94 protein-coding genes, 4 tRNA genes and 7 pseudogenes (2 of these 105 cut by a window edge) are annotated in these 115,343 nt (G+C 62.2%); 49 read left to right on the top strand and 56 right to left on the bottom strand.

What is annotated here, in order from left to right; translation table 11 throughout:
• Positions 1-3, bottom strand: partial view of a xylose isomerase gene (gene xylA / locus ACLH0J_RS22880; protein ID WP_411389152.1) — the beginning only. 1,314 nt of this gene lie to the left of the window's left edge; only the first 3 of its 1,317 coding nucleotides appear in the window; the start codon lies at positions 1-3; its stop codon lies off the left edge, out of view.
• A gap of 257 nt (positions 4-260) precedes the next feature.
• Here xylA and ACLH0J_RS22875 point away from each other — a divergent pair.
• The 5 genes and pseudogenes from ACLH0J_RS22875 to ACLH0J_RS22855 all read left to right on the top strand — a co-directional run bounded on the left by ACLH0J_RS22875 (position 261) and on the right by ACLH0J_RS22855 (position 4,425).
• Positions 261-1,639 (top strand): annotated as a pseudogene (locus ACLH0J_RS22875) (PAAR domain-containing protein).
• A 513-nt stretch (positions 1,640-2,152) separates the two neighbouring features.
• On the top strand, positions 2,153-3,331 hold the full coding sequence (locus ACLH0J_RS22870; RefSeq protein ID WP_411389151.1) for a XylR family transcriptional regulator: 1,179 nt from the start codon (positions 2,153-2,155) through the stop codon (positions 3,329-3,331).
• A gap of 97 nt (positions 3,332-3,428) precedes the next feature.
• Positions 3,429-3,707 carry a hypothetical protein gene (locus ACLH0J_RS22865; protein WP_276197462.1) on the top strand — a complete coding sequence of 93 codons (279 nt, stop codon included), beginning with the start codon at positions 3,429-3,431 and terminating at the stop codon, positions 3,705-3,707.
• On the top strand, positions 3,685-3,975 hold the full coding sequence (locus ACLH0J_RS22860; protein WP_411389150.1) for a hypothetical protein: 291 nt from the start codon (positions 3,685-3,687) through the stop codon (positions 3,973-3,975). Before ACLH0J_RS22865 ends, ACLH0J_RS22860 begins: the two co-directional genes overlap by 23 nt.
• Before the next feature lie 30 nt (positions 3,976-4,005).
• Complete coding sequence (locus ACLH0J_RS22855; RefSeq protein ID WP_411389149.1) at positions 4,006-4,425, top strand: zeta toxin family protein; 420 nt, start codon at positions 4,006-4,008, stop codon at positions 4,423-4,425.
• 21 nt (positions 4,426-4,446) lie between these two features.
• On the opposite strand, the gene ACLH0J_RS22850 is transcribed toward ACLH0J_RS22855, so the two are convergent.
• The 3 genes from ACLH0J_RS22850 to ACLH0J_RS22840 form a co-directional block, all read right to left on the bottom strand.
• Positions 4,447-5,724: a carbohydrate porin gene (locus ACLH0J_RS22850; protein ID WP_411389148.1), complete on the bottom strand. Its 1,278-nt coding sequence runs from the start codon at positions 5,722-5,724 to the stop codon at positions 4,447-4,449.
• 57 nt (positions 5,725-5,781) lie between these two features.
• Positions 5,782-8,190, bottom strand: a complete 2,409-nt coding sequence (locus ACLH0J_RS22845) for a glucose/quinate/shikimate family membrane-bound PQQ-dependent dehydrogenase (protein ID WP_411389147.1) — start codon at positions 8,188-8,190, stop codon at positions 5,782-5,784.
• A 165-nt stretch (positions 8,191-8,355) separates the two neighbouring features.
• Positions 8,356-9,399, bottom strand: a complete 1,044-nt coding sequence (locus ACLH0J_RS22840; protein WP_411389146.1) for an LLM class flavin-dependent oxidoreductase — start codon at positions 9,397-9,399, stop codon at positions 8,356-8,358.
• 122 nt (positions 9,400-9,521) lie between these two features.
• Between ACLH0J_RS22840 and ACLH0J_RS22835 the strand changes: the two are divergent.
• Positions 9,522-10,676: pseudogene (locus tag ACLH0J_RS22835) on the top strand (cache domain-containing protein); the annotation flags it as partial.
• A 90-nt stretch (positions 10,677-10,766) separates the two neighbouring features.
• On the top strand, positions 10,767-11,534 hold the full coding sequence (locus ACLH0J_RS22830) for a methyl-accepting chemotaxis protein (protein ID WP_374048343.1): 768 nt from the start codon (positions 10,767-10,769) through the stop codon (positions 11,532-11,534).
• Between the two features lie 108 nt (positions 11,535-11,642).
• On the opposite strand, the gene ACLH0J_RS22825 is transcribed toward ACLH0J_RS22830, so the two are convergent.
• Positions 11,643-12,128, bottom strand: a complete 486-nt coding sequence (locus ACLH0J_RS22825) for a flavin reductase family protein (RefSeq protein WP_411389145.1) — start codon at positions 12,126-12,128, stop codon at positions 11,643-11,645.
• Between the two features lie 325 nt (positions 12,129-12,453).
• Between ACLH0J_RS22825 and ACLH0J_RS22820 the strand changes: the two genes are divergently transcribed.
• Positions 12,454-13,860: a purine-cytosine permease family protein gene (locus tag ACLH0J_RS22820; protein WP_411389144.1), complete on the top strand. Its 1,407-nt coding sequence runs from the start codon at positions 12,454-12,456 to the stop codon at positions 13,858-13,860.
• A gap of 103 nt (positions 13,861-13,963) precedes the next feature.
• Here the strand turns inward: ACLH0J_RS22820 and ACLH0J_RS22815 are convergent, their stop codons facing one another.
• From ACLH0J_RS22815 to ACLH0J_RS22785, 7 genes are all read right to left on the bottom strand, one after another.
• Positions 13,964-14,533: a sarcosine oxidase subunit gamma gene (locus ACLH0J_RS22815; RefSeq protein ID WP_411389143.1), complete on the bottom strand. Its 570-nt coding sequence runs from the start codon at positions 14,531-14,533 to the stop codon at positions 13,964-13,966.
• A 3-nt stretch (positions 14,534-14,536) separates the two neighbouring features.
• Positions 14,537-17,434, bottom strand: a complete 2,898-nt coding sequence (locus ACLH0J_RS22810; protein WP_411389142.1) for a 2Fe-2S iron-sulfur cluster-binding protein — start codon at positions 17,432-17,434, stop codon at positions 14,537-14,539.
• Entirely contained in the window at positions 17,431-17,730 is a 300-nt protein-coding gene (locus ACLH0J_RS22805) for a sarcosine oxidase subunit delta (protein WP_411389141.1), read from the bottom strand. The genes ACLH0J_RS22810 and ACLH0J_RS22805 overlap by 4 nt, the downstream gene beginning before the upstream one ends.
• A 13-nt stretch (positions 17,731-17,743) precedes the next feature.
• Complete coding sequence (locus ACLH0J_RS22800) at positions 17,744-18,985, bottom strand: FAD-dependent oxidoreductase (protein ID WP_411389140.1); 1,242 nt, start codon at positions 18,983-18,985, stop codon at positions 17,744-17,746.
• Complete coding sequence (folD, locus tag ACLH0J_RS22795; RefSeq protein ID WP_411389139.1) at positions 18,967-19,872, bottom strand: bifunctional methylenetetrahydrofolate dehydrogenase/methenyltetrahydrofolate cyclohydrolase FolD; 906 nt, start codon at positions 19,870-19,872, stop codon at positions 18,967-18,969. The genes ACLH0J_RS22800 and folD (ACLH0J_RS22795) overlap by 19 nt, the downstream gene beginning before the upstream one ends.
• Complete coding sequence (purU, locus tag ACLH0J_RS22790) at positions 19,869-20,735, bottom strand: formyltetrahydrofolate deformylase (protein WP_411389138.1); 867 nt, start codon at positions 20,733-20,735, stop codon at positions 19,869-19,871. Before purU (ACLH0J_RS22790) ends, folD (ACLH0J_RS22795) begins: the two co-directional genes overlap by 4 nt.
• A 305-nt stretch (positions 20,736-21,040) precedes the next feature.
• Positions 21,041-21,643 (bottom strand): helix-turn-helix domain-containing protein, encoded by a 603-nt coding sequence (locus tag ACLH0J_RS22785; RefSeq protein WP_010566656.1) that lies wholly within the window; start codon positions 21,641-21,643, stop codon positions 21,041-21,043.
• Between the two features lie 282 nt (positions 21,644-21,925).
• On the opposite strand from ACLH0J_RS22785, the gene glnT reads away from it, so the two are divergent.
• The 5 genes from glnT to ACLH0J_RS22760 all read left to right on the top strand — a co-directional run bounded on the left by glnT (position 21,926) and on the right by ACLH0J_RS22760 (position 27,726).
• Positions 21,926-23,260, top strand: coding sequence for a type III glutamate--ammonia ligase (glnT, locus tag ACLH0J_RS22780; RefSeq protein ID WP_411389137.1), 1,335 nt, complete (start codon positions 21,926-21,928; stop codon positions 23,258-23,260).
• A 22-nt stretch (positions 23,261-23,282) separates the two neighbouring features.
• Positions 23,283-24,188 carry a class II glutamine amidotransferase gene (locus ACLH0J_RS22775; RefSeq protein WP_262050986.1) on the top strand — a complete coding sequence of 302 codons (906 nt, stop codon included), beginning with the start codon at positions 23,283-23,285 and terminating at the stop codon, positions 24,186-24,188.
• Between the two features lie 11 nt (positions 24,189-24,199).
• A complete protein-coding gene (locus ACLH0J_RS22770; protein WP_010566659.1) occupies positions 24,200-24,874 on the top strand; it encodes a protein glxC in 675 nt (224 codons plus the stop codon).
• A gap of 15 nt (positions 24,875-24,889) precedes the next feature.
• Complete coding sequence (locus tag ACLH0J_RS22765) at positions 24,890-26,212, top strand: FMN-binding glutamate synthase family protein (RefSeq protein WP_010566660.1); 1,323 nt, start codon at positions 24,890-24,892, stop codon at positions 26,210-26,212.
• A 188-nt stretch (positions 26,213-26,400) separates the two neighbouring features.
• Positions 26,401-27,726, top strand: coding sequence for an ammonium transporter (locus ACLH0J_RS22760; RefSeq protein WP_411389136.1), 1,326 nt, complete (start codon positions 26,401-26,403; stop codon positions 27,724-27,726).
• Positions 27,727-28,017: 291 nt separating this feature from the next.
• Here the strand turns inward: ACLH0J_RS22760 and folD (ACLH0J_RS22755) are convergent, their stop codons facing one another.
• The 9 genes from folD (ACLH0J_RS22755) to ACLH0J_RS22715 all read right to left on the bottom strand — a co-directional run bounded on the left by folD (ACLH0J_RS22755) (position 28,018) and on the right by ACLH0J_RS22715 (position 38,977).
• A complete protein-coding gene (folD, locus tag ACLH0J_RS22755) occupies positions 28,018-28,962 on the bottom strand; it encodes a bifunctional methylenetetrahydrofolate dehydrogenase/methenyltetrahydrofolate cyclohydrolase FolD (protein ID WP_411389135.1) in 945 nt (314 codons plus the stop codon).
• Positions 28,963-29,025: 63 nt separating this feature from the next.
• Positions 29,026-30,705: an APC family permease gene (locus ACLH0J_RS22750; RefSeq protein ID WP_411389134.1), complete on the bottom strand. Its 1,680-nt coding sequence runs from the start codon at positions 30,703-30,705 to the stop codon at positions 29,026-29,028.
• A 104-nt stretch (positions 30,706-30,809) separates the two neighbouring features.
• Positions 30,810-33,119, bottom strand: coding sequence for a DUF1989 domain-containing protein (locus tag ACLH0J_RS22745; protein WP_411389133.1), 2,310 nt, complete (start codon positions 33,117-33,119; stop codon positions 30,810-30,812).
• Between the two features lie 13 nt (positions 33,120-33,132).
• Positions 33,133-34,500, bottom strand: coding sequence for an NAD(P)-binding domain-containing protein (locus ACLH0J_RS22740; protein ID WP_411389132.1), 1,368 nt, complete (start codon positions 34,498-34,500; stop codon positions 33,133-33,135).
• 20 nt (positions 34,501-34,520) lie between these two features.
• Positions 34,521-35,387, bottom strand: coding sequence for a formyltetrahydrofolate deformylase (purU, locus tag ACLH0J_RS22735; protein ID WP_411389131.1), 867 nt, complete (start codon positions 35,385-35,387; stop codon positions 34,521-34,523).
• Between the two features lie 31 nt (positions 35,388-35,418).
• Positions 35,419-36,549: an aminomethyltransferase family protein gene (locus ACLH0J_RS22730; RefSeq protein ID WP_411389130.1), complete on the bottom strand. Its 1,131-nt coding sequence runs from the start codon at positions 36,547-36,549 to the stop codon at positions 35,419-35,421.
• 27 nt (positions 36,550-36,576) lie between these two features.
• A complete protein-coding gene (locus tag ACLH0J_RS22725; RefSeq protein WP_411389129.1) occupies positions 36,577-37,593 on the bottom strand; it encodes a heme-dependent oxidative N-demethylase family protein in 1,017 nt (338 codons plus the stop codon).
• A gap of 11 nt (positions 37,594-37,604) precedes the next feature.
• Positions 37,605-38,534: a PDR/VanB family oxidoreductase gene (locus ACLH0J_RS22720; protein ID WP_411389128.1), complete on the bottom strand. Its 930-nt coding sequence runs from the start codon at positions 38,532-38,534 to the stop codon at positions 37,605-37,607.
• Entirely contained in the window at positions 38,531-38,977 is a 447-nt protein-coding gene (locus ACLH0J_RS22715; protein ID WP_411389127.1) for a dimethylamine monooxygenase subunit DmmA family protein, read from the bottom strand. The genes ACLH0J_RS22720 and ACLH0J_RS22715 overlap by 4 nt, the downstream gene beginning before the upstream one ends.
• A 182-nt stretch (positions 38,978-39,159) precedes the next feature.
• On the opposite strand from ACLH0J_RS22715, the gene ACLH0J_RS22710 reads away from it, so the two are divergent.
• The 3 genes from ACLH0J_RS22710 to ACLH0J_RS22700 are packed head-to-tail and all read left to right on the top strand — an operon-like array spanning position 39,160 to position 41,644.
• The gene (locus ACLH0J_RS22710; protein WP_411389126.1) at positions 39,160-40,272 is read left to right on the top strand and encodes a sensor histidine kinase; all 1,113 of its coding nucleotides are present in this window, start codon (positions 39,160-39,162) and stop codon (positions 40,270-40,272) included.
• On the top strand, positions 40,241-40,900 hold the full coding sequence (locus tag ACLH0J_RS22705) for a response regulator (RefSeq protein ID WP_042947310.1): 660 nt from the start codon (positions 40,241-40,243) through the stop codon (positions 40,898-40,900). The genes ACLH0J_RS22710 and ACLH0J_RS22705 overlap by 32 nt, the downstream gene beginning before the upstream one ends.
• Positions 40,901-41,644 carry a PAS domain-containing protein gene (locus ACLH0J_RS22700; protein ID WP_411389125.1) on the top strand — a complete coding sequence of 248 codons (744 nt, stop codon included), beginning with the start codon at positions 40,901-40,903 and terminating at the stop codon, positions 41,642-41,644.
• An 83-nt stretch (positions 41,645-41,727) separates the two neighbouring features.
• Here ACLH0J_RS22700 and ACLH0J_RS22695 read toward each other — a convergent pair whose 3' ends face one another.
• The 5 genes and pseudogenes from ACLH0J_RS22695 to ribBA all read right to left on the bottom strand — a co-directional run bounded on the left by ACLH0J_RS22695 (position 41,728) and on the right by ribBA (position 46,991).
• Positions 41,728-42,882, bottom strand: coding sequence for an ABC transporter ATP-binding protein (locus ACLH0J_RS22695; protein WP_411389124.1), 1,155 nt, complete (start codon positions 42,880-42,882; stop codon positions 41,728-41,730).
• A 17-nt stretch (positions 42,883-42,899) separates the two neighbouring features.
• Positions 42,900-43,709, bottom strand: a complete 810-nt coding sequence (locus tag ACLH0J_RS22690) for an ABC transporter permease (protein WP_411389123.1) — start codon at positions 43,707-43,709, stop codon at positions 42,900-42,902.
• Positions 43,710-43,715: 6 nt separating this feature from the next.
• Positions 43,716-44,633, bottom strand: coding sequence for an ABC transporter permease (locus ACLH0J_RS22685; RefSeq protein ID WP_411389122.1), 918 nt, complete (start codon positions 44,631-44,633; stop codon positions 43,716-43,718).
• A pseudogene (locus ACLH0J_RS22680) lies at positions 44,630-45,654 on the bottom strand (ABC transporter substrate-binding protein). Before ACLH0J_RS22680 ends, ACLH0J_RS22685 begins: the two are co-directional and overlap by 4 nt.
• A gap of 227 nt (positions 45,655-45,881) precedes the next feature.
• Positions 45,882-46,991, bottom strand: coding sequence for a bifunctional 3,4-dihydroxy-2-butanone-4-phosphate synthase/GTP cyclohydrolase II (gene ribBA, locus ACLH0J_RS22675; RefSeq protein ID WP_411389121.1), 1,110 nt, complete (start codon positions 46,989-46,991; stop codon positions 45,882-45,884).
• A 69-nt stretch (positions 46,992-47,060) separates the two neighbouring features.
• Between ribBA and ACLH0J_RS22670 the strand changes: the two genes are divergently transcribed.
• Complete coding sequence (locus tag ACLH0J_RS22670) at positions 47,061-47,354, top strand: DUF1330 domain-containing protein (protein WP_411389120.1); 294 nt, start codon at positions 47,061-47,063, stop codon at positions 47,352-47,354.
• 66 nt (positions 47,355-47,420) lie between these two features.
• On the opposite strand, the gene ACLH0J_RS22665 is transcribed toward ACLH0J_RS22670, so the two are convergent.
• The 7 genes from ACLH0J_RS22665 to ACLH0J_RS22635 are packed head-to-tail and all read right to left on the bottom strand — an operon-like array spanning position 47,421 to position 52,611.
• Entirely contained in the window at positions 47,421-47,984 is a 564-nt protein-coding gene (locus tag ACLH0J_RS22665) for an NUDIX hydrolase (RefSeq protein WP_010567343.1), read from the bottom strand.
• Positions 47,985-47,986: 2 nt separating this feature from the next.
• Positions 47,987-48,739 carry a GntR family transcriptional regulator gene (locus ACLH0J_RS22660; protein WP_027603600.1) on the bottom strand — a complete coding sequence of 251 codons (753 nt, stop codon included), beginning with the start codon at positions 48,737-48,739 and terminating at the stop codon, positions 47,987-47,989.
• A 23-nt stretch (positions 48,740-48,762) separates the two neighbouring features.
• The gene (locus ACLH0J_RS22655; protein ID WP_262050967.1) at positions 48,763-49,152 is read right to left on the bottom strand and encodes a carboxymuconolactone decarboxylase family protein; all 390 of its coding nucleotides are present in this window, start codon (positions 49,150-49,152) and stop codon (positions 48,763-48,765) included.
• Positions 49,153-49,165: 13 nt separating this feature from the next.
• Positions 49,166-49,651, bottom strand: coding sequence for a flavin reductase family protein (locus tag ACLH0J_RS22650; protein WP_010567340.1), 486 nt, complete (start codon positions 49,649-49,651; stop codon positions 49,166-49,168).
• Positions 49,652-49,663: 12 nt separating this feature from the next.
• Positions 49,664-51,145 (bottom strand): aldehyde dehydrogenase, encoded by a 1,482-nt coding sequence (locus ACLH0J_RS22645; RefSeq protein WP_411389119.1) that lies wholly within the window; start codon positions 51,143-51,145, stop codon positions 49,664-49,666.
• Positions 51,142-51,975 carry an alpha/beta fold hydrolase gene (locus tag ACLH0J_RS22640; protein ID WP_411389118.1) on the bottom strand — a complete coding sequence of 278 codons (834 nt, stop codon included), beginning with the start codon at positions 51,973-51,975 and terminating at the stop codon, positions 51,142-51,144. The genes ACLH0J_RS22645 and ACLH0J_RS22640 overlap by 4 nt, the downstream gene beginning before the upstream one ends.
• 33 nt (positions 51,976-52,008) lie before the next feature.
• Positions 52,009-52,611, bottom strand: a complete 603-nt coding sequence (locus tag ACLH0J_RS22635; protein WP_411389117.1) for an amino acid synthesis family protein — start codon at positions 52,609-52,611, stop codon at positions 52,009-52,011.
• A 219-nt stretch (positions 52,612-52,830) separates the two neighbouring features.
• Here ACLH0J_RS22635 and ltnD point away from each other — a divergent pair, with 219 nt between their 5' ends.
• From ltnD to ACLH0J_RS22605, 6 genes and pseudogenes are all read left to right on the top strand, one after another.
• Complete coding sequence (gene ltnD / locus ACLH0J_RS22630; protein ID WP_411392876.1) at positions 52,831-53,772, top strand: L-threonate dehydrogenase; 942 nt, start codon at positions 52,831-52,833, stop codon at positions 53,770-53,772.
• A gap of 10 nt (positions 53,773-53,782) precedes the next feature.
• A pseudogene (gene otnK / locus ACLH0J_RS22625) lies at positions 53,783-55,074 on the top strand (3-oxo-tetronate kinase).
• The gene (locus tag ACLH0J_RS22620) at positions 55,071-55,715 is read left to right on the top strand and encodes an aldolase (protein ID WP_411389116.1); all 645 of its coding nucleotides are present in this window, start codon (positions 55,071-55,073) and stop codon (positions 55,713-55,715) included. The pseudogene otnK and the gene ACLH0J_RS22620 overlap by 4 nt, the downstream one beginning before the upstream one ends.
• Before the next feature lie 98 nt (positions 55,716-55,813).
• Positions 55,814-57,274, top strand: a complete 1,461-nt coding sequence (locus ACLH0J_RS22615; RefSeq protein ID WP_411389115.1) for an SLC13 family permease — start codon at positions 55,814-55,816, stop codon at positions 57,272-57,274.
• A 15-nt stretch (positions 57,275-57,289) separates the two neighbouring features.
• Entirely contained in the window at positions 57,290-58,075 is a 786-nt protein-coding gene (otnI, locus tag ACLH0J_RS22610) for a 2-oxo-tetronate isomerase (protein WP_411389114.1), read from the top strand.
• A 13-nt stretch (positions 58,076-58,088) separates the two neighbouring features.
• Positions 58,089-58,314, top strand: a pseudogene (locus ACLH0J_RS22605) (PLP-dependent aminotransferase family protein); the annotation flags it as partial.
• 113 nt (positions 58,315-58,427) lie between these two features.
• Here ACLH0J_RS22605 and ACLH0J_RS22600 read toward each other — a convergent pair.
• From ACLH0J_RS22600 to ACLH0J_RS22570, 7 genes and pseudogenes are all read right to left on the bottom strand, one after another.
• The gene (locus ACLH0J_RS22600; RefSeq protein WP_411389113.1) at positions 58,428-61,373 is read right to left on the bottom strand and encodes a glycosyltransferase family 32 protein; all 2,946 of its coding nucleotides are present in this window, start codon (positions 61,371-61,373) and stop codon (positions 58,428-58,430) included.
• Positions 61,370-63,562 carry a hypothetical protein gene (locus ACLH0J_RS22595; protein ID WP_411389112.1) on the bottom strand — a complete coding sequence of 731 codons (2,193 nt, stop codon included), beginning with the start codon at positions 63,560-63,562 and terminating at the stop codon, positions 61,370-61,372. Before ACLH0J_RS22595 ends, ACLH0J_RS22600 begins: the two co-directional genes overlap by 4 nt.
• Before the next feature lie 232 nt (positions 63,563-63,794).
• Positions 63,795-64,616, bottom strand: coding sequence for a DeoR/GlpR family DNA-binding transcription regulator (locus tag ACLH0J_RS22590; RefSeq protein WP_411389111.1), 822 nt, complete (start codon positions 64,614-64,616; stop codon positions 63,795-63,797).
• A 91-nt stretch (positions 64,617-64,707) separates the two neighbouring features.
• Positions 64,708-65,250, bottom strand: a pseudogene (locus ACLH0J_RS22585) (methyl-accepting chemotaxis protein); the annotation flags it as partial.
• Between the two features lie 318 nt (positions 65,251-65,568).
• Positions 65,569-66,651, bottom strand: a pseudogene (locus ACLH0J_RS22580) (cache domain-containing protein); the annotation flags it as partial.
• A 138-nt stretch (positions 66,652-66,789) separates the two neighbouring features.
• A complete protein-coding gene (locus ACLH0J_RS22575; RefSeq protein WP_411389110.1) occupies positions 66,790-67,680 on the bottom strand; it encodes a bestrophin family protein in 891 nt (296 codons plus the stop codon).
• Between the two features lie 100 nt (positions 67,681-67,780).
• Positions 67,781-68,080 carry an ArsR/SmtB family transcription factor gene (locus ACLH0J_RS22570; RefSeq protein ID WP_411389109.1) on the bottom strand — a complete coding sequence of 100 codons (300 nt, stop codon included), beginning with the start codon at positions 68,078-68,080 and terminating at the stop codon, positions 67,781-67,783.
• A gap of 93 nt (positions 68,081-68,173) precedes the next feature.
• Between ACLH0J_RS22570 and ACLH0J_RS22565 the strand changes: the two genes are divergently transcribed.
• Together ACLH0J_RS22565 and ACLH0J_RS22560 are read left to right on the top strand one after the other, a co-directional pair.
• Positions 68,174-69,265 carry an NADH:flavin oxidoreductase/NADH oxidase gene (locus tag ACLH0J_RS22565; RefSeq protein WP_411389108.1) on the top strand — a complete coding sequence of 364 codons (1,092 nt, stop codon included), beginning with the start codon at positions 68,174-68,176 and terminating at the stop codon, positions 69,263-69,265.
• Between the two features lie 194 nt (positions 69,266-69,459).
• Positions 69,460-71,586 carry a TonB-dependent siderophore receptor gene (locus tag ACLH0J_RS22560; RefSeq protein WP_411389107.1) on the top strand — a complete coding sequence of 709 codons (2,127 nt, stop codon included), beginning with the start codon at positions 69,460-69,462 and terminating at the stop codon, positions 71,584-71,586.
• A 42-nt stretch (positions 71,587-71,628) separates the two neighbouring features.
• Here ACLH0J_RS22560 and ACLH0J_RS22555 read toward each other — a convergent pair whose 3' ends face one another.
• The gene (locus ACLH0J_RS22555; RefSeq protein WP_411389106.1) at positions 71,629-72,351 is read right to left on the bottom strand and encodes a FadR/GntR family transcriptional regulator; all 723 of its coding nucleotides are present in this window, start codon (positions 72,349-72,351) and stop codon (positions 71,629-71,631) included.
• A 47-nt stretch (positions 72,352-72,398) separates the two neighbouring features.
• Entirely contained in the window at positions 72,399-74,135 is a 1,737-nt protein-coding gene (locus ACLH0J_RS22550) for an IlvD/Edd family dehydratase (RefSeq protein WP_010567329.1), read from the bottom strand.
• A 193-nt stretch (positions 74,136-74,328) separates the two neighbouring features.
• Here ACLH0J_RS22550 and ACLH0J_RS22545 point away from each other — a divergent pair, with 193 nt between their 5' ends.
• From ACLH0J_RS22545 to araH, 7 genes are all read left to right on the top strand, one after another.
• Positions 74,329-75,651, top strand: coding sequence for an MFS transporter (locus ACLH0J_RS22545; protein ID WP_411389105.1), 1,323 nt, complete (start codon positions 74,329-74,331; stop codon positions 75,649-75,651).
• A 15-nt stretch (positions 75,652-75,666) separates the two neighbouring features.
• The gene (araD1, locus tag ACLH0J_RS22540) at positions 75,667-76,656 is read left to right on the top strand and encodes an AraD1 family protein (protein ID WP_411389104.1); all 990 of its coding nucleotides are present in this window, start codon (positions 75,667-75,669) and stop codon (positions 76,654-76,656) included.
• 11 nt (positions 76,657-76,667) lie between these two features.
• Entirely contained in the window at positions 76,668-78,248 is a 1,581-nt protein-coding gene (locus tag ACLH0J_RS22535) for an aldehyde dehydrogenase (NADP(+)) (RefSeq protein WP_411389103.1), read from the top strand.
• A gap of 36 nt (positions 78,249-78,284) precedes the next feature.
• The gene (locus ACLH0J_RS22530; protein WP_411389102.1) at positions 78,285-79,148 is read left to right on the top strand and encodes an SMP-30/gluconolactonase/LRE family protein; all 864 of its coding nucleotides are present in this window, start codon (positions 78,285-78,287) and stop codon (positions 79,146-79,148) included.
• A gap of 85 nt (positions 79,149-79,233) precedes the next feature.
• Positions 79,234-80,238 carry a substrate-binding domain-containing protein gene (locus tag ACLH0J_RS22525; protein WP_411389101.1) on the top strand — a complete coding sequence of 335 codons (1,005 nt, stop codon included), beginning with the start codon at positions 79,234-79,236 and terminating at the stop codon, positions 80,236-80,238.
• Entirely contained in the window at positions 80,235-81,737 is a 1,503-nt protein-coding gene (araG, locus tag ACLH0J_RS22520) for an L-arabinose ABC transporter ATP-binding protein AraG (protein WP_411389100.1), read from the top strand. The genes ACLH0J_RS22525 and araG overlap by 4 nt, the downstream gene beginning before the upstream one ends.
• A gap of 9 nt (positions 81,738-81,746) precedes the next feature.
• Positions 81,747-82,715, top strand: coding sequence for an L-arabinose ABC transporter permease AraH (gene araH, locus ACLH0J_RS22515; protein WP_078834509.1), 969 nt, complete (start codon positions 81,747-81,749; stop codon positions 82,713-82,715).
• Positions 82,716-82,812: 97 nt separating this feature from the next.
• Here the strand turns inward: araH and ACLH0J_RS22510 are convergent, their stop codons facing one another.
• Entirely contained in the window at positions 82,813-83,961 is a 1,149-nt protein-coding gene (locus ACLH0J_RS22510; protein WP_411389099.1) for an aldose epimerase family protein, read from the bottom strand.
• Positions 83,962-84,098: 137 nt separating this feature from the next.
• On the opposite strand from ACLH0J_RS22510, the gene ACLH0J_RS22505 reads away from it, so the two are divergent.
• Entirely contained in the window at positions 84,099-84,866 is a 768-nt protein-coding gene (locus tag ACLH0J_RS22505; RefSeq protein ID WP_411389098.1) for an SDR family NAD(P)-dependent oxidoreductase, read from the top strand.
• A 6-nt stretch (positions 84,867-84,872) separates the two neighbouring features.
• Here the strand turns inward: ACLH0J_RS22505 and ACLH0J_RS22500 are convergent, their stop codons facing one another.
• Positions 84,873-85,475: a glutathione S-transferase gene (locus ACLH0J_RS22500; RefSeq protein ID WP_411389097.1), complete on the bottom strand. Its 603-nt coding sequence runs from the start codon at positions 85,473-85,475 to the stop codon at positions 84,873-84,875.
• 175 nt (positions 85,476-85,650) lie between these two features.
• On the opposite strand from ACLH0J_RS22500, the gene ACLH0J_RS22495 reads away from it, so the two are divergent.
• Entirely contained in the window at positions 85,651-86,550 is a 900-nt protein-coding gene (locus ACLH0J_RS22495; RefSeq protein WP_411389096.1) for a LysR substrate-binding domain-containing protein, read from the top strand.
• A 76-nt stretch (positions 86,551-86,626) separates the two neighbouring features.
• Positions 86,627-87,460 carry a glutathione-dependent disulfide-bond oxidoreductase gene (gene yghU / locus ACLH0J_RS22490; protein WP_411389095.1) on the top strand — a complete coding sequence of 278 codons (834 nt, stop codon included), beginning with the start codon at positions 86,627-86,629 and terminating at the stop codon, positions 87,458-87,460.
• A 179-nt stretch (positions 87,461-87,639) separates the two neighbouring features.
• On the opposite strand, the gene ACLH0J_RS22485 is transcribed toward yghU, so the two are convergent.
• Genes ACLH0J_RS22485 through ACLH0J_RS22475 form a run of 3 tightly spaced genes read right to left on the bottom strand, consistent with a single transcriptional unit; the run spans position 87,640 to position 93,422 of the window.
• Positions 87,640-89,058, bottom strand: coding sequence for an efflux transporter outer membrane subunit (locus ACLH0J_RS22485; protein ID WP_411389094.1), 1,419 nt, complete (start codon positions 89,056-89,058; stop codon positions 87,640-87,642).
• Positions 89,042-90,211: an efflux RND transporter periplasmic adaptor subunit gene (locus ACLH0J_RS22480; RefSeq protein ID WP_411389093.1), complete on the bottom strand. Its 1,170-nt coding sequence runs from the start codon at positions 90,209-90,211 to the stop codon at positions 89,042-89,044. Before ACLH0J_RS22480 ends, ACLH0J_RS22485 begins: the two co-directional genes overlap by 17 nt.
• Positions 90,201-93,422, bottom strand: coding sequence for an efflux RND transporter permease subunit (locus ACLH0J_RS22475; protein WP_411389092.1), 3,222 nt, complete (start codon positions 93,420-93,422; stop codon positions 90,201-90,203). Before ACLH0J_RS22475 ends, ACLH0J_RS22480 begins: the two co-directional genes overlap by 11 nt.
• A gap of 220 nt (positions 93,423-93,642) precedes the next feature.
• Here ACLH0J_RS22475 and ACLH0J_RS22470 point away from each other — a divergent pair, with 220 nt between their 5' ends.
• Positions 93,643-94,053, top strand: coding sequence for a hypothetical protein (locus ACLH0J_RS22470; protein ID WP_411389091.1), 411 nt, complete (start codon positions 93,643-93,645; stop codon positions 94,051-94,053).
• Here ACLH0J_RS22470 and ACLH0J_RS22465 read toward each other — a convergent pair.
• Positions 94,050-94,211, bottom strand: a complete 162-nt coding sequence (locus ACLH0J_RS22465) for a hypothetical protein (RefSeq protein ID WP_179130355.1) — start codon at positions 94,209-94,211, stop codon at positions 94,050-94,052. The genes ACLH0J_RS22470 and ACLH0J_RS22465 overlap by 4 nt on opposite strands.
• 284 nt (positions 94,212-94,495) lie before the next feature.
• On the opposite strand from ACLH0J_RS22465, the gene ACLH0J_RS22460 reads away from it, so the two are divergent.
• Positions 94,496-95,155, top strand: coding sequence for a C39 family peptidase (locus ACLH0J_RS22460; protein WP_411389090.1), 660 nt, complete (start codon positions 94,496-94,498; stop codon positions 95,153-95,155).
• 17 nt (positions 95,156-95,172) lie between these two features.
• On the opposite strand, the gene ACLH0J_RS22455 is transcribed toward ACLH0J_RS22460, so the two are convergent.
• The 5 genes from ACLH0J_RS22455 to ACLH0J_RS22435 form a co-directional block, all read right to left on the bottom strand.
• Positions 95,173-95,874, bottom strand: coding sequence for a VIT1/CCC1 transporter family protein (locus ACLH0J_RS22455; protein ID WP_411389089.1), 702 nt, complete (start codon positions 95,872-95,874; stop codon positions 95,173-95,175).
• Positions 95,875-95,887: 13 nt separating this feature from the next.
• Positions 95,888-96,883, bottom strand: a complete 996-nt coding sequence (locus ACLH0J_RS22450) for an FAD:protein FMN transferase (protein WP_411389088.1) — start codon at positions 96,881-96,883, stop codon at positions 95,888-95,890.
• The gene (locus ACLH0J_RS22445) at positions 96,867-99,047 is read right to left on the bottom strand and encodes a PepSY domain-containing protein (protein WP_411389087.1); all 2,181 of its coding nucleotides are present in this window, start codon (positions 99,045-99,047) and stop codon (positions 96,867-96,869) included. The genes ACLH0J_RS22450 and ACLH0J_RS22445 overlap by 17 nt, the downstream gene beginning before the upstream one ends.
• A gap of 25 nt (positions 99,048-99,072) precedes the next feature.
• Positions 99,073-99,543 carry a DUF2271 domain-containing protein gene (locus ACLH0J_RS22440; RefSeq protein ID WP_411392875.1) on the bottom strand — a complete coding sequence of 157 codons (471 nt, stop codon included), beginning with the start codon at positions 99,541-99,543 and terminating at the stop codon, positions 99,073-99,075.
• Positions 99,544-99,626: 83 nt separating this feature from the next.
• Positions 99,627-99,950 (bottom strand): PepSY domain-containing protein, encoded by a 324-nt coding sequence (locus ACLH0J_RS22435; RefSeq protein ID WP_411389086.1) that lies wholly within the window; start codon positions 99,948-99,950, stop codon positions 99,627-99,629.
• Between the two features lie 131 nt (positions 99,951-100,081).
• Between ACLH0J_RS22435 and ACLH0J_RS22430 the strand changes: the two genes are divergently transcribed.
• Together ACLH0J_RS22430 and ACLH0J_RS22425 are read left to right on the top strand one after the other, a co-directional pair.
• Positions 100,082-100,741, top strand: a complete 660-nt coding sequence (locus ACLH0J_RS22430; protein WP_411389085.1) for a response regulator transcription factor — start codon at positions 100,082-100,084, stop codon at positions 100,739-100,741.
• A complete protein-coding gene (locus ACLH0J_RS22425; RefSeq protein WP_411389084.1) occupies positions 100,738-102,075 on the top strand; it encodes a sensor histidine kinase in 1,338 nt (445 codons plus the stop codon). Before ACLH0J_RS22430 ends, ACLH0J_RS22425 begins: the two co-directional genes overlap by 4 nt.
• An 85-nt stretch (positions 102,076-102,160) precedes the next feature.
• Here ACLH0J_RS22425 and pbpG read toward each other — a convergent pair whose 3' ends face one another.
• On the bottom strand, positions 102,161-103,084 hold the full coding sequence (gene pbpG, locus ACLH0J_RS22420; RefSeq protein ID WP_411389083.1) for a D-alanyl-D-alanine endopeptidase: 924 nt from the start codon (positions 103,082-103,084) through the stop codon (positions 102,161-102,163).
• A gap of 279 nt (positions 103,085-103,363) precedes the next feature.
• Complete coding sequence (locus ACLH0J_RS22415; RefSeq protein WP_411389082.1) at positions 103,364-103,648, bottom strand: hypothetical protein; 285 nt, start codon at positions 103,646-103,648, stop codon at positions 103,364-103,366.
• 184 nt (positions 103,649-103,832) lie between these two features.
• Here ACLH0J_RS22415 and ACLH0J_RS22410 point away from each other — a divergent pair.
• Positions 103,833-105,055, top strand: a protein-coding gene (locus tag ACLH0J_RS22410; RefSeq protein WP_411389081.1) for an IS3 family transposase whose coding sequence is annotated in 2 segments (ribosomal slippage) — positions 103,833-104,184 and positions 104,184-105,055 — 1,224 coding nt in all. Because the reading frame shifts where the segments join, the coding sequence is not laid out codon by codon here.
• Between the two features lie 47 nt (positions 105,056-105,102).
• Here ACLH0J_RS22410 and folD (ACLH0J_RS22405) read toward each other — a convergent pair.
• Positions 105,103-105,957 (bottom strand): bifunctional methylenetetrahydrofolate dehydrogenase/methenyltetrahydrofolate cyclohydrolase FolD, encoded by an 855-nt coding sequence (gene folD / locus ACLH0J_RS22405; protein WP_411389080.1) that lies wholly within the window; start codon positions 105,955-105,957, stop codon positions 105,103-105,105.
• 275 nt (positions 105,958-106,232) lie between these two features.
• Here folD (ACLH0J_RS22405) and ACLH0J_RS22400 point away from each other — a divergent pair.
• The 9 genes from ACLH0J_RS22400 to lon form a co-directional block, all read left to right on the top strand.
• Positions 106,233-106,309: transfer RNA gene (locus tag ACLH0J_RS22400), tRNA-Arg, on the top strand.
• A 32-nt stretch (positions 106,310-106,341) separates the two neighbouring features.
• A tRNA-His gene (locus ACLH0J_RS22395) sits at positions 106,342-106,417 on the top strand.
• A 56-nt stretch (positions 106,418-106,473) separates the two neighbouring features.
• Positions 106,474-106,558, top strand: a tRNA-Leu gene (locus tag ACLH0J_RS22390).
• A gap of 76 nt (positions 106,559-106,634) precedes the next feature.
• Positions 106,635-106,710 (top strand) — tRNA-His (locus ACLH0J_RS22385).
• A gap of 1,424 nt (positions 106,711-108,134) precedes the next feature.
• On the top strand, positions 108,135-109,838 hold the full coding sequence (gene ltrA, locus ACLH0J_RS22380) for a group II intron reverse transcriptase/maturase (RefSeq protein ID WP_031694129.1): 1,704 nt from the start codon (positions 108,135-108,137) through the stop codon (positions 109,836-109,838).
• Positions 109,839-109,967: 129 nt separating this feature from the next.
• Complete coding sequence (gene tig / locus ACLH0J_RS22375) at positions 109,968-111,278, top strand: trigger factor (protein ID WP_411389079.1); 1,311 nt, start codon at positions 109,968-109,970, stop codon at positions 111,276-111,278.
• 91 nt (positions 111,279-111,369) lie between these two features.
• On the top strand, positions 111,370-112,005 hold the full coding sequence (gene clpP, locus ACLH0J_RS22370) for an ATP-dependent Clp endopeptidase proteolytic subunit ClpP (RefSeq protein ID WP_010564905.1): 636 nt from the start codon (positions 111,370-111,372) through the stop codon (positions 112,003-112,005).
• Between the two features lie 111 nt (positions 112,006-112,116).
• Positions 112,117-113,400 (top strand): ATP-dependent Clp protease ATP-binding subunit ClpX, encoded by a 1,284-nt coding sequence (gene clpX, locus ACLH0J_RS22365; protein ID WP_010564906.1) that lies wholly within the window; start codon positions 112,117-112,119, stop codon positions 113,398-113,400.
• Between the two features lie 161 nt (positions 113,401-113,561).
• Positions 113,562-115,343, top strand: the 5' portion of a protein-coding gene (gene lon, locus ACLH0J_RS22360; RefSeq protein WP_411389078.1) for an endopeptidase La. It continues 615 nt past the right edge of the window; the window shows 1,782 of its 2,397 coding nt (coding positions 1-1,782); its start codon is at positions 113,562-113,564; its stop codon lies off the right edge, out of view.

Below are 115,343 nucleotides of genomic sequence, written 5' to 3'. Positions count from 1 at the left end.
CATGGCGTGTTCCTTATTGTTCTTGGCGGTGTCTGGATACTAGCAACGGCGCTGGGCTTGCCGATTATGAAAATCACCAAGGCGTAGTGCGATTTTGAGTCATGGGTACTGGTCGGCGCGTTGTGGGTATTTCTGTAATCAAACCCTTACCTTATTTGCGGAAGCGTCCGACTTTACGCCCAGTAATTGCCTCTTCAGAGTTCGGCTCGCCAGTCAGTGTGACGGTGTGGCGGAATGTCCCATTGGATAAGGATTCTGAAATGAGCATCGGTTATTTCATTGGTCTGGGTGACAAAACGACGTGCGGGGGGGAGGTGCTGGACGGCGATAGCAGCGTCAACCTGTATGGCCTCCTTCATACCTGCGAGGGGGACCGCGTCACGTGTGGAAGGAACGGAGAAACGTATCGCATCGTTGGCGGTATTTCACATATCAACAGCCGTGGCAGGCGTATGGCCGGCACGCTGGATAGTTTCAGCGGTTGCCCTTGCCAAGCCACATTCATTCCCTCGGTTCACACCGCTACTTACAGCAACAAGGGCTATGAAGCGCCAGCCACGAGTCGCCCGATCGCGTCGCAACCGTCGGCCTATGGCCCTTCGCACGCTTCGGCAGCCTCTGCCGTTAACGGGCTGACGGGCGAGGAGCCCGGTTTCTATATCGTGCCCAACAGCATGAGCCGCGAGGCATTGGAGAGCCTGCTTTTCCCCGTGCCCGATCCTGCTGTAATGAGGAAATTTCAGGCCCTCAACCCTAAGACCAGCAACGTCAAAGCTGGCTCGATGATCGTACTCAGTGATCCAAACAACACCTCCTGTACCTATCAGGAAGCGCAGCTTATGCAGGCTGCTCAACAGGTGAAGCAGCCCTTGATCCTCTTACGCCGGACGAGGCCGACTTCCTGTACCGACACGGTGCAGAAATCGCCAGTTTTATCGGCCATTCCTCAACGTGGCTTGGTGTCAGCGCGGTAGTGATGGACACCCATCTGGCCAATCTGCGCAACACCCTGCAAGCCATCGAGCGCTTGCATCAGGAACAGTATCGGCAGCACGGTCACCTCAAGTCGCCGCAGTTCTTCGCCGAGCGCCAGCGGCTGCTCGTCCAGTTGGACGCGCACCTGCTGAACTCCACCCGCCTGCGTGGCCAGACGACGCTGGGTGATCATCCCAAGTTGAAAACCGCGCTGGGTATCTCCAGTCGCAGCCTTGTGCATCATTGGGACAAGGCGGGTGGGCCGGGGCAGATCCCGGGGTATTGCGCTCATGTGGAGGCGGTTAGTCGTGCTACCCAATACATGAAGATGGGAGGGTATATCGGGATTGGAATTGGTGGAGTGGCTTCGGTGTTGGCTGTTCAGCAGGTGTGTAACGGTGGCTCTGCGCAGGCTTGTGAGAGGGTCAAGTTTACTGAAAGCGGTAAATTTGCTGGAGCCACACTGGGTGGTGCTTGGGGTGGAGTGATAGGTCAACTTGCCAGTGCTCCCATCTGCTTGGCACTTGGTGTGGCAACAGGTGGTATTGGAGGGGTCGCCTGTGTCGCGGCCATAGTCGGGACTGGCGCATGGGTGGGCACGACGATCGGTGGTGCCGGAGGGGAGGAAATTGGAGAAAAACTGTACGAGAAAACGACGCAATGACGACGCAGGAAATTTGGAAATCCTGGCCCGCTATCTGGTTTTTAGTCGGGCCTTTTCTGCTCGAACTCGGGAGTATCGCGTACAGCTTGTATCTGAGTCATCGTCACTTGGACGCGATAAAAGAGGCATTGAAAAACAGTCGCTATATTTATCTTTGGGGGCCGAGTTTGGGAAATCGTGGCTTGATTTGGTCCTTGTTGGAGATGGCAAAAATCACTGGGATGATAACGATGCCAAGGGTATATATCCGCCTTGGTGACTTGAATCCTATCGATCATGAAAACTTTCCCCTTTACCTTAAGCGTTTACTGAAAATCCATTTAATAATGATAATGGGTACTGGTGTTTGGCTAGTGAGTGTATTCGTACTTCTAAAGGTCCAGTAACTTGAGCGGGCCTCACCCGAGGCCCGCTATCAGGACTGACCTAATACGCAACCCATCGCGCAGCCAAATCATTGAGATCTCCAACCCGCGCGCTTAACCTGCACCGACCGGCCCCAGGACAAAAACAATGAAAACCCTACCGCCTGTCCACCGCATTGCCCTGTTGTTCAACGGCAGCAAAATCTACGATCGCGGCATTATTGCCGGCATCGGCAATTACCTGAGTAGCACCCGCGCGTCCTGGGATTTGTTCCTGGAGGAAGATTTCCTGTGTCGCCTCAAAGGCATCGAACGTTGGCAGGGCGACGGCATCATTGCTGACTTCGACGACCCGCTGATCGGCGAAGCGCTGGCCGGTAGTAAGCTGCCGGTGGTGGCGGTGGGCGGCTCTTATGCGGATGCGGGCGCCTATCCCCAGGGCATCCCCTACGTGGCCACCGACAACCATGCCTTGATGAAGCTGGCGTATGAGCATTTGATCGAGGCCGGCCTGACCCGTTTTGCCTGTTTCAGTCTGCCGCCGGCCCAGGCCAATCGCTGGGCCCAAGAGCGCGAAAAGGCCTTCAAGCACCTGTTGCAATGCGACGGTTTGCCCGTGGAGGTGTATCGCGGCCTGGGCACCAGCGCGCCGTTGTGGGACAGCGCGGTGGAACAGCAGATCGCCTGGTTGCAGAGCCTGCCCAAGCCCATCGGCATCATCGCCGTCACCGACGCACGCGCCCGGCAATTGCTGCAGGCCTGCCTCACCGCCGGTATTGCGGTGCCGGAAGAAGTGGCGCTGATTGGCATCGATAATGACCCGCTGACCCGCACCCTCACGCGGGTGCCGCTGAGTTCGGTGATCCAGGGCACTGAAACCATGGGCCGCACCGCCGCCGCGCTGCTGCATCAGATGCTGCACGGCAAACCCTGCGCCGGCACGCAGATTCTGGTGCCGCCGGATGCAATCAATGTGCAGGCTTCCAGCCTGCATCAACCCTTGGGCAATCCCTATGTGATGCAGGCGCTGCTGTTTATCCGCCAGTACGCCTGCCAGGGCATCAAGACAGCCCAGGTGGCGGCTTATGTCGGCGTGTCGCGCTCATCCCTGGAATCTCACTTTCGCAAGGAGCGCGGGTGCAGCGTGCATGACGAGATCCTGCGCTTCAAGCTCGCCGCCGCCGCCAAGGGCCTGGAAAACCACGGCCTGGCGATTGCCGAGGTGGCGCAGCAGTGCGGCTTCACGTCGGCGCAGTACCTGCATACGGTGTTTCGGCGGGAGTTTGGGTGTACGCCGCGGGAGTATCAGCAAGGCGCTTATGCCTAGGCTTGCTGAGGTCGATGCACGGCCCTTTTTAAAGGAGGGCGTCGGAGCTATCATCCAGCCCAGAGGTGCAGCAGTGCAGCTTGCCGGGAGAATCTCTATGAAAAAAGAAGCGAAGAAGGTTTCAGACCGCGAAATAGAGGCATTGGAACTTTTGGTTCCAAGCCAAGCTAGTAAAGCCACTCACTCCGCGTATTTTCGAGCACTGTCGGTTAGTCAGCGAGGTGTTCTATGCATTGAAGCCGGGAATTTGGTCCGCGTCGCGCAGGACGGCAGCAAAATCATCGTGGAGAAAGCCAAACCACGTCGCAAAGTCACGGTGGATGAAGTGATCACCGTGCGTAAGGTCGACAGGCATGCGGCAGGTGGTTGTGCCTAGACTTCGTGTATTTGCTGGTCCTAACGGCTCAGGTAAAAGCACGATCAAAGGTGAATTGGACCCTGCTTTAATCAAGACGTATGTGAACGCTGACGAGCTGGAAAAAGAGGCCAAAGCCAGTGGCTTCGTCGATCTTTCGCCGTTTGATATCGAAGTTGCACTGCCTGAACTGCTCGCGTTCCATACCGAGCACCATCTGCTCGTTAAAAAGGGGTTGATGGGCCAGGCTGAAAAGCTAGGTCTGCAAGGTTCTAAGGTTGACTATTGAAATGTCCAGATCGACTCGTATTTTGCGTCGGTGATCGCTGACTTTATCCGGCAGCGTTTGCTGGAAAAAGGTGTGAGCTTCACATTTGAAACGGTGATGTCTCATCCCAGCAAGGTTGAGTTCATGCAGGACGCGCAGACTCGCGGGTATCGGACCTACCTCTATTTTGTTTCAACGGAAAACTCAGACATCAACATTGACCGTGTGGAAATCCGCGTTCGGGAAGGTGGTCATGGGGTTGAGCCTGAGAGAGTGCGTGAGCGATATATAAAATCGTTGAAGCTGCTGCCGCAGGCGGTTGCCGCGAGTGATCGAGCCTACATCTTCGATAACTCCGGTGACAGTTCCGTACTGCTGGCGGAAATTACCGGCGGAACCCGACTCCAGTACCGTACAGAAGATGTTTCAGATTGGTTCTTCCGATCATACGTCGATGAAGTGGGTTCCTGACACGCGCCGGTCCGGCCTTATTCAAAACACCGCCTTGACCTGTAAACCGAGTACCAGCGCATTGTCGATGTCCTGCCCGGAAAACGCCCCCGGCTCGATGATGTATTGCACATCCGGGCGCAGGTTCAGCCAAGGCGTGGCCTGGTAGCCGTAGCTGAGTTCGATCAACTGTTCGGCATTGCTCAGGTTGGGATAATCCGCCCCGGCGTTGAACGCGGCCAGTTCCTGCACATCGCGGCTGCGCGGGTTCTGCACGGCGCGGCCGTAACCCAGGGCGAGGGTGTCCCTTGGCCTGCCTTCGAACGGTTTGTACAGCACCACGCCCGCTCCATACCACTTGCTGAACGGCGAAGCGGCTTCGCTGGCGGCGGAGTATTGGCCGAAGGCGTGCAGCACACGACCTGCCGAGGCGCTGGACGCCCAGACTGCCTGGTCGATCAGCAGGTAGTGGCCGCCGCGTCCGCTGACCTTTTCATTGCTGCCGATGCGTTTGACGTCGGAGCTGTCGTAGTAATAGCCCAGCTTGTATTCACCCGGCAGCGTGCCGGCCTGTTTGTACACCAGCTCGATCGGTATCACTACGCCGGTGGTGTGCTTGGGGCTCAGCTTCCAGGCGCGACTGGCGTTGCCATTACTCTCCGGGTCCACGTTGAAGGCGGCCACGCGCAGTTGCCAGGACGGCGAAAAGTCGTATTTCACCCGCGCGCCCAGGCGCGCATTCGGGTAGTTGGTCCAGCCGCTGCCGCCGGACATGTTCAGCGGGTGCCCGCAGAAACCGGCGTTCATGAAGGTGCAGAGGATGCCGCTGTCCAGACCGCCGAGGTCGTTGCCCATGGCCATATAACCGAGTTTGAGGTTCAGCGCCGGGGTGAACAGCGTGCGCTCGTAGCTCAACTCGGTCAGGCGGGTGTAGAGGCCGCCGTAGTTTTCCTGGATCGGCAGGCGGTTGCCCACCAGGTCTTCGGAGGCGCTGTTGCCGCGTCGGTCGTTGAGGGTCAACTGGATACGGTCGCCGTTGTTCAAGCCATACAACTTGCCCAGGTCGAACTGCACGCCGAGCTTGAGGTTTTGCGAGTAGCGTGCCGAACGGTGTTGGCCACCGTGGGCGTTGTACGCGGTTTCGCCGCTGTAGTCGCCGGTGAAGCGAACACCCTGCTCGTCGAGCTCACGGCGCAGGCCGCCCCAGTCGCCGGTCAAGGTGTTGTCATCGGCTTGGGCGGGCAGGGCGGTACCAAACGCCAGGCCCAGCAGCAGGCGCCCAACGAGGTTGTTGGGTAAAAAGTGAGAAGCAGGAGGCATGCGTGGTCTTCCAGAAACAGGACGCGCGGTACGGGGGTACCGCGCGAAAGGACAGGGTTATGGCAGGGCGTAGGCGATCACGTAGTCGCCACGGTCGGTGGACTGGCGCGCACCGCCGGCGGTGATGACGATGTACTGCTTGCCGGTTTTCGGTGACACGTAGGTCATCGGGCCACCCTGGCTGCCGACGGGCAGGCGGGCTTTCCAGATTTCTTCGCCGTTGCCGCTGTTGAAGGCGCGCAGGTAGAAGTCCTGGGTGCCGGCGATAAAGATCAGGCCGCCCTGGGTCGACAGGGTGCCGCCGAGGGTCGGCAAGCCGATCTTGATCGGCAGGTGCATGCGGATGCCCAGCGGGCCGGTGTCTTCCACGGTGCCGACCGGTACTTGCCAGGCGATTTGCTGGGTCTTCATGTCGATGGCGGTGAGGGTGCCGAACGGCGGCGCCTGGCACGGAATGCCGGCCACCGACAGGAAGCGGTTTTTGTTCACCGCATACGGCGTGCCCTTGAGCGGCACCGCGCCCATGCCGGTGTTCAGCGCTTCGCCACCGGACGTGGCCTGGGCCTTGTTCTGCGAGGGGATCATCTGGATCCACAGGCCCAGGCGCATGTCGTTGACGAAGATAAAACCGTGTACCGGGTCAGTGGAAAGACTGCCCCAGTTCATGCCGCCCAGGGAACCGGGGAAGCTCAGGGATTTGTCGGTGCCCGGCGCGGTGTACAGGCCGTCGTAGCGCATGCCCTTGAAGTCGATGCGGCACAGCAATTGGTCGTACGGCGTGGCGCCCCACATGTCTGATTCGGTTAGGGTCTGTGCGCCGATCTGCGGCATGCCCACGGATTTTGGCTGGGTTGGCGAGTACGGTTCGTTGGGGATATTCGCGGCCTTGACCGGCACTTCTTGCACGTCGGTCAGCGGCTGGCCGGTGGCGCGGTCGAGCACATAGATCTGCCCGGCCTTGGTGCCGATCACCACCGCCGGTACGGCCTTGTCGCTGCCCGGTGGGGTGAAGTCGATCAGGCTCGGTTGCATCGGCAGGTCGAAGTCCCACAGGTCGTTGTGGACGGTCTGGTAGACCCATTTTTCCGCACCGGTGGAGGCGTCCAGCGCCAGCACGGAGGCGCCGTATTTGTGGTTGAGCGCGGTGCGTTCCACGCCGTAGATGTCGGTGGACGAACTGCCCATGGGCAGGAAGACCGTGTTCATCAGCGGGTCATAGGACATCGGCGCCCAGCTGTTGGGCGTGCTGCGCACATAGGTGCTGCCATCCGCCGGGGCTTTTTTGTCGTCCGGGTTGCCGGGATCGAAGGCCCAGCGCATCTGCCCGCTGATCACGTCGAAGCCACGGATCACGCCGCCGGGCATGTCGGTCTGGACGTTATCGGCGACGCGGCCGCCGACCACAACGGTGGTGCCGGCGATCAACGGCGCGGAGGACAGTTGGTAGTAGCTGTCCGGCACATTGCCCAGGCCAGCCTTCAGGTCCACCTGGCCGTGGGTGCCGAAGTCTTCGCAGAAGTGGCCGGTGTCGGCATCCACGGCGATCAGGCGCGCGTCGATGGTGTTGGTCAGCAAGCGCCGCTGGCACTGCGCACCGGCGGGCACACTGGCGGCGATGATCGGCGAGCTGTTTGGCCGGGTCGGCTGGGCGATCGGTGCGGTGGCGTCGAAATACGCCATGCCCCGGCAACGCTGCCAAACCGCCGACTTGGCGTTGATATCGTTCTTCCACAGCTCTTTGCCGGTGTCGGCGTCGAGGGCGATCAGGTTGTTATGGGGCGTGCAGATAAACACCTTGTTGCCGATCTGCAGGGGCGTGAGTTGGTCTTCGGCGCCGTTGCCGTCGCTGAGGGCCACGTCGCCGGTGTGGTAGGTCCACGCCACGTTGAGTTTGTCGACGTTGGCGCGATTGATCTGGTCCAGCGCGGCGAAGCGGCTGCCGCCTTCGGTGTTGCCGTAGTGGGCCCAGTCTTTCTGCGCATCGGCTGCGGCCACCGGCGTGATGCCGGGGCCTTTGCCGGTCGGCGCGACGCTGGGGTGAGCGACGAACATATTGCCCGCCGCCACCGCCACGCCCACCGCCAATACCGCAGCGACGCCATAGGCGCCGCGCGCGGGCTTGCCGGCCAGCAGCGGATACACCAGCGCCACCACCAGGCCGATCACCGCGAACATGAACAGCCGCGAGAACAGCGGCCAGAACACCAGCCCCACATCCGCCACTGCCCAAATGGCCGTGCCCACCAGAAACGCTGCGAACAGCCACGCGCCCGCCGTGTTGCGCCGGGCAATCAGCAGGCCGGCCAGCGCCATGGCGACGCCGCCGATCAGGAAGTACCAAGAGCCGCCCAGGCTGACCAGCTTGACGCCGCCAACGGCCAGCGCGAGGCCGAGCAGGGCGATGATGACGCCCAGGCCCAGCAGGAGGAATCTTGAGGCGCCGGTGGCGCGCGATGCTCGTTTCATATCGACAGGACTCGAAGGTGAGAGGGCAAAGACGCGATTTTAGCAACATAAGTAACTGGTTAGTACATTTTGATCGGCAATAGACCCTTTCCGATCACGTGACGATAGCGGGCAGCAAAAAGCCGCTTGCTCGGTGAAGAGGCAAGCGGCTTTGAGCGTTACCGATCAACGAAACGCGGGCACGACCTGCTCGATAAACAGCGCCAGGGATTTTTTCTTCTCGGCATGGGGCAGGCTGTTGTCGCACCAGAAGCTGAACTCATCCACGCCCAGTTCCTGGTAGTACTTGATGCGCGGGATGATCTCTGCGGCGGTGCCGATCATTGCGGTCTTGTGCAGGCTGTCCAGCTCGAACTCCGGGCGGCCGGCGAATTTTTCTTCCGGGCTTGGCGCCAGGAAGCCATTGACCGGCACTTCCTTGTTGCCGAACCAGGCATCGAAGGTGCGATAGAACTTGGAGATTGCCTTGGCCCCGACTTTCCAGCCTTCGGGGTCGTCGACGGCGTGCACGTGGGTGTGGCGCAGCACCATCAGTTGTGGGCGCGGCACGTCGGGATTGTTGTCGAGGGCGGTCTGGAATTTGTTTTTCAGGTCCAGGACTTCTTCGTCGCCCTTCATCAGCGGCGTGACCATCACGTTGCAGCCGTTGGCCACCGCGAAGTTGTGGGAGTCCGGGTCGCGGGCGGCGATCCACATCGGCGGGTTGGGTTTCTGTACGGGCTTGGGCACGCTGGTGGAGGTGGGGAATTTCCAGATGTCGCCGTCGTGGGCGTAGTCGCCTTGCCACAACGCGCGGACCACCGGGACCATCTCACGCAGCGCCTGGCCGCCGCTGGCCGCGGGCATGCCGCCGGCCATGCGGTCGAATTCCACCTGGTAGGCGCCACGAGCCAGGCCGACTTCCATGCGGCCGTTGCTGATCACGTCGAGCAAGGCGCATTCGCCCGCCACCCGCAGCGGGTGCCAGAACGGCGCGATGATGGTGCCGGCGCCCAGGTGGATCGTGGTGGTCTTGGCCGAGAGGTAAGCCAGCAACGGCATCGGGCTGGGCGAGATGGTGTACTCCATGGCGTGGTGTTCGCCAATCCATACGGTGCTGAAGCCACCGGCTTCGGCCATCAGGGTCAATTCGGTCAGGTCTTCGAACAACTGGCGGTGGCTGATGCTCTCGTCCCAACGTTCCATGTGTACGAACAGGGAAAACTTCATGACGCTTACCTCGGATCTAGTGTGATCGGCCGGTCGACCGCGGGCCCTTAAGTGCTCACGCCGTTGTGAAGCTGGCCGGTAATGACAGCTATTCGGCGGATTGATTGTTGGTATACCATAATATGGAATATCCGCAAAACTTTTCTCTCCAACGCTTACACCCTCACCTGACAAGGAAGGCGAGTCCGATGAACATAAAACAAAAATTGATCCTGGCCTTTGCCGCGATCGCCAGCCTACCGGTGATTCTGGTAGCGGTGTTGATCATCCTCAACGTGCGTCATGAGGCACGGGACAGTTTTATCGACGGCAGCGGGCGCGAGATCCGCCAGGTCGACAATGCCATGCAACTGTTTTTCGAAGGCATCAGCCAGAACGTCGCCTACCTGGCCGCGCACCCGCAGTTGCAGGCGATCAATGCCGATGTGAAACGCTACCTGGCCAGTGATGCCGCGCAAGTCGCCCCCGGCGCGCGCGACCAGCAACTGTTCGCGCTGTTCGAGGGCCTGGCCAAGAGTCACTCGGCCTACACCTACCTGTCCCTGGGCACCGAAGACGGTGGCTACGTGTTCTGGCCCGGCGACCCCAAGCTGGCCAACTACGATCCGCGCACGCGGCCCTGGTACAAGACGGCCATGGCGCAGCCGGGCAAGACCCTGCGCACCGAAGCCTATTACTGGGCCGCTGACAATGTGGTGCTGGTCAGCACCGTGCAGAGCTTCAACAACACCCAAGGCAAGGCGAGCGGGGTGGTGAACATCGACGTGTCGCTCAAGCAGCTCACCGATCTGGTCAAGCAGATCAAGCTGGGCGAGAGCGGCTACCTGATGCTGATGGAAGCCAACAATACCGTGCTGGTGGACCCGAGCGACCCCTCCCACAACTTTAAAAAGCTCGGCGAGCTGGGCGATGGCTATCGGCAGTTGAGCGAAGCCGGCCAGGGCCTGGTGCAAGTGGAACTGGCCGGCGAGCGCTACATGGCGCTGGTGTGGCCGTCCAAGGCCTTGGGCTGGCGGTTTGTCGGGCTGGTGCGCGAGAGCGAGGTGATGGCCGGCGCGGCACGCCTGACCTGGCTGATTGCGGCCATCGCGTTGGTGTGTGGGGTGTTGTTCGCGGTGGCGGGGGCCGGGTTTGCCGGGCTGATCGTCAAGCCGATCCGCGGCGTGGCCAGCGGCCTGGAAGGCATCGCCCAGGGCGAGGGCGACCTGACCGCGCGCCTGGCCGTGAAGGGCCGTGATGAGACGGCGCAACTGGCCGGCTGGTTCAACCAGTTCCTCGAAGCGATTCGCACGCTGATCCAGCGCATCGGCGAGGCGGCCGGGCAGATCCACAGCAGCTCCACCAGTGCCACCGACGTCTCGGTGGAAATGGCCGACGTCGCCGAGCGCCAGCGCGAAGCGGTGGACATGGTGTCCACGGCGTTTCATGAAATGGTCGCCACCTCCAACGAAGTCGCGCGCTCCTGTAGCCAGGCCGCCGACTCGGCCGATAACGGCCAGCGCCAGGCCCGCACCGGCCAGCAGCAGATCGACGCGGCGGTGAGCAGTGTAGGGCGCTTGAGCGAAGAAATCGGCCACTCCGCCGAGGCCATGGAGCAACTGGAAAAAGACAGCAACGACATCCAGTCGATCCTCGGCACCATCCGCTCGATCGCCGAGCAAACCAACCTGCTGGCGCTCAACGCCGCGATCGAAGCTGCCCGCGCCGGTGAGCAAGGGCGTGGCTTTGCCGTGGTGGCGGACGAGGTGCGCGCCCTGGCCAAGCGCACGTCGGATTCCACCGGCGAAATCGACGGGTTGCTCGGCAACCTGGCGCGGCGCACGCACCAGATGGGCAAGCAGATGCACGCGAGCCTGGAGGTGTCCCAGGAAACGGTGGTGTCGATCAATGACGCCCGCGCAAGCTTCGGTTTGATCCGCGAGTCGGTGGACGTGATCCGCGACATGAACACGCAAATCGCCACCGCCGCCGAGGAGCAGCACCAGGTGGCCGAAGACATCAATCGGCATATCAGCCAGATTCACGGGGATGCGCAGTTGGTGGCGAGCCTGGCCGACGCCACGCGCGGGGATGCGCAGCAATTGACGGCGTTGTCGCAGACGTTGAACCAGTTGGTCAGTCGCTTCCGCACCTGACCTTGTGGGAGGGGGCTTGCTCCCGATAGCGGTGGGTCAGCTACAGATAAGCTGGCTGTTCCTCCGCCATCGGGAGCAAGCCCCCTCCCACATGATTGGCTGTGGGGCCTAGGCCGGCATGGGCAATGCGCCCATCTTGCCGTGGCAATACACCAGTGGCCCGGCGTTCTGCCGGGGCACGATCAGGTTCTTCACCGAGCCGACCATGATCGCGTGGTCGCCGCCTTCGTATTCGCGCCACAACTCGCACTCGATCACCGCCGTGGCATTGGCCAGGATCGGGTTGCCCAGCTCGCTCAACGTCCATTCGATGCCTTGGGCTTTGTCTTTGCCTTTGCGCGCGAAAGCATAGGCTTCGGTTTGCTGCCCACCGGACAGGACGTGGATGGCGAAGCGTTTGTTCTTGATCAGGATCGGGTAGGAATCGGAGCTGTAGTTGGGGCAGAACAGCACCAGCGCCGGGTCCATCGACAATGAACTGAAGGCGCTGGCGGTCAGGCCGACGATTTGCCCGTCGTCATCGAGGGTGGTGATCACCGTGACCCCGGACGGAAACGAACCCATCACTTGTTTGTAGATAGCGGCGTCGATCATGGGGCGGTCCTCTTGGGGCGATAGCGTGGTTTTTATGAGCTTGTAGGTCTGATGGTATACCGTAATACAAACCTTGCAACTGCTTTTTCAGTCGCCCGATGAACGTCAATCCTGGGTCTTTTAACCAATAAATACAGGGATTATGCCGAGAAATGGCAATAGGCCATGTGGCACAATGGCGGATCAGATGAGCGCCAGGATTGCGGATCAGCCTTGTGAAAATGTTGGAATACCATAATATGGTGTTCATCTGAGGGGCCGCCGTAGAGCGCCCCCGGTGTGGCGTCAAACAACTATAAGATCAGACAAACACGAGTTCATTTCCATGCCCCAGATGTCCCGGCAAGACCCGCTGATCGAGCATCACACGGTCGATTACGTTCCCCTCGCAGAGCGCCACGGAAAGGCCCGCGACCTGTTCACCTTATGGTTCAGCACCAACATCGCACCGCTGCCCATCGTCACCGGCGCCATGGTGGCCCAGGTGTTCCATCTCAACCTCGTGTGGGGGTTGTTGGCGATTGTCCTCGGGCACCTGCTCGGCGGCATTGTGATCGCCCTCGCGTCGGCCCAGGGCCCGCGCATGGGCATCCCGCAGATGGTCCAGAGCCGCGGCCAGTTCGGCCGCTATGGCGCGCTGCTGATCGTGTTCTTTGCGGCGCTGATCTACATCGGCTTTTTCATTTCCAATATCGTCCTGGCCGGCCAGTCCATCGTCGGCATCGTGCCGTCGGTCCCGGTGCCGGCGAGCATCCTGATCGGCGCGCTCAGCGCCACGGCCATCGGCGTGATCGGCTACCGGTTCATCCATACCTTGAACCGCATCGGCACCTGGGTGATGGGCAGCGCGTTGCTTGCTGGTTTTGTCTACATCTTCGTCCATGACCTGCCGGCGGACTTCCTCAGCCGTGGCGGTTTCAACGCGGCGGGCTGGTTGGCCACCGTGTCCCTGGGGGTGATCTGGCAGATCAGCTTTTCGCCCTACACCAGTGATTACTCGCGCTACCTGCCGGCGGATATCGGCATCACCCGGCCGTTCATCGCCACCTACCTGGGGGCGACCCTGGGCACCATCCTGTCCTTCGCGTTTGGCCTGGTCGCGGCACTGGCCACGCCCGAAGGCACCGAAGCCATGCTCGCGGTCAAGCAAGCCACCGGCTGGCTGGGGCCGATCCTGATGGTGCTGTTCCTGCTCAATATCATCAGCCACAACGCCCTGAATCTGTACGGCGCGGTGCTGTCGATCATCACCTCGATCCAGACCTTCGCCAGCCAATGGACACCGAGCATCAAGGTACGTGTGGGGTTGTCGGGCGTGGTTCTTTTCGGTTGCTGCGTGGTGGCGCTGGGCGCATCGGCGGACTTCATCTCGCAATTCATCGGCCTGGTGCTTGCGCTGTTGCTGGTGCTGGTGCCGTGGGCGTCGATCAACCTGATCGACTTCTACGTCATCAAGCGCGGGGTGTACGACATTGCCTCGATCTTCCAGGCGGATGGCGGGGTGTATGGGCGTTTCAACGGGCATGCGATCGTCGCGTACTTCATCGGCATCCTCGTGCAGTTGCCGTTTGCCAATACCTCGCTGTATGTGGGGCCATGGGCCAACCTGGTCAACGGCGCGGATTTGTCCTGGCTGGTGGGATTGATGGTGACGTGCCCGCTGTATTACTGCCTGGCGACGCGTCAGCGCACGCAGGCGGTCAGGGCGGGGCGGTTGGGGTATACCGACTGAATACAACTATCTCTCTGACACGCCACGATTCAAATGTGGGAGGGAGCAAGCCCCCTTCCACATAAGAGGCCCGTGGGTTCTCAGGCCATGAGCCTCTCATGTTTCATCCGTTGTGCAGACCGCTCCCGCCAAATTCCTCCAATGCATCCCGCAACGCGCCCTCGAAGTATTCCTTCGAGGCGCGGTCCCAGAGGATGTGGAACGCTGGCGCGTCGACGCTGCCCGAGTGGATGACGATGGCGTTGATGCGTGCCACCGATGTCTGCGCCACCGCCCCCGGTTTGAACGCCGGAAAACTGAGGTCGACGCCGCACAGCTTGGCCATCACCCGCGCAATCACCGCGCCGCTGAGCAGCACGCAGGCGTGGCTGTCCTGGCGCGGCAGCAGGTAGTTGGCGCGGTGGTCGAGTTCCCAGCGTGCTTCTTCATCGGCGATGCGCTGGCCTTGATCCGCCGGGCTGCCCAGCAGCAGGTATTCGTTCTGTGACAGGCGCGCCACCCAGCCGCCGTCCGCTTGCGCGGTCGCTCGGTTGGGCGCGTCGGGCAGGGTGAAGCCGCGGGCGTTGAGGTAGTCAGCGCTTTGTGTGCCGCGAAAGCCAACCCGGGGCAGGTCGGTCTGGTCGATCAGGCGGCAGGCCGGCGTGAGCAAATCGTGGGTTTTCAGACTGGTCATGGCTTAACCCTCCTGGCGTTGGTTGGCGGGATCGAAGAACGGCAACTGCACCACCTCGGCCTGGACGACGATGCCGCCCTCGACGCGAATCGGAATGCATTGCCCCGGTGTGCTCTGGTCGATCCCCGCATAGGCCAGGCCGATGATCCGGCCCAGGCTGGTGGAGTATTCACACGAGGTGACGTTGCCGCTGATGTCCGGGCCGTTGAGCACCAAGTGGCCTTCCAGCGGTTGCACGCTGCCCTTGGGCAAGGTGAAGCCGACCAGTTTGCGTTTGAGCGGTTGGGCTTCGAGGATGTCCACCGAGCGGCGGCCGATGAAGAACGGTTTGTTGCGGCTGACGGCCCAGCCCATGTCGATTTCCGCCGGGTGGGTCATGCCGTCGGTGTCCTGGCTGATGATCACGTGGCCTTTTTCCAGGCGCAGCAGGCGCTGGGTTTCGACACCGAAGGGGCGAATGTCGAAGGCTTTACCGGCGGCCATCAACGCATCCCACAGCGCCAGGCCATGCCGCGCAGCCACGTGGATTTCATACCCCAGTTCGCCGACGAAACCGACCCGCAACAGCCGCGCCTTGATCCCGGCCACCGTGCCCTGGCGCACGCCCAGGTACGGGAAGCCCTCGGCGCTCAGGTCGAGGTCGCTGCACAGTTGTTCCAGTACCTTGCGCGAATCCGGCCCGGCCACGTTCACCGCGCAGATCGCGGCGGTGACGTTGGTCACGTCCACGTCCAGGCGCCATTGCGCGTTCCACTTGATCATCTGCTGGTAGATACGGTCGACGCCGCTGGTGGTGGCGGTGACGTAGAAGTGCTTGTCGGCCAGCCGCGCGCACACGCCGTCGTCGATCACCACCCCGTGTTCATTGGTCATCAGCGCATAACGCGAACGGCCCACCGGCTGCTTGAGAAACGCGAAGGTGTACATCCGGTTGAGCAGCTCGGCGGCATCCGGGCCGCGCACGTCGAGGCCGCCGAGGGTCGACACATCAATCAGCCCGACCTTGTTGCGCACGTGCAGGGCTTCGGCCTGCATGCACGCGTCGCGGTCTTCGGCCTTGCCGTAATAGGCCGGGCGTTGCCAGATGCCCGCGGGCATCATCTTCGCCCCGGCCTGCACATGCCGCGCATGCATCGGCGTTTGCCGGTAAGGGTCGAAGGCCCGGCCGGCGACGTGGGCGAGTTTCTCCGCCACGAACGGCGGCCGAGCGGTGGTGACCCCGGTTTCGCTGATGTTGCGCTGGGTCGCCCAGGCCACCAGGCGTGCGGTCGGCAGCGCGGAGTGGCGGCCCTGGGACGGGCCCATGCCGACGGTGGAGTAGCGTTTCACCAACTGCACATCGCGGTAGCCGATGCGGGTGGCGTTGACGATATCCGCCACTTGCAGGTCTTCGTCGAAGTCGACGAAATCCTTGCCCTTGGGGTGCGGGAAGATCGGCCAGTTGAAGTTGACCTGGGCTTCGGCGCGCAGCGGAGTACGCACTACGGCAGGGCTCAAGCCGAGGGCGAGGGCGATGTCGTGGGCGGCGTTGGTTGCATCCGTCAGCACATTGTCCAGTTGGTGCCGACCGTGGACCGAGCCGGCCACGTTGAGGTGCTGCGGCAGGCCGCTGAGGCTGAATTCCGCCCGAGTGTCCTCATAGGCCAGCTTGCCGCCGGCCTGGCACAGCAGTTGGTACACCGGCATGTAGCCGGCCGACATGCACAGCAGGTCGCAGTCGATCACCTGCCCGCTGTCGCTGACCTGACCCTGGCCGGTGATCTGACGTACATCGACCGCCTTTACATGGCGCATGCCTTTTTCGTGCAGGGCCTCGAACACGGTGCTGTTGGTCAGGCAACGGATCTTGCGCTGCGCCAGCGCGCCCGACAGCGCCGTGTCGGCGGGGGCGTGGCGCAGGTCGATGACGGCGGCGACGTCCACGCCCTGGTCATGCAGGTCGAGGGCGGCGAGGTAGCCGTCGTCGTTGCCGGTGAGCACCACCGCGCGTTTACCGGGCTTGACCGCATACAGTTTCATCAGGCGTTGCGCGGCACTGGTCAGCATCACGCCCGGCAGGTCGTTGTTGCGAAAGATCACCGGTTGGTCGAACGAGCCGCTGCACACCAGGCACTGCTGCGCGCGCACTTTGTACAGGCGCTTGCCCTGGATCACCGGCAGGTAGTTGTCGGTGAACCAGGCGTTGCACGTCGCCTCGGTCAGCACCTGGATATTTGCGTGTTGCTGCACCGCGTCGAGCAATGCATGGCGCAAGGTGTCGGCGCGGGTGCCGGCGATGTCAAAGCGCGCATAGGTCAGCGAACCGCCGAGCACCGGCTGTTGCTCGATCAGCAGCACCTTGGCCCCGGCATTCGCGGCGGTCAGTGCCGCCTGCAAACCGGCCGGGCCGGCGCCGATGACGGCGAGGTCGGTGAACAGGTAGGCCTTGTCGTAGTACTCGGGCTGGAACTTCAGGTCGAGCACGCCCAGGCCGGCCTTTTTACGAATGATCGGCTCCCAGACTTTCCACATGCCCTTGGGCTTGTAGAACGAGCGGTAATAGAAGCCCACCGGCATGAATTTGGAGAACTTGCCCATGTAGGCATCGCGGTCGTGGTCCAGCGTACCGTTGACGTTCTGCGCGGTCACCGCCAGGCCGTCGGTCAGCGCGTGGGCATCGGCCAGCACGTTGGGTTCCTGGGGCAATTGCACCAGGCTGTTGGCGTCCTGGCCGGCCATGCTCAGCGGCCCGCGTGGGCGGTGGTATTTGAACGAGCGCGACATCAGAAAGCGCCCGTTGGCGAGCAGGGCGCTGGCGATGCTGTCGCCCTGCAAGCCCTGGTAGGGCTGGCCATCGAAACTGAAATCGAGTGGCTGATCGCGGTGGATCAGCAGGCCCATGGGGGCGGGGAGGCGGTTCATCCGGCGATCTCCTGAGGGGTGTTGAAGTCGACGCGGTGGGTGAACAGTTCCTTGGGATCGAAGGTGCGCAGGATCTCGTCGGTGACGGTGTGGCGCTCGGCGAGGAACCAGTAGCTGGACGGCGTGTGCATCCACCATTCGCGCACCACACCGGCGAGGTTGTCGGTGTTGAACACGTAGTCGGCCCATTCGGCGTCGCTGCAGTTGACCGGATCGGGCATGGGCTTGAGCTCGCCGCCGTAGGTGAACTCGCTGATATTGCGCGGCCCGTTGAGCGGGCAAATCATGATTTTCATAGTCCGCTCTCCATCAGTGACTGGCCGCCGTGGCGCCCATCTCATTGACTTGCTGGAAGGTCGAGAAACGTTCGAGGCCGAAAGGTTTGATCAGCGCCGGCACCTTGCCGCCGCTGGCGACCAGCTCGGCCATGGTCTTGCCGCAGATCGGCGTGGCCTTGAAACCCCAGGTGCCCCAACCGGCGTCGAGGTAGTAATTCTTCACCGGCGACAGGCCCATGATCGGGCTGTAGTCCGGGGTCATGTCGGTGATCCCGGCCCACTGGCGCATCAACTTGGCGTTGGCCAGGAACGGGAACATCTCGATGGCATGGGCCAGCAGGCTTTCCTTGAGGTCCAGGGTCGAGCGCGTGTTGAACAGCGGGTAGGGGTCGGAACCGCCGCCGAACACCACTTCGCCACGGCTGGTTTGCTGCACGTAGCAGTGCAGGGCCGAGGAGCTCACCAGCGGGTCGAGGAACGGCTTGAACGGCTGGGTGACCATGGCCTGCAACGGGAAGGTCTGGATCGGCGAGCGGATGCCGGCCTTGGCCATCAGCAGCGAACTGTGCCCGGCAATCGCCTGCACCGCGCAGCCGCACCGGATGGTGCCGCGATTGGTTTTCACGGCGGTGATGGCGCCGTTTTCGATGATCAGGTCCTGCACTTCGGTGAGCTGGTGGATTTCCACGCCGCGCTTGGCCGCCTGTTTGGCGTAGCCCCAGGCCACGGCATCGTGGCGCGCGGTGGCGCCGTCGATGTGCCAGAGCCCGGCGAGCACCGGCAGGTGGCCGGGGTCGAGGTTGAGGCTGGGCACCAGTTCGCGGATCTGCTGGCGGTCGATCATCTCGGTGCGCCCGCCGAAGTGCTTGTTGACCTCGGCGCGCTGGCGGAACGAACGCACGGTGGCGTCGGTGTGGGCCAGGGTCAGTTGGCCGCGTTCGGAATACATGATGTTGAAATCGAATTCGTTGGACAGCGCCTGGAACATCTTCACCGACTCGGCGTAGAAGCGCACCCCGTCGCTGGTCAGGTAGTTGGAGCGGATCACCGCCGTGTTACGCGCGGTGTTGCCGCCGCCCAGGTAGGACTTCTCCAGCACGGCAATGTTGGTGATGCCGTGGTATTTGGCCAGGTAGTAGGCGGTCGCCAGGCCGTGACCGCCGGCGCCGATGATCACCACGTCGTAACTCGACTTGAGCTCTTTGGGCGGTGGCAGGTCCACCTCCACCGGGTACTCCGAACTCAGCCCGTATTTCAATAGATTGAATGGCATACGGCCTCCGATTGGCTGCGTAGGGCGTGATGTTGCGCAAGGGCGGCGGTCACGGTGTTTTTCATCAGGAAAGCAATGGTCATCGGGCCAACGCCGCCGGGGACCGGGGTGATGGCGGCGACGATGGGCAGGGCGGCATCGAAGTCGACATCGCCCACCAGGCGGCTGCGGCCGTCGTCGTCGATACGGTTGATGCCGACGTCGATCACCACCGCGCCGGGCTTGAGCCAACTGGCGTCGATCAAGCGTGGACGGCCCACGGCGGCGATCACGATGTCGGCCTGGCGGCACAGCGCTTGGGCGTTGTGGCTGCGCGAATGCAGCACGGTGACCGAACAGTCGGCCTGCAGCAGCAGGGCGGCCATGGGTTTGCCGACGATGTTCGAGCGGCCGATCACCACCGCGTGTTTGCCGCGCAGGTCGCCACAGGTTTGCTCCAGCAGGTACAGGCAACCGCTGGGGGTGCACGGCGTGAGCACTGCGCGCCCCTGGCTGAGACCGCCGACGTTCTGGCTGTGGAAACCGTCCACGTCCTTCTGCGGCGCGATGGCCTCCAGGGCGCGCAGTTCGTCCATCTGCCTGGGCAGCGGCAATTGCAGGAGAATGCCGTTAATCGCCGGGTCAGCATTCAACTGGGCGATCAGGATCAACAGTTGTTCGGTGCTGGTGTCGCTGGGCAGCCGATGCTCCACGGAGCGGATCCCCACTTCTTCGGCGCGCAGGATCTTGTTGCGCACATACACCTGGCTGGCGGCGTCGTTGCCCACCAGGATCACCGCCAGGGCCGGATTAATGGCTTGCTCGTGCAGGCGCGCGACGTCCTCGCGCACTTGCAGCAGCACCCGTGCGGCGGCGGCTTTGCCGTCGATCAGTATGGGCGCGCTCACCGGAACACCACCGTTCTGTCCTGGTTGAGGAAGACCCGGTGCTCCAGGTGGTACTTGACCGCTTTGGACAGGGCCACGGTTTCGGTGTCACGGCCGATGGCGACCAGGTCGTCGGGCTTGTACACGTGGTCCACACGCTGGACTTCCTGTTCGATGATCGGGCCCTCATCCAAGTCGCTGGTCACGTAGTGCGCCGTGGCGCCGATCAACTTCACGCCACGCTGATAGGCCTGGTGATAGGGCTTGGCGCCTTTGAAACCGGGCAGGAACGAATGGTGAATATTGATCGCGCGTCCCGACAATTGCCGGCACAGGTCGTCGGAGAGGATCTGCATATAGCGCGCCAGCACCACCAGTTCGGTGCGGGTGTCATCGACGATCTTCATCAGTTCGGCTTCCTGCGCGGCCTTGGTGTCCTTGGTCACGGGCAGGTAGATGAAGCGGATGCCCTCGCGCTCGGCCATGGGCCGCAGGTCGAGGTGGTTGGAGACGATGGCGGTGATGGTCATGTCCATCTCGCCCTTGTGGTAGCGGTAGAGCAGGTCGGTGAGGCAATGGTCGAACTTGCTCACCATCAGCATCACGCGCATCGGCTCGCGGGTGTCGTAGAGCTCCCACTGCATGTCGAAGGCCTGGGCGACGTCGGCGAAACCGGCGCGGATCTGTTCCAGGTCGCCGGCGTGCCCATCGTTGAAACGGAACACGGCACGCATGAAGAAGCGACCGCTGAAATCATCATCGAACTGCGCCATCTCCCCGATGTAGCACGCGTTGTCCGCCAGGTACGTGGTGACGGCAGCGACAATGCCGGACACCGCGGGACAAGTGACCTTGATGATGAAATGGTTTTTTTCGTGTTGCATGACACGTCCTCGGGATGATGGCGGCAGCTCATCGCATAGCGAAAAAACGTCAGAGGACAGCAGGCTCGTTCCGTGAGCGCATTTTCTTGTGAGGAATAAAATATTCCTGAAGTGGCTTTATAGGGGAATGGGGGCGGGGCGTCTAGGGGTTTTGGGAAAGTTTTTTAACTGAGGGGAAATTTTCACAGGCCCAACACAATCAAAAATGTGGGAGGGGGCTTGCTCCCGATAGCGATCTACCAGTCAAAACCAATGGCGACTGGTACACCGCTATCGGGAGCAAGCCCCCTCCCACAGGTCGATCTTCATGATTCCTTGTCGTTCCCGTAGTTCATGATCGACAGCAGGCGAATCGGCACCCGCACCAGTTGCTCAGGACCATGGGGAATCTCGCCCTCGAACGTCAGGCTGTCGCCGGCTTCCATCCGATACAGCTGATTCCCATGCCGATAAATCAGCTCGCCTTCCAGCAAGTGCAAAAACTCGGTGCCCGGGTGGGCGAAGGTCGGGAACTCTTCGCTGGCGTCGTCCATGCTGACCATGTACGCCTCGAAGCTCTTCTTCGGCCCGCGCGTGTGGTTGAGCAGATGGTAGGTGTGCCCCTTTTCAGTCCCTCGGCGCACCACTTCCATGCCTTGGTCGGCTTTGACCAGCAAGGCACTGCCGTCCTGTTGATCGTATTCGGCGAACAATTTCGATAACGGCAGCCCGAGCACGTCGCACAGGCGGCTGAGGGTGTCGAGGCTGGTGGAGACCTGGGCGTTTTCGATCTTGCTCAACATGCCCTGGCTGATATCGGCGATCTTCGCCACGTCGGACAGCTTCAGGTCCTGGGCCTGGCGCTGGCGTTTGATCTGCAAACCCAGGTATTGCTCGAGTTTGAGGCGGGGGGCGGTTTCGGTGGACATAGTCATCTGATCCTGCACACTTTCCGTTCAGTAATATTAGTTTCGCACTAGGAAAGTGCAAACGGCGACCCTTGGCGGTCGCGTCCTGGTACGTATTCCCACGGGGAAAAGAATTTTCCCATATATACAGCACAAAAGCGCTTTCACCGGCACTTCAATCACTAGCTCGCGAATCTGGCAAGGGTATTGCATTCCTGTAGAGAAACTAACTTTCTTTTTAGGAATAAAAAGAAAGTCTAGGCCCACCCACACGGTTTTGCCTTTCGCGAGGAGTGACACGCAATGTTGCCAGCAGAAACCCAGCGCATCATCGACAAGTACGGCATCAAGTACGTGCTTGCGCAGTTTGTGGATATACACGGTGCGGCCAAGACCAAGTCGGTGCCGATTTGCGGGCTCAAGACGGTGGCCGAAGAGGGCGCCGGGTTTGCCGGCTTTGCCATCAGCGGCATGGGCATGGAGCCCCACGGTCCGGACTTCATGGCGCGGGGCGACCTGTCCACGCTGATGCCGGTGCCCTGGCAGCCGGGCTACGGGCGGGTGGTGTGCGTCGGCCATGTCGATGGCAAGCCCCATCCCTATGACAGCCGCTACGTCTTGCAGCAGCAAGTGCAGCGCCTGCAAGACAAGGGCTGGACGCTGAACACCGGCCTGGAACCGGAATTCAACCTGATGCGCCGCGACGAACAGGGCAAGCTGCAACTGGTCGACCCCAGCGACAACCTCGACAAGCCTTGCTACGACTACAAGGGCCTGTCGCGCTCGCGGGTGTTCCTGGAGAACCTGACCGAAGCCTTGCAGGCGGTGGATTTCGAGGTCTATCAAATCGACCACGAAGACGCCAACGGCCAGTTCGAGATCAACTACACCTACAGCGACGCCCTGACCTCGGCCGACCGTTTCACCTTCTTCCGCATGGCCGCCGGCGAGATCGCCAACGACCTGGGCATGATCTGTTCCTTCATGCCCAAGCCCGACCCGAAACGCGCCGGCAACGGCATGCACTTTCACCTGTCGATCAGCAGCGCCGAGAACAAGAACCTGTTCCACGACGCCAGCGACCCGAGCGGCATGGGCCTGTCGAAAATGGCCTATCACTTCGCCGCCGGCCTGCTCGCCCATGGCCCGGCGTTGTGTGCGTTCGCCGCGCCCACGGTCAACTCCTACAAGCGTCTGGTGGTGGGCAACTCGTTGTCCGGCGCCACCTGGGCCCCGGCCTTTATCGCGTTTGGCGCCAACAACCGTTCGGCCATGGTGCGCGTGCCTTACGGTCGCCTGGAATTCCGTCTGCCGGACGCCGGCTGCAACCCCTATCTGGTCAGCGCCGCGATCATCGCCGCCGGCCTGGACGGGATTGATCGCCAGTTGGAAATCGACCACGTCTGCAACGAAAACCTCTACAGCCTGAGCCTGGAGCAGATCGCCGAGCGCGGCATCAAGACCTTGCCTCAATCCCTCAAGGAAGCCTGCGACGCGCTGGAAGCCGACCCGCTGTTCGCCGAGGTCATGGGCCCGCAGATCGTGGGCGAGTTCATCAAGCTCAAACGCATGGAATGGGTGGAATACAGCCGCCATGTGAGCGACTGGGAAATCCAGCGCTATACCGAATTTTTCTGACACCGTGTGACGGAGACTTGATATGTGTGGAATCGTAGGTCTGTACCTGAAAAACCCGCGACTGGAACCCCAGCTCGGCCAACTGTTCGAGCCGATGTTGCAGGCCATGACCGACCGTGGCCCGGACAGTGCCGGTTTTGCCATCTACGGTGACGAAGTCGCCGACGGCTGGGTCAAGCTGACCCTGCAAGCCACCACCGAGGCCTTCGACTGGAAAGCCCTGATGGGCGAGCTGGAAGGGCGCCTGGGTTGCTCGCTGGACTGGTTCCAGAACGCCAGCGCTGCGGTGCTGAAGATCCATGCCGACGAGGCGCCGGTGCGTGCGGCCCTGGCTGAACTGGCGCCAAGCGTGCGCATCATGAGCGCCGGGCAGAGCATCGAGATCCTCAAGGGCATGGGCTTGCCCCAGGAAATTTCCCAGCGCTTCGGCCTGGCGGGCATGCAGGGCAGCCACATCATCGGCCACACCCGCATGGCCACCGAAAGCGCCGTGACCATGGAAGGCAGCCACCCGTTTTCCACCGGCGCCGACCTGTGCCTGGTGCACAACGGTTCGCTGTCGAACCACTTCCGTCTGCGCCAGGAACTCAAGCGCGAAGGCATCCATTTTGAAACCGACAACGACACTGAAGTCGCCGCCGGCTACCTGACCTGGCGCCTGCAACAGGGCGATTCGCTCAAGGACGCGCTGGACCATGCCCTGGAAGACCTCGACGGCTTCTTCACCTTCGCCATCGGCACGCGCAACGGTTTTGCGGTGATCCGCGACCCGATCGCGTGCAAGCCGGCGATCCTCGCCGAGACCGACGACTACGTCGCCATGGCCTCCGAGTACCAGGCGCTGTCGAGCCTGCCGGGCATCGAGAACGCGCGGATCTGGGAACCGGCACCGGCCACTTTGTACATCTGGGAACGCCAGTCAGCTTAAGGAGCGCACACATGAAAACCATCGACCTTTCCACCGCCACCGTGCGTGACCTCAACCAGGCGCTGCACGCCCAGGCCATCGACGACGAGTGGCGCGTCACCCACTCCAACGGCAAGCACAACCTTGCCGTGGGGGTGAATCAGGCGGTGTCCATCGATATCGAGGGCCACGCCGGCTACTACTGCGCGGGCATGAACCAACAGGCGTCGATCACCGTGCACGGCAACGTCGGCGTGGGCTGCGCCGAGAACATGATGTCCGGTTCGGTGCGCGTCAAAGGCAGCGCATCCCAGGCGGCCGGGGCCACGGCCCATGGCGGTCTGCTGGTGATCGAAGGCGACGCCGGCGCGCGTTGCGGGATTTCCATGAAAGGCATCGACATCGTGGTCGGCGGCAGCATCGGCCACATGAGCTGCTTCATGGGCCAGGCCGGGCGTCTGGTCGTCTGCGGCGATGCCGGCGATGCGCTGGGGGATTCGCTGTACGAAACCCACATCTACGTGAAGGGCAAGGTGGAGTCGCTGGGCTCCGATTGCATCGAAAAAGAGATGCGCAGCGAACACCTGCAAGAGCTGCAAGAACTGCTCGACCGCGCCGGTTTCGCTCACCAGGCGGCGGATTTCAAACGCTACGGCTCGGCCCGCCAGCTGTACAACTTCAAAGTCGATAACGCGTCCGCGTACTGAACCAGGAGCTACACCATGAGTGAAAAAACCCCTCCAGTGTTGCGCGAGTCCGCCACCTTCGACCGCCTGACCATCCAGGAAATCCAACGTGCCGCCGAAACCGGCATCTATGACATTCGCGGCGGTGGCACCAAGCGCAAGCTGCCGCACTTCGATGACTTGCTGCTGCTCGGCGCCAGCGTGTCGCGTTACCCGCTGGAAGGCTACCGCGAAAAGTGCGGCACCGACGTGATCCTCGGCAACCGTTTCGCCAAGAAGCCGATCCACCTGAAGATCCCGGTGACCATCGCCGGCATGAGTTTCGGTGCGTTGTCGGCCAACGCCAAGGAAGCCCTGGGCCGTGGTGCGACCATCGCCGGCACCAGCACCACCACCGGTGACGGCGGCATGACCCCGGAAGAGCGCGGCCAGTCCCAGCACCTGGTGTATCAGTACCTGCCGTCGCGCTACGGCATGAACCCTGATGATCTGCGCAAGGCCGACGCCATCGAGATCGTCCTCGGCCAGGGCGCCAAGCCCGGCGGTGGCGGCATGTTGTTGGGCATGAAGGTCACCGAACGCGTGGCCGGCATGCGCACCTTGCCGATCGGCGTGGACCAGCGCAGCGCCTGCCGCCACCCGGACTGGACCGGCCCGGACGACCTGGCGATCAAGATTGCCGAGTTGCGTGAAATCACCGATTGGGAAAAACCGATCTACGTGAAAATCGGCGCCAGCCGCCCGTATTACGACGTGAAGCTGGCGGTCAAGGCCGGCGCCGATGTGATTGTGCTCGACGGCATGCAAGGCGGCACCGCGGCGACCCAGGAAGTGTTCATCGAACACGTCGGCATCCCGATTTTGTCGGCGATCCCGCAAGCGGTACAGGCTTTGCAAGAGATGGGCATGCACCGCAAGGTCCAGTTGATTGTGTCGGGCGGGATTCGCAACGGCGCCGATGTGGCCAAAGCCATGGCGATGGGCGCGGATGCGGTGGCCATCGGCACGGCGGCGCTGATTGCCCTGGGCGATAACCACCCACGGCTGGACGCGGAACTGAAAAAGATCGGCTCGGCCGCCGGCTTCTACGACGACTGGCAGAACGGCCGCGACCCGGCCGGCATCACCACCCAGGACCCGGAGCTGTCGAAACGTCTGGACCCGGTGGAAGGCGGCCGTCGCTTGGCCAACTACCTGCGGGTGATGGTGCTGGAAGCCCAGACCATGGCGCGTGCGTGCGGCAAGTCGCACCTGCACAACCTCGATCCTGAGGACCTGGTGGCACTGACGGTGGAGTCGGCCGCCATGGCCCGGGTGCCGTTGGCGGGGACCAGCTGGATACCGGGTTCCGGTTACTGAGTTACGAGCCGGCTTGCCGGCTGCTACGGCGTTCCACCCCTGTAGGAGCGAGCTTGCTCGCGAAGGTCGTTAACGATAACGCGGGCATCCTGGATGCCCGCGTTGCCTGGACGTTTTTCGCGAGCAAGAACTAGGCGTCCCCCTCGCTCCTACATGCATCTCCCCTATCTTTTGCAGGAGCTTTGAACATGATCAATCGTCTTCTCGGCAAATCCCTCTTGGGCTTATTGGCCGCCAGTGCCTTCGCACCCTTGGCCCAGGCTGCCGATGCACCCACCTTGAACACCGGCAGCACCGCCTGGATGGTCACCGCCGCCGTGCTGGTGTTATTCATGTGCCTGCCGGGGCTTGCGCTGTTCTATGGCGGGTTGGTCCGGGCGAAAAACATGCTCTCGCTGTTCACCCAGTGTTTTGGCGTCGCCGGGCTGGTGGGCGTGCTGTGGGTGATCTACGGCTACAGCATGGTGGTGGACACCACGGGCATGGTCGAAGGGCAGGTGACCTTCAACAGTTTTGTCGGTGGCTTGAGCCGCGCGTTCCTGGCGGGCATGACCCCCGAGAGTCTGGTGGGGGATATTCCGGAAGGCGTGTTCGTGACCTTCCAGATGACCTTCGCGATCATCACCCCGGCGCTGATCGCCGGCGCCTTCGCCGAACGCATGAAGTTCTCGGCGGCGCTGCTGTTCATGGCCATCTGGTTCACCCTGGTGTATGCCCCGGTGGCGCATATGGTCTGGGGCGGTTCGGGGGCCTTGATGCATAACTGGGGCGTGCTCGATTTTGCCGGCGGCACCGCCGTGCACATCAACGCCGGTGTGGCCGCGCTTGCCGCGTGCCTGATCCTCGGCAAGCGCAAGGGCTACCAGAACACGCCGATGCCTGCGCATAACCTGAGCCTGACCATGGCCGGCGCAGCGATGCTCTGGGTCGGCTGGTTCGGCTTCAATATCGGCTCCGGCGGCGGCCTCAACGGCACCTCGGGGATTGTCATGCTCAACACCCAACTGGGCGCTTGTGCGGGGATTCTCGGCTGGATGTTCACCGAGTGGTTCAAGGTCGGCAAACCCAGCGCCCTGGGCCTGGCCAGCGGTGCATTGGCCGGTCTGGTGGGCATCACCCCGGCGTGCGCCTATGTGGGCGTTGGCGGTGCGTTGGCCATCGGCTTGCTGTGCGGGGTGTTCTGCTACTTGAGCGTGACCGTGTTGAAGCGCCGCTTCGGCTACGACGATAGCCTCGACGTATTCGGCCTGCACGGCATCGGCGGCATGATCGGCGCGGTGCTCACTGGCGTGTTCTGCGTGCCGTCCATGGGCGGCCTGGTGGAAGGCGTGACCATGGGCGCACAGGTGGTGGCACAGATCAAAGGGGTGTTGCTGACCACGGTGTACTGCTTCGTGGTCAGCTGGATCATTCTCAAAGTGGTCAATGCCCTGGTCGGCCTGCGAGCCCATGAGTCGGTGGAAGAAATGGGCCTGGACCTCGCCGAACACAACGAGCGGGCCTACAACCACTGATCCTCTAAACGCAGCTCAAAATGTGGGAGGGGCGGTGCGACGATTCGACTTGCTCCCGATAGCGGTGGGTCAGTCAGCTTGTTTGTAGCTGACCCACTGCAATCGGGAGCAAGCCCCCTCCCACATTTGCCTTGCTGCGCTGCAACTGGCTAGTCACGGTGGATGGGGTTGGACCTGGCCGAGCATAACGAGCGGGCCTACAACCACTGATCCTCCCCCTGAGTAAACGCAGCTCAAAATGTGGGAGGGGCGGTGCGACGCTTCGACTTGCCCCCGATGGCGCCGGATCAGTCAGTTTGTTTGTAGCTGACCCACTGCAATCGGGGGCAAGCCCCCTCCCACATTTGTCTTGCTGCGCTGCAACTGGCTGGCCACCAGGGTGTTTTTCAGCAGGTAGGCAATGGTCATCGGCCCCACACCTCCTGGCACCGGCGTAATCGCGCTGGCCACGGTGCGGGCGCTGGCGTAGTCCACGTCGCCCACCAACCGCGTACCGGTCTCGGTATTGATGCGGTTGATCCCTACGTCGATCACCACCGCGCCAGGCTTGAGCCAACTGGCATCGATCAACTGCGGGCGGCCCACGGCGGCGACGACGATGTCGGCCAAACGGCACAACGCCGGTGCATCGACACTGCGCGAGTGCACCACGCTGACCGAGCAGTTGGCCTGCAACAGCAGGGTCGCCATCGGTTTGCCGACGATGTTCGAGCGACCGATCACCACCGCGTGCAAGCCACTCAAGTCGCCGCAGGTTTCATGCAGCAGGCGCATGCAGCCGCTGGGCGTGCAGGGTGTGAGCACCTCGATGCCTTGCACCAGGCCGCCGACGTTCTCGCGGTGGAAACCGTCCACATCCTTGATCGGGTCAATCGCATGGATCACCGCCGCCTCGTCGATGTGCGCCGGCAGCGGCAACTGCACCAGCACGCCGTTGACCGACGCGTCGGCGTTCAACTCGGCCAGCAGGTCGAGCACTTGCGCCTGGCTGGCATCAGCCGGCAGACGGTATTCAAGGGAGCGGATCCCGACTTCCTTGGCCCGTAGCAGTTTGTTGCGCACATACACTTCGCTGGCCGGGTCGTTGCCCACCAGCACCACGGCCAGGGCCGGGAAGATATGTTGGGCGGCAAGCAGCAGGACTTCTTCGCGAACCTCGTCAAGCACCAGGGCAGAAATGGCCTTGCCGTCGATATCGCGGGCAAGGGGGGGGCGTGTGCTGGTCAAAAGCGTCACCGTTGTCTGGAAAAATAAGGGAGCTGAGGGATAAATCCCTCAGCGGTAGGCAGCCCAGGGCAATCAGGCTACCAGTTGATGGCAGGCATACACCACCAGCACGCCGGCGATCAGCGTGGCGTAGGGCAGCCAGCCGGCGCGGCGTTGGCCGTCATCGTCCTGGATATGCAGGTCACTGAGCATGGCGGCGGGGAAGCGGCCTTTGTCCTGCACATAGTGGCGGTAGCAGAACACCGGCAGGATCAGCAGCGCCAGCAGCAAGCCGGTGACCAGCGTGCCCGCGCCCCAGATATCCGCACCCAGGCCCATGCAGGCCAGGTTGACGAAACTCAGCACCCCGCCGGCCGCGAGCAGCACGGTGGGGGCTTTGTACGGGCGTACCCAGTCGGGGCGGTCGAGGCGATGGATCCAGCCGGCGTTGAGGTTGAGGAAGTTGAAGATGATGTAGCTGACGTTGGACGCCGCCAGCACGAACACATAGTCCGACATCAGCAACAACAGCAGGTTGAACGACAGGTCAGTCCACATCGCCGCCGTGGGCGCGCCGTGTTCGTTGGTGCGTCCCAGGTACTTGGGCAGCCAGCCGTCCACCGACGCCTGGTACAAGGTGCGCGACGAGCCGGACATCGAGGTCATGATCGCCAGCAATGTAGCGAGCACCAGCATGATCAGCACGATATTGGCGACCACCTTGCCGCCGCCGATGCTGTCGGCCATCACCTGGCCAACGCCCATGCCGCTGTAGATCGCCGGCGACAGCAGGCCGCTGTACACCGCCGGAGTCACCACCGCGCCGCTGGCGTCGAGCACCGCCGGGGTCACCAGTTGGCCGAGTCCGAGGCTGCCTTGAAACGCCAGGGGCACCAGGGTGAATACCAGGATGCACAACAGGCCGGCGTAGAAGATCGCCTTGAAGGTGTCACGCTTGGGGTCCTTGAACTCACGGGTGTAACACACCGCCGTTTCGAACCCGTAGGTGGACCACGCGGCCATGAACAGCCCGCCGGCCATCAGCGACCAGCCGGAGATATCCCACGGGCCGTCGATGACTTGCCCGGCCGCGTCATGGGCCAGCGGGAACAGCGGCAGGAAGTTGGCCTGGGCCGCATCCCCGGTGAACAACGGCACCACGCCCACCAGCAACAGCGGAATCAGCGAGGTGACGCCCAGCACCAGGGTCAGTCGCGCCGAGCGCAGGATGCCGCCATGCTGCACGGCAAACACCGTGAGCAGAATCAACAGGCCGATGGCGAAGGTGGCGTTGATGCGCAACGACAGGCCGGTCTTGACCCAACCCAGGTCGAGCAGGGTCAGTTGCCAGGTGTTGATCAGCGCGTCGGCGGGAAACAGCGCGGTGAGGATATACCCCGCCGCCAGCCCCGAGCCGATGGACAGCACCGGCGACCAGGCCAGCCAGTTGCACCACACCGACACCGGCGCGATCAACTTGCTGTAGCGCACCCAGGCCACCGCGCCGTACACCGAGGCGCCGCCGGACTTGTGCGGGAACAGTCCGGCGATCTCGGCGTAGGTGAAGGCCTGGATAAACCCGAACAGGATCGACACGATCCACACGATCCAGGCCGGTTTGCCCACCGTGGCGGCAATCGCGCCGATGGAGAACAGCACCAGCGCGGGCACTCCACTGGCGACCCAGAATGCACCGCGCCAATCGATCTTGCGGTGCAGGCTGCCCACTGATCTGGCAGCCTGCGGTACAGCCTCGAACGTCGTTGCTTCCATCTTCGTATTCCCATGTCTGAATTAGAGCGGGACCCGTAGGAGCCGCTTGCCGGCGAGCTCCCAAAGGTGCGGGTGTGGGCAGTCAAAAGTGAGCAAGACGTCGATCAGCTACGCACGCGGCTCTTGTCCGGGTCATAGAAAATCGCTGCGCTGACCGTGGCGCTGATGCGCTTCTGCAGGCCATCGACTTTGCCAATCTCAAGCAGGGTGCCGGGCTCGGCGCAGCTCACGTCCACCCGGCACAGCGCGATATTGCTGGCCAGCAACGGTGAGCGGCAGGCACTGGTGATGACCCCGACCTGGGCCCGGCCGTGGTACACCGGGTCGCCATGGTGCACAGCCTCGTTGCCGCTCAGTTGCAGGCCGACCAGCTTGTGGCTGGGATGGGCGCTGCGCCGCAACAGGGCATCGCGCCCGATAAAGTCATCGGTCTTGCTCTTGAGTGGCACGCTGAAGCCGATGCCAGCCTCGAACGGATCGGTCTGGTCGCTGAACTCGTAGCCGGCAAAAATCAGCCCGGCTTCGATGCGCAGCAGGTCCAGGGCTTCCAGGCCCAGGGGCACCAGGCCCAGGGGTTGGCCGAGTTGCCAGATGCGGTCCCACACCTGTTCGGCGTCTTCGGGCTGGCACCACACCTCGAAGCCCAGTTCGCCGGTGTAGCCGGTGCGCGAAATCATCAGCGGGCAGCCCTCGAAGCTGTCCAGCCGCCCGACCAGGAAGCGGAACCAGCCGAGGCTGTCCACGCCCGGTTGGGTGGGCGGCGTCCAGACCATCTGCTGGAGCAGCTCGCGACTGCGTGGCCCTTGCACCGCGAGGTTGTGAATCTGCTCGCTGGCGGACTTGACCCACACCTTCATCCCCAGTTTTTGCGCCTGCTCGCGCAGCCATACGCCGGCGTAGTCTTCGCCGCAGATCCAGCGGAAGTTGTCCGGGCCCAGGCGCAACAGGGTGCCGTCGTCGAGCATGCCGCCGTGTTCGTGGCACATCGCCGAATAGACCACTTGCCCCACCGCCAGGCGCCGCACGTCGCGGGTCAGGCAGTATTGCAACAGGGCTTCGGCGTCGGGGCCGATGATCTCGAATTTGCGCAGGGCGGTCAGGTCCATCACCGCCACGCGTTCGCGGCAACCGAGGTATTCCTCGGTGGCGCCATAACCGTCGTAGCGCAATGGCAGCCACCAGTTGCGGTACTCGGTGAAGCTGCCGGTGAGGGCGCTGGTGCGTGAGTGGAACGCGGTCTCACGGGTCAGTATCGGGTCGGCATCGGCCGTGGTTCGAGTGCTCATGGCGATGGAAAAACGCTCCTTCTCGCTGTAGATACGGACATGGATGTCGGTCGGGTTCCAGCCATTGGCCGGGTCGATGTCATCCGGGCACGAGGTACTGCCGCACACAAGCTCGGTCATGGCCCGCAGCAGCACGTAGTCGCCGGGCCGCGACCACGGCTCATCCAGGGTCATCTGCTGGTGTGCATCAATGCCGGTGTTGAAGAAGAAATTGATCGCCGGCCAACCGTTGCGCGCCTGTACGCCGTAGGGGGCGAGTACGCGGTTGAGGTTGTCGCTGCAGTTGTCGTGCCCGAAATAGCCATGGGATTCGTAGTAACGCGCCGCGCACGCCAGGGCGAAGGCGTCGTGGCGCCCGACGGTGTCCTGCACCACCTCCAGCATCGGGTGCATCTGGCGGTCGAAAAACTTCGAGAACAGCCCCGGCGCCGGGTAGGCGCTGCCGTTCAGCGTGCGCGTCACGGTCTGGTCCAGGTCCAGCTCCACGCCGCGATCCAGGGCGCGGCGGTCGAGGGCGACGAAGTCCGAGCACTGGCGCCCGGCGACGTCCAGTACCTGCACGTACTGGCCCTTGGCGACGGTGTAACTGTGGGCCGTGCCCGCGCGCACGGTGAACTCGTCCAGCACCTCGCCCAACGGCTCGGGCAGGGCCGGCACCAGCAATGGCGACGGGTTGGCGCGGGTCACCAACAGGCGCAGTTCGCTGGGCCGGTATTGCCGGTCGACGGCGGTGGGCCCGGCGGGGGCGGCGACGATCGCCAGCAGGCGGTCATGGGCGACGAACTGCCGGGTGTGGCCGGGCGGGCTGTCGTCGTCCCACAGCACGGCGGCCAGCGGCAATGCCTGGGTGTCGATGCCGCGCCGCGCGAGCACCTGGCCGATGCGCGAGGGCACGCGGCAGGCACTCGAGCCACTCAGGCCCCAGCTCGTCAGGGCGCTGCGGCCGCTGGCGTCGAGGGCCAGCAGTTTGCAGGTCTGCCGGCCTTCGAGGTCGATCACCTGCAGGCCGTCGCCGGGCTGCAGGTCGACCAGGGTCACACCGCCGGCGGCCACGCGGTAGCGTTCCAGGTTCGGCGCCCGGGCGAACAGCCCGGGTTCTCGCGGGTGGGAAACACGCGGCGCATTCATCATGGCCACCCGCTCAGCCGACTGACTTGATGGGCGTCACCGGCTCGCCCAGGTACGCCGCCATCGAGTCGTCCAGAGCCTGCAGCCACGGGGTGTGGTGCGGTGGCGACTGGGTGCCGGTCATCAGCGAGCGGTAGGACTTGTCGCGATAGCCCATGATGTTTTCCGCCTTGTCGTGTTTCCAGTGCAGAAAGGTCTCGTTGACGGCGGCGATGTCAAAGTTCGGGTAGTCGGTAGCATCCACCAAGTGCTGGATGTAGGCGCCCTGGAACTCGAACATTTCCTGGTTGGTTTCCAGGGTCAGTTCCCGTGCCTGCCATTGCTGGCTGTCGGCGATCATCTCGGCCTGGCTGGGCAGTTGGATGCGCCCGAGGATCACATCGCGGACATACCAGGCCTGGGCGTCGAACATGTTGAACGAGTACCACTGGTCCTGCATGCCGAGGTAAATCATCCGCGGATTGGGTTCCCAGAACACGCCTTTGTAGAGGTTCATCGGCCACAGACGGTTGTCGGTCCTGAGGCACAGTTCATCCGGCAGGAACGGGAAGTGGTGCTTGTAGCCGGTGCACAGGATCACCGCGTCGACGTGCTTGCTACTGCCGTCGGCAAAGAACGCGCGGTTGTTTTCCAGGCGCTGCAGCAGCGGTTTTTCTTCCCAGTTGTCCGGCCAGGCGTAGGCCATGGGCGCGGTGCGGTAGCAACTGGTGATGCTGCGCGCGCCGTATTTGTAGCATTGCGAGCCGATGTCCTCGGCCGAATAACTGCTGCCGACGATCAGCAGGTCCTTGTCCTTGAATTCCAGCGCCTCGCGAAAGTCGTGGGCATGCAGGATGCGGCCGGCGAACTGCTCGAAGCCCTCGAAGTACGGGACCTTGGGCGTGGAGAAGTGGCCGCAGGCGTTGATCACGTAGTCGAATTCTTCACAGGTCATGGTGTCGTGGGTGTAGTCGTGGGCGTACAGGGTGAAGCGCTGGGTCTGTTCGTCGAAGGTGACCTGGCGCACCACATTGTTGAAGCGGATGTAATCGCGCACACCGGCCTTTTCCACGCGGCCCTTGATGTAGTCCCACAGCACCTCGCGGGGCGGGTAGGAGGCGATGGGCCGGCCGAAATGTTCTTCGAAGGTGTAGTCGGCGAACTCCAGGCATTCCTTGGGGCCGTTGGACCACAGGTAGCGGTACATGCTGCCGTGCACCGGCTCGCCGTTTTCATCCAGGCCGGTGCGCCAGGTGTAGTTCCACATACCGCCCCAGTCCTGCTGCTTCTCGAAGCACACCAGTTCGGGAATGTCGGCGCCCTTGTCGCGGGCCGACTGGAAGGCGCGAAGTTGGGCCAGGCCGCATGGGCCGGCGCCGATGATTGCTACACGTAGAGTCATGAGCGTGCTTCCTGAGGGTTTCAGCGAAAGATCACTGTCTTGTCGTGGTTGATGAACACCCGGTGTTCCAGGTGGTATTTCAGGGCTTTGGACAGTGCGACGGTTTCGGTATCGCGGCCGATGGCGACCAGGGAATCGGGCAGGTGGGTATGGTCGACGCGCTGGATTTCCTGCTCGATGATCGGGCCCTCGTCGAGGTCGCTGGTGACGTAGTGGGCCGTGGCGCCGATCAGTTTCACGCCACGGTCATAGGCCTGGTGGTAGGGCTTGGCGCCTTTGAAACCGGGCAGGAACGAGTGGTGAATGTTGATCGCCCGCCCCGAGAGTTGCTGGCACAGGCCGTCGGACAGGATCTGCATGTAACGTGCGAGCACCACCAGGTCGGTCTGGGTGTCTTCGACGATGCGCATCAGTTCGGCTTCCTGGCTGGCCTTGGTGTCCTTGGTGATCGGCAGGTAGATGAAGCGGATGCCTTCACGCTCTGCCATCGCCCGCAGGTCCAGGTGGTTGGAGACCACGGCGGTGATGGTCATGTCCATCTCGCCTTTGCGGTGGCGGTAGAGCAGGTCGGTGAGGCAATGGTCGAACTTGCTGACCATCAGCAGCACGCGGGTCGGCTGGCGTGAGCTGAACAACTGCCAGTGCATGTCGAAGCCGCCGGCGAGTTCGCCCAGGCCTTTGCGCACGTCGGCGATATCGCCGTTGACGCCCTTGTTGAAGCGGAACACCGCGCGCATGAAAAACTGGCCGGTGAACTCGTCGTCGAATTGCGCCAGTTCGCTGATGTAGCACTGCTGCCGGGCCAGGCAGGCACTGATCGCGGCGACGATCCCGGACGCGGCCGGGCAGGTGATCTTGAGAATGTAATGTTCGCTTGAGGCGTCCATTGAAGGCTCCTGAATAAGAGGGAAGGCAGGCTCAGCCCTTGGCCGTGCGTTTGGTTTTTTCCGGGTCGTCGAAGGGCAGTGCGTGGGTGGTGGCGGCGCCTTCGAGGCTGCCGCGCACCTGCAACGCAATGCCGGGGACGGAACAGGCGACATTCATGCGCGCCAGGGCCATCGAGCGTTTGCTCAGGCGCGAATACATGCCGCAGGTGATCACGCCGACTTGCTGATTACCCTGCCACAAGGTGTCGCCGGCCTCGGCCGCGCGCACGCCGTCGAGCAGCACGCCGGTGATCTTGAAGCGCTCCTGGCCGCGCAGGCGCAGGTGTTCCTCGGCGCCACGGAACGCTTGTTTGCCGGGCGATACGGTGAAGTCCAGGCCCATTTCCCACAGGGTGTCGCCGGCCTTCTGGTCGGCGAAGGGATACATCTGCGAGTTGTCGTAGGGGAAAAACATCAGCGAGCTTTCCACCCGCAGCCAGTCCAGGGCGGTGAAGGCGCAGGGGATAATCCCCAGGCTCGCGCCCTGTTCGAGAATGCTGTCCCACAGGAACGGGGCGTCGGCGGCCTTGCAGAAAATCTCGTAGCCGCGCTCGCCGGTGTAGCCGGTGCGGGAGATCATCACCGGGCGCTCGAACAGGCGCGTTTGCAGGTGATGGAAGTACGGCAGCTGGCGGATGCCGGGCACGTGCTCGGCGAGAAAATCCACCGCCAGCGGGCCCTGCAGCGACAGGTCGTGCAGGTCGTCATCGAACAGCACCGCCACTTGGCGGCCCTGGGCCGAGCGCACGAGCATTTCATGCCCGGTGCCGGCGCCATGCACCACCATGAACGCGTTGGGCCCGGTGCGGTAGACGATGCAGTCGTCGACGAATTTGCCGTCCTCGTCGAGCATCGACGCATACACCGATTTGCCCGGATAGAGCTTGGCGATGTCGCGGGTGGTAGCCCACTGCAACAGGCTTTCGGCGTGCGGGCCGACGTAGTGGACTTTTTTCAGGCCCGAGACGTCCATCAGGCCGGCGCGGGTGCGGATCGCTTCGTGGTGGTCGGCCAGCGCGCTGCTGTAGGTCCAGGCGGTGCCCATGCCGTTCCAGTCTTCGAGGTTCGAGCCGAGCGCGCGGTGCCGCTCGGCCAATGCAGAAATACGCCAGGAGTGGGTCATGTGAGGTTCCTTGTCGAGAGAAGAAGGTCAGGCAAGTGGATCGAACTGGCTCAGCCACGCCACCAGGGTCTGTCGATAGCGGGTCATGCCCTTGTAGTCGGCGATGGCATCGGGCAGGTCGCGCAGCACGCGGTGCAGGCGGCAGCCCCAGCCGGGGTGGGTGACCAGTTCGTCGAGGCTGATCAGGTAGGTGCGAATGCTGAACATCACCGCATTGCTGCGCGGCAGGCGCGCCATCACTTGCAGCTCGACCCGCAGGTGCACTTGTTGGCCGACGTTCTGTGCGGTGATCCGCCCGCGATCGGCGCCCCATTGGTGGAAGGTTTCCGGCGACGAATCCAGGCGCGGGTTGATGGTCAGGGTCCAGTTCAGGCGCCGCACCGGCTGGCCGGCCTGCAGGTTGAGCAGGTACTTCAGCGCACGGTCGAACACGCCCATCTGGTTGGCCATGGGCACCGGTGCGTGCCACTGCTTGAAACTCATGCCGGCGTCGAACGCCAGGGACCAGTCGGCCGGGCTGGTGACGATGCCGGCGTCCATGTACAGGTCGTCGTCGCGCTGGTCGAGCAGGGCGAAATCCCCCTGCACCTGGCGGCCGATATATTCCAGCGGTGCGTAGGGCAGGGTGGTGGCATCGCCGAAGACAAAGCGCTGGTCGATCGGCAGCAGGTGATTGCGCCAGTGCCAGCGGTCGCCGTCGCGCTCCAGGCTGAACCACTGTGGGTAGTCGGCGGCGAGGTTTTCCATGAGCATTTGCAGCGCGTCCCAGGCTGCCGCTTGCATGTGCGGCATCGCCAGATAGCGGCGCGGGTCGTTGTCCAGGATCAGCGCACGTTCGGCCATTTCCGAGCGGTAGTGCTCGTCGATGTCGAAGGCATGCTCGTAGACGGAACCCGGGTCGCGGGCGGTGGCCGGTTCGATGTTCACCGAATACCGGTAGTTGTCCTCGATGAACGGGAAGGGGAAGCGACGGATTGCCGCCGGGCTGTTGCGAAAGCTGAAGTCGTCGCGATAGCTCAGCACAGGGCTCGATTGCAGGGGCATGGCACTCACTCCTATAGGTCCAGCGAAACGCAGGGGCCGGTGCCGCGCGAGACGCAGGGCATCAGAAATTCGGCCTGCTCGGCCGGGCTGAGGAAACTGTCGCGGTGTTCGATGGCGCCGCCGTGGTGGCGCGTCATGCACTGGCCGCAGACCCCGCCACGGCACAGGTTGGGCACTTGCAAGCCGGCGTGTTCCAGGGCTTCGAGCAGGCTTTGCTCGGCCTCGACATGCAGGTGCCGGTCACTGCGCACCAGGTGCAGGTCGAACGGTTGGCCCGGCTGCGCGCCTTTGAAGGCTTCCGAATGCACGCGCTTGAGCGGCCAGCCGAGGCGCGCGGCGTGTTGCTCGACCGCTTCGAGCAAGGCTTGCGGGCCGCAGGTGTAGACGTGGCTGCCCAGCGGGCGGTTGGCGAGGATGCGGTTCAGGTCCGGGCGCTGCGCGTAGACATGCAGACGCGGGCCGAGGCGCTGTTGCAGCTCATCGAGGTAGGCATCGCTGAGGCCCGGCCGGAACAGGTAATGCAGTTCGAAATCGGCCTGCTGCTGTTCCATCGCGGCGATATAGGCCATGAACGGCGTGATGCCAATGCCGGCGGCGATCAATATGTGCAAGCGTGCGGTGCCATGGGGCGCGAACAGATTGGCCGGCGGCGAAATCTGCAAGGTGTCGCCGACCTGCACCTGCTGATGCAGGTACTGCGAACCGCCGCGCGATGCGTCCTGCAGGCGCACGGCGATGCGGTAGTCGCGGGTGTTCGCCGGGTCGCCGGTCAGCGAGTAGGCGTTGCGCACTGTGCCCTCGGCCAGCGGCAGATGCACCTGGACGTGGCTGCCGGGCGAGAAAGCGGGCAGGGCGCCGTCGCAGGCGCTGAGGGTGAACTCGCGCACCACCGGCGTGAGCATTCTGGCCGCACTGACTCGGACCTTGAGGGCGGCGCTCATGGCTGGAACCCCGCGTAAGGCTGGTCGGGATTGCTGCACACGCCGAGGTAAGCCCCCAGGCGCCGGGAAAAATGCGTGCGTACTTCCAGCCCGACGTTGCAGCCGATGCAATTCAACACGGGCTCCGAGCCTGCGGTCTGGGTCAGCCCGCAATGGGCGCAATACACCTGGCGCAAACCGGGCATCGTGCAGGTCACGCTGATCTCGTCGTCGTCCAGGCCGGCGGCGCGGGCCTCAGCGTGAATGCGCCAGACAAAGGCTTCATCGCCCAGCAGATAGAGCCGACAGCCCACCGTGGCGTTGGCCAAGGCGTGTTGCAGGCGCCGGGCAAAGTCGGGCTGTTCGCCGTTCAGCAGCAACGGGTTGTCCAGTTCGGTGACCACCTCTGTGGGGGCGGTTGCCGATTGCATCACCACGATGGGGCGGTTGTGGGTGTGCGTCATGCGGGCTCTCCAAGGTGCGTTTTGTTTCCTGTTGGGAGAGATACTTTCCTATGAGGAAAATCTTCTCAATCTGGAAAAAGGGCTATGCCTTTGGAGATAAGCCTTGCCGCACCCGCGTTCGGGGCATGGAAGTTGCTGGTCTTGGGTTAACGCTCAGCAACGGGACGGGGAGTTATCGAAGAGTGCTAACACGACCGAAGGGCTGGCCGCTCTGGTTGGGGCCTGTGCGCCCCGAACAGGCGCGTAGCGTGCGCAGGCTGCTGGCCGGCTTGCCCCTGCACGCTGACGGTGCCTTGTCGGGTTTTCTGGACCGTTTCGATGCACTGCTGCCCGCTGCCCGGCTGAATCTGATCCTCGGCGGCGAAGACCTGGGCCCGACGCGGCGTGGCTTGATCGAGGGCTGCCAGGACGTGGCGCGCTGCCCCTGGCGCGACGCGAGCGCGACGGACACGCCCCAGGCTTGTCGGCCATGCTGGCAACGGGGCGTGCACCGATTGGTGTGCGCCTTGCCCGAGGGCGAAAAGGGCGCGTTGCTGCTCGATACGCCGAGGCGCGCCGGCGCGAGTTGGCGCCAGTTGCTGGAGGAAGCGGCGTACGCGGTGGGGGTCGCCGTGCGTCTGCGCAGCGACCAGCGTGAGCAACAGCGCCGACAGGCGACGTCGCGCCACGGCGCCCTGGCCCGCGAGCTGCACGATTCGGTGGCGCAGCAGTTGGGCTACCTGGCGTTCCAGGCCCACGGGCTGCAATCACAGCTAGGCGCGCCGGCCCTGCAAGACCTCTGCGCCGGCCTGAGCCAGTTGCAACGCCAGGTGCGCGAGCTGATTACCAGTGCGCGCCTGACCATGGACGGACGCTCGCTGCGTCAGGCCCTGGCCGATTCCGTCGCGGAGTTTTCGCGGCGCTGCATCATTGTGTTTGAGCTGGACAACCGCCTGGCTGACGACGCTCTGAGCCCGGAAACCGAATTGCAGATCCTGCAGATCGTGCGCGAGGCCCTGGCCAACGCGGTGCGTCACTCCCACGCGCGGCATGTGCGCATCGAACTGCGCCAGACCCAGGACGGCGAGGCCTCGGTGTCGGTGGAGGACGATGGCATCGGCCTGAGCCCGGCGTGCGATGAGCACAACCATTTCGGCCTGGCGATTATCCGCGAGCGCGCCGCCAGCATCGGCGCGCGCCTGAGCATTGAAGCGATCCGCCCGCACGGGGTGCGTGTGCACCTCGGCCTGCGCCGCCACCACGACCTGCCACAAGGGAGTCTCGATGGACTGCACGACCTTATTACTGATCGATGATCACCCGCTGTTTCGCAAGGGCCTGGCGCAGTTGTTCGACGCCAGCGACGACTTCGAGGTGGTGGGGCAGGCGGCCAGTGGCCGGGAAGGCATCAACCTGGCCGTGAGCCTGACGCCGCAGCAGGTGTTGCTGGATCTGCACATGCCGGGCCTCAGCGGTCTGCAAGTGCTGGACGAACTGCGCCAGTTGCGCCTGGACTGCCAGGTGGTGGTGCTCACGGCCTCGATGGACCGCGCCGAATTGCTCACTGCCTTGCGCCTGGGCGCCAGCGGTTACGTGCTCAAGGAAACCGAACCCGACGCGCTGCTGGCGTATATGCGCAACTGCCACAAGGGCGCAATCGTGCTGGATTCAACGCTGATCGCCTTGCTCGCCGACCAGGCCGAGCCCACGCAGCCGGGCGAAGCGCCGGGCGGCGACCACCTCACCGAGCGCGAAGGCCAGACCCTGGCGCTGATCGCCGCCGGCATGAGCAATAAACAGATCGGCAGGGAACTGGGGATCAGCGACGGCACGGTGAAAATCTACGTGCGCAGCCTGTTGCAGAAACTCGGCCTGCATTCGCGCCTGGAGCTGGCGGCCTGGGTGCACAGCGGCGCGTTGCTCAAACACGAGGAGCGTCATTAGATGAGGGAAAGCCCCGAAGCCTGGGTACAGACACCGCCCGCGCACCTGATGGATTATTTTCCCGCGGCCTTGCTGCACCTGCGCGACAGCGGCCAGATTGCCCACTTCAACCTGGCCTGGGCCGAGTTGATGGGACCGCCGGGCGCCGAGCGCAATGTCGTCGATTACGTGCACCAGGAAGACCGCCCGCTGTGGCGCCAGGCCTTGCATGAACTGCGCCGGCGCCCCGAGACCTCGTTCAACCAGCGCCTGCGTTTCGTGCACCCGTGCGGCGAGCTGCGCTGGTTCGAGGTCAGCCTCAAGCGCGGCCCGCAGGGTTTCTACCTGGTGGCCGGGGATATCACCGTGCACAAACGCCGCGAAATCGCCCTGCAGGCCAGCCAGCGCAGCAGCATGAGTTTGCTCGACAGCATGCCGGGCCTGATCTATCGCGGCCGCAACAACCGCGACTGGACCATGGAATTCGTCAGCGCCGGCTGCCTGCAATTGACCGGCTACCCCGCCGAGCGTCTGGTGGACAACCATGAGTTCACCTACAACAGCCTGATCCTGGCCGAAGACGCCGACTACGTGTGGCGCGAGGTGCAATATGCGTTGTCGCGGCAGGAACCGTTCGAACTCAATTACCAGATCCGTTGCGCCGACCAGTCGATCAAGCACGTGTGGGAGAAGGGCGTGGGGATCTATGCCGACACCTGCGAGGTGCTGGGCATCGAGGGCGCGATTTTCGAGCGCAGGCTCTAACCGCTAAACACTGTTCAAAGCCCCCACTTCAAAGGCCCCTACACACAAAGCCCTCTCACAAGGCTTGCTGTCACAAGGCTGACTCAATGGGCGCCGGCGGCTTTGTTCAGATCGCTTTCGGCCCATTCGGTGTACACGCAGGCATCCGCCGTGGCCCAGCGTACGCGCACCGGGTCGCCGGTCTTGAGCGGCATGCCGGCGGCGGACAGCGCCTTGACCGTCATTGAGGTGCCCCCCAGGGTTTTTACGCTGCAGGTCTGGCTTTCGCCGAGGAACAGCACTTCGCCGACAATCGCCGACACTTCGTTCCAACCGGCCGCCAATGGCTGTTCGGCGGCTTGTTCGACGCTCAGCGCCAGGGCTTTTTCCGGGCGCACCATCAGCAATACATCCTGCTCGCTGCACAGCCCGCTGGTCAGGCGGATCGACAGCGATTGCCCCTCGAACGACGCCGCCGCATTGCCCTGGGCCTTGAGCTTGAGGAAGTTGGAGTTGCCCAGGAACGAGGCGACGAATGCATTCGGCGGGTTCTGGTACAGGTCGAAACCGCTGCCCAGGCCGACGATCTTGCCGTGACTGAAAATCGCGATGCGCTGGGACAGGCGCATGGCTTCTTCCTGGTCGTGGGTCACGTAGACGATGGTGATGCCCAGGCGCCGATGCAACTGGCGCAGTTCGTCCTGCAAGTCTTCACGCAGTTTCTTGTCGAGGGCGCCGAGGGGTTCGTCCATCAGCAGGATGCGTGGTTCGTACACCAACGCCCGGGCGATGGCGACGCGCTGTTGCTGGCCGCCGGACAGTTGCGACGGGCGGCGATGGGCGAATTGTTCCAATTGCACCAGCTTGAGCATGGCGTCGACACGCTTCTCGCGTTCGGCGCTGGCCAGTTTGCGGATCGCCAGGGGAAAGGCGATGTTGTCGCGTACCGACAGGTGCGGGAACAGCGAGTAACGCTGGAACACCATGCCAATGTCGCGCTTGTGCGGCGGTACATTGACCAGCGACTGACCGCCCACCAGGATCTCGCCGCTGCTCGGCGTTTCAAAGCCGGCGAGCATCGACAGGGTGGTGCTTTTGCCCGAGCCGCTGGAGCCGAGGAAGGTGAGGAACTCGCCGTCCTTGATGTCCAGCGAGATGTTGTCCACGGCGGCGAATTCGCCATAGAACTTGTTCAGGTTGCGCAGGCTGACCAGGGTTTGGCCAGGGTTTTGCGCGGCATCTTGGATCACTGCACTCATGTCTTGCTCCTCGGCGCTCAAGCGCGGGTTTCTGTGCGCCGGCGAACGGCGGCGGCAATCACCATGACCAGTACCGACAGGCCGATCAGCAGCGTCGAGGCGACGGCGATCACAGGCGTCAGGTCCTGGCGCAGGGTGGTCCACATTTTCACGGGAAGGGTTTGCAGGGTCGGGCTGGCCATCATCACGCTGAGCACCACTTCGTCCCACGAGACGAGAAAGGCGAACAGCGCACCGGCCACCATTCCCGGGCGGATCGCCGGGAAGGTCACCTTGAACACCGCCTGCAGGCGCGAGGCGCCGCAGATCACCGCCGCGTCTTCAATCGACTGGTCGAACAGCTTCAGCGAGTTGATGATCGAGATGATGGTGAACGGCAGCGCGACGATCACATGGCTGACCACAAAGGCGAACATCGTGCCGGTGTAGCCGAGCTTGAGGAACAGCGCGTAGACCGCCACGGCGATGATCACCAGCGGCACGATCATCGGCAGGGTGAACAGGCCGTAGAGCATCTCGCGACCGGGGAAACGCCCGCGCACCAGGGCAAACGCGGTGGGCAGGCCCAGCGCCACGGCGAACACGGTGGTCAGCACCGCGACCTTGAGGCTGGCCATCGCCGCGTTCATCCAGTCGGCGTTGGAGAAGAACTGGCCGTACCATTTCAGCGTCCAGCCCGGCGGTGGGAACACCAGCCATTGGGACGAACCGAACGACAGCAGCACGATAAATACGATCGGCAGCAGCAGGAACAAACCAATCAAACCGGTGGTGGTGTAGAGGCCCAAGCGCATCCTGCGGCTCATGGCATTGGGGGTCAGGAGCATGACGGCTTACCTCGCGTTGCTGGCGCCAACCGGGGATTCCGGTTGAAGCTTCAGGTAGAAGTAGAACAGCACCAGCGTGATGAGGATCAACAACGCGGCACCGGCACTGGCCAGGCCCCAATTGAGGAACGATTGCACCTGCTGAATGATGAACTCGGGCAGCATCATGTTCTGTGCACCGCCGAGCAGCGCCGGGGTGACGTAGTAACCGAGGGACATCACGAACACCATCAACCCACCGGAAAACAACCCCGGCCGGCACAGCGGCAGGAACACCCGGAAGAAGTTGGTCCAGGGGCTCGCGCCACAGATGGAGCCGGCCTGCAGGATCATCGGGTCGATGGCCTGCATGGTCGCCTGCAACGGCAGCACGATGAACGGGATCATGATGTAGCTCATGCCGATCACCACGCCCGTCAGGTTATGCACCATCTCCAGGGGCACATCAATGATGCCCATCGCCATCAACGCCTTGTTGATCACCCCGGAGGCTTGCAGCAAGACCAGCCAGGAATAGGTGCGGGCCAGCAGGCTGGTCCACATCGACAGCAGCACGATATTCAAGATCCAGCGCCCCCAGCCGCGGGGCACCAGGGTAATTGCCCAGGCCAGCGGGAAGCCCAGCAGCAGGCTGAACAGGGTCACCAGGCCCGCCACCGAAAAGGTGTTGAGCAGCACGCGGGCATAGGCCGAGTTGGCGAACAGTTGTTCATAGTTGCCCAGGCCCGGCACCGGCTCCAGCACGCCGCGCAGCAACAGGCCGATCAGCGGTGCCAGGAAGAACAGACCGAGGAACAGCAGGGCCGGGATCAGGTTGCCCGCCCCGCGCCAGCGCTGGGCCAGGGACGGCGCCCCGGCGTTGCGGGACACCGCACCGGCAGCGCCGAGGGCGCTCCCGGTCGGCGTGGTTGCCGTCATTTTCATTTGACTAGCCATTCATTCCACCGTGTCGCAATGGCCGGACCGTTCTTGGCCCAGTAGGCGAAATCGAGGGTGATCTGGTCCTTGACGTAGGCGGTCGGCAGGTTCGGTGCGAGGACCGAATCCAGGCGCTGCACGCTGTCGATGTTCACCGGTGCATAAGCGGTCAGGTTGGAGAAATCGGCCTGGCCCTTGGCGCTGCTGGCACTGGCCAGGAACTTCATCGCGGCGGCTTTGTTTTTGCTGCCTTTAGGCACGACGAGGATGTCGGCCATGACCAGGTTCTGCTTCCAGCTCACGCCCACTGGCGCGCCGTCTTCCTGCAGGGCGTGGATACGGCCGTTCCAGAACTGGCCCATGCTGACTTCGCCGGAGGCCAGCAGTTGCTGCGATTGCGCGCCGCCGCCCCACCAGACGATGTCTTTCTTGATGGTGTCGAGTTTCTTGAAGGCGCGGTCCAGGTCCAGGGGGTAGAGCTTGTCGGCGGGCACGCCGTCGGCGAGCAGGGCCAGTTCGAGCACGCCAGGGCTTGGCCATTTGTAGAGGGCGCGTTTGCCGGGTAGGTCTTGGTGTCGAACAGCGCGGTCCAGTCCTGGGGCTTGGCGGCGCCGAGCTTGCCTTCGTTGTAGCCGAGCACGAAGGAGAAGAAGAACGAACCGACGCCATGGTCGGAGACGAAGCGTGGGTCGATCTTGTCGCGCTGGATCACCGAGAAATCCAGCGGTTCGAGCAGGCCTTCGGCGGCGGCGCGCAAGGCGAAGTCGGCCTCGACGTCCACCACGTCCCACTGCACGTTGCCGCTTTCGACCATGGCCTTGAGTTTGCCGTAGTCGGTCGGGCCGTCCTGTACAACGGTGATGCCGCTGGCCTTGCTGAAAGGGTCGGCCCATGCCTGTTTCTGCGCGTCCTGGGTGCTACCGCCCCAGCTCACGAAGTTCACGCTTTCGGCCGCCATGGCCGCGTGAGTGGCCGTGGCCAGTAAACCTGCGAACAGAACCGCAGTTACACGTTTGTTCAACACCATTTTCACGCCCTCATTTGTTGTGTTTTTGAGCGGGCTTGGTAATGCCCGCCTATCGGGAGCAGTAGGTTCATCGAGGCCCCTATCGGGGGCCTCAAAAGGCGACCGTGCCAAGGGCTGTTATTGGTGCTGTCCCTGGCGGGCGCACTTGGCGAAAGCGTTCGGTCTATGGAATATCATATTATGGTATTCCAAACTTTGTGCAAGCATTTTGCCTTACCGGTTATCTGTCATTCGGTGAAGGGAATGCTCTCGACCACCTCCAGGTCGTAGCCGGTCAGCCCGGCGTATTTCAGCGGCGGACCCAGGTGACGCAGCTTGCCGACACCCAGGTCCTGCAATATCTGCGCCCCGGTTCCCACTTCCGAATAAATCCGCGATTGCGAGCGGTTGAACGGGCGCGGCGTCTGGGTCAACTGCGGCACGCGCTCCAGCAATGCCTGGGACGATTCATGGTTGGCCAGCACCACCACCACGCCGCTGCCTTCGGCGGCCACACGCTGCAAGGCCGCCCACAGCGTCCAGTTGGACGGGCCGCTGTACTCGGCGCCGACCAGGTCGCGTAGCGGGTCGATCACATGCACGCGGACCAGCGTCGGCTCGTCGCGGCGTAAGTGACCCATGACCATCGCCATGTGCACGCCGCCGTCGATACGGTCTTCAAAGGTGATCAGGCGGAACGTGCCGTGCACTGTAGGCAGGTCGCGTTCGCCGATGCGCACCACGGTGCGCTCGGTGCTGAGGCGATAGTGGATCAGGTCGGCGATGGTGCCGATCTTGATGCCGTGCTTGCGCGCGAAGATTTCCAGGTCGGGGCGGCGGGCCATGGTGCCGTCGTCGTTCATCACTTCGACGATCACCGAGGCCGGCGTGTGCCCGGCCAGGCGCGCCAGATCGCAGCCGGCTTCGGTATGGCCGGCGCGGGTCAACACACCGCCGTCCCTGGCGCGCAGCGGGAAGATATGCCCCGGTTGCACGATATCGGCCGGGCCGGCATTGACGTCCACGGCGGCCGCCACCGTGCGCGCGCGGTCGGCGGCGGAGATGCCGGTGGTCACGCCGCTGGCGGCTTCGATGGACACGGTGAACGCGGTGCTGAACGCGCTGCCATTGCTCGGCACCATCTGCTCCAGGCCCAGGCGCTGGCAGTGTTCGTCGGTGAGGGTCAGGCAGATCAGGCCACGGGCTTCGCGGGCCATGAAGCTGATAGTCTCGGCGGTGCAGCAAGCGGCGGGCAGCAACAAATCGCCTTCGTTTTCCCGGTCTTCGTCGTCCACCAGCAGCACCATCTTGCCTTGGCGGTAGTCTTCGATGATGTCTGCGATGCTGTTGAAGGACATGTGAAATGCTCGTTTTGTTGGTCGTATGTATTATGGTATACCACAAAAACCAAACAAGAGGATGTCGTGATGAAGGCCTACTGGATTGCCCATGTGGATGTGTCCGATGCAGAGCAGTACACGCAGTACACCCAGCGCGCGCCAGCGGCGTTTGCCAAGTTCGGCGCGCGGTTCCTGGCCAGGGGTGGGCGCAGCGAAGCGATGGAAGGCGGGCCGGCACGCCAACGCAATGTGGTGATTGAGTTCGACAGCTATGAGCAGGCGGTGGCGTGTTACGAATCCGCCGAATATCAGGCGGCGAAGGCGCATCGCGAGGGCGTGGGGGAGGCGCAGATCATCATTGTGGAAGGGCTGGTGCCCTGACAGGCGGGCGGGGCCCAAATGTGGGAGGGGGCTTGCTCCCACATTCGACTCGCTTCGGCTGGACGATCAGCGGATGAAATGCACCTTGCCGCTGTCGTCATTGCCGATGTAAATCCCGTACACCCCGGCCTGGCGTTCCGCGATGTAGCGTTCGAGGATCTGCCGGATCGCCGGGTAGTAGATGCTGTCCCAGGGAATGTCCTCGGGCGCGAAGAATTTGTAGTCGAGGGTTTCCGGCCCGAACTGGCCGGTGATTTCCAGCGCGATGGCGCGGAAGATGATGTACACCTCGCTGATCCTCGGCACGCTGAAGATCGAGTAGGGCGAGAGGATCTCGGCGCGTACGCCACTCTCTTCCCACACCTCACGCAACGCGGCCTGTTCGGTGGTTTCGCCGCCTTCCATGAAGCCGGCGGGCAACGTCCAGGTGCCGGGGCGCGGTGGGATGGCGCGCTGGCACAGCAGGTACTTGCCGTCCTGCTCGATGATGCAGCCGGCGATGATCTTGGGATTGACGTAGTGGATGTAGCCGCAACCGCGGCACATCAGGCGCTCATGCGTATCGCCCGCCGGCCGCTGGTAACCGAGGTCACTGCCGCCGCATTGCGGGCAAAAGCGTGGGCTGGACACGGTCAGTGACCTATGCGCGGTTCTTTGAGGGCGATGGGCAGGGTGATCTCGGGGATCTTGCCGGTCTCTTCCTGTTTGCGCTTGAGGTAATCCAGGGCCACGGCCGCCGCGGCGCGCACGTGATCGACGCAGGCCTGGTGGGCCGCCAGCGGGTCGCCGCTCTTGATCGCCTGGACCATGCGTTCCATTTCCTGGTTGCTGGTGCCGCGACGGTTTTCCTGGGACACCGACGTGGCGCGCAAGTAGCTGATGCGCGCCTGCAACTGGCGCAGTTGGGTGGCGGCCACGTGGTTGCCCGAGCCTTCGAGCAACACGTCGTAGAAGCCCTGCACCGAATCGATGACCTGTTGCAGTTCGCCGTCCTTGAGGGCCTTGCGGTTTTCCTCCAGGGCTTTTTCCAGGGCCTTGATGTCCTTGGCCTTGGCACGCAGGGTGAATAGCTGCACGATCAGGCCTTCGAGCACGCAGCGCAGTTCATAGATGTCGACGGCGTCGGCCAGGGTGATGATCGCCACTTGCGGGCCCTTGGCATCGGCGAATTCCACCAGTCCTTCGGACTCCAGGTGACGCAAGGCTTCGCGCACCGAGGTGCGGCTGACGCCGAGGCGGTCGCACAGGTCGCGCTCCACCAGGCGGTCGCCGGGCAGCAACTGGAAGTTCATGATGGCGCTGCGCAGTTTTTCCAGCACGATTTCGCGCAGGGTGACCGGGTTGTGATTGACCTTGAAGCTGTCGTCGAGGGGCGCGCGTTTCATGGGGTCTGCTCTGAATGGGGCGGTTAACGGGAGGCCTCGGCATCGGCTTCGGCGAAGGCTTCCCGGGCCAGCCGGAAGCTGTCCACGGCGGCGGGAACCCCGCAATAGATGCCGACCTGAAGCAGAATTTCGCGTATTTGTTCACGACTCAGCCCGTTACGCAAGGCGCCGCGTACATGCAGCTTGAGCTCGTGGGGCCGATTGAGGGCCGAAATCATTGCCAAGTTTATCATGCTGCGTTCTTTAAGCGACAAACCCTCCCGGCCCCACACATGGCCCCAGCAGTATTCGGTGACCAGCTCCTGCAGCGGCCGGGTGAAGTCGTCGGCGTTCTCGATCGAACGCTGCACGTAGGCTTCGCCCAGCACCTGGGTGCGAATCTTCAGCCCCTGCTCATACTTTTCGTTGCTCATTGCACAGTGCTCCTCAGGCCAGGGTGGGCAGCGGGCCCAGCTTGCCTTTGTGATAGATCATCGGCGTGACCGGTTGCTCGGGCAGGATCAGGTTCTTCACCGCGCCGACGATGATCGCGTGATCGCCGCCGTCGTATTCGCGCCACAGCTCGCACTCGATGATCGCCGTGGCCTTGGCCAGCAGCGGGTTACCCAATTCGCTCAGGTGCCACTCGATGCCCTTGGCTTTTTCCTTGCCCTTGCTGGCGAAGGCATAGGCTTCGGCGGTCTGGTCGGCGGACAGCAAGTGGATCGCGAAGCGCTTGCTGTCACGCAGGATCGGGTAGGTGTCCGACGCATAGTTGGGGCAGAACAGCACCAGCGCCGGGTCGATCGACAGCGCGCTGAACGCACTGGCGGTGATGCCGACGATGCCGCCGTCCGGGTCGAGGGTGGTGACCACCGTGACGCCGGACGGGAAGGAGCTCATGACGTCTTTATAAATGCCGGGTTCGATCATGGTGGTGGTCTCTTAACGCATCACAAAGGGGTCAGGCATGGGCGCCTGGGAGAGGTTGATCCACACCGTCTTCAGCTCGGTGTAGGCCAGCACCGAATCGATGCCGCTTTCGCGTCCATAGCCACTGTTCTTGAAGCCGCCGATGGGCGCCATGGCCGACACCGCTCGGTAGGTATTGACCCAGATGATACCCGAGCGCACATCCCGCGCCAGGCGGTGGGCGCGGCCCAGATCACGGGTCCAGATGCCGGCGGCGAGGCCGAACTGCGAGTCGTTGGCGATGGCCAGCGCTTCGGCTTCGTCCTTGAAGCGGATGACCGAGGCCACCGGGCCGAACACTTCTTCCTGCATGATCTTCATCGAGTTGCGGTCGCACTCGAACAGCGTCGGCTCATAGAACCAGCCTTCGCCCAGGTTCTGCGGGCGCTTGCCGCCGGTGCGCAGGCGCGCGCCTTCGGCGATGGCATCCGCCACCAGGCCTTCGACCACGGCCAGTTGCTGCGCGGTGGCCATGGGGCCCATTTCGCTGGCGTCGTCCTGGGGGTTGCCGATGCGGATGCGCTGGGCGCGCTCGACCAGGCGCGCGACGAATTCGTCGTAGATCTCATCCTGCACCAGCAGGCGCGAACCGGAGACGCAGCTCTGGCCGGACGCCGCATAGATACCGGCAATCGCACCGTTGATGGCGCTGTCGAGGTCGGCGTCGGCAAAAATGATGTTCGGCGACTTGCCGCCCAGTTCCAGGGACAGCTTGGCGAAATTTTCCGCGCTGCTGCGCACCACATGCCGCGCCGTGGCCGCACCGCCGGTGAAGGCGATCTTGCGCACCAGCGGGTGGCGGGTGAGGGCGGCGCCGGTGCTTGGGCCGTAGCCTGTGACCACGTTGACCACGCCCGGCGGAATCCCGGCTTCGAGGGCCAGGCGCGCGAGTTCCAGGATGGTCGCCGAGGCGTGTTCCGACGGCTTGATCACGATGGTATTGCCCGCGGCCAGGGCCGGCGCGAGTTTGATTGCGGTCAGGTACAGCGGGCTGTTCCACGGAATGATCGCGGCGACCACGCCCATGGCTTCGTGCACCGTGTAGGCGAACAGGTCGGGCTTGTCCAGCGGCAGGGTGCCGCCTTCGAGCTTGTCGGCCAGGCCGGCGGTGTAGTGGAAGAACTCCGGCAGGTAGCTGACCTGGCCACGGGTTTCGCGGATCAACTTGCCGTTGTCGCGGCTTTCCAACTGGGCCAGGTGTTCTTTGTTCTCGGCGATCAGGTCGCCCAGGCGGCGCAGCAGTTTGCCCCGCGCGGTGGCAGTCAGGCCGCGCCAGGCCGGGCTGTCGAAGGCGCTTTGCGCGGCCTGCACGGCGCGCTCCACGTCGGCTTCGTCGGCGTCGGGCAGTTGCGCCCAAGGCTCGGCGAGGGCCGGGTTCAGGCTGTCGAAGGTCTTGCCGGACAGGGCATCGACCCATTCTCCGTCGATGCACATCTGGAAGCGTTCAAGCGTCATGCCACGATCCCCTTTATCGGGTGCTGTTGGGAGTGTGCCGTGTCGAGAAAGTCCAGCAGCAGCTGGTTGACCAGGCGCGGCGATTCGACCGGCATCATATGCCGTTGCTCGGGCAAGATGGCGACGGTCGCGCCGGGAATGCGTTCGGCCAATTGCCGGGCCATTTGCGGTGTCGAGCCCGGATCGAGCTCACCGGTGGCGACCAGTGTCGGCGCCTGAATGCTGCCCAGGTCCTCGGCGCGGTACATGTCCTGGGTCGCGAACAATTCATAGGTGGTCAGGTAGCCCTGGGGATCGTTGCCGGCCAGGGTCTGGCGCAGCGCGGCGATCTGCGCCGGGTTGGCCGCCTGGTATTCGCGGCTGAACCAGCGCGACAGGGCCGCTTCGGCATTCGCGTCCGGGCCGTGTTCGGCGGCCTGGGCGGTGCGGGCGATCACGCCGGCACGCTGTTCAGGGCTGCGGTCGAACACACTGTTGAGCACTACCAGGCTATGCAGGCGCTCGGGGTAATGCAGGGCAAACGCACGTGCGACCAGACCGCCCATGGAAAACCCGATCACCGTGGCCTGGGGCACTTGTAGGTGGTCGAGCAGTTCCAGCAACTGGTCGGCATAGCCAAGCAGCGGTGTGCCGGCGGCCGGGCGCGGGCTGGCGCCGTGGCCGAGCATGTCATAGGTGATCACGCGGTAGTTCGTGGCCAGGCCAACGACTTGCCCGCCCCACATTTCTTTGTTCAGGCCCACGCCGTGGATCAAAACCACAGGCTGGCCTTGGCCGGTCGCCAGATAACTGGTGCCAGCCGGGGTGCGTTCAGCGGTGAGCCGAATCATGGAGCGCTCCTGCATACCTTTTTGTTAGAGGTGTTACCCGCCGGGATTACTGGGCCTTTCGGCGGCCAGTTCTTCTAGGTCGATGTAACGGTTACCGATCCGTGGGTGCAGGCGGCCGCCATCGGCGCAGCCCAGGACCACGACGATTTCGTCGGCACGCGGTGCATCTTCGATCTGCATTTCCAGGGTGATGTAGTGCGAACGCAGGCCTTCGTCGTCCTTGTGCATCATCGGGATCTGGATCGACGTGCCCGGGCCGCCGCGCTTGTTGGTGAAGCTCAGGTAGCTCTTGGCCTTGACCGCTTCACGGTAGTGGTTGCCGAAGCGCAGGGTGTGGATGATCGCGCTGGCGTGTTCGATCTCGCCATCGGCGCCCACCACGGCGGCCTTGCCGTAGGCTTCGATTTTCTCGGCGCCGCCGATGATGCCCACCAGGCGCTCGACCATCAGCGCACCGAGGTCGGAACAGTTGGCACGGATTTCAGGCTTCAGGTCTTCGACGAAACCGCGACCCAGCCACGGGTTTTTCAGGACCACGGCCAGGCCGACCATGGTCACCGGCGTGTCCGAGGCTTTGCCGCCTTCGATAAAGGTTTCTTCGACATAACTGACGATCTTGCGGATTTCGAAACTCATGAGCGGCTCCATCAGGTGTGGGGGAGTGGATTGCGTATGATGGTATACCATAATACGCAAAGCACAAGCGTCACAAATGAGTTCGCACGGGGCGAGGCGATAAAGGGTCGTGCGTGAAATTCACTTCGATGCAATGTTAAAAAATGTTAGATCGAAAAAATACTTCACATAATCTGTTCATTGGTGGATGATCGATCCCAATTCCAACGCGGCTCGCCGGTGTGGTGTCAGCCACCGTTTTCCCCTGGAGTACCCATGAATAATAAGAATGTCGGTGTGATCGGTTTGGGCGCGATGGGGCTGGGCATTGCCCGCTCGCTGTTGCGTGCAGGTTTCAATGTGCATGCCTGCGATGTGCGCGAGACGGTCACCCAACAGTTCGCCGATGAAGGCGGGGTGGCGTGCGCGTCACCGGCGCAGATGGCCGAGGCCTGTGACGTCATCGTCACCGTGGTGGTCAACGCCGAGCAGACCGAAACCGTATTGTTTGGCGAACGCGGTGCAGTGGCTGCATTGCGCCCTGCGAGCCTGGTGATCGGTTGCGCCACCGTGGCCCCGACCTACGCCGTGGACCTCGGCCAGCGCCTCGGCGAACTCGGCCTGCTGTACCTGGATGCGCCGATTTCCGGTGGTGCGGCCAAGGCCGCCGCCGGCGAGATGACCATGATGACCTCGGGCCCGCAGGCCGCCTATGCCAAGGCCGATGCAGTGTTGGTGGGCATGGCCGGCAAGGTGTATCGCCTGGGCGACTTCCACGGCCTGGGCTCCAAGGTCAAGATCATCAACCAGTTGCTCGCCGGGGTGCACATCGCCGCCTCCGCCGAAGCCATGGCCCTGGGCCTGCGCGAAGGGGTGGACGCCGATGCCTTGTACGAGGTGATCACCCACAGCGCAGGCAATTCCTGGATGTTCGAGAACCGCGTGCCGCACATTCTCAAGGCCGACTACACGCCACTGTCGGCGGTGGATATTTTCGTCAAGGACCTCGGCCTGGTGTTGGATACCGCGCGTGCGAGCAAGTTTCCGCTGCCGTTGTCCGCCACTGCGCACCAGATGTTCATGCAGGCCTCCAGCGCCGGCTTTGGCCGTGAGGACGACTCGGCGGTGATCAAGATTTTCCCCGGCATCGACTTGCCGACTGCCAAGCCCGAGCCGGTGTAAGGAGCGCTTTATGACTAATCACACCACGCGCCCGTTGCTGGGCTGCATCGCCGACGACTTCACCGGCGCCACCGACCTCGCCAACATGCTGGTGCGCGGTGGCATGCGCACGGTGCAGAGCATTGGCATCCCCAGCCGCGAAGTGGCGGCGGGGCTGGATGCGGACGCCATTGTCATAGCCCTCAAGTCGCGCACTACGCCGGTGGCAGAGGCGGTCGAGGAATCCCTGGCCGCGTTGGACTGGCTGCGCGAGCAAGGCTGCGAGCAGATTTTCTTCAAGTACTGTTCCACGTTCGACTCCACCGCCGCCGGCAATATCGGCCAGGTCAGCGAGGCCTTGCTCAAGGCGCTGGGTGGTGATTTCACCCTGGCCTGCCCGGCGTTCCCGGAAAACGGCCGGACGATTTTCCGTGGTCACCTGTTTGTGCAGGACCAGTTGCTCAATGAGTCGGGCATGCAGCATCACCCACTGACGCCCATGGGCGACGCCAACCTGGTGCGCGTGCTGCAAAGTCAGACCGCATTGCCGGTCGGGCTGCTGCGTTACGACACGGTCTCTGCGGGGGTGGACGCAACGCGCGCGAAGATCGCCGAACTGCGCGAGCAGGGCGTGGGCATTGCCATTGCCGACGCGCTGTCGGATCAGGACCTTTACACCCTGGGCAGCGCCTGCGCTGACTTGCCGCTGCTGACCGGTGGTTCGGGCCTGGCCCTGGGCCTGCCGGGCAATTTCCGCCGAGCGGGTAAATTGCGCGATTTCGACGTGAGTGCGTTGCCCACGGTCAGCGGTGGCGAGGTGGTGCTGGCCGGCAGTGCCTCGGTGGCAACTCTCGGCCAGGTCGCGGCCTGGCGTGAGGCGGGCCGCCCGGCATTGCGCATCGATCCCATCGCCCTGGCCGCCGGTGAACCGGTGGTGGCGCAGGCGTTGGCCTTTGCCCGCGACAGTGCCCACAGCGTGTTGATCTACGCCACCAGCACCCCGGCCGAGGTCAAGGCGGTGCAGCAACAACTGGGTGTCGAACGCGCCGGCGCCCTGGTGGAAAACGCCTTGGGCGAGATCGCTGCCGGCTTGCGCGAGCAGGGCGTGCGGCGCTTTGTGGTGGCCGGAGGGGAAACCTCCGGTGCGGTGGTCAAGGCCCTTGGCGTCAACCTGTTGCAGATCGGTGCCCAGATCGACCCGGCGTACCGGCCACGGTCAGCAGTGGTGCCGAGCCGCTGGCACTGGCGCTGAAATCCGGCAACTTCGGTGGCCGTGAGTTTTTTGCCAACGCCCTCGCGTACCTGGCCGGAGGTGCCCAATGAGTGGCATCGACGAACAGGCCCTGCGTGAAGAAATCTGCGATGTCGGCCACAGCCTGTATCAACGTGGCTACACCGTCGGCAGCGCCGGCAATATCAGTGCGCGCCTGGACGATGGCTGGTTGATTACCCCCACCGATGTCTGCCTGGGGCGCCTGGCGCCAGGGGCGATTGCCAAGGTCAACCTGCAAGGCGAGTGGGTATCCGGCGACAAGCCCTCGAAGACCCTGGCCCTGCACCGTCAGGTGTATGACCGCAACCCTTTGGTGGGCGGGGTGGTGCACACCCATTCCACCCACCTGGTGGCGTTGACCCTGGCCGGGGTGTGGCGGGCGGACGATATTCTACCGCCGCTCACGCCCTATCAGGTGATGAAGGTCGGGCACATCCCCTTGATCGGCTACCAGCGTCCTGGCTCGCCCAACGTCGCTGAACAAGTCGCGCAACTGGCCAACAGCGTGCGTGGGGTGATGCTCGAGCGCTTGGGGCCGGTGGTCTGGGAAAGCTCGGTCGCCAAGGCCAGTTACGCCCTGGAAGAGCTGGAAGAAACCGCCAGGCTCTGGCTGATGAGCAACCCCCGGCCCGAGCCGCTGAGCCAGGCCGCCCTGGATGAACTGCGCGAGACGTTCGGCGCGCACTGGTAAGCCGTAGACCGACACTACAAGCCCCCCCGCGAGACCCGCCTGCGGATCTTGACGGGAGCGGCGTGCACCCAAAAACAATAACAACAGGACATTCTCGAATGAGCCCACTGATTTTGATGTTGACCGCAGGCGCGGGTATCGCGCTGCTGCTGTTTCTGGTCCTCAAGTACAAATTTCAGCCGTTTGTCGCGCTGATGCTGGTGAGTATCGTGGTGGCGCTGGTGGCCGGGGTGAAACCGGCTGACTTGGTGGCGACGATCGAAGGCGGCATGGGCAAGACCCTTGGCCATATCGCGATCATCATTGCCCTGGGCGCGATGATCGGGCGGATCATCGAGCTGTCCGGCGGTGCCGAAGCCTTGGCCAAGTCGCTGATCGAGCGGTTTGGCAACAGCCGTACGCCGCTGGCGCTGACCATCGCCGGGTTCATCATCGGCGTGCCGGTGTTCTTTGAAGTCGGGGTGATTATCCTGATGCCGCTGGCCTACGGCGTGGCACGTCGGGCGCGCAAGCCGCTGCTGATGTTCGCGTTGCCGATGTGTGCGGCGCTGCTCACCGTGCATGCGTTTCTGCCGCCCCATCCAGGCGCTGTGGCCGCTGCCAGCCAACTGGGCGCCGACCTGGGCCGGGTGCTGATGTTCGGCCTGCCGATCACCGCGTTACTGTGCTATGTCGGCTACCGCGTGGCGGGGCGCATGACGCGGCGCTTCTATCCGATGACCGATGACATCCGCGCCGAAGTCTATGGCCCCCACGTGACCAATGAAGACGTGCGGGTCTGGACCCACGGCAACCAACAGGCGGTGCAACAAAGCGTCGTGGCCGAGTCCCACTTGGGCCTGGAAGAGTCCACCAGCGCCATCGCCGCCAAGCTGCCGGTGGCGCCTGCGCCGGGCTTCGGGCTGATTGTCAGCCTGATCCTGCTGCCGATTGTATTGATTCTGCTGGGCACCCTGGCCACGTCATTGCTCCCGGTCGAATCAACGTTGCGCGGGGTGATGACGGTGCTGGGGGCGCCGTTGGTGGCGCTGCTGATCGACACCTTGCTATGCGCCTGGCTGCTGGGTTCGCGCCGTGGCTGGAGCCGTAGCCAGGTGTCGGATGTGATCGGCTCGGCCTTGCCGGGCGTGGCCATGGTGATCCTGATCGCCGGTGCCGGTGGGGTGTTCGGCAAAGTGCTGGTGGACACCGGGATCGGCGCGGTGGTCTCCGACCTGCTGCGCACCACGGGCCTGCCGGTGCTGGCCCTGGGCTTTTTGCTGACCATGTTGTTGCGGGCGGTGCAGGGTTCCACCACCGTGGCCCTGGTGACCACCGCCGGTATCATCAGCCCGCTGATTGCCACCCTCAACCTGACGCCCAACCACCTGGCTCTGCTGTGCCTTGCCATGGGCGGTGGCGGGCTGGCCATGTCGCATATAAACGATGCCGGCTACTGGATCTTCACCAAACTTGCCGGGCTCAACGTGGCCGACGGTTTGCGCACGTGGACGGTGATCACCACCGTGCTCGGTACCTTGGGTTTCGTGATTACATTGCTGATCTGGCCTTTTGTCTGATTTTCGGGAGTTCCTATGCCTCGTTTTGCTGCCAACCTGAGCATGCTGTACCCGCAACATGACTTTCTCGAGCGCTTCAGTGCCGCGAAGGCCGACGGTTTTGACGCGGTGGAGTACCTGTTTCCTTACGACTACGACGCGCAGGTGCTCAAGCAGCGCTTGAGTGATAACGGCCTGGTGCAGGCGTTATTCAACGCTCCGCCCGGTGACTGGGCGGCGGGGGAGCGGGGCATCGCGAGCCTGCCGGGGCGTGAGGCCGAGTTTCGCAGCGGCTTCGAGCGCGCGCTGGAATACGCCGCCGTGCTCGGCAACGACCGCGTGCACGTCATGGCGGGCTTGCTGCCCTCGGAAAGCCAGCGCCAGCGCCATCAGGCCGTGTACCTGGAAAACCTCGCCTACGCCAGCGCGGCGGCGGCGAAGGTCGGCGTCACCGTGTTGCTGGAACCGATCAACACCCGCGACATGCCGGGGTTCTTCCTCAACCGCCAGGATCAGGCCCAGGCTATCTGCCGTGAAGTCGGCGCGAGCAACCTCAAGGTGCAGTTTGACTGCTACCACTGCCAGATCGTCGAAGGTGACGTGGCCACCAAGCTGCGCCGTGACTTCAATGGCATTGGCCATATCCAGATCGCCGGGGTACCGGATCGTCACGAGCCTGACCTGGGCGAGTTGAACTACGGGTTCCTGTTCGACCTGATGGACCAGTTGGGCTACGACGGCTGGGTCGGCTGCGAATACCGTCCAAAGGGTGATACCTCGGCGGGCCTGCAATGGCTGCGGGACTGGAAAGCGGCTCGATAGTCGAGGCGCCTCCCCGGTCACGCTGATTGGTCCTGATCTTGTCGCGCTTGAACAGGTCTGTCGTCGACGTCCCGTGCGGGCGCTGTATTGCATGCCGACATTTCACAATCCTCGGGGCCTGGACCTTAAACCGTGAGCATGGGCTGATTCTTTTGGAGGATGCGGCCTACGCCGTCCTCGCCGAATACGCGCCACCACCGCTGGTGCAGTTGGCGCCGGAGCGCACGCTGTACATCGCCTGGCGCTGGGGTCCGTGGGCAAAAATGCGCTGCGTGCGGCGTTGTTGAAGGTGCGGTGGGCGGCGGCGGGTTATTGAGATTGGCCGAGGGTCGAACGGTGTACGGTTCAGCCGCTAGGCATTGATCCAGGAGTGTTCAGCGCCAATCTTGACTTTGAACTGGTAGAACAGCGGCATGTAATGCTCCTTGACCCTTAGCACCTGGAGGCCGAGCAGGTCGGGTGGGGTAATGCCCTTGCTTTGGTAGTAATTGCGAGCGTTGGCTTCGATGTTGACGATTGGCCCGGATGAGACGAGCTGCCCGTCGACGAGCTTTGATTCTTTGATGATGCCATCAAAGCCCAACTCGTACATATCCGGTCGTTTTGATTTAAGGGTCTCATTAAACAGGTTGGGCCCCACCGTATCGAAAATCTTGCGCTCATAGGCTTCGAATTCCGGGGTGTATTGCACTCGACCATTGGCCCCTTTGGACACCGTAGGCCGATTGGCGGTGAAATAGGCCTTGTTCTCGGCAAATCGTTTGTTCATGTTGGCGATCACCTCGCTAATCACCGGGTTGCCAGGTTGCGTTGCAAAGTTGCTGGTGTTGTAGAACGGTTTGTAGTCCGTGAGGCTATGAGCAACAGGCTTATTGAGGAGTACGTCATTCGCTCCGGCATTCAATACGGTACTGCCGATATTGGCTTGGATCACATCATCGGTGTCGAGATAAATGCCGCCGTATTTGTTCATGATCGGATAGCGCGCGACATCCGAGGCCGCCGCCAGGTTTTTGCCTTGTCCTTGGCGAAAGTAGTTGTACATCTCACCATTTTTCAGTTGCTTGAACACTTCATCATCATTGAGGTTCATCACGGTCAGGCCAGGGGCTTTGCGCTCCAGGTCACTTTTTATTGTTTGAAAGATGGCGGGGTTGTCGGCATCCACGTGCAGGATGGATTTGTACCCCGGGGACTTGGCTGCATTGTTGGCCATGTTTTCCACCAGGTTTGGCGGGATAGTCTGCCCGGCCCAAAAATAGTGAAGCTGTTTGGGCAGAGGCTTTATATCTTTGGGAATGGAAACCGTTGTCGGCGCGGCGACATCTACAAATTGGAATCGATGGGCGTCAGTCTGCTTGGCCTTTTTCAACTCACTGAACGGCCCCCGCTGCCATTTGCCTTTGCCACTTCTCCAGAAATACGTCGAGCTGTGCGCTTCAATACCGGTAGAGACGTTGGTGGCTTTCCAGGCACCGGCTGAACTGTCGAAGGTGACGCTATGGTCCACGCCCTTGTAGGTGAGCGAGTAGGGAGAACTTGGATTGTTGTTGATTTTGATGTCGTCCATCGGCACGACATAAGTGCTGTCGCCGAGCTTCCAGGGCGTGGGTGCATTTCCCACACCGCCGAGCAGACGGTTGCTCCGTGAGGTGGGTTCCCACCCGCCGATGCCCAGATCCCGCACGGGGATATCCGGGCCTGCGCCGCCAGCGTGACGGATCACGCGCTGGCCTTCGCTCAAGCGCGACTCATACAACAGCCCATCGACTTTTACATATTCCTTATGGCTGCGGCCTACATAGATATTGCTCTGTGGGCCCTTGAGCTTGAGCTCGTCTACCGCGATATGTTTGGCTTCATAACCCAATAAATCGCTGTTGAGCGATCGCACCTCGCCATTGGCCGCCACCTGATTGGCTTTGAACTCTTTCAGCGGCGGGCCGAAGGCGCGTTTTTTCAATGTGTCGTATTGATGCCAGTTGCCTTGAAACATCACCACTGGGCCCTCCACCGTCTCCCGCCCAATCTTGAACGTGCCGGAGGCCGCCAAACCATGCTCTTGGCTTATCGCTTGGGTGCCATTCTGGCTGCCGATTGCACGCAGGCTGTTGGGGTCATTTGTCTTGGTGGGATCAACCGCAAAATTTTCCAGAGCTTTGCCGTAGGCCTGATTTGTACGTGGGTCAAAGGCGTACCACTTGTGGGTCGCCTCATCGAATTTAGCCAGGGCTCTGCTTTCAGCCGCGCCATTGGCCGCCTTGTAAGTGCCTTCGGCCAGGTCGGGTTTTTTGGCCAGCTCAAGCAGATTGACGCTGCGGTAAGAACCGCGCAGGGATTTAACCCCCTTGTGAGCGGTGCGCCCCAGGCTCACCACACCGCGGGCCAAGTCATCCACACCGCCCAATGGATTGAGCGCGCCGATTGCCGCCCGGCCAATGATCTTGCCGGCATTGGCAGCTTTTGAAAGGGTCGAGGCCCCGACAGCCAGGGCTTTCGTGCCTTTGGCCGCAGCCCCCAGGCCGACGGCGAAACCGAAGATATCAAAGGCCAGGTCGACAATGCCTTCACCGACTTTTCCGTCGATAAAGTTCTTTATGGCGGAGCGGAACGGGATCAGATTCAGCGCGACTTCTTCGACTATTTTGTACGTCGGTACTTCTGTCTGAAAGGTTGTTGCACCTCTGGCGTAGGCCTCGACCGCCGGCAGCTCCATATCGGTGATTATCGCATCGGCAATGTATTGGGTCCTGGGACTCCCGAAACTGTTGGGTGCGCTGTCTGACGCCGGCTTTTCATCCGTTATTCCAGGCGAAGACTGCCCCGTCGGCTTGACCGTATCAAAGCGCTTACCGCCCGAGGAGTGTAGAAGGCCGCTTCTGGGCTCGAACTCCTTGTAGGCCTGGTCTGGCCGTCGAGTCACCGTGCCTTTCAAACGATCGATGGCGTAGGTCATGACATTGCCATTGCGTTCGGTCTCGACCAGCAGCACGCCCGGCTCCACACGAATCGGGTGATCGGCGCGGTTGTAGCGTATTTCCTTGCGGATGGTTATTTTGCCGAACTCCAGATTCTCCCGATCTTCCAGCGGCAGCTTCGAAATCAACAGCTTGATCTGTGCCGACGTAGCTTTTTTGACGGTATTGGCGTAATCGCCAAATGTCTTTTTGAAGGTTTCCAGCGGGCGCGGCAGGTCTTTGAGCCTGGGTAAAACCTTGTTGAAGTCGACCTCATTCGAGGACGAGATCCAGGCGGCGCGTCGGCCATCAGCGGGAATATTGACTTGGTCAAGGGTCACGACCTGTACAAAATCCCGGCCAAATTTTCCCAGTCATCGGCCGAGACCGGCGCGCCCAGCAGTGCGCGGCCATCGATATACAGATCCAGTATCGAGTAGGGGCCGGGAAAAAACCTGCTGGATGGCTGTGAGTTGATGCATTTTTTTTCGAACAGTTTCGGGTCCATGTCTGGCAGTGCTTTCTTCAACTGCTCCAGGGCAATGGCTTTGGTCGTAGGCATTTCTGAGGGGGGAGGCGATTCGGCGGCTTCGCGCAGCTCGCGAACTTGTGCGCTGAACGCCTCGCGCACGGCATTGACTTCGGCTTTGGTCACGGGGTAACCCATGCCGTTGGCGACCCCCCAGTCCTTGATCGCTTCGTTCTGCGCGGCATATTCAATCTGGCGTTCTTCATCGGTGATTGGCGCCGTTTCGGCTTCGAGCATGACTTGCGCGTAGGTCATCGTTGCCGTTGCCCCTGGCGCTTTTGCTTCAATGCGCGCGGTGGCCGTGACGAAGCTGACCCAACTGTGGGTGCCCACCACCACCTGGCTGGGAATGTCCTTGACCAGGAAGGCGGGCGCCCGGTTGGCCAGTAACAGGTGCGCCTGGACCAGGGCCTTCTCGGGGGACGACGTTCGGTTGATGTCGCGCAGGTGGGCAGCCAGTTCCTCGATAATGGTGGCGGGCGACTTGCCGGTATTGGCTGGCGAGATGAGTCGGTAACCCTGGATCTCGCTGGGCGGCTTGCCCGTACCGCTGTCCAGTTCCACGTTCATCGCCGCCAGGATCCAGTCATTGGCAGTGCCTTTGATGTTGCGCGCCTCGAATGTGGATGCGATGGCGTTCCCCAGTTGCTGACCCCTGGGCGAATTGATCAAGTTGGCAATCAATAGACGTGGATTGCGCAGCTCTTCAGGGGTGATCGGCCGATTGTTCAACAGATAGTCGAGCACGGTCCTGAAGGGCGATAACGAGACATCGCCGAACGTGCCGGCGCTTATGTCCGTGCGCAGTTGTGCCTGGTTGTCCTGGTCAAGAGGGGCTGGCCAGGCCAGCGCTCCGCTCAGGTTGCCATGGGGGGCAGCCTTGGGGGGCGGGGTGCCAAGGGCGGTTGCCAGGTTTTCCAGTTGTTGGTGGGTGGTGGGGATATCCCAGCCGTGATCCTGCAGCAATTGCAGCAGACTGACCTCATAGCCGGGGCCGCGATTGGCGGGCTGATAGCTGCCGTCGAATGCCAGGCTGACGGTCGTGTTCTGTAATTCAGCTTTGATTTGTCCGGCACTGTGGGCGCCGTCTTTTACGGAGGTCGCCAGGTGACGCAGTCCGTTGCTGGCCAGGCTACGGTTGTAGATGTTGCCCAGGTAGGCTTGCTGGACCTGGAGCGCGTTGTCGCTTCGCGCTTGAATCAACGTGCCTGCGGTCGCCGGATCAAGTGGCTTGAACCCTTGAAACTGTTCTTTCTTTTGATCCCATTCGATCTCTTGTGCACGCCGGCGCATGGACGGCGCGGTAAGGTTCTGCGGCTCATTGTAAAACCTGCCCACGAGCCAATAGGGAACCGGCTGATCAAGGTCGCTTTGCGGGGGCGTGAAGGTGGTATCGCCGTGGCCAGCATCAATCACCCGTGCGGCCTGCAGGATTGGTCCGCTGATCGCGGCCCAGTGCCTGTCGTCTTGCCCAATGGTGAGACGCTTTTGTTCGGGATCAAGATGACCTTGGCGCTTGAAGGAAATTTCGCCCGTGTTCAGATTGAGCTTGATGGAGCCCGGGCTGATGCCTTTTTCTTTCATCCACTGACGTACGTCGGGCGATTTGAGGGTGTTTCGCAAATGCGCCCACCACTGGCCAAAGGTAGAGTCCGGCGCAATGGTGTTGATCGTGACATTTCTCTCGCGGTTGGCGTCCAGGATCAGCGCCGAGCGGTACTCCATTGCCAATGCGCGATCACCTTCAGCGCGAGCACTTTGGGGCGATTGCGCTGGCGGTGGGGCATCACGTTTGGGGCGAGAGGGTAGCTGTGCGTGGGCAGGATTGGCTAAGGTGAGCGGGTTGGATTGTAGGGGGAGGCGATTGGAAACAGTGCTCATTAGGTCTGCTGCCTGACGGTAAGAGAAGGGGCTACGGCGGTTGGGGTCGTAGCCTTGTGTGGCGATTTCCACAGGCTGATTCCCGCGCTCGGCCAACAATCCATTCTCTTTGTGTTTCAAGCGACTCTTCTGAAGCAAAAAATCCCTGGTTTTCAACTGCTGCAATTGAGCGTTGAAAACAGGGATCTAAAGCAACATTTTCATCGAGGTTCGGGTAGTCCACCACGTTGCCATTGACGTCTTTGGGGCTGCCGTAGTCCTTGCCTTTCCAGTGAGCGTTGAAAGCGGAGCCACCCTCGACCCGTTCATGCTCACGGCCCAATCGCTAACGCTCGACATCTCCCTCAGGAGATCAGGCCGATGGCGGATCCCCCGGCAGCATCAATTCAATCCCGCGTTTGCGGATGCCATCTGCCGCCGCCGGGGCCAGGCCGTCGTCGCTGATGATCATGTCGAACGGTTCCAGTCCGGCGATGCGGTACATGCTGAAGGTGCCGTACTTGGAACTGCTCGCCACCAGCACGACCTGGGACGCCGATTGCATCGCCACTTGCTTGACCTCGACTTTCAGCGCCGAAGGGGTGGTGATGCCTCGATGCAAATCCCAGGAACTGGTGGACACAAAGGCGATGTCGGTCACCACCTGGCGCAGGGTCGCCACGGCCAGCCCGCCGACGGAAGAATGGTTGTCATGGTCCAGTTGGCCGCCGGTATGGATCACCGTGACCTGGGGCGCATCCATCAAGGCCTGCACGATCCCGAAGTCGTTGGTGACCACCGTCATTCCCGACAGCGCCTTGATATAAGGCACTATCTCCAGGGTGCTGGTGCCGGCATCCAGGTACACCGTCATGTCTGCGTGCAGCAACCGCGCCGCCAGTCGTGCCATGGCCTGCTTTTGCGGCAATTCCACCACGGCTTTGGATTGATGGCTGGGCTCGCTGTGCAACTGGCTGGCGATCCTGACCCCACCCGTGACGGAGTACGCCCGGCCTTCCTGCTCCAGCAGGGCAATATCGCGGCGCACGGTCATGTGCGAGCAATCGAACATCTCCATCAACTGATGCACGCTCATCACCTGATGCTTGCGTAACTGCCGCAGGATCTGTTCGCGGCGCTGCTCGGGAATCATCGGGGTGCTGCTGTCGGCGGCCGTGTCCTTGGGGTTGGGCATTAAGGCTCCGGGGTGGTTGGGTAGGCGGCGGGGAGTGCGTAGCTATAGTAGCCAATACACGCCCCCGCAGGCGACCCCGGTGTGACAGCACTCAGAACTTGAAGCGGCCTACCAGACTTTTGAGTTGCCCGGAAATATCGGTCAAGCGACCTGAGCCGGTCTGTGCCGACTGGGCAAAACCTTCGACCAGTTGCGCATCGGCATGGATCTGCGCGATGTGGCGGTTGATCTCTTCGGCGACCTGATGCTGCTCTTCGGCGGCCGTGGCGATCTGGGTGTTCTGGTCGCGAATCGAGTCCACCGAGCCCTGGATCTTGTTGAAGCTGTCGCGGGCCTGTTGGATGCGTTCGACGCTGGTGTGCGAGACCTGCAGGCTGCCCTGCATCTGCAGGGTGACTTCCTGGGTGCGGCGGGCGAGGTTGCCGAGCAGGCTGTCGATCTCGCCGGTGGAGTCGGCGGTGCGGCGGGCCAGGGCGCGGACTTCATCGGCGACCACGGCAAAGCCACGGCCCTGGTCACCGGCGCGCGCGGCTTCGATCGCTGCGTTGAGGGCCAGCAGGTTGGTCTGCTCGGCGATCGAGCGGATGGTGTCGAGGATGGTGTTGATGTTTTTGCTGTCCTGCTCCAACTGCTGCATGGTCTGGGTCGACTTTTGCAGGTCTTCGCTGAGCTTGAGCACGCTGCCGGTGGCTTCGCCGATGTGCTGCTGGCCGTCGTGCACATCGCGGTAGCCCTCATCGGCACTCGACGCGGCGGCGCTGCAGGAGCGGGCGACTTCGTTGGCGGTGGCCACCATTTCGTTGAACGCGGTACTCACCAGTTCCACCGCTTCGCGCTGGCGACCGGCGGCCTGGTGCATGTTGTGGGCGACTTCGCTGGTGTCGGCGGCGGCGGTCTGCAGGTCGGAGGAGGCGTTGCCGATGCGCTGCACCAGTTGGGCGATCATGCCCAGGAACTGGTTGAACCAGCCGGCCAGGCTGGCGGTTTCATCCTTGCCTTGCACGGCGAGTTGGCGGGTGAGGTCGCCTTCACCTTCGGCGATCTCTTGCAGGCCCTCGGCGACGCCGCGGATCGGGCGCACGATCATGCTGGCGAAGCTGGCACCGACAATCGCGAACACCACGGCCAATGCCGCTGCGATGGCCGCGATCAGCCAGGTGAGGCTGGTGGCTTCGGCCATCACTTCGTCGCGCTTGATCAGGCCGATAAAGCGCCAGCCCAGGTCTTTGGAACTGACCACGTTGGCCATGTACGGCACGCCGTCGATCTCGACCTGGGTCACGCCGTCGCCGCGCTTGGCCAGTTCGGCATAGTTGGCGCCCAGGTCGGCGAGGGGCTTGAAGTTGTGCTTGGCGTCGCTGGGGTCCACCAGCACGTTGCCATTGGCTTCCACCAGCATCAGGTAGCCGCTGTGACCGAGCTTGATGTTGCGCACCAGTTCGGTGAGCTGTTTGAGCGACACGTCCAGGCCGACCACGCCGAGGATATTGCCGGTGGCGTCGGCGACGGTATGCACGGTGCCGATCAGCACCACATCGTCCGGCGCCCAGTAATAGGCGCCGGTACGCACGGTGGTGCCGGGCGCGGCGATGGCGGCTTTGTACCAGGGGCGTACGCGTGGGTCGTAGTTGTTCAGCTTGGCGTCGTCGGGCCAACTGGCGTAGCCGCCATCGGCGAGGCCCAGGGACAGGTAGGCGGTGCTGGGATGGCTTTTGGCGAACTGGTCGAAAATCGCCAGCAACTCTTTATTGGTCGCAGTGAGCGGGATTTGTGCGGCGTCGGCGCCGGCGTAGCTCTTGATGTCCTTGGCCGCGACAATGCGCGGGTCCTTGGCCACGTATTCGACGTTCTGGCTGATGCCATCGAAGAATTGCTTCATGCCATTGTCGATCTGGCGGATCTCGCGACCGCTGCTGTCGAGGAAATTGGCCAGGGCCCCCTCGCGCACGTTCAGCACCACCAGAATGGCGACCAGGATGACCGGCAGGCACGCAATGGCCGCAAATGCCCAGGTCAGCTTCTGCTTGATATTCATGACTTCACCCGCGGGTATTTATAGTTTTGGCAAGGAGAAAACAGTAGCGTCGAACGTCGCATGCATTGTTATAAGGCGGGCACGCGTACCCCCTGTATATCGACAGGGGGGGCAAGCACTTGAGGCCTGAGCGGATGTTTAACCGATGCGCTCGCCACCCAGCGCATCACGCTGCATCGACTGCAGGTTTTTTTCGATGGTTTCGCAGAGGCTTTCCATCTGGATCTGGTGTTCGCTGGAGTGAAACGGGCTTTGCAGGTCGGTGCCGATGCGCTCGATGGCCAGCAGCATGAACCCCACCACCGTGGAAGCCAGCGGCGTGAACCAACCCAGGGATTCCACCAGGCCCACTGGCACGATCAGGCAGAACAGCGAGATAAACAGGCGCGGAAAATACACATAAGGGTAGGGCAGCGGTGTATTGGCGATACGTTCCATACCGCCCTGGGCATTGGACAAGTCCACCAGGGTCGACTCCAGTCGCGCCAGGCGAATGCTGTCCAGGCGCCCGGCCTTGTATTCCCTGGCCAGCAGCGCCGCCGAGCCGGTGAGGATATCGTTGGCGAAGTTATTCGTGGCGCCGCTGCGCGCGAATTCCTCGGCGGGAATGAACGCTCGCACTTCGTCGGGGCACGGCTGGCCCCTGAGATGAGCGGCCAGGCAGTTCACATAGGCCACATGGCGGCGCAGCAGGGTGGCCTTGACCGGGTTGGCGTCTTCGCCGGCGTCGTCCAGCAGGGTCAGTACCTGGCGCGCGAAACTGCGCGAGTTATTGACCATCGCCCCCCACAGCGTGCGCGCTTCCCACCAGCGGTTGTAGGCGCTGCTGTTACGAAAACTGATCAACACCACCAGCGCCGAGCCCAGCAGGGTCAGGGGCATCAGCGGCAGGTTGATCTTGGCGGTGAGAAACAGCATGAAGTCCACGGTGACGGCGACGTCCCACAGCAACAGCCAGAACAACGACCAGCCCATATAGCCCATGGTCTTGATGACCAGGCGGTATTTCTTGGTGATAGCGGCTTTCAAACGCAGACCTCGTGGGAGCGGTAGGCAACAGTGCCTGAACTCGGACGGTGGTTTGCGGTGAAAGGTTCGCGGTCAAGGGTTGCGAAAGCTGAATCGTTTTTCAGTGCTGGGCCAGAATGCTCGCCAACAACCCCGGAAAGCGCGCCTCAAGAACATCACCACGCAACGAGTTCATATGAGTGGTGCCGACATTGCGGGTCTGCACCAGGCCGGCGTCGCGCAACACGCGAAAGTGATGGGACATGCTCGACTTGGGCCGTCCGCCGTCCAGTTCGCCGCAGGTGGCTTCGGGCACAGTGGCCAGGCGGCGTACGATGTCCAGGCGCACCGGATCACTCAAGGCGTACAGCAGGCGCTCGAGGGTCAGGGCTTCAAGGGGAGGGTGTTTAAAGGCTCGCATGAAACGAATCATAACAGGGGGGTATCGTAGAAGACTATAGTTCGATTACCATCGAACTATCGAATCAGCCACCCACTCCCTCGGAGCGCCCTCATGTCTGCATTGTTTGAACCGTTCAAGCTCAAAGACGTCACCTTGCGTAATCGCATCGCCGTCCCGCCAATGTGCCAATACATGGCCGATGACGGCATCGTCAACGACTGGCATCACGTGCACCTGGCCAGCATGGCCCGTGGCGGTGCCGGTCTGGTGGTGGTCGAGGCCACCGCCGTCGCACCTGACGGGCGTATCACCCCAGGTTGCGCCGGTATCTGGAGCGATGCCCATGCCCAGGCGTTCGTGCCGATGGTCAAGGCCATCAAGGCGGCCGGTTCGGTGCCGGGCATCCAGATCGCCCACGCCGGACGCAAGGCCAGCGCCAACCGCCCGTGGGAGGGCGACGATCACATGCAGTCCAGCGACGCCCGTGCGTGGGAAACCATCGCACCGTCGGCCATCGCATTCGGGGCCAATCTGCCCCAGGTGCCACGTGCCATGACCCTGGACGACATTGCCCGGGTCAAGCAGGACTTTGTCGACGCCGCCCGCCGTGCCCGTGACGCCGGCTTCGAGTGGATCGAACTGCACTTCGCCCACGGCTATCTGGCCCAGAGTTTTTTCTCCGAGCATTCCAACCAGCGCACCGATGCCTACGGTGGCAGCTTCGACAACCGCAGCCGTTTCCTCCTGGAAACCCTGGCCGCCGTGCGTGAAGTCTGGCCGGAAAACCTGCCGCTGACCGCGCGTTTCGGCGTGATCGAATACGACGGCCGTGACGAGCAGACCCTCACCGAGTCCATCGAACTGGCCCGTCGCTTCAAGGCCGGCGGCCTCGACCTGCTGAGCGTCAGCGTCGGCTTTACCATCCCCGACACTAACATCCCATGGGGCCCGGCGTTCCTGGGCCCGGTCGCCGAGCGCGTGCGTCGCGAAGCCGGTATTCCGGTCACGTCGGCCTGGGGATTTGGTACACCGCAACTGGCCGAAGGCGCGTTGCAGGCCGGCCAGTTGGACCTGGTCTCGGTGGGCCGCGCACACCTGGCTGATCCGCATTGGGCGTACTTTGCCGCCAAGGAGCTGGGCGTCGAGAAGGCCTCCTGGACCTTGCCAGCGCCTTACGCACATTGGTTGGAACGCTATCGCTGAGGCGCGCTTCTGAGGTGATGAGCCACTCAATCGAGTGGCTTTTTTCGACCTGGATTTGAGCCGGATACACAGTGGATACTCGAAAAACAGTGAATGAGAACGTGTATCAAACAGTAATGATTTGGTATACCATCCACGCCGCGTTTTTGGCAGATCTGCCATTCCATTCGGCTCATTCATTAGGTCCAGCATCCATGCGTCGTACCCTGATTTCAATCTGTGTGCTCCAGGCGTTTTCCCCGTTCACCTGGGCCGAGGTTGCCTCCACCGAAACCACCCCGCTCGAACTGCAAGCGACCAACATCACCGGCGCAGCGGACTATGAGACCGCCCAGGGCCCGGTTAAGGGGTATCACGCCACACGTTCGGCCAGCGCGACGCGTACCGACACCTCGATTCATGAAACACCGCAGTCCATCAGCGTCGTGTCCAAGGACGTGGTCGAGGACATCGGCGCCACCCGCCTGCAGGATGCCCTCGACTACGCCGGCGGTGTCGGTCGCGCCAACAACTTCGGCGGGCAGGGGCTGACCACCTTCACGGTGCGCGGCTTCACCACCGGCGAGTTCTATCGCAACGGATTCCCGATCAACCGTGGCTACCCGAACATGCCCGACGCCAACAGCATCGAACGCCTGGAAGTGCTGCGCGGGCCGGCCACCATGCTCTACGGCCGTGGCGATCCCGGCGGTACCTTCAACGTGGTCTCCAAGCAACCGCTGGCCGAACCGACGGTGACCCTGGGCAGCCAACTCGATGACCAGGGCATGCAGCGCGCCACCCTCGACGCGTCCGGCCCGTTGGACGAGCAAGGTCGCCTGGCCTATCGCCTGAACGTGGTGGGCGAGGGGGGCGACACCTTCCGCGACCATGTCGAAACCGAGCGTTATGGCGTGACGCCGGTGATCACCTGGCAAGCCACCGATGACACCAAGGTGATTTTCGAAGGGGATTTCATGCGCAACAACCACCCGCTGGACCGGGGCCTGACGCGCTATGCCAATCAAACAGGCACGCCGTCGCGCGACACCTTCTGGGGCGAAAAAGACGCCGGCAAACTGCACAACGACAACAGCATGGCCCAACTGCGTTTCGAGCACCTGCTCAACGACAACTGGACCCTGGGCGGTGGTTTCCAGTGGCTGGACGGCACCTTGCAAGGCAACGCCGTCGAAGCCAACAGCCTGGCCGCCGACGGGCGCACCCTCAGCCGCAACTTCAACTACCGCAAGCTGGAATGGACCGACAAAGACACCCAGCTCAACCTCACTGGGCACTTCTCCACGGGCGGGTTCGATCACACCTTGCTGACGGGCGTCGAATTCGAGGATTACGACTACAAGTCGATCATCCAGCGTTCCAGCGGCGCGGCGGGCAGCTACGCCATCGACATCTTCGACCCGGTGTACGGCCAGGCCCGCCCGGCCCTGACGCGCACGCCAACCCACGACAAGGAAAACCTCAAGACCTACGCCGCGTTCGTCCAGGACCAGGTGGCCCTGACCGACCGCCTGAAAGTGCTCGCCGGCGCCCGTTTCGAGCGCTTCGAGCACGACTACCACACGTATGTGCCCGGCGGCAAAAGCTGGGAAGCCAGCGACAACGCCGTTACCCCACGGGTGGGCGTGATCTACGACCTCACCGAAACCGTCGCGGTCTACGCCGACGCGGCGCGCTCGTTCAAGCCCAACACCGGCGCCGCCCGCGAGGGCGGTGGTTTTGAGCCGGAGAAAGGCAAGTCCTACGAGATGGGCGTCAAGTGGGAGGCCCTGGATCGACAGTTGAGCGTCGATGCGGCGATCTACCAGATCGAGAAGAAAAACGTGCTGACCACCGATCCGCTGGACTCGACCTTCAGCGTTGCCGCCGGCCAAGTGCGCAGCCGCGGGTTCGATCTGAACGTGGCGGGCAACATCACCCCCGAGTGGCGCGTGATCGGCGGTTATGCCTATGTGGATGCCGAAGTCACCAAGGACAACACCCTGCGCACCGGCACCCGTTTGCTCAACATCCCGCGCAACAGCTTCAGCCTGCTCAACGTCTATGAGTTCCAGGACGGCACCCTCAAAGGCCTGGGCCTGGGGGTGGGAGGTAAATACGTGGATGAACGCGCTGGCCAGACGTCCAACAGCGCCTTCTCCATGGACGCCTACACCGTGGTGGACCTGCTCAGCTACTACAAGGTCAACGACAAGGTGCGGCTGAACCTGGATGTGAAGAACCTGTTCAACCGCGACTATGAAGAGGGTGCGTTCGGTAACGTGTACGCGTATCCGGGTGAGCCGCGCACGGTGCAGGTCGGCATCGCCTACACCCTGTAACGGCGTACACCGCTTCAAATGTGGGGGCTTGCTCCCACATTATTAAAGCGGCGTCAGCACATTCATCACCGTATCCAGCGCTACCCGCGTGTCATCCAGCTGCACCAGCGACGCGTGCCGGGCGCCGAGGGCGTCGCGGTTCTGGATCGCGGTGAGGATCGCCTTGTGCCGGGGCAGGCTCAGGCCCTGGATGTCCGGGCGGCGGTTGGTGATGTTGATCGACTCGCGCAGCGGCAGCGACAGCATGTTGCACATGTAGGCGAGGAGGTCGTTGCGCGTGGCGTCGGCGATGGCGCGATGGAAGTCCAGGTCGGCCTGCAGCAGTTGTTCGTGGGTTTGCGCGGTTTCCATGCCCCGGTAGGCTTCTTCGATGGTGGCGATGTCTTGCGCGGTGGCCGTGGTCGCAGCCATGGCGGCGATTTCCGGTTCGAGGATGCGCCGCACGCCGGCCAGGGTGTTGAAGAATTCGCTATGGGGCGTGGACTGCATCAACCAGGACAGCACGTCCGGGTCGAGCAGGTGCCACTTCACCCGCGGCCGCACCACCGCGCCGACCCGTGGCTTGGAATACACCAGGCCCTTGGCGCTGAGCACCCGGGTCGCCTCGCGCAGTACCGAGCGGCTGACCTTGTACTCCTCGCACAGCGTGGCTTCCATGGGCAGTCGTTCTTCGGGCTTGAAGCGACCTGAAACGATGTGCATGCCCAAGTCCTGGACGATCTGGGCATGCATGCTCTTGCGCGGCTTGGACGGCTGGTGATCCATAACGACAGGGATGCTCTGGCTAAATAGGCGGCATCATAGCATCCCAATTAGTGGGAATGACGGGGGACTTCCGCCCCTCGGCAACCGACCAGGAAATCGAAGTCGCAACCCTGGTCGGCCTGCAGCACATGGTCGATATACAACTGGCGATAACCACCGACGATCAGGTTCTGCGGCGGCTTCAGGTCGGCCATGCGCGCGGCCAGCTCGGCATCGGAGATGTCCAGGTGCAGACGCCCGTTGGCGCAATCGAGTTCGATCCAGTCACCTTCTTGCACCGCAGCCAACGGCCCGCCGGCGGCCGCTTCCGGTGCCACATGCAAGACCACCGTGCCGTACGCCGTGCCGCTCATGCGTGCATCGGAGATGCGCACCATGTCGGTCACGCCCTGGGCCAGCAGCTTGGCCGGCAGGCCCATGTTGCCGACTTCGGCCATGCCCGGATAACCCTTGGGCCCGCAGTTTTTCATGACCAGGATCGAGTTGGCGTCCACATCCAGTTCGGGGTCGTTGATGCGTGCCTTATAGATGTCGAAGTTGTCGAACACCACCGCACGCCCACGGTGCTGCATCAGTTCCGCGCTGGCCGCCGACGGCTTGAGCACCGCGCCCAGAGGCGCCAGGTTGCCGCGCAGGACACAGATACCGCCATCGGCGCGGATCGGGTTGTCGAGGGTGCGGATCACTTCGTCCTGGCCGTAGATCGGCGAGTCCTTGGTGTTCTCGCCCAGGGACTTGCCGTTGACGGTCAGGGCATTCGGGTGCGGGATCAGGTTGGCTTCACCGAGACGGCGCAGCACCGCCGGCAGGCCGCCAGCGTAGTAGAACTCTTCCATCAGGAAACGCCCGGACGGTTGCAGGTCGACGATGGTCGGCATGCCGCGGCCGATGCGGGTCCAGTCGTCCAGGTCCAATTCCACGCCGATGCGTCCGGCGATGGCTTTCAAGTGAATCACGGCGTTGGTCGAACCGCCGATGGCCGCATTCACGCGGATCGCGTTTTCAAACGCCTCCTTGGTGAGGATCTTCGACAGCTTCAAGTCTTCGCGCACCATCTCTACCGCGCGCATGCCGGACATATGCGCCAGCACATAGCGCCGTGCATCCACCGCCGGGATCGCCGCGTTGTGGGGCAGCGACGTACCCAGCGCTTCGGCCATACAGGCCATGGTCGAAGCGGTGCCCATGGTGTTGCAGGTGCCCGCCGAACGCGACATGCCGCCCTCGGCCGCGAGGAAATCGTCCAGGGTGATGGTGCCGGCCTTGACCTGTTCGCTGAGTTGCCAGACCACGGTGCCCGAGCCGATGTCCTGGCCCTTGTGCTTGCCGTTGAGCATCGGCCCGCCGGTGACCACGATGGCTGGCACGTCGCAACTGGCGGCGCCCATCAGCAGCGCGGGGGTGGTCTTGTCGCAGCCGGTGAGCAACACCACGCCGTCAATCGGGTTGCCGCGAATGGCTTCTTCCACATCCATGCTCGCCAGGTTGCGGGTCAGCATGGCGGTGGGGCGCAGGTTGGACTCGCCGTTGGAAAACACCGGAAATTCCACCGGAAAGCCGCCGGCTTCGATCACGCCGCGTTTGACGTGCTCGGCGATCTGGCGGAAATGCGCGTTGCACGGCGTCAACTCCGACCAGGTGTTGCAGATACCGATGATCGGTTTGCCATGGAACTGATGGTCGGCGATGCCTTGGTTCTTCATCCAGCTGCGGTACATGAAGCCATTCTTGTCGGCGGTACCGAACCACTGGGCGGAGCGTAGGCCGGGCTTTTTATCAGGCATGATGGTTTCTCTTATTGTATGACTATATGTTCTATGCGTGCTTAAACATAAGCGCAAAATCGCTGCTTTGGAAGAGTTGTTTTGCAAATAGTCCTACTATATAGTCTGGCTTAACTGAGGTATGACCCTGGCGGATGTTCGCGAGAGGCGTCCCCCGAGCTTCTATAAAAACAACAATCGGAGATCGACCCCCATGAGCCAGGAACTGCGGCTTATTCGGCGCATCACGCTGAAACTGATTCCCTTCCTGATCCTGCTGTACCTGATCGCCTACGTGGACCGTTCCGCCGTGGGCTTTGCCAAGCTGCACATGGGCGCCGACATCGGCATCGGTGATGCGGCCTACGGCCTGGGCGCAGGCTTGTTCTTTATCGGCTACTTCCTGTTCGAGATTCCCAGCAACCTGATGCTCGATCGCTTCGGCGCGCGGCGCTGGTTTGCGCGGATCATGATCACCTGGGGCGCCATCACCATCGGCATGGCCTTCGTGCAAGGGCCTCACAGCTTCTATGTGATGCGCTTTCTGCTCGGCGCGGCGGAGGCGGGGTTCTTCCCCGGCGTGCTGTACTACATCACCCAATGGTTCCCGGTGCGCCATCGCGGCAAGATCCTCGGGCTGTTCATCCTGTCCCAACCGATTGCGATGATGATTACCGGCCCGGTGTCCGGCGGCCTGCTGGGCATGGACGGCATCCTCGGCCTGCACGGCTGGCAATGGCTGTTCATCGTCATCGGCACCCCGGCGATCCTGCTCACCTGGCCGGTGCTGCGCTACCTGCCGGACGGCCCCAAACAGGTCAACTGGATGAGCGAGGACGAAAAAGCCTGGCTCACCGGCGAACTGGCCAAGGACCTGCAAGCCTACGGCCAGACCCGCCACGGCAACCCGCTGCACGCCCTCAAGGACAAGCGCGTGTTGCTGCTGGCGCTGTTCTACCTGCCGGTGACCCTGAGCATCTATGGCCTGGGCCTGTGGCTGCCGACCCTGATCAAGCAGTTCGGCGGCAGCGACCTGACCACCGGCTTTATCTCGGCGGTGCCGTATATCTTCGGCATCATCGGTCTGCTGATCATCCCGCGCAGTTCCGACCGTTTGAATGACCGCTACGGCCACCTCGCCGTGCTCTATGTGCTGGGCGCCATCGGCCTGTTCTGCAGTGCCTGGCTGAGTGTGCCGGTGCTGCAAATGGCGGCGCTGTGCCTGGCGGCGTTCGCACTGTTTTCCTGCACGGCGGTGTTCTGGACCTTGCCGGGGCGGTTTTTCGCCGGCGCCAGTGCGGCGGCGGGCATTGCCCTGATCAACTCGGTGGGCAACCTCGGCGGCTATATCGGCCCGTTCGTGATCGGCGCGCTCAAGGAGTACACCGGCAACCTGGCTTCGGGCTTGTACTTCCTGTCGGCGGTGATGGTGTTCGGGCTGGTCTTGACCGGCGTGGTTTACCGCGTGCTGGAGCGCAAACATGTGCTGCCCGCCGACCAATTCGCCGCCAGCGCCCGTGGCGCCACCCGTACTTAATCGAGGAGAAGTTTCATGCGTTTAGTTCAGTTCGAGTTGGGCAACGGCGAACGCCGGGTGGGTGTGGTGGAAGGCTCCACGCTGCGTGAAGTGAAGAGCGCCCGCAGCGTGCGCGAACTGGCGCTGGCCGCCATCGAAGCGGGCGTCGGCCTGGCGCAGCAGGTCGACCGCCTGGGCCTGGGCGACAGCCATGATTACGCGGCCTTGCTGGCTGACCTGAGGATCCTGCCGCCGCTGGACCATCCCGACCCGGCCCATATGCTGATCAGCGGCACCGGCCTGACCCACCTGGGCAGCGCCTCGGCGCGGGACAAGATGCACCAGGCCGGCGACGACCGCGCCCTGACCGACACCATGCGCATCTTCAAGTGGGGCGTGGAGGGCGGCAAGCCAGCGGCGGGCGAGGCGGGCGTGCAGCCCGAATGGTTCTATAAAGGCGACGGCAGCATCGTGGTGCGCCCTGGCGCGGCGTTCCCGGTGCCGCCCTTTGCCGAAGACGCCGGCGAAGAGCCGGAGATCGGCGGCCTGTATGTGATCGGCCACGACCGCAAGCCCTATCGCCTGGGCTTTGCGGTGGGCAACGAGTTCTCCGACCACGTGATGGAGCGCAAGAACTACCTGTACCTGGCCCATTCCAAATTGCGCAGTTGCAGCTACGGCCCGGAGTTGCGCGTGGGCGAATTACCCCAGCACCTGGCGGGCACCAGCCGTATCCTGCGTAACGGCGAGGTGATCTGGCAGAACGAATTCTTAAGTGGCGAGGCCAATATGTGCCACAGCCTGGAAAACCTCGAATACCACCACTTCAAATACAGCCAGTTCCTCAAGCCGGGTGATGTGCACATCCATTTCTTCGGCACCGCCACCCTGTCATTCGCCGACGGTATACGTACCCAACCGGGGGATGTGTTCGAGATCAGCCAGGCCGAGTTCGGCGCGCCCCTGGTCAACCGGGTCGGCAGTGCCGACGCGGCTTTCGAACCCGGCGATGTCATCACCCTTTAACGGAGATCCATATGACCCAGTTCCTCGGCCACAACTACATCGGCGGCCAGCGCAGCGCCAATGGCAGCATCACGTTGCAGAGCATTGATGCGGCGACCGGCGAAGCCTTGCCCCAGGATTTCTACCAGGCGACCCCGCAGGAAGTCGACGCCGCCGCCCAGGCTGCTGCCGCCGCGTACCCGGCCTACCGCGCCTTGAGTGCGGCGCGCCGCGCGCAGTTCCTCGACGCGATCGCCGACGAACTGGATGCCCTGAGCGATCACTTCATCGACCTGGTGTGCCGCGAAACCGCGCTGCCCGCCGCACGCATCAAGGGCGAGCGCGGGCGTACCAGCGGCCAGATGCGTCTGTTCGCCAACGTGCTGCGTCGCGGTGATTTCTACGGCGCGCGCATCGACAAGGCGCTGCCGGATCGCCAACCGCTGCCGCGTCCGGACCTGCGCCAATACCGCATCGGCCTGGGGCCTGTGGCGGTGTTTGGCGCAAGCAACTTCCCCCTGGCGTTTTCCACCGCGGGCGGCGATACCGCTGCCGCGTTGGCGGCCGGCTGCCCGGTGGTGTTCAAGGCCCACAGCGGACACATGGCCACGGCCGAGCGCGTCGCCGATGCGATCATCCGCGCGGCCGAGGCCACCGAAATGCCGGCGGGCGTGTTCAACATGATCTTTGGCGGCGGCGTCGGTGAAGCGCTGGTCAAGCACCCGGCCATCCAGGCGGTCGGCTTTACCGGCTCGCTCAAGGGCGGTCGCGCCTTGTGCGATATGGCGGCGGCGCGCCCGCAACCGATCCCGGTGTTTGCCGAGATGTCGAGCATCAACCCGGTGATTGTCTTGCCCCAGGCCCTGCAAGCACGCGCCGACAGCGTGGCCCGCGACCTGACCGCCTCGGTGGTGCAAGGCTGCGGTCAGTTCTGCACCAACCCCGGCCTGGTGATCGGCATCGCCTCGCCGGCCTTCACCGCGTTCACCCAACAGGTGGCCCGCCTGATCGGCGAGCAACCGGCGCAAACCATGCTCAACGCCGGCACCTTGAGCAGCTACGGCAAAGGCCTGGACACACTCCGCGCGCACCCTGGCATCCAGCACCTGGCCGGCGACGTCCAGGCGGGCAACCAGGCGCAGCCGCAATTGTTCAAGGCCGATGTGCGCCTGCTGATCGACGGCGATGAAGTGCTGCAAGAAGAAGTGTTCGGCCCCACCACCGTGTTTGTCGAAGTCGCTGATCAAGCCCAGCTCAGCGCCGCCTTGCACGGCCTGCACGGCCAGCTCACCGCGACGATCATCGGCGAGCCGGCCGACCTGCAACAGTTCGCCGAACTCACGCCGCTGCTGGAACAGAAAGTCGGGCGTATCCTGCTCAACGGCTACCCCACTGGCGTGGAAGTCTGCGATGCGATGGTGCATGGCGGGCCGTACCCGGCGACCTCGGATGCCCGTGGCACCTCGGTCGGCAGCCTGGCCATCGACCGCTTCCTGCGCCCGGTGTGCTTCCAGAACTACCCCGACAGCCTGCTGCCGGACGCGCTGAAGAACGCCAACCCGTTGCGTATCCAGCGCCTGGTGGATGGCACCCCGTCACGCGACTCGCTGTAACGCACACCTGAGAACAATAACAATCCAGGAGGCAACATGCCGTTTCACGCCGTTACCGCGCACCGTGCGCAACTGGGAGAAGGGCCGTTCTGGGACGTGCCCACCCAGGCGCTGTATTGGGTCAATATTGCCGGCAAACAGGCGCTGCGCCTGATGGAAGGGCGGCTGCAGGTATGGCAGTTGCCCGAGCCTGTCTCGGCGTTCATCCCGTGCGAACGCGGCGACGCGCTGGTGACCTTGAGCAGCGGCGTGTATCGGCTGGACCTGGTCACCGAAGCCTTGACCCTGCTGTGCGTGGCCGACCCGCAACCGGGCAACCGTGGCAATGAAGCGCGCTGCGATGCCCAGGGCCGGCTGTGGCTGGGCACCATGCAGAACAACATCGGCGAGCAGGGCGAAGATCTGCCGATCACGCGGCGCTCCGGCGGCCTGTTTCGCATTGATGCCGATGCCCAGGTCACGCCGTTGCTCCATGGCCTGGGCATTCCCAATACCTTGCTGTGGAGTGACGACGGCGCGCACGTGCACTTCGGCGACAGCCTGGATGGCACGTTGTACCGCCATGCAATCCAGGCGGACGGCCAGTTGGCGCCGGCCCAGGCGTGGTTCGGGCCGCACACGCGCGGCGGGCCGGACGGCTCGGCCATGGACGTCGAAGGCTATATCTGGAACGCGCGCTGGGACGGCAGTTGCCTGCTGCGCCTGACGCCCGACGGTGCGGTGGAGCGCATCGTCGAACTGCCCATCAGTCGCCCCACCAGTTGCGTGTTCGGTGGGCCGAACCTCACCACGCTGTACATCACCAGCGCCGCCAGCCCCTTGGATCACCCCCTGGATGGCGCGGTATTGGCCATCGAGGTCGATGTGCCAGGCAAACCGTGTCACCGCTTTGCCGGCTAAACGCTCTACCGCTTCACCGTTTTACCCCTGTAGGAGCGAGCAAGCTCGCTCCTACAAAAAACAACAACAATAAGGAGTCAACCGTATGAATCGTCGTCGTGCTATCCGTTCCTTGTGCTGCGCCGCTGTGGCGGTCTCGGCCATCGGCTTGAGTGGGCTGTCGCTGGCCGCTGAAGCCGTGAAAATCGGCTTCCTGGTCAAGCAAGCCGAAGAACCCTGGTTCCAGACCGAATGGGCCTTCGCCGAAAAAGCCGGCAAGGAACATGGTTTCACCGTGATCAAGATCGCCGTGCCCGATGGCGAGAAGACCCTCTCGGCCATCGACAGCCTGGCCGCCAACGGCGCCAAGGGTTTTGTGATCTGCCCGCCGGACGTGTCCCTGGGTCCGGCTATTGTTGCCAAGGCCAAGGTCAATGGTTTGAAAGTCATGGCCGTGGATGATCGCTTCGTCGATGCCAAGGGCAATTTCATGGAAGACGTGCCGTACCTGGGCATGGCCGCGTTTGAAGTCGGTCAGAAGCAGGGCGCGGCGATGGCCGCCGAGGCGAAAAATCGCGGGTGGGATTGGAAGGACACCTACGCGGTGATCAACACCTTCAACGAACTCGATACCGGCAAGAAACGCACCGACGGTTCGATCAAATCCCTCGAAGAAGCCGGCATTCCCAAGGACCACATCCTCACCGCCGCGCTCAAAACCCTCGACGTGCCGGGCAGCATGGACGCCACCAACTCGGCGCTGGTCAAGCTGCCCAGCGGCGCGAAAAACCTGATCATCGGCGGCATGAACGACAACACCGTGCTCGGCGGCGTACGTGCCACCGAAAGCGCCGGCTTTGCCGCTGCCAACGTGATCGGCATCGGCATCAACGGCACCGACGCCATCGGCGAATTGAAGAAAGCCAACAGTGGTTTCTTCGGCTCGATGCTGCCCAGCCCGCACATCGAGGGCTACAACACCGCGTTGATGATGTACGAGTGGGTCACCACCGGTAAGGAGCCGCCGAAGTACACGGCGATGGACGAAGTGACGCTGATCACCCGCGCCAACTTCCAGGAAGAACTGAGCAAAATCGGGCTGTGGAAATGAGCGCAGCAGCGCTGCGTTTTGACGGCATCGGCAAAACCTTTCCCGGGGTCAAGGCGCTGGATGGCATCAGCTTCAGCGCCCAGCCGGGGCAGGTACACGCGTTGATGGGCGAGAACGGCGCGGGCAAGTCGACGCTGCTGAAGATCCTCGGCGGCGCCTACATTCCGAGCAGCGGCAGCGTGCAGATCGGCGCGCAGACCATGGCGTTCAAATGCGCCGCCGACAGCATCGCCAGCGGTGTTGCAGTGATCCATCAGGAGCTGCATCTGGTGCCGGACATGAGCGTCGCCGAGAACCTGTTCCTCGGGCACTTGCCGACGCGTTTCGGTGTGGTCAATCGCCGGCTGCTGCGCCAACAGGCGCTGGCGTGCCTCAAGGGCCTGGCGGATGAAATCGACCCGGATGAAAAGCTTGGGCGCCTGTCCCTCGGCCAGCGGCAACTGGTGGAAATCGCCAAGGCCTTGTCCCGTGGCGCCCATGTGATCGCCTTCGACGAACCCACCAGCAGCCTGTCGGCGCGGGAGATCGACCGCTTGATGGCGATCATCACGCGCCTGCGCGACGAGGGCAAAGTGGTGCTCTACGTGTCCCATCGCATGGAAGAAGTGTTCCGCATCTGCAACGCGGTCACGGTGTTCAAGGACGGCCGCTACGTGTGCACCTTTGACGACATGAGCACGCTGACCCACGACCAGTTGGTGACGTGCATGGTCGGCCGCGATATCCAGGACATCTACGATTACCGCCCGCGCGAGCACGGTGACGTGGCGCTCAAGGTCAAGGGCCTGCTCGGCCCCGGCGTGCGTGAGCCGGTCAGTTTCGAGGTGCGCAAGGGCGAGATTCTTGGCCTGTTCGGGCTGGTGGGCGCCGGGCGTACCGAGCTGTTTCGCCTGCTCAGCGGCTTGGAGCGCGCCAGCGCCGGCAGCCTGGAGCTGTGTGGTCAGCCGCTGCAACTGCGCTCGCCCCGCGACGCCATCGCCGCCGGCGTACTGCTGTGCCCCGAGGACCGCAAGAAGGAGGGCATCATTCCGCTGTCCAGCGTCGCGGAGAACATCAACATCAGCGCGCGCGGCGCCCATTCGCGCTTCGGCTGGCTGCTGCGCGACGGCTGGGAAAAGGGCAACGCCGAGCGGCAAATCACTGCGATGAAGGTCAAGACGCCGAACGCCGAGCAGAAAATCCTCTACCTGTCCGGCGGCAATCAGCAGAAGGCGATTCTGGGCCGCTGGCTGTCGATGCCAATGAAGGTGTTGCTGCTCGACGAACCCACGCGCGGCATCGACATCGGCGCCAAGGCCGAAATCTACCAGATCATCCATAACCTGGCGGCCAGCGGCATTGCGGTGATCGTGGTGTCCAGCGACCTGATGGAAGTGATGGGCATTTCCGACCGCATCCTGGTGCTGTGTGAAGGCGCGATGCGCGGCGAACAGACCCGCGCCCACGCCACTGAATCCAACCTGCTGCAGCTGGCGTTGCCGCGCGGCCTGGCGAACTGAGAGACGACCATGACCACTCAACACAAGCTGCTGGCGACGGCACGCAAACCCCTCGATACGCGTGCGCTGCTGGACAATTGGGCGATGCTGCTGGCGGCGCTGGGGATTTTTCTGCTGTGCGCCTTACTGATCGACAACTTCCTCTCGCCGTTGAACATGCGCGGGCTGGGCCTGGCGATTTCCACCGTGGGCATCGCCGCGTGCACCATGCTGTTCTGCCTGGCATCCGGGCACTTCGACCTGTCAGTGGGCTCGGTGATCGCCTGCGCCGGGGTGGTGGCGGCGATCGTGATGCGCGACACCGACAGCGTCCTGCTGGGCATCGGCGCGGCGCTGCTGATGGGCCTGATCGTCGGGCTGATCAACGGCATCGTGATCGCCAAGCTGCGGGTCAACGCACTGATCACCACCCTGGCGACCATGCAGATCGTGCGCGGCCTGGCGTATATCTTTGCCGACGGCAAGGCGGTGGGCGTGTCCCAGGAACAGTTCTTTATCTTCGGCAACGGCCAGTTGCTGGGCGTGCCGGTGCCGATCCTGATCACGATTGTGTGCTTCGTGTTTTTCGGCTGGCTGCTCAACTACACCACCTACGGACGCAACACCATGGCCATCGGCGGCAACCCGGAAGCGGCGTTGCTCGCCGGGGTGAACGTGGACCGCACCAAGATCCTGATCTTCGCCGTACACGGCCTGATCGGCGCGTTGGCCGGGGTGATCCTCGCTTCGCGCATGACCTCGGGCCAACCGATGATCGGCCAGGGCTTCGAGCTGACGGTGATCTCGGCGTGCGTGCTGGGCGGGGTGTCGCTGAGCGGCGGGGTGGGGATGATCCGCCATGTGATCGCGGGGGTGTTGATCCTGGCGATCATCGAGAACGCGATGAACCTGAAGAACATCGACACGTTTTACCAGTATGTGATCCGGGGTTCGATCCTGTTGCTGGCGGTGGTGATTGACCGCATGAAACAACGCTGAAACCTCTGTAGGAGCCGGCTTGCCGGCGATAGCGGTGTGTCAGTCAGTAACCTGATCAACTGAACCACCGCCATCGCCGGCAAGCTCGCTCCTGCCGTCAGTCGGCGGAGAATTTGAATACGGTGTGCTGGGTATAGGTCTGCCCCGGGTTCAAGCGTGTGGTGGCGAAGTTCGGCTGATTGGGCGCATCGGGGAAGTGCTGGGTCTCCAGGGTGAAGCCACTCCAGTGCCGATAGGTTTTGCCGCCCTTGCCCTTGACCGAACCATCCAGGAAGTTGCTGGTATAGAACTGCACGCCCGGCTCGCTGGTGTAAAGCTGCAAGCGTCGACCCGAGGCAGGGTCATGCACCTCGGCGGCCAGTTGCTTGACGTCGCCTTGGGTGTCCAGCGCCCAGTTGAAGTCAAACCCGCCCTGTTTCGGCTCGGCGAATTTGAGTTGCGGATGGTCGTCCTTGATGTGCTGGCCGATGGCGGTGGGTGTGAGGAAATCCATCGGCGTGCCTTTGACCGGGGCGAGTTCGCCGGTAGGGATCAAGGTGGCATTCACCGGTGTGTAGTGGCTGGCGTGCAAGCTGGCGACGTGCTTGAGGATGTCGCCGTTACCCGCGCCGGCCAGGTTGAAGTAGCTGTGGTTGGTGAGGTTGAGCACCGTCGGTTTGTCGGTGGTGGCCGTGTAGTCGATGTGCAGTTCGTTCTTGTCGTTCAGGCGGTAGGTGACCTCGGTGTTCAGGTTGCCGGGGAAGCCCATTTCACCGTCCCTGGACAGGTAACTCAGCTTCACACCGACTGAGTCCTTGTCCTTGACCGGCTCGGCTTTCCACACGCGCTTGTCGAAACCCTGGGCGCCGCCATGCAGTGCATTGGGGCCATCGTTGAGCGGTACCTGGTAGCGTTTGCCGTCGAGTTCAAAGGCGCCACCGGCCAGGCGATTGCCGAAGCGGCCGATGGTCGCGCCGAAAAACGCCGTACCGCTTTGATAGCCCTGCACGTCGTCAAAGCCCAGGACCACGTCGTCGAGCTTGCCGTGTTTATCCGGCACTTTCAGCGACTGCAACACGCCGCCGTAGGTGATCACTGTGGCTTGCATGCCGTGGCTGTTACGCAGGATGTACTGTTCGACGGCAGTGCCGTCGTTGGTTTTGCCGAAGGGTTTTTGCTCGCTGGACAAACCGGCAGCCTGAGCGCCGCCGCTGGCGATCAACAGGGAGAGCGCCAGGCCGGAGAGCAGGTATCGAGGGTGCTTCATGGTCGAACTTCCTTTTGTTGTTTTGGTTGGAATAGTTCTACTAATTTGCGGTATTTTGTCGACACGACAGCGAATTTATAGCCTTTAACCCCAATTTCGTAAAATAAAATAAGACTAATTGAGCGAGGCATTCTTTTATGAGCACTGAACACGCGGTTTATCCCGACCTCAAGGGCAAGGCTGTATTGATTTCCGGCGGCGCCTCGGGGATTGGCGAATTCATGGTGCGGGCCTTTGCCGCGCAGGGTGCCAAGGTGGGGTTTGTGGACCGCGCTCAAAGCCAGGGCGAACGCCTGGCGGCGCTGTTGAGTTCCCAGGGGCATACCGTTGAGTTTGTCTGTTGCGACATCACCGATGAGATCGCCTACAAGGCAGCCATCGCGCGCTTTGAACACTCACTGGGGCCGATCACCGTGCTGGTGAACAACGCCGCCAATGACGTGCGCCACACCCTGGAGGAAGTCGATTCGCAAACATTCGACAGACTGATCGCCGTCAACCTCAAGCACGCCTTCTTCGCCGCCAAGGCCGTGGTGCCGATGATGAAAAACGCAGGCTCTGGTTCGATCATCAACCTCGGCTCGGTCGGCTGGATGATGGCCTCCGCCGGCTACCCGGTGTACGCCGCCAGCAAAGCCGCCGCCCACGGCATGACCCGCGCGTTGGCCCGCGAGCTGGGGCCGAACGGTATCCGCGTCAATACGTTGGTTCCGGGTTGGGTGATGACGGAAAAACAACTGGCCCTGTGGGTGGATGACGCGGCTAGGGAACTGATCAGCCGCAGCCAGTGCCTGCCGGGGAGTGTGTTGCCGGAACACATCGCCAACATGGCGTTGTTTCTTGCCTCGGATGTGTCGGCGATGTGTTCGGCGCAGAACTTTATTGTGGACGGCGGTTGGGTGTAGACCGGGTTATTCGATGGGGTAGCGCTTGAACGCCGGGTGCTGCTCCAGCCGCTCGGCGTGGCGTTGCAGACGGGGAAACGCAGCGGCCTTCACCACCGACGCCACGGTGAACTGGCTGAAGGACCAGGCCACCGCCGCCGTCAGCGAGGCCTGGCTCAGCGCTTCGCTGTCGGCCGGGGCCAGGTGTTTGTCGAGCAGCGTATAGGCGGCCAGCAACTGGCCGGTCACGCGTTCGAGCCAGGGCGCGTGCTGCTTCTCGGCCGGCCGCAGGTTGTGTTCGTAGACGATCTGCACGCTTTTCTCGCAGGCAGCCAAGGCGAGCCCGAGTATCTGCAGGTCACGGGCGCGGGCGGCGGGCGGTTGGGGCAGCAGCTTTTTGTCGGCCGGGGCCAGGGCTTCCAGGTAATCGAGGATCAGGCAGGAGTCCATCAACACGGTGCCATCGTCCAGCACCAGGGTCGGGGCCTTGACCACCGGGTTGATCCGGGAAAACTCGGTGAACGTTCTGAACACCGACAAGGGTTCATGCACAAAATCCACCCCATACAGGTCCAGGGAAATTGCGACGCGGCGCACATAGGGCGAGTCCAGCATGCCGACCAGTTTCATGAAGCCTCCATTTTTTACGTCAGGGTTATGTTCAACGTTTGGTGTGGGTGCTTGAAGGACTTGCGCGGATCGACGCGCAGTCCAGAGGCAGTATTGTTAAATTGAGGTTACTTTATAGCGAGTCTTGCCCTGGCAATATTGATAATTTTTACCCGAAAAGGTTAGTTGAACTTACATGAGCGCATTTCCTCCGTTGACCTGTCTGCGCAGTTTTGAAGCCACTTCCCGGTTGGGAAGCGTCACCCTGGCGGCCAAGGAATTACACGTCACGCACTCGGCGATCAGCCAGCAGATCAAGGTATTGGAGGAGATGGTCGGGTTGACCCTGTTCGTGCGCGAGGGGCGCGGCTTGCGGGTCAGCGAGGATGGGCGCCTGTACGCATTGCAGATCCGCAAAGCCTTGGGGGATATCGCCGAGGCCACGCGATTGATCCAGGCACAACCCAAGATCGACGAGTTGGTGGTGGCGGTATTGCCCTCGTTCGGCCGTTCCTGGCTGTTGCCGCGGCTCCCGGCTTTCCAGCGGCTTTACCCGCATATCAGTATTCGCCTGCAAGCGAGCCTGACGGTCTCCAACCTGCATCAAGAGTCGGTGGACATCGGCATCCGCATGGGCAAGGGCGATTGGGAGGGGGTCGAGCAGCAGTTGTTGTTCCACGACGACGTGGTGGTGGTCGCCGCGCCTCATTTCAATCGCGGGTGCCTGCCGCAGACGCCGCAGCAGATCGTCGACAGCCCGATCATCTACAACACCGAGTCCTGGCTGCCCTGGTGCGAGGCCGCAGGCGTCGAGATGGGCCGTGAGCGCAAGGGCCTGTGCAGTAACGATTCCAACCTGGTACTGGAAGCGGTTCGTCTGGGGCAGGGCATCGCCCTGGAACGCCGCAGCCTGGTGCACGACGCCATCGCGCGGGGAGAGCTGGTGCAGTTGAGCGATGTCAGCGCGCCCTATGCCTATCCCTATTGGCTGGTCTGGCGGCCGCGGGAGCGTTCGGAAGGCAAGCAACGCGAGTTTTCTCAATGGTTGTCCGGGGAAGTGGAACGCTACCTTGGGCAGCTCAAAACACCCACTTGAAAGAGGTTTGCCCCCACCTGCCTTTCGTTTAGGCTGGAGCGCTTCGTTAAGCGCAAGCGCCCCTGGAGCATTCAGCATGACCGATTACGTACCTGCGAAAGTCTGGACCTGGGACACCGAAAGCGGCGGCACCTTCGCCAGTATCAACCGCCCGATTGCCGGCGCGACCCATGAAAAGGAACTGCCGGTCGGCAAGCACCCGCTGCAGTTGTATTCCCTGGCCACGCCCAACGGGCAGAAGGTCACCATCCTCCTCGAAGAGCTGCTGGCCCTCGGGCATACCGGCGCAGAATACGACGCCTGGCTGATCAAAATCGGCGACGGCGACCAGTTCGGCAGCGGTTTTGTCGCAGTCAACCCGAACTCGAAGATCCCCGCGTTGATGGACCACAGCGGCGCCCAGCCGATTCGTGTGTTCGAGTCCGGCGCGATCCTGCAGTACCTGGCCGAGAAGTTCGGCGCGTTCTTCCCCACCGAGCCTGCGGCCCGCGCCGAATGCCTGTCGTGGCTGTTCTGGCAGATGGGCAGCGCGCCCTACCTGGGCGGTGGCTTCGGGCATTTCTACGCCTACGCGCCGAGCAAGATGGAATACCCGATCAACCGCTTTGCCATGGAAGCCAAGCGTCAACTCGATGTGCTGGACAAGCGCCTGGCCGTGAGCGAGTACATCGCCGGCGACACCTACACCATCGCCGACATTGCCATCTGGCCCTGGTACGGCGGCCTGGTCAAAGGCCGTTTGTATGGCGCGGCGGAGTTTCTGGCGGTGCATGAGTACAAACATGTGCTGCGCTGGGCCGATGCGATTGACGCACGGCCGGCGGTGCAGCGTGGGCGGCGGGTGAATCGGGTGTCCGGCGAGCTCCATGAGCAGTTGGCTGAGCGGCATGACGCCAGCGATCTGGACTGATTGAGAACCCACACTGGATTCATGTGTGGGTCATTTCTCAGCAAGACCGAACCGGCGTTGTGCCGCGCATTAGACACCGAGCTAAAGCCACCACAGACCCCTGTGGGGGCTTGCTCCCGATAGCGAGCTTTCAGCCAATACCGATGTAACTGACCGAAACCCCTTCCCCTATTCTGTTGTCAGGTACCCGACTGCCAGCCACCGCCCAGCGCCGTCACCAACCCGACACTCGCCTGCAACTGCCGCGTTTGCACCGCTTGCAAGGTCCTTTGCGCCTCCAATGTCGCTGTCTGTGCGGTCACTACATCCAGATAACTCACCGCGCCGGCCTGATAGCTGTTCATCGCCAACGCCTGTGTGTGCTGCGCGGCATCCGCTGCCGCCTGTTCATCCTGTGCCTCCTGCTGCAAATCTCTTAGCTGCGCCAGGTTGTCTTCCACTTCGCGCACGGCCTTCAGCACTTGGCTGCGGTACTGCGCCGAGGCTTGTTCAAACTCGGCCTTGGCTTGGCGTTCGTTGGCGCTCAAGCGACCGCCGTCAAAGATCGGCACGTTCATCAGCGGCCCCAGCGCCCAATAGCGATTGCCCGCCGACAGCAAATTCCCCACGCCTTGGGTTTGCCCGCCGATCAAGCCGGTCAGGCTGAAATCCGGGTACCACGCGGCTTTGGCCACGCCGATATTCGCGTTGGCCGCAAACACCCGGCGCTCTGCCGCCGCAATATCCGGGCGACGTTGCAGCAGTTGGCTTGGCAGTTGTGAGGGAATGCCTGGCAGGGCGATCAGGTGTTGGCTCGCGGGTAGTGTGAAGTCGCTGGCTGCCACGCCGACCAGTTCACCGATGGCATGCTCGGTGAGGTGGCGTTGTCCGCGCACCTCATCGAGTTGCGCCTTGGCTTCGGCCAGCTGATTTTGCGCGCGGGTCAGGTCCAGTTCCGACGCGATCTGGCCTTCATAGCGGCTGCGGGTCAGTTGCAGGGCCTGGCTGAAATCCTCCAGCGAGCTGTCGAGAATCCGACTCTGCGCATCCAGCCCATTGAGCTGCACGTACAAGCTCGCCAACTGGCGTTGCAGGCTCAAGCGCGCCACCGCCAGGTCATCCGCAGACGCTTGCGCCTGGGCATCGCCGGCCGCGACCTGGTTGCGGATCTTGCCCCACAGGTCCAGGTCATAACTCAACGAAAACCCGGCGGTGTTGCTGTTGTACACCGATGGCTGCGTCTCCCCGCGCAGCGGGCGTGAGTCGGATTGGCGCTGGCGCAACGGCTGCGCGCTGGCGCTGATCTGCGGGAACAGCCCGGCATGCAACTGGCTGGCATAGGCCTGGGACGCATCGAAGTGCGCCAGCGCCGCCGCCAGGTCCGGGTTGGCCTTGAGCAGTTGCTGTTGCAGGGCGTTCAGGCGCGTGTCGTGGTACAGCGTCCACCATTGCGGCGCCAGTTGATCGGACGGCTGCGCGCTGTGCCAGGGGCCGTCGCTGGTCTGTTCGCGGTAGTTGGCCGGCAGGTCAAGCGCTGGCACTGTGTAGGTCGGCGCCAGCGAGCAACCTTGCAACGCCAGCAGCATCAGCGCCGCGAGGGGCTTAAGCCTTGGGCGCATGGGCACCTCCGCTGGCGTCGGCCAGTTGCACCGGGTCGCCTTCGCGCAGGGCGTCGGGCGGGTTGTCGACGATGCGGTCGGCGGGTTTCAGGCCCTGGTCGATCACCAGGCGTTCGCCCAGGTCCAGGCCGATATGGATGGTCTGTAGGTGCACGTGGTTGTGTGGGTCCAGCACCGCCACTTGCGTGCCTTGGGCGCGGAAGATCAGCGCGCTGGCCGGAATGCTCACGCCATGGGTGTCCGCCGGGATCGGCAGGGTGGCTTCGGCATAGTCGCCGGGGAGCAATTCGCCATTGGGGTTGTCGGCGACGAACTGCGCGAGCAGGGTGCCGGAGCGGCGGTCGATGGCGGTGGAGTCGCCGATCAGGCGCGCCTTGAAGTGCTCGCCGGGGTGTTCGGGCACGGTCAGTTCGGCCTCCAGCCCAGGGTGGATGACTGCCGCGTAGTTCTGCGGCACCGGCACATAGAGGCGCAACTGATGGGTGTCGGCAATGTTGAACAGCTCCGGATCGCTGTCGGTGTCGGCCTTGATCAACTGGCCGATGTCGGTGTTGCGCGCGGTGATGGTGCCGGCGAACGGCGCGCGCAGGGTCTTGTAGCTTTCCAGCGCCGACAAGCGTGCGTAATCCGCTGCGGCAGCTTCGGCGTTGGCTTTGGCGGCGGCGGCGTTGGAGGTTTTTTCATCGGCCTCCTGGCGCGACACCGAGTGGCTGGCCAGCAGGTTTTCCCAGCGGGTCGCGGTGGTGGCGGCCAGGCGCGCATTCGCCTGTTCCTGGATCAAACGCGCATGGGTCTGCGCCAGTTGTTGATCGAGATCGGGGCTGTCGATTTCGGCGAGGATCTGCCCGGCCTTGACCTGGCTGCCGATGTCGACTTTCCAGTCCTTCAGGTAGCCGCTGACCCGCGCATGGATCGGCGCTTTGCTCCAGGCTTCGAGGTGGGCGGGCAGGCGCAACGTGTCGCCGGCCACGTTCTGTTGGGGCTGGAACACCATCACCTGGGGGATGGCCGCGGTTTCGGTCCAGGCCGTGACGGAGCGTTCGTGCATTGTGCGGGCGTACAGGCCGTTGGCGACCAGCAGGGCGGCCAGGGTCAGGCCGCCGACACCCATGAGCATCAGACGCTTGCGCGAGGGTTTGTGATCAGACGACATGGGGCGTTTCTCCAGCAATTGCGCGAGTAGGGTGACGGCCGTGGACCAGGCTGAAGACCACGGGAACAAATAACAGGGTGGCGGTGGTGGCGAGGATCAGGCCACCGATCACCGCGCGGCCCAATGGCGCGTTCTGTTCTTCGGAAAGGGCCAGCGGCAGCATGCCGATGATCATCGCCAGGGCGGTCATGCACACCGGGCGAAAGCGTGTGTAGCCGGCTTCCAGTGCGGCCTTGAGCGCATCGCCATGCTCGGCCAGACGCTCGCGGCAGAAGCTCACCACCAGGATCGAGTTGGCGGTGGCCACGCCCATGCACAGGATCGCGCCGGTCAACGCGGGCACCGACAGCGACGTGCCGCTGAGGAACAGCATCCACACAATGCCCGCCAGCGCCGCCGGCAACGCGGTGATGATCACGAACGGGTCGACCCACGACTGGAAGTTGACCACGATCAGCAGGTAGATCAGCACCACCGCGCCGAGCAGGCCGAAGCTCAAACCGCTGAAGGCTTCGTGCAGTGCGTCGATCTGCCCATGCAGGCTGATCGTTGCGCCTTTGGGGCGCAGGTGCGCGGTGTCATCCAGCACCTTTTGCACGTCGCGGGCCACGCCGCCGAGGTCGCGGCCTTGCACGTTGGCGTACAGGTCCAGGGTCGGTTCGATGTTGTAGTGGGTCACCACCGCCGGGCTTTGCACGCGGGAGATGCTCGCCACGCCGCCGAGGATCTGCGACTGGCCATCGGCACCGGTCACCGGCAGCGCTTCCAGCGCCGGCAGGCTGTCGAGGCGGTATTGCGGGGTGGCGGCGACGATGGAATAGGACACGCCGTTGGCCGGGTTGAGCCAGAAGGTCGGCGCGGTTTGCGAGCTGCCGGCCAGCGACGCGACCATGCTGTTGGTCACGTCGCGCTCGGTGATGCCCAGGCCGTTGGCGCGCAGGCGGTCGACGTTGACTTGCAGCGACGGGTAGCCGGTGGACTGCTGGATGCGCAGGTCGGCGATGCCCGGTACGTGTTGCAGACGGCGTTCGAGTTCCACGGCGTAGGCGCGGTTTTCGGCATCGCTGCGCCCGGAGATTTTCACGTCCAGCGGCGCCGGTGTGCCGAAGTTGAGGATCTGGCTGCTGATGTCCGCCGGCAGGAACGCGAAGTGGCTGCCGGGGAAACTTTGCGGCAGCGCTTCACGCAGTTTCTTCACGTAGTCGGCGGTGGGCGCGTGGTGTTTTTTCAGGCTGACCTGGATGTCGCCATCCTGCGGGCCGATGGTGCCGCTGCTGCTGTAGGCCATGTCGATGCCGCTCAGCGGAATGCCGATGTTGTCGACGATGGTGTCGAGTTCTTCGGCGGGGATCACTTCACGAATCCGCGCTTCGATGCGGTCGAAGGCGGCGGCGCTTTCTTCGATGCGCGTGCCCAACGGCAGGCGCACATGCAACGCCAGCGCGCCGGCATCGGTGGCCGGGAAGAAGTCTTGGCCCAGGCTCGGCAGCAGCAGGAACGAGGCGAGCACGCAGGCCAAAAAGCCTGCGATAAAGCCCTTGCGGTTGCCCAGGGCCAAGGTCAGCAGGCCATGGTAGGTATCGCGGATGTTCGAGAAGTGCCGCTCGAACCCCTGCTGGAAATTCAGCACCGATTGCAGCACGGCATTGCGCGGTTTGCGGTGCTGTTCGCCCTCGTGGTGGTTGATGAACGCATCTTCCGGGTGGTGTCCCGTACCGGGTTCCGGCGTGTGCGGCTTGAGCAGGTACATCGCCAGGGTCGGCACCAGGGTGCGCGAGAGGATGAACGAACTGGCCATGGCAAAGATCACCGCCAGGGCCATCGGCCGGAACAGGTAGCCGGCGATGCCTTGCAGCAGAAACATCGGCACGAACACGATGCAGATGCACAGCAGCGAGACGAACGCCGGGCCGACGATCTGCGCGGCACCGTCGAGGATCGCGGCCTTCACCGCCTTGCCCTGTTCCAGGTGCCAGTTGATGTTTTCGATGGTCACCGTGGCGTCGTCGACCAGAATCCCCACCGCCAACGCCAGCCCGCCGAGGGTCATCACGTTGAGGGTTTGCCCGCTGACCGCCAGCAGCGCGATGGCCGACAGCACCGCCAGCGGAATCGACGCGGCGATGATCAATGTGGAGCGCCAGCTACCGAGGAACAGCAGGATCATCGCGCTGGTCAGCAACGCGGCGATGATGCCTTCCTGGGCCACGCTGCCCACCGATTGCTTGACGAACACCGAGGCGTCGCCCAGCAGCGAGGTCTTCAGCGACGGCGGCAGGGTTTCGTTGATGCGTGGCAGCATCTGGCGGATGCCGTCGATGATCGACAGGGTGCTGATGCTGCCGTTTTTCAACGCCGGCATCAGCACCGCGCGATGGCCGTCGACGCGCACGATGTTGGTCTGGGGCGGCGAACCGTCGCGCACATGGGCCACCTGGCCGATGGTGATCAGCGCGCCGTCGACGGTCTTGATCGGCAGGTCGTTGAGTTCGTCGATGGCCTTGGGGCTGTTGTTGAGCAGGATCGTGTATTCGTCGGGACCAAGCTTGGCGGTGCCCACCGGGATGATCTGGTTCTGCAACGCCAGGGCATTGCCCACGTCCTGGGCCGACAAGCCTTTGGCGGCGAGGGCCTGCGGGTCGAGGTCGAGGGTGATCTGCCGCTGCTTGCCGCCCATGGGCGTGGGCATGGCCAGGCCGGGCAGGGCACTCAGGGGCAGGCGGATATTGTTCTGCACCAGGTCGCGGATCCTGGCTTCCGACAGCGTTGGGCTGGAGAACGCCATTTGCAGGATCGGCACCGTCGATGCGCTGTAGTTGAGGATCAGCGGCGGGGTGATGCCCGGTGGCATTTGCTTGAGCACGGTTTGTGACACCGCCGTCACTTGCGCGTTGGCGGTGCGGATGTCGACGCCAGGCTGGAAGAAGATCTTGACGATGCCCATGCCCGGCAGGGATTGCGATTCGATGTGTTCGATGTCGTTGACGGTGGTGCTCAGGGAGCGTTCGTAGGTGTAGATCACCCGACCGGCCATGGCGTCCGGCGACAGCCCGTTGTACTGCCAGACCACGGCGACCACGGGGATGCCGATATCGGGGAACACATCGGTGGGCGTACGCAGGGCCGCCATCGGCCCGATGATGCAGATGAATAGGGCCAACACGATAAACGTGTATGGCTTTTGCAGTGCGGTCTTTACCAGCCCGAGCATGCGTGAACCTCCAAAGGCGCAGGATTGCAAACCCCGGCAGTCTTGCCCGACCCACCTAACACGCACCTTTCAGCCAGGTGAAGGAAGATTTAGGTAAGAGCTGAAGATCGTTTCATAGGTATTCATTTGTTCTACACAGGCAGGCTCTCCAAGCTTGTAGCCCAACAGACGCGACGCCTTTTCGCCGCGTCTTTGTACGAATGTCCTTTGGAGCCCTGCCATGTCACTCAAACCTTTATTGTTGATTCCCGCCCTCGGTGCGGTGTTGTTGCTGTCGGCCTGCGCCGGCCCGATCCCCAAAGCCGACCCGAGCGAAGCCTGGATCGGCCTGAAAGAAGACGCGCCGAACGATCTGATGGCCGAGCGTGTGGACGGCAAACGCGTGGATGACGGGCGCTTTTTCGAGGTGACCCCAGGCAACCATCGCTTGGACGTGACGTTATTCGAGGAAGAACCCGGCGACGACAACCAGCAGGACTGCCAGGGCAGTGTCGAGTACAAGCATTTCAAGGCGGGTGAGCATTACACCCTGGTGGAGTCGAGCCTGGGCACGACCGTGCGCGCATCTCTTGAGGATGGTCACGGCAAGGAAGTAGCGGCCACCCAGGACTTCAATTGCATGCCGGGCTAGGCGTGGTGCACCGCTGCCTTATGGCGCTTGGCGGGTGCAGCGGGTTTGACGTGGGGGTGATGGTGCCGGCGGGTAATGCGCAACACCCCCCACAACATGGCACTGGCAACGGCCAGCCAACCGCAGATCAACAGGAAAATCGTTGTTGCAAGGCTCATTCTGGCCTCCTTTCGCCCCGTTCGGGGCACACACAGTCTGCTCAAGGGACAGTCTAGCTACCCGCCGGTTGCCTGCTATTGACCAATGGTCGAGTCGCTCCAACTTCTTTGCTCTATCGCCGCGGGTTTATAGAGCGGACGGCGATTCTTTGATGACGCGGGTTATCGGGGAGAACGCGGCGTTCTCTGGTTTTTCGCGAGCGAGCTCGCTCCTACGGGGAACATCCCGCGTGATTGGGCTATGATCGGGCCCCTCACCGGCAGTAGATCAAGGGGTTAAAAAATTGCGGTTACGGTCGAACGTTAAAACATCCTTATTGTTGGCCTGTGCCCTGGGGCTTGCGGCGTGTTCCAGTGTGTCGAAACTGCCGGGCCTGCCGGAGCGCGTCGAACTCAACGGCGTGCCGAGCTTTCGCAGCGATGCTTATCAGAGCGGTCCTACGGCTTTGGCCAGCATGCTGTCGCAACAAGGCATTGTCATGACACCGGGGTTGCTGGATAAGCCGTTGCGCTTGCCGGGCGGTGAAGCGGACCTCGAGCGCAATATGCAGGTACTGGCGCGCGAATACGGGCTGATGGTGTACCCGCTGGATGCCAAGCTCACGGCGGTATTGGCGCAGGTGGCGGCGGGTTACCCGGTGATGGCGCGGGTTGGCGGCGGTCTGTTGTCCAGCACGCACTACGTGGTCGTGGTGGGGTTCAACCAGCAGAAAAGCACGGTGCTGCTGCGCTCAGGCATGGATCGGCGGCTGTTGATGAGCTTCAGTGACTTTGAGTCGAAGTGGAGCAGCGCCGGCCACTGGGCAATCCTCACCCAGCGCCCGAGCCAGTTGCCGGCCAATGTGGATGCGCAGCGTTGGCGCGACGCAGCCAACGCCACCGCCCAGGCCGGGCAGGAGCGGGCTGCGGCCCAGGCGCTCAAGGTGCTGGCCGAGAGCAAGTAACCGCTCTCGCGTCGGCCCTATACCGTGGCGCCGAAGATCGCCCCCACGGCGGCCGTGATGCCCATGGCGAGTGCACCCCACAAGGTCACGCGCCAGGCGCCGATGAAAATGTTCGCGCCGCCGGCCCTGGCCGCAACGGCGCCCAGGCTGGCCAGGAACAGCAGGGACATGCCGGATATCCACGGTACGACGCTGTGGGTTGGGGCGATGAGGGTTACCGCCAGCGGCAACGCGGCACCCACCACGAAACTGGCGGCCGAAGCGAGCGCCGCTTGCAGCGGTTTGGCCGTGAGCGTCGCGCTGATGCCCAGTTCGTCCCGCGCGTGGGCGCCCAGGGCGTCGTGCGCCATCAATTGATCGGCCACCTGATGGGCCACTTCGGGTGACACCCCTCGGTGCATGTAGATGTGGGCGAGCTCGCTGTGTTCGGCCTTCGGGTTGCTCGCCAGTTCCTCCCGTTCCCGTGACAGGTCGGCGCGCTCGGTATCGGCCTGGGAATGCACGGAGACGTATTCGCCGGCCGCCATCGACATCGCGCCCGCCACCAGCCCGGCCAGGCCGGTGACGATCAGCGAAGCGTGGGTGGCGTTGGCGGCGGCGACGCCGATCAACAGGCTGGCGGTGGAGACGATGCCGTCATTGGCCCCCAGGACCGCGGCGCGCAGCCAGCCGATACGGTCACTGCGGTGGGATTCGGTGTGCCGGTGCATGAATTTCATGGATGTGCGGGACTCACGTGCGTGGGCGGGGTGGGGTCGGACGGTTTTCAATCTGCGCCTGCAGAATACCGCCGACAATGGATATTTCCTTGAGTTGGTCACCCTCGCGCAGCACGAACAGCGCGTCCATCCCGCGTGCCTGGGCCAGACGTGGGCCTTCGCTTTCGCCGAGCACCATCAGCGCCGTGGCCCAGGCGTCGGCGAGCATGCACGAGGCGGCCACCACCGTGACGGCCGCGAGTGTATTGCACAGCGGTGCGCCGGTGGCCGGGTTGATGGTGTGAGCATAGTCGCGGCCCTTCACGTCAATCCAGTGTCGGTAGTCGCCGGAGGTGGCGATGGCGGCATCGCTGAGTTCCATGATCCCCATCACCTCGCGCGCGCCACGGCAGGGCTTTTCAATCGCCACCACCCAGGGGTGCGCATCCGGCTTGGTGCCGCGGGCGCGCATCTCGCCGTCGATGCCGACCAGATAGCGGGTCAGCCCGAAGCCGTCCAGGCAACGCGCCAGTTCATCGACGCCAAAGCCTTTGGCGATAGCGTTGAGGTTGAGCTGCAGCGGCGCGCGTTTGCGCACTTGCTGGCGTTGCGTGTCCACCGTCAATGCCGCAGTGGCCGACAGGCTGCTGCGCGACGGCAGGGCGTCGATGGTTTGTTCGGTGATTGAGGGGGTGCCGGGACCGAAGCCCCAGGCGTCCACGACATCACCGACCGCTATGTCGAAGGCGCCGCCGGACTGCTGGCCGACCCGCAGCGCGGCGGCCAACACCGTGGCCAGCTCTGTGGGCACTGGCAGCCACACCTGCTCGGGGGCGGCGTTGAGGCGATTGAGGTCGGAGTCGGCTTTGCAGATCGACATCTGCTGGTCGACCCGGCCCACGGCCTCGGCCAGACCGCGGTTGATCGCGTCGGTGTCGAGGCCGGCCTCGGCATAGAACACGGCGGTGTAGCGCGTGCCCATGGTCTCGCCGTTGAGGCTGTAGCGGTGTGTCTCAGTACACGTCTTCACGGTAGCGTCCTTGTGTCTTGAGGGCTTGTACGCTCAAGTTGAGCGGCGCCAGCACTTCGTCCAGGGCCTGCATCACGCCTTTGGCCATTTCACGGCTGCCACACACCAGCACCTGGGCGCCTTTTTCAATCAGCCTGCGCAATGCCAGGGCATCGCTGAGCAGCCGGTCCTGCACATAGCTGCGGTCCTGGACCTGGGAAAACGCCGCGCACAAGCGCGTCAGGCGGTGGTCTGCCAGGTAACGGTTGAGCTCCGGTTCATAGAGGAAATCCGACGCCGGGTTACGCCCGCCCCAATACAAGTGCATCGGGTGTTTGGCGGTGTTGTTGCGAATAAAGCCGGCCAGGGGGCCGATACCGGTGCCGGCGCCGATCAGAATCACCGGGTGTGTGCCCGACGCCGGACGAAACTGCGGATTGGGCTGGATAAAGGCGTCGACCGACGCACCAATCGCCAGGCCATGCAGGAACGCCGAGCACAGACCGCCTTCATGTTTGCGCACGCAGATCTCCAGCACCCCGTCTTCAGAGCGGCTGGCCAGCGAGTAAAAGCGCGGCGCCGGGTTGTCCGGCGGGAAAATACCGACCAGATCACCGGCCTGGAAGCTCGGCAGCCCGCCCGCAGCCTTGAAGCGCAGGACGTGGGTCGGTGCGTTCACGGCTTCGCCATAGACAATGCGCTCGGTCAGTTCCAGTTGACGGGTGCTCGGGCGCTGCGCCGTGTGGATCAGCGGCAGATCGTGGCCCAATGGCGCCGCCAATGCGTCGCCCCAGCGTGCAAATTCCTGCACGGATTGCCGATTCACGGTTTCCAGCCCCAGCAATGGCACGCCGCCGGCCTGCACCAGCGCGTCCTGCACCTGATGGGCGTACTGACAGAACCTTGGAAACTGCCGATCGCCAAACCCGAGTACCGCAAAAGGCAGGCCGGGTTTGAGGCCGACTTGCTTGAGGCGTGCCAGGAACTGCGTGGCCGATGATGGCGCATCGCCATCGCCGTGGGTGGCGGTGAGGATGAGCAGGCGCTGGGCCCCGCGGTACTCGCCTTTCCACTCATTCATCGCGGCACTGTGAACCCGGTGCCCGGCCTGGTGCAGCGCCGCGTGCAAGGTGTGGGCAAAACCCCAGGTGCTGTTGTTTTCGCTGCCCACCAGAATCACGCTGTCGGCGGCGTGGGCCGGGCTGTTATGGCGAATCTTCGGCGCGGCTTTGCGGCGCCGCCACCACAGCAGGATGCCGGTCACGCTCATCAACGGCACGCTGAGGGCGCAAACCCCGAGGATCAAGCCCAGCCACCAGAGGCCTTCACCGGTGTGCAATTGATAGATCAATTGATACAGGTCGTGCATTGAGTCGTGGGGCTGATACGCCAACAGCGCGCCACTGACCGGGTCCACGTAGCCGTCACCCTGGGCGGTGCGCAGGGAAAATACGTCCTCGGGGTTGCCGGGGCTCGGGTAAACCAATTCGCGCAGGTCATTCAAATCGGTGGCCTGCAACGCTTGCAGGTTGGCCACCGGTTGCGCCGCGCCGACGCTGATAGACGCGGGGAAAGCCGGTTCAGCCTGACTGCCATCGGCGATCAGGCCGAACGTCGTGGCGGACATATACAACCCGCTCAAGGCCGACAGCAGCAGCCCGAGCACCGCCAGGCGCCCGACTTCGGCATGCCAGCGCTGGCTGAACGTGCCCCGCAGCGGCCGCAACAGATTGCGCAGGCCTCCCAGGCGGCGCGCCAGCAACAGCGCGCCGGACACCGAGAGCAGCAACATGGCAAATGCACCGACGCCCGCGACCCCGTGCCCCGCCGTGCCCATGAACAGCGAGCGGTGCAGGTCTTTTACCCAGCGCGAAACGGCGGACGGCTCATAGGCCCCGAGCCCTTGGCCGGTGAGCGGATCGACGGTCTGCGCGCCGGCCTGGCCGTCCTGGTTGTAGTAGATGATCAGCGTGCCGGACGGCGTGCGCTGGATCTGCTCCACCCCTGGAAAGTGCTTGGCGATGCGTCCCGCCAACTGCCCGACATTGACCTGCCCGGCCTCGGTGGACGTACCGTGCAGGCGTTCCAACGCCGGATTGACGGACAGCACGGCGCCGCTGATGGCCAAGAGCATGACCAGCAGGGCGGCGATCAGGCCGGGCAGTGAATGGAACTGGCGAAGCATGTTCAGCCTCCAGAAGTCGCGGGTGTTACAGGTCGTAGGTGAAAGACTTGACGTACGTGCTGCCGCTGACCGGCTTGTGCGCACCGCTTGAGGTCAGCGGGACGCTCACGTCGGCGCGGCTGTCGCGCTTGTCTTCCACGGCGCTGTCGATACGGATCTGATACCCGGCGTCGATCAAGGTGTCGGCCAGTTCGACACTGACGGTGAGGGTGTCGCCGCTGCCGACGCTGGCGCCGCTGAGTCCGTCGAACTCGCTCGACTTCATGCCGCTGCCACGCGCCCAGTCGCTCAGGTGCCGGTAGTACTTGGCCTTCTTGCCGGCGACCCAGAGGGTTTTCTGGTACTGGCCGTTGGCGTCGGTGACGTAGATCGCCAGGTACGCGCCGTTGCCGCTGTAGTCCTTGAGTTGGGTGGTCAGGGTCACTTCGCGGGCCTGGGCCAGCCCCGGCAGGGCAATGGCACCAGCGAGACAGGTTGCAGCAATGATTTTTTTCATGGGGATGTCCTGGTTGAACGGTGTGGCGAGAGCCTGGACCTGCTGGCTGACAGCAACCTGAAAGCCGTGGAAAAACGCGATGTTCATTCAGATCCGAGGCGGTTGAGGTAATCCCGGGCGTCGCCGTTGTCGCCGAAGTGGATTTCCAGTTTGCGCAGGCGCAGCGAGCCCGGTGTGTAGCTGGCTTCGATTGCATTGCCCTTGCGGTCGGTGCCCTTGAGTTCGTAGCAGCCGTCGTCGACCTTGATGCGCTGCACGCTCCAGCCGTATTGCTGTTCCACGTGTTGGCGCAGGGTTTCGCGCGGTTGCCAGTCGCTGACCGGTTCGCTGCAGTCCTCATCGGCCAAGACGTGTGTGCCGAGCAGGGCGCCCAGCAGTGCGGTGCTGACAATAAAAGCTGATTTCATGATCTGTCTCCGGCCGGATTGGCATTTGCGGCTTACCCTAAAGGTCATTCCTGACAACTAGCTGAATCTTCAGATTCACGTCAGGTTGGGCGGGTAGGGTGCTGCACGACATCCATCACAGGAGGTACCAGATGCGGGTTTTATTGGTCGAGGACGCGCCCGGGCTGGGCGAGGCGGTGCGCGAACAGATTGCCGATGACGGCCACGCGGTCGATTGGGTGCAGCGCCTGGACCATGCAAACGCCAGCGTGCGCACCACGCCCTACGACCTGATCCTGCTGGACCTGATGCTGCCCGACGGTCGTGGGCTGGACTTCCTGCGCCAGCAGCGCGCGGCCGGCAACGTGACCCCGGTGATTATCCTTACCGCCCAGGACCAGATATCCGATCGCATCGCCGGCCTCAATGCCGGTGCGGACGATTACCTGGTCAAACCGTTCGACCTGTTCGAGCTCTCGGCCCGGGTGGCTGCCGTGGCCCGCCGTTACAGCGGCAACCCCAACCCGCAGATCAGGCTCGGCGACCTGCAAGTCGATATGAACGCCCGCACCGTGCAGCGCGCCGGTATCACCATCGACCTGACGGCCCGCGAGTGGGCGCTGTTCGAGGCATTTGTGCAGCGCCCCACCGCATTGCTGTCGAAGGCGCAGCTCGAAGAGCGTTTGTACGCCTTTGGCGCGGAAATCGAGAGCAACACCATCGAGGTCTATATCAGCCGCCTGCGTAAGAAACTGGGACGCGACCTTGTGGAAACCGTACGTGGCATGGGTTATCGGTTGATGGCCGTATGAAGTCGCCGATCAGCCTGCAAAAACGCCTCGGCCTGGGGTTGACCCTGGGCATGACCGTGCTGTGGCTGGGCGCGACCGTCGGCGCTTGGCTGGTGGTGCAGCATGAATTGAACGAGGCGTTCGACAGCGCCCTGGAAGAGACCGCGCAACGCATCCTGCCCCTGGCCGTGCTGGAAATCAGCAACCGCGAAGAACCGCGCACCGCCCAGCACGTCGCCACCCTGAAGATGCACAAGGAATACCTGACGTACCTGGTGCGCGATGCCGAGGGCCGGATCCTGATGCAGTCCCACGATGCCAACCCGAAGATCTTCAACGAGCACCCGAGCGAAGGTTTTTCCACCACCCACAAATACCGTCTGTATGGCGCGAGTGCGCTGCGTAACACCCTGTTCATTGAGATCGCCGAGCCGCTGGGGCATCGCCGTGAAGCGGCGCGGGAAGCCTTGCTGGCCTTGTTGGTGCCGTTATTGGCGCTGATCCCCATCAGCCTGTTGGGCACGTGGCTGTTTGTGCGCTTGAGCCTGCGTAGCGTGTTGGCGTATCGCCGTGCCGTGGAAGCCCGTGGCGTCGGGGATTTGTCGCCGATCAGCGTGGCGCGGCTGCCGGCGGAAATCGACCCGTTGGCCGATGCGGTCAATCATCTGCTGGAGCGCTTGCGCAAGGCATTGGAGGCCGAGCGCAGCTTCACCGCCAACAGCGCCCATGAGCTGCGCACGCCGTTGGCAGTGACGTTGGCGCAGATCCAGCGCTTGCGCCAGGAAGCGCCGCAAGGCCCGTTGCGTGTGCGTGCGGCGAAGATCGAAGACTCCTTGCGCGAGCTGGCAAGGCTGTCGGAAAAGCTCATGCAATTGGCCAAGGCCGAGGGCGGCGGGCTGCTGTCCGAGGCGCCCCAGGACCTGATTCCGTTGTTGGCCCATGGCGTCGATGAGTGGAATCGCAGCAGCGGTCAGCGCATCCGGCTGCGACTGCCGACCGAGGGCAGCGTTTATTGCGCGATCGATCCGGACGCGTTCGGCATCCTGCTGCGCAATTTGATGGAGAACGCATTGAAGTACGGCGCTGCGGATCAGCCGGTCGACGTCAGCCTCACGGACCAGGCGCTGCTGCGGGTGATCAACGGTGGACCGGTGGTGCCGGCGCCGGTGTTGCAGCGCCTGACCGAACGCTTCGTGCGCGGCAGCAGCGAAACCAGTGGCACAGGCTTGGGCCTGGCGATTGCCAAGACCATCGTGCAAGGGGTCAAGGCGCGTATGACCCTGGCGTCGCCGGCGACCGGGAGGGCGGATGGGTTCGAGGTCACTGTGCAGTTTTTGCGTGTGCCGACTGTTTGAATGAGTCGTCCTGAGCGTCAATCAAAAAAATGCCCCGATCGGATCGGGGCATTGGCTGGACGGACGCCGTATCGTGCGGCGTGGTTCAGCGACTGACTTCGACAGCGTTCCCGCGATTTTTCAGGTTCTTGTCGGCCTTGTAGCGCAACGCAACGTCTGGCACAGAACCGCCCTTGCCCGTCTCGACCCAGTTGCGAATGCGGTTGGCATCGGCGAAGTGGGTGAGTTTGCCGAAGGCGTCGAGGATCACCAGCGACACCGGGCGGTTACCCATGCTCGTCACGAGCACCAGGCAGTGGCCGGCCTGGTTGGTGAAGCCGGTCTTGGTCAGCTTGATGTCCCAGTTGGCACGGTTGATCAGGTGGTCGGTGTTGGAGAAACCCAGGGTGTAGTTGGGCTTGCGGAACGCCACGGTCTTTTCCTTGGTGGTGCTCAATTGGCTCAGCATCGGGAATTTGCGCGCGTAGGCCAGCAGCTTGCTCAGGTCGCGGGCGGTGGACACGTTATGGATCGACAGGCCAGTGGGTTCGACGTAGTGGGTGCTGGTCATGCCCAGCGCCTTGGCCTTGGCGTTCATCGCCGCGATGAAGGCTGCGTAGCCGCCCGGGTAATGGTGGGCCAGGCTGGCGGCGGCGCGGTTTTCCGAAGACATCAGGGCGATCAGCAACATCTCTTTGCGCGGCATTTGGCTGCCGATCTTCACGCGCGAGAACACGCCTTTCATCTCTGGCGTGTCGGTGATGTTGATGTCGATGTACTCATCCATGTTCTGCTTGGCCTCCAGCACGATGAGGCCGGTCATCAACTTGCTGACCGACGCGATGGGCACCACCACGTCGGGATTGCTGGAATAGATGACCTTGTTGGTCTGCAGATCGACCAGCATCGCGCTGCCGGAAGCGATTTGCAGTTTGGAGGTATCACGCGGGGCCAGGGTGGATTCGGCGGCGTGCGCAAAGGTGCCTGTGAGAGCAAACAATAGGCTGACGAGAGAGAGACGAATTTTCACGCGGATGAACTCGCTAAAGAAGTAAAGAAATCCCGTTCTGCAACGGGCTTTATGACAAATGACGTTACATTTTAGAAGTATGGATCAGAAAACGATAGAGAGCCTTTAAATAAAGGCTGTAAGCCGATGATTGGTTGGGCTTACTCATGCGTAGGCAAAAAAATGGCCCGCTTGTCGGGGGCCAAATGGAGTTCTTCAAAGGAGTAGGGGTAAGTTGCGCTCTATCCCGTCGATGCCGGGTGAAAAGGATGTCGAAGAAACGAGAAACCCGAGCAGTTGTCAGCGCCGGCATTTCAAGGCGGCTGCCTGCATCTTGCCGCCTTCGCCCACATGGATGACGCTCACGCTGTCACCGCCCACCTCGGCGGCTTTATTGAACGCCAGGTTCAGTGCATCCCCGTTGGAAGATCCTTGCACGGTGAATGCTTTGACGACGCTGCACCCCTGGGCGGATGAGGCTGTGACGAGGTGGATCTGCTTGCCCGCTTCAGTGAGCTGGGTGGTGCAGGCAGGGATCAGTACAGCAATGAGAATCAACAGAGGGACGGCATGAAGATTGCGCATGACTGAAGCACTCCTGGGGTTCTTGCGGCATCTGGCGGACAGCAAAAATAGCCGCAGGCGCACGATAGCAGAGCATGAGGTTCACCCAAAACAAAAAGCCCTGCGCTAAGGCAGGGCTTTTTTCAGCGCGGTGTCCCGTCCTGAATAAGGTTTACACCTTCTGACCGATCTTCAGGAGGATTCAATGGATACGGGAAAAAGGCGGAGCCAGCGCGATTACACGCTAGCTTTTAAATTGTCAGTCGTAGATCAAGTCGAAAAAGGCGAGTTGAGTTATAAAGAGGCTCAACGGCGCTTTGGCATTCAAGGCCGGTCCACGGTACTGGTTTGGTTACGCAAGCATGGCCGACAGGACTGGAGCCAAGGCGCCTCAATCCGAGCGCTGCGGAGCAGGCCGATGACCGACCCCAACCTCCCGCTGACACCCGAACAGCGGATCAAAGAGCTTGAAGAACAGTTGGCGCTGAGCAATCAGAAGGCCCAGTTCTTTGAAGCTGTCGTGAACGTCTTGAAAAATGATTACGGTGTGTCCATCGTAAAAAAGCGACCCGGCAAGTCCTCTCGCAAGGGCAAATCCAAGACCTGAGCATTACCAGGGCTTGCCTGTTTATGGGCATTTCGCGCCAAGCGTATTACAAGCGCAACCGAGCCTTTGACGCGAGAGTTTGCCAAGACCAGCAGGTAGTGGAATTCGTTCTGGAAAAGCGTCGCCGCCAGCCGAGGCTTGGGACGCGCAAACTGCACCACCTGATGGTAACTGAAGCCGCAGCGACGCTACGTGTCGGTCGAGACCGCCTGTTTTCCATCTTGCGAGAGGCGCGAGAGCTAGTCCCTCGCAAACGTGCTTATCATAAAACCACGCATAGCCATCATCGCTTCCGCCGTCACCCCAACCTACTCAAAGCTGGCCCGGAACAAGTTGTAGCCAGCAGACCTGAGCAGGTTTGGGTCGCAGACATTACCTATCTCCCAACGCGGGAAAGTGTCGCTTACGTCAGCCTGATAACAGACGCGTACTCACGCAAAATCGTGGGTCATCATGTGCACGGCAGCCTGCATACGGAGTCGGTGGTCAGGGCACTGCAGAAGGCTGTTAGTCAGCGAAAATCCAATCAACCGCTCATCCATCATTCAGATCGCGGAGCCCAGTATTGCTCCGATTTATACCAACGGATGCATACCCGGCATGGAATCAGGTGCTCAATGACTGACGGCTATGATTGCTATCAGAACGCGATGGCGGAGAGGATAAATGGGATTTTGAAGACTGAGTTTTTGCTGCATCGTCCCAAAGACCTGGCGGATGCAGTGAAAATGGTGGATGAGTCGGTGCAAATCTACAATCGGGAGCGGCCGCACTTATCCCTGAAATACAAAACGCCCGATGCAGTGCACCGGGCGTTTTGAGACTGAAATAGGTGTAAACCTATTTCAGGACTAGACACGGCGGCTGATCAGTCGTGCAGGGTTTCTGCGGCATACAGGGTGTTTTCCAGCAGGCAGGCACGGGTCATCGGGCCGACGCCACCGGGTACCGGCGTGATCCAGCCGGCACGGGGCAGGGCGGTTTCGTACACCACGTCGCCGACCAGTTTGCCGTCTGCCTGGCGGTTGATGCCGACGTCGATGACGATGGCGCCTTCCTTGATCCACTCACCTTTGACCAGGCCCGGCTTGCCGGCGGCCACCACCACCAGATCGGCGCGGCCGACGTGGCCGGCCAGATCCTTGGTGAAACGGTGGGTGACGGTCACGGTGCAGCCGGCCAGCAGCAACTCCATGGCCATCGGGCGACCAACGATGTTCGACGCGCCGACGATCACGGCGTCGAGGCCGTACAGGTCGACACCGGTGCTTTCCAGCAGGGTCATGATGCCTTTGGGCGTGCACGGGCGCAGCAGCGGGATACGTTGGGCGAGGCGGCCGACGTTATACGGATGGAAGCCATCGACGTCTTTGTCCGGGCGGATGCGCTCTAACAGCTTGGAGGCGTCCAGGTGCGGGGGCAGCGGCAGTTGTACCAGGATACCGTCGATCGCCGGGTCTTCATTGAGACCGTCGATCAGGTCGGTGAGCGCCTGTTGGGTGGTGTCGGCAGGCAGGTCGTAGGCCTTGGAGATAAAGCCGACCTCTTCACAGTCTTTACGCTTGTGCGAGACATAAACCTGAGAGGCAGGATCGCTGCCGACCAGGATCACCGCGAGGCCCGGCGTGCGCAAGCCTTGCTGGCTACGCTCGGTGACGCGTTTGGCGATCTGCTGGCGCAGGCTGGCGGCGATTGATTTGCCGTCGATAAGTTGTGCAGTCATTACGCGTGATTAACCATCGAGAGGGGGAAGAAAAGTGCGAGCATTCTCGCATGCCAAGACGTGAGGGCAAAGGCGCTTGGTCTGCAAATTGGCCTAACCCCTTAAATAAAATGAATTTTTTTTAAAAAAGATTTGACGGGTTTCCGGACCCTCTATACTATTCGTCGCACTTGTCGGGCACAGCCTAGCACTGGTTAAGAAGGTCTAGCAGGATTGTTGTTCTGCAAGGCTGGAAGCACTTAGTTTGTAATCCTCCAAGAGTACAGATTAATCAGGCGCCCGTAGCTCAGCTGGATAGAGCATCCGCCTTCTAAGCGGATGGTCGCAGGTTCGAGTCCTGCCGGGTGCGCCATTAGGCAGCTTTGGCACAAGTAGCGCTATATGGTGGGCGTAGCTCAGTTGGTAGAGCACGGGATTGTGACTCCCGTTGTCGAGGGTTCGATCCCCTTCGTCCACCCCATATTTAGAAAGGCGCCAGATTAATCATCTGGCGCCTTTGCTTTAAGAGCTTCAAGCGCGGATGTGGTGGAATTGGTAGACACACTGGATTTAGGTTCCAGCGCCGCGAGGCGTAAGAGTTCGAGTCTCTTCATCCGCACCAATTAAAGCATTGCTCAGCCATGGGCGGAGCAGGGCTAAACAAAGAAGTGGTTTGGTTTCTTTGTTAATGCAATATGGTGGGCGTAGCTCAGTTGGTAGAGCACGGGATTGTGACTCCCGTTGTCGAGGGTTCGATCCCCTTCGTCCACCCCATATTCGAAAGGCGCCAGATTTAACAGTCTGGCGCCTTTTTTTGTTTTAGCGTTTCGAGTATCGGCGGCTGCAGGTAATGGGTCGCACTGGCTGTGCGTTTCGTCGTATTTCTGTATCTCGATGATGCTGCGCCGCCTGCCGGTCCCGTTCGCGGGATTGGCCGTCAGGGAGATGATTGTCGAGTTCTTCTATATATAGAAGGGTTGGCGCAGAGCCCTGGCGTGATTGGCTGTATTTGTCACCGGGGCGAGGTGCATTCGTGCATTCGTACCGATAAATTGCCTGCTGTTTTTTTACCCGTTTCCAGTAGGGTGACTTCTTGAGTTTGACCCACTAGAATGCATGCCCTTGGTGCGACACGCGTGGCGTGTCTCCTAAACTTCGAGGTGTAGAGTCATCTTGAAGGGTTTTCGAAAGAGAGCCGAGAGCTTGGGTGCCCAATCCCAAGAAAAAAAACCCCTCCCAGAAGTCCAATGCCTTCAAGGACTTGCCGCAGCGGCGGTGGCAAACTCAAGGTCGATTAGCGCTCGGTGGCTCGACCGCAGTACTGGATTTCCGGTATTGGAGTGCCTACTACACATCAGCCCTATTCAGGGCTAAACCCATGCGGGAGAGAATCCCCGCTGGGGTTCCCTCCTGCTTTTGAAACAGGAGGTAACAATTCTTTGAGCATGCTGCCTCGGCAGTCCCTGTTCACATCAAACCGGAGACATGAGCGAAAGCTCTGTCTGTCATTGTCCAACCATTGCCTGTTCGGAGTGGCAGCGGACTCGTTGTGCGACCAACGATAGCCTAGGAAGACATGCGTCACTGGTAACGGTGGGGTGTGAAGCTCTTCCAACAATGTAGCCCCCGTATGGGTGCGTCTTCGCCGTGAGGCGGAGCGCAGATACTCGGAGCAGTACCGGGTTGAGGCGCTAGGCTGGCTGGTATGGGTAACACAAGTGAACTGCTAATAAACGTCGTCAGCATTACGGTGCCTAATCTGCTGATAGGCATTAACCAAAAAGGTGATGCGACCGGTTGTTCTGGTCAAGGGTCGGAACACGTCGTCACATAAGGTCGCCGGCGAATAGGCAGACTCTAACCCAGTCGTGTGACAGGCAGGGAACGTGGTAAGCCCGTATGGCTGCCTTCGGGCAGGTGAACCGCAAGGTGATCCGTTGGCTGTGCGGGTATGGGATCGCAGAGAAAGCGAAAGCCGGGCTGTAATGGCCCGGATAGGGGCTGGAACATTGCTCCACGGGAAACCGGGCAGACTTCTGCGTGGTCTTTCGTCGCATGAACTCTGAGTGAACCTGTCTCAATAAACCTAGAGATCCAGCTGTAACGGATCTTCTATTAATCCAACCCTGGCGGGAGCGTCCATTCCCGTCAGGGGATGTGTGCGTCTTTCGCTTGGGGCAACTTGAGAGGAAGGCAGCATGTTAGAACATAGCCAATTGGCCGTGTCTGCGCCTTCCGGCGCTCCGCAACAATGGCATGACATCGATTGGTGGCGTGTTCAGCGGAATGTCCGGGCGATGCAGATACGGATTGCGAAGGCTTGTCGGGAAGGCAACTGGCGCAGGGTGAAAGCCTTGCAGCGGATGCTGACCCGCTCACGCTCGGCCAGATACTTGGCCGTACGGCGAGTCACTGAAAACCAGGGTAAGCGCACGGCGGGAGTCGACCGCGTGCTCTGGGATACACCCGATGCCAAATGGAAGGCGGCAAATGGGTTGAAGCGCCACGGTTATAAACCACGGCCTTTACGGCGTGTGTTTATTCCGAAGTCAAATGGAAAAGAGCGCCCTCTGGGCATTCCGACCATGACGGACAGGGCAATGCAGGCGTTGTATTTGCTTGCTCTGGCACCCATTGCAGAAACCACCGGCGATCCAAACAGCTACGGCTTTAGGATCGAGCGATCTACGGCGGATGCAATGGGGCAGTTGTTCGTATGCCTATCCAAGAAGGTTTCGGCCCAATGGGTTTTGGAGGCGGACATCAAAGGCTGCTTTGACCATATCAATCATGACTGGCTTATCACCAACGTCCCAACGGATAAGGTGGTTCTCCGAAAATGGTTGAAAGCTGGCGTGATTCATAAAGGCCAGCTACAGGCAACGGATGCCGGTACGCCACAGGGCGGGATTGTCTCGCCCAGCTTGGCGAATCTGGTGCTGGATGGGCTGGAGTCACAACTTAAGCAACATCTGGGTGTGACCAAGGCCAAGAAGCTGAAAATCAATGTGGTGCGTTATGCGGATGACTTTGTGATAACCGGAACCTCGCGAGAGGTGCTGGAAACTGAAGTCAGACCTTGGGTAGAGCAGTTCCTAGCAGTGCGGGGGCTGCAGTTGTCACTCGAGAAGACGCGTGTCGTCCATATAAAGGAAGGCTTTGACTTTCTAGGTTGGAATTTCCGCAAGTACGATGGGAAGCTTCTGATCAAGCCAAGCAAGAAAAACGTGAAAGCGTTCTATAGCAAGGTAAGGGAGGTCATCAGTACCAGCAAAACGGTAAGGCAGGAGGATCTGATCCGACAGCTGAATCCGATACTGCGTGGCTGGGCGTTCTATCACCAGCCTGTGGTAGCCAAGAAAGCGTATAGCCGCATGGATTACATGATCTTTCTGGCTCTATGGCGTTGGGCAAAACGGCGACACCCTAAGAAAACACTCCAGTGGATCGGAGCGAAATACTTTAAACCCATGAAGGGGCGGAAAGGGGTGTTTGCTACCGCGACGATGAATGACAAGGGAGAGATGCGAACGATCGAGTTGTACTCGCTAGCGAGCACTCCGATCGAACGACACAAGAAGGTGAGTGGGGAGTACAACCCCTTCGATCCTTCTATGGAGGAAATGGGTGAGAAAAGGCGTATGGAACAGATGCTCAAAAGGCTGGCGTACCGTAAGCAAATCTTGAGCCTTTTCCAGAGTCAGAAAGGATTGTGTCCAATATGTAAGTTACCGATTACGAAGGAGACGGGGTGGCATGATCACCACATTCTGTACCGCACAAAAGGCGGTGGAGACTCCCTAAATAACCGGGTACTATTGCACCCCCTTTGTCACCAGCGGCTACACGCTCGCGGATTGACAGTGAACAAACCGGCTCCCCTTACCGGGGGTTTTGATTAGGCCCGAGCCGTATGCGGGGAAACTCGCACGTACGGTTCTTAGGGGGAGGTGGGCCAGTAATGGCCCATCTCTACCCGACATTCTTGGGTCGGAAACGGCCGGCTAACGTCTGTGCAACGAGGAATATCCATGCAAGTTTCTGTTGAAAATACTACTGCTCTCGAGCGCCGCCTGAGCATCACCGTGCCGGCAGAGCGTATCGAAACTGCGGTCAACAAGCGTCTGCAGCAGACTGCCCAAAAGGCCAAGATCGCTGGTTTCCGTCCAGGCAAAGTGCCAATGAGCGAAATCAAGCGCCGTTTTGGTGCCGATGCGCGTCAGGAAGCTGTCGGTGACGTGATCCAGGCTTCCTTCTATGAAGCTGTCGTTGAGCAAAAGCTGAACCCGGCTGGCTCGCCTTCGATCGAGCCTAAGTCCCTGGAAGCTGGCAAGGACCTGGAATACGTTGCCGTATTCGAAGTGTTCCCAGAGTTCGAAGTTGCCGGTTTCGACGGCATCGCTATTGAGCGCCTGAGCGCCGAAGTGGCTGATGCTGACCTGGACAACATGCTGGAAATCCTGCGCAAGCAGAACACTCGTTTTGAAGTGGCCGAGCGTGCCGCCCAGAACGAAGATCAGCTGAACATCGATTTCGTGGGCAAGGTTGACGGCGAAGCATTCGCTGGCGGCTCGGCCAAGGGTACTCAGCTGGTGCTGGGTTCCAACCGCATGATCCCTGGTTTCGAAGATGGTCTGGTTGGCGCAGAGGCCGGCGAAGAACGCGTACTGAACCTGACTTTCCCGGCTGATTATCAGAACCTGGACCTGGCTGGCAAAGCCGCCGAGTTCACCGTGACCGTCAACACTGTTTCCGAGCCTAAGCTGCCAGAACTGAACGAAGCGTTCTTCGCTCAATTCGGCATCAAGGAAACCGGGATCGAAGGTTTCCGCACCGAAGTTCGCAAGAACATGGAGCGCGAGCTGCGTCAGGCCATCAAGTCCAAGGTCAAGAACCAGGTCATGGATGGTCTGCTGGCCACCAACCCGATCGAAGTGCCTAAGGCGCTGCTGTCCAACGAAGTGGATCGCCTGCGCGTGCAAGCGGTTCAGCAGTTTGGTGGCAACATCAAGCCGGACCAGTTGCCGGCCGAGCTGTTCGAAGAGCAAGCCAAGCGCCGCGTCGTGCTGGGCCTGATCGTGGCTGAGGTGGTTAAGCAGTTCGACCTCAAGCCTGACGAAGACCGCGTTCGCGAAATGATCCAGGAAATGGCTTCGGCCTACCAGGAACCTGAGCAGGTTGTGGCTTGGTACTACAAGAACGACCAGCAACTGAACGAAGTACGTTCGGTTGTGCTGGAAGAACAAGTTGTGGATACTGTTCTGCAGAAGGCTAAGGTGACCGATAAAGCGGTCTCTTACGAAGAAGCAGTCAAACCGGCGGAAGCAGCACAAGCCGACTGATTGTCCAACTCGTTGGAAATTCAACCATAAGCCAGCCTCGCGCTGGCTTATGCGTTTTCAAGACATGACTATTTGGGAGTAACTGCAGAGCATGTTCCGTAATTCCTATATTCAGCAGAACTCTGATATCCAGGCCGCAGGCGGACTGGTCCCGATGGTTGTCGAGCAGTCCGCTCGTGGCGAACGTGCCTACGACATCTACTCGCGCCTGCTCAAGGAGCGAGTGATCTTTCTGGTGGGCCCGGTAGAGGACTACATGGCCAACCTGATCTGTGCGCAACTGCTGTTCCTTGAAGCGGAAAACCCGGACAAGGACATCCATCTTTACATTAACTCTCCGGGCGGTTCGGTAACGGCGGGCATGTCGATCTACGACACCATGCAGTTCATCAAGCCGAACGTATCGACTACGTGCATTGGCCAGGCATGCAGCATGGGTGCATTCCTGCTCACCGCAGGTGCCCATGGCAAGCGTTACTGCCTGCCGAACTCCCGCGTGATGATTCACCAGCCACTGGGCGGTTTCCAGGGCCAGGCGTCGGATATCGAAATCCACGCCAAGGAAATCCTGTTCATCCGCGAGCGTCTCAACACGCTGATGGCCAAGCACAGCGGGCGTACCCTGGAAGAAATCGAACGCGACACCAACCGCGACAACTTCATGAGCGCGGAAATGGCTCGTGAATATGGGTTGATCGACGAAGTGATCGAAAAGCGCCCCGCTTAATATAAGCCGCTCAAAATAGGGCTGTTCGGCACGTCCGACACCTGCGGGCTTGAAAAAGCCCGCATAAGCCTTCATCTTGTGTTGCAAGCCTATCGGATTTGGATCGAACGAATGACTGACACCCGCAACGGCGAGGACAACGGCAAGCTGCTCTATTGCTCCTTCTGTGGCAAAAGCCAGCATGAAGTACGCAAATTGATTGCCGGCCCCTCGGTCTTTATCTGCGACGAGTGCGTCGACCTGTGCAATGACATCATCCGTGAGGAGGTGCAGGAAGCACAGGCCGAAAGCAGCGCGCATAAATTGCCTTCGCCTAAAGAAATCAGCGGCATCCTTGACCAATACGTCATCGGTCAAGAGCGTGCAAAGAAGGTTTTGGCCGTAGCGGTGTACAACCACTACAAGCGGCTGAACCAGCGTGACAAGAAAGGCGACGAAGTCGAACTCGGCAAGAGCAACATCTTGCTGATAGGTCCTACAGGCTCGGGTAAAACCCTGCTTGCGGAAACCCTCGCTCGCCTGCTGAACGTTCCGTTCACCATCGCCGACGCCACCACCCTCACCGAGGCTGGCTACGTGGGCGAAGATGTCGAGAACATCATTCAGAAACTGCTGCAGAAATGCGATTACGACGTAGAGAAAGCCCAGATGGGTATTGTCTACATCGACGAAATCGACAAGATTTCGCGCAAATCCGACAACCCGTCGATCACTCGGGACGTTTCCGGTGAAGGCGTGCAGCAGGCTCTGTTGAAACTGATCGAAGGCACGGTTGCTTCCGTACCGCCACAAGGTGGTCGCAAGCACCCGCAGCAGGAATTCCTTCAGGTTGATACGCGTAATATCCTGTTCATCTGTGGCGGTGCGTTCTCCGGTCTGGAAAAGGTTATTCAAAACCGTTCCACCCGTGGCGGCATTGGTTTCAGTGCAGAAGTGCGCAGTAAGGAAGAAGGCAAGAAAGTGGGCGAGTCCCTGCGTGAAGTCGAGCCTGACGATTTGGTCAAGTTCGGTCTGATCCCGGAATTCGTTGGCCGTCTGCCGGTCCTGGCCACGTTGGATGAGCTGGATGAGGCTGCTCTGATTCAGATCCTCACCGAGCCGAAAAACGCCCTGACCAAGCAATACGCCAAGCTGTTCGAAATGGAAGGTGTAGACCTCGAGTTCCGTACCGACGCGCTCAAATCCGTGGCCAAGCGGGCACTGGAGCGCAAGACCGGTGCACGTGGCCTGCGTTCTATCCTTGAAGGCGTGTTGCTCGACACCATGTACGAAATTCCCTCGCAATCCGAGGTGAGTAAAGTGGTGATTGACGAAAGCGTTATAGAAGGTAAGTCCAAGCCACTGTATATCTATGAAAACAGTGAGCCGGCTGCCAAGGCTGCGCCAGACGCATAAGCGTTTCGCGGTTTCGGTACAAACAAGGGGCCTCTAGGGGCCCCTTTGTTTTTCATAAGAATTTTTACTGCGCGTAACAGCAGGCATTGAGCTTGTTTTTTTTACACGCAGCCCCCATCTTGGCTTCAAGCTTACTTTTCAACTGTCATAGAGGCGAAATCATGAAGACAACCATCGAATTGCCTCTCCTGCCGTTGCGTGATGTCGTCGTCTATCCGCACATGGTTATCCCGCTGTTCGTGGGGCGCGAGAAGTCTATCGAAGCCCTCGAGGCTGCGATGACGGGCGACAAGCAGATCCTGCTGTTGGCCCAGAGAAATCCTGCTGATGATGATCCGGGCGAAGACGCTCTGTATCGCGTTGGTACTGTTGCGACTGTGCTGCAACTGCTCAAGCTGCCCGATGGCACCGTCAAGGTGCTGGTGGAAGGCGAGCAGCGCGGTGCGGTCGAGCGGTTCATGGAGGTGGACGGCCACCTGCGCGCCGAAGTGGCACTGATCGACGAAGTCGAAGCCCCTGAGCGTGAATCCGAAGTTTTTGTACGCAGCCTGCTCTCGCAGTTCGAGCAGTATGTGCAGTTGGGCAAAAAAGTCCCAGCTGAAGTGCTGTCGTCCCTCAACAGCATTGATGAGCCAAGCCGCCTGGTCGACACCATGGCCGCGCACATGGCGTTGAAAATCGAACAGAAGCAAGACATTCTGGAAATCATCGACCTGGCCGCCCGTGTTGAACACGTGCTGGCGCTGCTGGATGCCGAAATCGATCTGTTGCAGGTCGAGAAACGCATTCGTGGTCGCGTGAAGAAACAAATGGAGCGCAGCCAGCGCGAGTACTACCTGAATGAGCAGATGAAGGCCATTCAGAAGGAACTCGGCGACAGCGAGGAAGGCCACAACGAAATCGAAGAGCTGAAAAAACGCATCGATGCCGCCGGCTTGCCGAAAGACGCCCTGACCAAAGCCAATGCCGAGTTGAACAAACTCAAGCAAATGTCGCCGATGTCGGCCGAAGCCACGGTGGTTCGTTCCTATATCGATTGGCTGGTACAGGTGCCGTGGAAGGCCCAGACCAAGGTCCGCCTGGACCTGGCCCGTGCCGAGGACATCCTCGATGCGGACCATTACGGCCTCGAAGAAGTCAAAGAACGCATCCTCGAATACCTCGCTGTGCAAAAGCGCGTGAAGAAAATTCGTGGCCCGGTGTTGTGCCTGGTCGGTCCGCCGGGTGTGGGTAAAACCTCGCTGGCCGAGTCCATCGCCAATGCCACCAACCGCAAATTCGTGCGCATGGCCCTCGGCGGCGTCCGTGATGAAGCGGAAATTCGTGGTCATCGCCGTACCTACATCGGTTCGATGCCAGGAAGATTGATTCAAAAGATGACAAAAGTGGGTGTGCGCAACCCACTGTTCTTGCTCGACGAAATCGACAAAATGGGCAGCGACATGCGTGGTGATCCGGCATCGGCATTGCTGGAAGTGCTCGACCCCGAGCAGAACCACAACTTCAATGACCATTACCTGGAAGTCGATTACGACCTCTCCGATGTCATGTTCCTGTGCACCTCCAACTCCATGAATATTCCGCCAGCGTTGCTGGACCGGATGGAGGTGATTCGTCTGCCGGGCTACACCGAAGACGAGAAGATCAACATCGCGGTTAAATACCTCGCGCCTAAGCAGATTTCGGCCAATGGCCTGAAGAAAGGCGAGATCGAATTCGAAGTCGAGTCGATCCGTGACATGGTGCGCTACTACACTCGCGAGGCTGGTGTACGTGGGCTTGAGCGCCAGATTGCGAAGATTTGCCGCAAGGCGGTCAAGGAACATGCGCTGGAAAAACGTTTCTCGGTGAAGGTCACGGCCGATGTGCTGGAGCACTATCTCGGCGTGCGTAAATTCAGTTACGGCTTGGCTGAACAGCAGGATCAGGTAGGGCAGGTGACT

The organism is Pseudomonas sp. MPB23 (genome assembly GCF_046605395.1).
Taxonomy (GTDB): domain Bacteria; phylum Pseudomonadota; class Gammaproteobacteria; order Pseudomonadales; family Pseudomonadaceae; genus Aquipseudomonas.
Note: the sequence above shows the minus strand (reverse complement) of the source record. Positions and strands in the feature narration are given on the sequence as shown.

Coding starts and splice junctions, on each gene's coding strand:
- ACLH0J_RS22770 (WP_010566659.1), top strand. CDS start 24,200: ATGAAAACCATCGACCTTTCCACCGCCACCGTGCGTGACCTCAACCAG.
- ACLH0J_RS22705 (WP_042947310.1), top strand. CDS start 40,241: ATGGACTGCACGACCTTATTACTGATCGATGATCACCCGCTGTTTCGC.
- ACLH0J_RS22775 (WP_262050986.1), top strand. CDS start 23,283: ATGTGTGGAATCGTAGGTCTGTACCTGAAAAACCCGCGACTGGAACCC.
- ACLH0J_RS22820 (WP_411389144.1), top strand. CDS start 12,454: ATGCCCCAGATGTCCCGGCAAGACCCGCTGATCGAGCATCACACGGTC.
- tig (WP_411389079.1), top strand. CDS start 109,968: ATGCAAGTTTCTGTTGAAAATACTACTGCTCTCGAGCGCCGCCTGAGC.
- ACLH0J_RS22655 (WP_262050967.1), bottom strand. CDS start 49,152: ATGAGCAACGAAAAGTATGAGCAGGGGCTGAAGATTCGCACCCAGGTG.
- clpX (WP_010564906.1), top strand. CDS start 112,117: ATGACTGACACCCGCAACGGCGAGGACAACGGCAAGCTGCTCTATTGC.
- ACLH0J_RS22470 (WP_411389091.1), top strand. CDS start 93,643: ATGTCACTCAAACCTTTATTGTTGATTCCCGCCCTCGGTGCGGTGTTG.
- ACLH0J_RS22495 (WP_411389096.1), top strand. CDS start 85,651: ATGAGCGCATTTCCTCCGTTGACCTGTCTGCGCAGTTTTGAAGCCACT.
- ACLH0J_RS22870 (WP_411389151.1), top strand. CDS start 2,153: ATGAAAACCCTACCGCCTGTCCACCGCATTGCCCTGTTGTTCAACGGC.
- yghU (WP_411389095.1), top strand. CDS start 86,627: ATGACCGATTACGTACCTGCGAAAGTCTGGACCTGGGACACCGAAAGC.
- ACLH0J_RS22845 (WP_411389147.1), bottom strand. CDS start 8,190: ATGAAACGAGCATCGCGCGCCACCGGCGCCTCAAGATTCCTCCTGCTG.
- ACLH0J_RS22850 (WP_411389148.1), bottom strand. CDS start 5,724: ATGCCTCCTGCTTCTCACTTTTTACCCAACAACCTCGTTGGGCGCCTG.
- ACLH0J_RS22415 (WP_411389082.1), bottom strand. CDS start 103,648: ATGCGCAATCTTCATGCCGTCCCTCTGTTGATTCTCATTGCTGTACTG.
- ACLH0J_RS22570 (WP_411389109.1), bottom strand. CDS start 68,080: ATGCGAGCCTTTAAACACCCTCCCCTTGAAGCCCTGACCCTCGAGCGC.
- ACLH0J_RS22760 (WP_411389136.1), top strand. CDS start 26,401: ATGATCAATCGTCTTCTCGGCAAATCCCTCTTGGGCTTATTGGCCGCC.
- ACLH0J_RS22555 (WP_411389106.1), bottom strand. CDS start 72,351: ATGGATCACCAGCCGTCCAAGCCGCGCAAGAGCATGCATGCCCAGATC.
- ACLH0J_RS22465 (WP_179130355.1), bottom strand. CDS start 94,211: ATGAGCCTTGCAACAACGATTTTCCTGTTGATCTGCGGTTGGCTGGCC.
- ACLH0J_RS22615 (WP_411389115.1), top strand. CDS start 55,814: ATGAGCCCACTGATTTTGATGTTGACCGCAGGCGCGGGTATCGCGCTG.
- otnI (WP_411389114.1), top strand. CDS start 57,290: ATGCCTCGTTTTGCTGCCAACCTGAGCATGCTGTACCCGCAACATGAC.
- ACLH0J_RS22695 (WP_411389124.1), bottom strand. CDS start 42,882: ATGAGTGCAGTGATCCAAGATGCCGCGCAAAACCCTGGCCAAACCCTG.
- ACLH0J_RS22805 (WP_411389141.1), bottom strand. CDS start 17,730: ATGAAAATCATGATTTGCCCGCTCAACGGGCCGCGCAATATCAGCGAG.
- ACLH0J_RS22435 (WP_411389086.1), bottom strand. CDS start 99,950: ATGAAATCAGCTTTTATTGTCAGCACCGCACTGCTGGGCGCCCTGCTC.
- araH (WP_078834509.1), top strand. CDS start 81,747: ATGACCACTCAACACAAGCTGCTGGCGACGGCACGCAAACCCCTCGAT.
- clpP (WP_010564905.1), top strand. CDS start 111,370: ATGTTCCGTAATTCCTATATTCAGCAGAACTCTGATATCCAGGCCGCA.
- ACLH0J_RS22565 (WP_411389108.1), top strand. CDS start 68,174: ATGTCTGCATTGTTTGAACCGTTCAAGCTCAAAGACGTCACCTTGCGT.
- ACLH0J_RS22650 (WP_010567340.1), bottom strand. CDS start 49,651: ATGATCGAACCCGGCATTTATAAAGACGTCATGAGCTCCTTCCCGTCC.
- ACLH0J_RS22810 (WP_411389142.1), bottom strand. CDS start 17,434: ATGAACCGCCTCCCCGCCCCCATGGGCCTGCTGATCCACCGCGATCAG.
- ACLH0J_RS22550 (WP_010567329.1), bottom strand. CDS start 74,135: ATGCCTGATAAAAAGCCCGGCCTACGCTCCGCCCAGTGGTTCGGTACC.
- ACLH0J_RS22715 (WP_411389127.1), bottom strand. CDS start 38,977: ATGACGCACACCCACAACCGCCCCATCGTGGTGATGCAATCGGCAACC.
- ACLH0J_RS22825 (WP_411389145.1), bottom strand. CDS start 12,128: ATGATCGACGCCGCTATCTACAAACAAGTGATGGGTTCGTTTCCGTCC.
- folD (WP_411389080.1), bottom strand. CDS start 105,957: ATGACTGCACAACTTATCGACGGCAAATCAATCGCCGCCAGCCTGCGC.
- ACLH0J_RS22475 (WP_411389092.1), bottom strand. CDS start 93,422: ATGCTCGGGCTGGTAAAGACCGCACTGCAAAAGCCATACACGTTTATC.
- ACLH0J_RS22725 (WP_411389129.1), bottom strand. CDS start 37,593: ATGCCCCTGCAATCGAGCCCTGTGCTGAGCTATCGCGACGACTTCAGC.
- ACLH0J_RS22830 (WP_374048343.1), top strand. CDS start 10,767: ATGGCCGACGTCGCCGAGCGCCAGCGCGAAGCGGTGGACATGGTGTCC.
- purU (WP_411389131.1), bottom strand. CDS start 35,387: ATGGACGCCTCAAGCGAACATTACATTCTCAAGATCACCTGCCCGGCC.
- ACLH0J_RS22510 (WP_411389099.1), bottom strand. CDS start 83,961: ATGAAGCACCCTCGATACCTGCTCTCCGGCCTGGCGCTCTCCCTGTTG.
- ACLH0J_RS22500 (WP_411389097.1), bottom strand. CDS start 85,475: ATGAAACTGGTCGGCATGCTGGACTCGCCCTATGTGCGCCGCGTCGCA.
- ACLH0J_RS22530 (WP_411389102.1), top strand. CDS start 78,285: ATGCCGTTTCACGCCGTTACCGCGCACCGTGCGCAACTGGGAGAAGGG.
- ACLH0J_RS22740 (WP_411389132.1), bottom strand. CDS start 34,500: ATGACTCTACGTGTAGCAATCATCGGCGCCGGCCCATGCGGCCTGGCC.
- ACLH0J_RS22745 (WP_411389133.1), bottom strand. CDS start 33,119: ATGAATGCGCCGCGTGTTTCCCACCCGCGAGAACCCGGGCTGTTCGCC.
- ACLH0J_RS22635 (WP_411389117.1), bottom strand. CDS start 52,611: ATGAGTTTCGAAATCCGCAAGATCGTCAGTTATGTCGAAGAAACCTTT.
- ACLH0J_RS22590 (WP_411389111.1), bottom strand. CDS start 64,616: ATGCCCAACCCCAAGGACACGGCCGCCGACAGCAGCACCCCGATGATT.
- ACLH0J_RS22535 (WP_411389103.1), top strand. CDS start 76,668: ATGACCCAGTTCCTCGGCCACAACTACATCGGCGGCCAGCGCAGCGCC.
- ACLH0J_RS22485 (WP_411389094.1), bottom strand. CDS start 89,058: ATGCGCCCAAGGCTTAAGCCCCTCGCGGCGCTGATGCTGCTGGCGTTG.
- ltrA (WP_031694129.1), top strand. CDS start 108,135: ATGTTAGAACATAGCCAATTGGCCGTGTCTGCGCCTTCCGGCGCTCCG.
- ACLH0J_RS22670 (WP_411389120.1), top strand. CDS start 47,061: ATGAAGGCCTACTGGATTGCCCATGTGGATGTGTCCGATGCAGAGCAG.
- ACLH0J_RS22800 (WP_411389140.1), bottom strand. CDS start 18,985: ATGCCATTCAATCTATTGAAATACGGGCTGAGTTCGGAGTACCCGGTG.
- ACLH0J_RS22505 (WP_411389098.1), top strand. CDS start 84,099: ATGAGCACTGAACACGCGGTTTATCCCGACCTCAAGGGCAAGGCTGTA.
- ACLH0J_RS22785 (WP_010566656.1), bottom strand. CDS start 21,643: ATGTCCACCGAAACCGCCCCCCGCCTCAAACTCGAGCAATACCTGGGT.
- ACLH0J_RS22685 (WP_411389122.1), bottom strand. CDS start 44,633: ATGAAAATGACGGCAACCACGCCGACCGGGAGCGCCCTCGGCGCTGCC.
- purU (WP_411389138.1), bottom strand. CDS start 20,735: ATGCAACACGAAAAAAACCATTTCATCATCAAGGTCACTTGTCCCGCG.
- ACLH0J_RS22430 (WP_411389085.1), top strand. CDS start 100,082: ATGCGGGTTTTATTGGTCGAGGACGCGCCCGGGCTGGGCGAGGCGGTG.
- ACLH0J_RS22840 (WP_411389146.1), bottom strand. CDS start 9,399: ATGAAGTTTTCCCTGTTCGTACACATGGAACGTTGGGACGAGAGCATC.
- ACLH0J_RS22645 (WP_411389119.1), bottom strand. CDS start 51,145: ATGACGCTTGAACGCTTCCAGATGTGCATCGACGGAGAATGGGTCGAT.
- ACLH0J_RS22720 (WP_411389128.1), bottom strand. CDS start 38,534: ATGAGCGCCGCCCTCAAGGTCCGAGTCAGTGCGGCCAGAATGCTCACG.
- ACLH0J_RS22640 (WP_411389118.1), bottom strand. CDS start 51,975: ATGATTCGGCTCACCGCTGAACGCACCCCGGCTGGCACCAGTTATCTG.
- ACLH0J_RS22690 (WP_411389123.1), bottom strand. CDS start 43,709: ATGCTCCTGACCCCCAATGCCATGAGCCGCAGGATGCGCTTGGGCCTC.
- ACLH0J_RS22445 (WP_411389087.1), bottom strand. CDS start 99,047: ATGCTTCGCCAGTTCCATTCACTGCCCGGCCTGATCGCCGCCCTGCTG.
- ACLH0J_RS22750 (WP_411389134.1), bottom strand. CDS start 30,705: ATGGAAGCAACGACGTTCGAGGCTGTACCGCAGGCTGCCAGATCAGTG.
- ACLH0J_RS22865 (WP_276197462.1), top strand. CDS start 3,429: ATGAAAAAAGAAGCGAAGAAGGTTTCAGACCGCGAAATAGAGGCATTG.
- ACLH0J_RS22560 (WP_411389107.1), top strand. CDS start 69,460: ATGCGTCGTACCCTGATTTCAATCTGTGTGCTCCAGGCGTTTTCCCCG.
- araG (WP_411389100.1), top strand. CDS start 80,235: ATGAGCGCAGCAGCGCTGCGTTTTGACGGCATCGGCAAAACCTTTCCC.
- ACLH0J_RS22815 (WP_411389143.1), bottom strand. CDS start 14,533: ATGACCAGTCTGAAAACCCACGATTTGCTCACGCCGGCCTGCCGCCTG.
- ACLH0J_RS22620 (WP_411389116.1), top strand. CDS start 55,071: ATGAGTGGCATCGACGAACAGGCCCTGCGTGAAGAAATCTGCGATGTC.
- ACLH0J_RS22455 (WP_411389089.1), bottom strand. CDS start 95,874: ATGAAATTCATGCACCGGCACACCGAATCCCACCGCAGTGACCGTATC.
- ACLH0J_RS22700 (WP_411389125.1), top strand. CDS start 40,901: ATGAGGGAAAGCCCCGAAGCCTGGGTACAGACACCGCCCGCGCACCTG.
- ACLH0J_RS22525 (WP_411389101.1), top strand. CDS start 79,234: ATGAATCGTCGTCGTGCTATCCGTTCCTTGTGCTGCGCCGCTGTGGCG.
- ACLH0J_RS22860 (WP_411389150.1), top strand. CDS start 3,685: ATGCGGCAGGTGGTTGTGCCTAGACTTCGTGTATTTGCTGGTCCTAAC.
- ACLH0J_RS22660 (WP_027603600.1), bottom strand. CDS start 48,739: ATGAAACGCGCGCCCCTCGACGACAGCTTCAAGGTCAATCACAACCCG.
- ribBA (WP_411389121.1), bottom strand. CDS start 46,991: ATGTCCTTCAACAGCATCGCAGACATCATCGAAGACTACCGCCAAGGC.
- ACLH0J_RS22545 (WP_411389105.1), top strand. CDS start 74,329: ATGAGCCAGGAACTGCGGCTTATTCGGCGCATCACGCTGAAACTGATT.
- ACLH0J_RS22425 (WP_411389084.1), top strand. CDS start 100,738: ATGAAGTCGCCGATCAGCCTGCAAAAACGCCTCGGCCTGGGGTTGACC.
- ACLH0J_RS22765 (WP_010566660.1), top strand. CDS start 24,890: ATGAGTGAAAAAACCCCTCCAGTGTTGCGCGAGTCCGCCACCTTCGAC.
- glnT (WP_411389137.1), top strand. CDS start 21,926: ATGTTGCCAGCAGAAACCCAGCGCATCATCGACAAGTACGGCATCAAG.
- araD1 (WP_411389104.1), top strand. CDS start 75,667: ATGCGTTTAGTTCAGTTCGAGTTGGGCAACGGCGAACGCCGGGTGGGT.
- ACLH0J_RS22730 (WP_411389130.1), bottom strand. CDS start 36,549: ATGACCCACTCCTGGCGTATTTCTGCATTGGCCGAGCGGCACCGCGCG.
- ACLH0J_RS22480 (WP_411389093.1), bottom strand. CDS start 90,211: ATGTCGTCTGATCACAAACCCTCGCGCAAGCGTCTGATGCTCATGGGT.
- ACLH0J_RS22440 (WP_411392875.1), bottom strand. CDS start 99,543: ATGAAAAAAATCATTGCTGCAACCTGTCTCGCTGGTGCCATTGCCCTG.